General features: G+C 60.4%; 104 protein-coding genes, 1 pseudogene and 1 riboswitch (1 of these 106 cut by a window edge). Of the genes and pseudogenes, 51 read left to right on the top strand and 54 right to left on the bottom strand.

The genetic code is table 11. The features are described from left to right. The 15 genes from QRN20_RS12090 to QRN20_RS12020 form a co-directional block, all read right to left on the bottom strand. Positions 1 to 184, bottom strand: the beginning of a protein-coding gene (locus tag QRN20_RS12090) for a hypothetical protein (RefSeq protein ID WP_058431840.1). It extends 299 nt beyond the left edge of the window; 184 of the gene's 483 nt are visible here — the first part of the coding sequence; it begins with the start codon at positions 182 to 184; its stop codon lies beyond the left edge, outside the window. After that, entirely contained in the window at positions 181 to 915 is a 735-nt protein-coding gene (locus tag QRN20_RS12085) for a class I SAM-dependent methyltransferase (protein WP_096766800.1), read from the bottom strand. Before QRN20_RS12085 ends, QRN20_RS12090 begins: the two co-directional genes overlap by 4 nt. Further along, a complete protein-coding gene (locus tag QRN20_RS12080; protein ID WP_096766799.1) occupies positions 912 to 2,159 on the bottom strand; it encodes an NAD(P)/FAD-dependent oxidoreductase in 1,248 nt (415 codons plus the stop codon). The genes QRN20_RS12085 and QRN20_RS12080 overlap by 4 nt, the downstream gene beginning before the upstream one ends. An 81-nt stretch (positions 2,160 to 2,240) precedes the next feature. Further along, positions 2,241 to 4,583 carry an MMPL family transporter gene (locus QRN20_RS12075; RefSeq protein ID WP_122413411.1) on the bottom strand — a complete coding sequence of 781 codons (2,343 nt, stop codon included), beginning with the start codon at positions 4,581 to 4,583 and terminating at the stop codon, positions 2,241 to 2,243. Beyond that, positions 4,567 to 5,181, bottom strand: a complete 615-nt coding sequence (locus QRN20_RS12070; RefSeq protein ID WP_122413410.1) for an outer membrane lipoprotein carrier protein LolA — start codon at positions 5,179 to 5,181, stop codon at positions 4,567 to 4,569. Before QRN20_RS12070 ends, QRN20_RS12075 begins: the two co-directional genes overlap by 17 nt. Next, entirely contained in the window at positions 5,178 to 5,603 is a 426-nt protein-coding gene (locus tag QRN20_RS12065) for an acyl-CoA thioesterase (protein ID WP_069145248.1), read from the bottom strand. Before QRN20_RS12065 ends, QRN20_RS12070 begins: the two co-directional genes overlap by 4 nt. After that, positions 5,593 to 7,140 (bottom strand): HAL/PAL/TAL family ammonia-lyase, encoded by a 1,548-nt coding sequence (locus tag QRN20_RS12060; protein ID WP_122413409.1) that lies wholly within the window; start codon positions 7,138 to 7,140, stop codon positions 5,593 to 5,595. The genes QRN20_RS12065 and QRN20_RS12060 overlap by 11 nt, the downstream gene beginning before the upstream one ends. Beyond that, the gene (locus QRN20_RS12055) at positions 7,121 to 8,068 is read right to left on the bottom strand and encodes a lysophospholipid acyltransferase family protein (protein ID WP_122413408.1); all 948 of its coding nucleotides are present in this window, start codon (positions 8,066 to 8,068) and stop codon (positions 7,121 to 7,123) included. Before QRN20_RS12055 ends, QRN20_RS12060 begins: the two co-directional genes overlap by 20 nt. Continuing rightward, the gene (locus QRN20_RS12050) at positions 8,065 to 8,799 is read right to left on the bottom strand and encodes a glycosyltransferase family 2 protein (protein ID WP_029244344.1); all 735 of its coding nucleotides are present in this window, start codon (positions 8,797 to 8,799) and stop codon (positions 8,065 to 8,067) included. Before QRN20_RS12050 ends, QRN20_RS12055 begins: the two co-directional genes overlap by 4 nt. Further along, on the bottom strand, positions 8,792 to 10,474 hold the full coding sequence (locus QRN20_RS12045; protein WP_029244345.1) for an acyl-CoA synthetase family protein: 1,683 nt from the start codon (positions 10,472 to 10,474) through the stop codon (positions 8,792 to 8,794). Before QRN20_RS12045 ends, QRN20_RS12050 begins: the two co-directional genes overlap by 8 nt. Before the next feature lie 10 nt (positions 10,475 to 10,484). Beyond that, positions 10,485 to 11,030 (bottom strand): COG4648 family protein, encoded by a 546-nt coding sequence (locus tag QRN20_RS12040; protein WP_029244346.1) that lies wholly within the window; start codon positions 11,028 to 11,030, stop codon positions 10,485 to 10,487. Then, a complete protein-coding gene (locus QRN20_RS12035) occupies positions 11,027 to 11,281 on the bottom strand; it encodes an acyl carrier protein (RefSeq protein WP_025995330.1) in 255 nt (84 codons plus the stop codon). The genes QRN20_RS12040 and QRN20_RS12035 overlap by 4 nt, the downstream gene beginning before the upstream one ends. 9 nt (positions 11,282 to 11,290) lie before the next feature. Beyond that, a complete protein-coding gene (locus QRN20_RS12030) occupies positions 11,291 to 11,551 on the bottom strand; it encodes a phosphopantetheine-binding protein (protein ID WP_004880350.1) in 261 nt (86 codons plus the stop codon). Further along, positions 11,526 to 12,338 (bottom strand): lysophospholipid acyltransferase family protein, encoded by an 813-nt coding sequence (locus QRN20_RS12025; RefSeq protein ID WP_122413407.1) that lies wholly within the window; start codon positions 12,336 to 12,338, stop codon positions 11,526 to 11,528. The genes QRN20_RS12030 and QRN20_RS12025 overlap by 26 nt, the downstream gene beginning before the upstream one ends. Further along, positions 12,314 to 13,033 (bottom strand): beta-ketoacyl synthase chain length factor, encoded by a 720-nt coding sequence (locus QRN20_RS12020; protein WP_029244348.1) that lies wholly within the window; start codon positions 13,031 to 13,033, stop codon positions 12,314 to 12,316. The genes QRN20_RS12025 and QRN20_RS12020 overlap by 25 nt, the downstream gene beginning before the upstream one ends. Before the next feature lie 351 nt (positions 13,034 to 13,384). On the opposite strand from QRN20_RS12020, the gene QRN20_RS12015 reads away from it, so the two are divergent. After that, positions 13,385 to 14,164: a ParA family protein gene (locus QRN20_RS12015; RefSeq protein WP_029244349.1), complete on the top strand. Its 780-nt coding sequence runs from the start codon at positions 13,385 to 13,387 to the stop codon at positions 14,162 to 14,164. Here QRN20_RS12015 and QRN20_RS26675 read toward each other — a convergent pair. Continuing rightward, a pseudogene (locus QRN20_RS26675) lies at positions 14,142 to 14,513 on the bottom strand (PAAR domain-containing protein); the annotation flags it as partial. The gene QRN20_RS12015 and the pseudogene QRN20_RS26675 overlap by 23 nt on opposite strands. A 244-nt stretch (positions 14,514 to 14,757) precedes the next feature. Between QRN20_RS26675 and mdcA the strand changes: the two are divergent. The 9 genes from mdcA (at position 14,758) to madM (ending at position 22,074) form a co-directional block, all read left to right on the top strand. Beyond that, a complete protein-coding gene (mdcA, locus tag QRN20_RS12005) occupies positions 14,758 to 16,434 on the top strand; it encodes a malonate decarboxylase subunit alpha (RefSeq protein WP_096766794.1) in 1,677 nt (558 codons plus the stop codon). Beyond that, positions 16,434 to 17,333: a triphosphoribosyl-dephospho-CoA synthase gene (locus QRN20_RS12000; protein ID WP_122510456.1), complete on the top strand. Its 900-nt coding sequence runs from the start codon at positions 16,434 to 16,436 to the stop codon at positions 17,331 to 17,333. The genes mdcA and QRN20_RS12000 overlap by 1 nt, the downstream gene beginning before the upstream one ends. A 1-nt stretch (position 17,334) precedes the next feature. Then, entirely contained in the window at positions 17,335 to 17,634 is a 300-nt protein-coding gene (locus QRN20_RS11995; protein ID WP_004880339.1) for a malonate decarboxylase subunit delta, read from the top strand. Next, entirely contained in the window at positions 17,627 to 18,478 is an 852-nt protein-coding gene (locus tag QRN20_RS11990; protein WP_285360420.1) for a biotin-independent malonate decarboxylase subunit beta, read from the top strand. The genes QRN20_RS11995 and QRN20_RS11990 overlap by 8 nt, the downstream gene beginning before the upstream one ends. Further along, complete coding sequence (mdcE, locus tag QRN20_RS11985; protein WP_025995324.1) at positions 18,475 to 19,275, top strand: biotin-independent malonate decarboxylase subunit gamma; 801 nt, start codon at positions 18,475 to 18,477, stop codon at positions 19,273 to 19,275. The genes QRN20_RS11990 and mdcE overlap by 4 nt, the downstream gene beginning before the upstream one ends. A 5-nt stretch (positions 19,276 to 19,280) precedes the next feature. Further along, positions 19,281 to 19,907 (top strand): malonate decarboxylase holo-ACP synthase, encoded by a 627-nt coding sequence (locus tag QRN20_RS11980; protein ID WP_122433336.1) that lies wholly within the window; start codon positions 19,281 to 19,283, stop codon positions 19,905 to 19,907. Then, the gene (gene mdcH / locus QRN20_RS11975) at positions 19,904 to 20,836 is read left to right on the top strand and encodes a malonate decarboxylase subunit epsilon (RefSeq protein WP_025995322.1); all 933 of its coding nucleotides are present in this window, start codon (positions 19,904 to 19,906) and stop codon (positions 20,834 to 20,836) included. Before QRN20_RS11980 ends, mdcH begins: the two co-directional genes overlap by 4 nt. 72 nt (positions 20,837 to 20,908) lie before the next feature. Continuing rightward, a complete protein-coding gene (gene madL / locus QRN20_RS11970) occupies positions 20,909 to 21,304 on the top strand; it encodes a malonate transporter subunit MadL (RefSeq protein ID WP_004880328.1) in 396 nt (131 codons plus the stop codon). A 5-nt stretch (positions 21,305 to 21,309) separates the two neighbouring features. Next, positions 21,310 to 22,074, top strand: coding sequence for a malonate transporter subunit MadM (gene madM / locus QRN20_RS11965; RefSeq protein WP_004880326.1), 765 nt, complete (start codon positions 21,310 to 21,312; stop codon positions 22,072 to 22,074). A 46-nt stretch (positions 22,075 to 22,120) separates the two neighbouring features. Here the strand turns inward: madM and QRN20_RS11960 are convergent, their stop codons facing one another. Next, positions 22,121 to 23,050 carry a LysR family transcriptional regulator gene (locus tag QRN20_RS11960; protein WP_025995321.1) on the bottom strand — a complete coding sequence of 310 codons (930 nt, stop codon included), beginning with the start codon at positions 23,048 to 23,050 and terminating at the stop codon, positions 22,121 to 22,123. A gap of 154 nt (positions 23,051 to 23,204) precedes the next feature. On the opposite strand from QRN20_RS11960, the gene trhA reads away from it, so the two are divergent. Beyond that, positions 23,205 to 23,819, top strand: a complete 615-nt coding sequence (gene trhA / locus QRN20_RS11955; protein WP_004880322.1) for a PAQR family membrane homeostasis protein TrhA — start codon at positions 23,205 to 23,207, stop codon at positions 23,817 to 23,819. Positions 23,820 to 24,004: 185 nt separating this feature from the next. Here the strand turns inward: trhA and QRN20_RS11950 are convergent, their stop codons facing one another. Both QRN20_RS11950 and QRN20_RS11945 read right to left on the bottom strand, forming a co-directional pair. Beyond that, positions 24,005 to 24,724 carry a 16S rRNA (uracil(1498)-N(3))-methyltransferase gene (locus QRN20_RS11950; RefSeq protein WP_004880315.1) on the bottom strand — a complete coding sequence of 240 codons (720 nt, stop codon included), beginning with the start codon at positions 24,722 to 24,724 and terminating at the stop codon, positions 24,005 to 24,007. 156 nt (positions 24,725 to 24,880) lie between these two features. After that, positions 24,881 to 26,287: an adenosylmethionine--8-amino-7-oxononanoate transaminase gene (locus tag QRN20_RS11945; protein ID WP_043305568.1), complete on the bottom strand. Its 1,407-nt coding sequence runs from the start codon at positions 26,285 to 26,287 to the stop codon at positions 24,881 to 24,883. 209 nt (positions 26,288 to 26,496) lie between these two features. Between QRN20_RS11945 and QRN20_RS11940 the strand changes: the two genes are divergently transcribed. The 3 genes from QRN20_RS11940 to QRN20_RS11930 all read left to right on the top strand — a co-directional run bounded on the left by QRN20_RS11940 (position 26,497) and on the right by QRN20_RS11930 (position 29,827). Beyond that, complete coding sequence (locus tag QRN20_RS11940) at positions 26,497 to 28,359, top strand: FAD-dependent oxidoreductase (RefSeq protein ID WP_285360416.1); 1,863 nt, start codon at positions 26,497 to 26,499, stop codon at positions 28,357 to 28,359. Between the two features lie 313 nt (positions 28,360 to 28,672). Continuing rightward, positions 28,673 to 29,221 carry a cytochrome b gene (locus QRN20_RS11935; protein ID WP_285360415.1) on the top strand — a complete coding sequence of 183 codons (549 nt, stop codon included), beginning with the start codon at positions 28,673 to 28,675 and terminating at the stop codon, positions 29,219 to 29,221. 27 nt (positions 29,222 to 29,248) lie between these two features. Then, the gene (locus QRN20_RS11930; protein WP_004880308.1) at positions 29,249 to 29,827 is read left to right on the top strand and encodes a YceI family protein; all 579 of its coding nucleotides are present in this window, start codon (positions 29,249 to 29,251) and stop codon (positions 29,825 to 29,827) included. A 504-nt stretch (positions 29,828 to 30,331) separates the two neighbouring features. Here the strand turns inward: QRN20_RS11930 and rhlE2 are convergent. The 3 genes from rhlE2 to ahcY all read right to left on the bottom strand — a co-directional run bounded on the left by rhlE2 (position 30,332) and on the right by ahcY (position 35,000). Further along, positions 30,332 to 32,236 (bottom strand): RNA helicase RhlE2, encoded by a 1,905-nt coding sequence (rhlE2, locus tag QRN20_RS11925; RefSeq protein WP_025995671.1) that lies wholly within the window; start codon positions 32,234 to 32,236, stop codon positions 30,332 to 30,334. Between the two features lie 311 nt (positions 32,237 to 32,547). Then, positions 32,548 to 33,408: a methylenetetrahydrofolate reductase [NAD(P)H] gene (metF, locus tag QRN20_RS11920; protein WP_257013800.1), complete on the bottom strand. Its 861-nt coding sequence runs from the start codon at positions 33,406 to 33,408 to the stop codon at positions 32,548 to 32,550. A gap of 182 nt (positions 33,409 to 33,590) precedes the next feature. Further along, positions 33,591 to 35,000, bottom strand: a complete 1,410-nt coding sequence (ahcY, locus tag QRN20_RS11915) for an adenosylhomocysteinase (RefSeq protein WP_004880290.1) — start codon at positions 34,998 to 35,000, stop codon at positions 33,591 to 33,593. A 23-nt stretch (positions 35,001 to 35,023) separates the two neighbouring features. Continuing rightward, a riboswitch (S-adenosyl-L-homocysteine riboswitch) is annotated at positions 35,024 to 35,134 on the bottom strand. A gap of 277 nt (positions 35,135 to 35,411) precedes the next feature. On the opposite strand from ahcY, the gene QRN20_RS11910 reads away from it, so the two are divergent. After that, positions 35,412 to 35,807, top strand: coding sequence for an acyl-CoA thioesterase (locus QRN20_RS11910; RefSeq protein WP_004880288.1), 396 nt, complete (start codon positions 35,412 to 35,414; stop codon positions 35,805 to 35,807). Positions 35,808 to 35,981: 174 nt separating this feature from the next. On the opposite strand, the gene otnI is transcribed toward QRN20_RS11910, so the two are convergent. The 8 genes from otnI to QRN20_RS11870 form a co-directional block, all read right to left on the bottom strand. Beyond that, complete coding sequence (gene otnI / locus QRN20_RS11905) at positions 35,982 to 36,764, bottom strand: 2-oxo-tetronate isomerase (protein ID WP_029244154.1); 783 nt, start codon at positions 36,762 to 36,764, stop codon at positions 35,982 to 35,984. A 22-nt stretch (positions 36,765 to 36,786) separates the two neighbouring features. Next, positions 36,787 to 38,244, bottom strand: a complete 1,458-nt coding sequence (locus QRN20_RS11900) for a GntT/GntP/DsdX family permease (protein ID WP_025995668.1) — start codon at positions 38,242 to 38,244, stop codon at positions 36,787 to 36,789. Positions 38,245 to 38,406: 162 nt separating this feature from the next. Next, positions 38,407 to 39,045 (bottom strand): 3-oxo-tetronate 4-phosphate decarboxylase, encoded by a 639-nt coding sequence (otnC, locus tag QRN20_RS11895; protein WP_058430660.1) that lies wholly within the window; start codon positions 39,043 to 39,045, stop codon positions 38,407 to 38,409. After that, entirely contained in the window at positions 39,045 to 40,334 is a 1,290-nt protein-coding gene (gene otnK / locus QRN20_RS11890; RefSeq protein ID WP_058430659.1) for a 3-oxo-tetronate kinase, read from the bottom strand. The genes otnC and otnK overlap by 1 nt, the downstream gene beginning before the upstream one ends. Positions 40,335 to 40,344: 10 nt before the next feature. Further along, the gene (ltnD, locus tag QRN20_RS11885; protein ID WP_004880277.1) at positions 40,345 to 41,250 is read right to left on the bottom strand and encodes an L-threonate dehydrogenase; all 906 of its coding nucleotides are present in this window, start codon (positions 41,248 to 41,250) and stop codon (positions 40,345 to 40,347) included. A 308-nt stretch (positions 41,251 to 41,558) separates the two neighbouring features. Next, complete coding sequence (locus QRN20_RS11880) at positions 41,559 to 42,380, bottom strand: DeoR/GlpR family DNA-binding transcription regulator (RefSeq protein ID WP_004880275.1); 822 nt, start codon at positions 42,378 to 42,380, stop codon at positions 41,559 to 41,561. 105 nt (positions 42,381 to 42,485) lie between these two features. After that, a complete protein-coding gene (locus QRN20_RS11875) occupies positions 42,486 to 43,259 on the bottom strand; it encodes an L-iditol 2-dehydrogenase (RefSeq protein WP_058430658.1) in 774 nt (257 codons plus the stop codon). Between the two features lie 33 nt (positions 43,260 to 43,292). Next, a complete protein-coding gene (locus tag QRN20_RS11870; RefSeq protein ID WP_088234399.1) occupies positions 43,293 to 44,600 on the bottom strand; it encodes an ABC transporter substrate-binding protein in 1,308 nt (435 codons plus the stop codon). A 309-nt stretch (positions 44,601 to 44,909) separates the two neighbouring features. Between QRN20_RS11870 and QRN20_RS11865 the strand changes: the two genes are divergently transcribed. Continuing rightward, positions 44,910 to 45,833, top strand: coding sequence for an AraC family transcriptional regulator (locus QRN20_RS11865; protein ID WP_285360405.1), 924 nt, complete (start codon positions 44,910 to 44,912; stop codon positions 45,831 to 45,833). 25 nt (positions 45,834 to 45,858) lie between these two features. On the opposite strand, the gene QRN20_RS11860 is transcribed toward QRN20_RS11865, so the two are convergent. Both QRN20_RS11860 and QRN20_RS11855 read right to left on the bottom strand, forming a co-directional pair. Continuing rightward, entirely contained in the window at positions 45,859 to 47,115 is a 1,257-nt protein-coding gene (locus tag QRN20_RS11860) for a cation:proton antiporter (protein WP_025995662.1), read from the bottom strand. Positions 47,116 to 47,419: 304 nt separating this feature from the next. After that, complete coding sequence (locus QRN20_RS11855) at positions 47,420 to 47,752, bottom strand: DUF2790 domain-containing protein (RefSeq protein WP_004880266.1); 333 nt, start codon at positions 47,750 to 47,752, stop codon at positions 47,420 to 47,422. Positions 47,753 to 47,994: 242 nt separating this feature from the next. Between QRN20_RS11855 and QRN20_RS11850 the strand changes: the two genes are divergently transcribed. Together QRN20_RS11850 and QRN20_RS11845 are read left to right on the top strand one after the other, a co-directional pair. Then, positions 47,995 to 48,219, top strand: coding sequence for a hypothetical protein (locus QRN20_RS11850; RefSeq protein WP_025995661.1), 225 nt, complete (start codon positions 47,995 to 47,997; stop codon positions 48,217 to 48,219). A gap of 331 nt (positions 48,220 to 48,550) precedes the next feature. Beyond that, entirely contained in the window at positions 48,551 to 49,876 is a 1,326-nt protein-coding gene (locus QRN20_RS11845) for an OprD family porin (protein ID WP_058430656.1), read from the top strand. 65 nt (positions 49,877 to 49,941) lie between these two features. Here QRN20_RS11845 and QRN20_RS11840 read toward each other — a convergent pair whose 3' ends face one another. The 3 genes from QRN20_RS11840 to QRN20_RS11830 all read right to left on the bottom strand — a co-directional run bounded on the left by QRN20_RS11840 (position 49,942) and on the right by QRN20_RS11830 (position 55,689). Beyond that, on the bottom strand, positions 49,942 to 53,094 hold the full coding sequence (locus QRN20_RS11840; protein WP_122413399.1) for a CusA/CzcA family heavy metal efflux RND transporter: 3,153 nt from the start codon (positions 53,092 to 53,094) through the stop codon (positions 49,942 to 49,944). Positions 53,095 to 53,118: 24 nt separating this feature from the next. Further along, positions 53,119 to 54,396 carry an efflux RND transporter periplasmic adaptor subunit gene (locus tag QRN20_RS11835; RefSeq protein ID WP_122413398.1) on the bottom strand — a complete coding sequence of 426 codons (1,278 nt, stop codon included), beginning with the start codon at positions 54,394 to 54,396 and terminating at the stop codon, positions 53,119 to 53,121. Positions 54,397 to 54,465: 69 nt separating this feature from the next. Further along, entirely contained in the window at positions 54,466 to 55,689 is a 1,224-nt protein-coding gene (locus QRN20_RS11830) for a TolC family protein (RefSeq protein WP_122413435.1), read from the bottom strand. Positions 55,690 to 55,933: 244 nt separating this feature from the next. Here QRN20_RS11830 and QRN20_RS11825 point away from each other — a divergent pair, with 244 nt between their 5' ends. From QRN20_RS11825 to QRN20_RS11815, 3 genes are all read left to right on the top strand, one after another. After that, positions 55,934 to 56,608, top strand: a complete 675-nt coding sequence (locus tag QRN20_RS11825) for a heavy metal response regulator transcription factor (RefSeq protein WP_004880256.1) — start codon at positions 55,934 to 55,936, stop codon at positions 56,606 to 56,608. Then, entirely contained in the window at positions 56,605 to 57,996 is a 1,392-nt protein-coding gene (locus QRN20_RS11820; protein WP_122413397.1) for a heavy metal sensor histidine kinase, read from the top strand. The genes QRN20_RS11825 and QRN20_RS11820 overlap by 4 nt, the downstream gene beginning before the upstream one ends. 96 nt (positions 57,997 to 58,092) lie before the next feature. Beyond that, on the top strand, positions 58,093 to 58,494 hold the full coding sequence (locus QRN20_RS11815) for an MAPEG family protein (protein ID WP_004880251.1): 402 nt from the start codon (positions 58,093 to 58,095) through the stop codon (positions 58,492 to 58,494). A 376-nt stretch (positions 58,495 to 58,870) separates the two neighbouring features. Here the strand turns inward: QRN20_RS11815 and QRN20_RS11810 are convergent, their stop codons facing one another. Both QRN20_RS11810 and ligB read right to left on the bottom strand, forming a co-directional pair. Then, positions 58,871 to 59,278, bottom strand: coding sequence for a DUF1090 domain-containing protein (locus QRN20_RS11810; protein ID WP_025995654.1), 408 nt, complete (start codon positions 59,276 to 59,278; stop codon positions 58,871 to 58,873). A 54-nt stretch (positions 59,279 to 59,332) separates the two neighbouring features. Next, positions 59,333 to 61,015 (bottom strand): NAD-dependent DNA ligase LigB, encoded by a 1,683-nt coding sequence (gene ligB / locus QRN20_RS11805; protein ID WP_122413396.1) that lies wholly within the window; start codon positions 61,013 to 61,015, stop codon positions 59,333 to 59,335. Positions 61,016 to 61,258: 243 nt separating this feature from the next. Here ligB and QRN20_RS11800 point away from each other — a divergent pair, with 243 nt between their 5' ends. Next, complete coding sequence (locus QRN20_RS11800) at positions 61,259 to 61,513, top strand: AbrB/MazE/SpoVT family DNA-binding domain-containing protein (protein ID WP_004880245.1); 255 nt, start codon at positions 61,259 to 61,261, stop codon at positions 61,511 to 61,513. Further along, positions 61,510 to 61,836, top strand: coding sequence for a type II toxin-antitoxin system PemK/MazF family toxin (locus tag QRN20_RS11795; RefSeq protein WP_096766782.1), 327 nt, complete (start codon positions 61,510 to 61,512; stop codon positions 61,834 to 61,836). Before QRN20_RS11800 ends, QRN20_RS11795 begins: the two co-directional genes overlap by 4 nt. Here QRN20_RS11795 and metK read toward each other — a convergent pair. Next, positions 61,781 to 62,971 (bottom strand): methionine adenosyltransferase, encoded by a 1,191-nt coding sequence (gene metK / locus QRN20_RS11790; RefSeq protein ID WP_004880242.1) that lies wholly within the window; start codon positions 62,969 to 62,971, stop codon positions 61,781 to 61,783. The genes QRN20_RS11795 and metK overlap by 56 nt on opposite strands. 20 nt (positions 62,972 to 62,991) lie before the next feature. Further along, complete coding sequence (locus QRN20_RS11785) at positions 62,992 to 63,987, bottom strand: ArsR/SmtB family transcription factor (RefSeq protein ID WP_122413395.1); 996 nt, start codon at positions 63,985 to 63,987, stop codon at positions 62,992 to 62,994. Positions 63,988 to 64,245: 258 nt separating this feature from the next. Here QRN20_RS11785 and tkt point away from each other — a divergent pair, with 258 nt between their 5' ends. From tkt to fba, 7 genes are all read left to right on the top strand, one after another. Then, the gene (tkt, locus tag QRN20_RS11780; RefSeq protein WP_122413394.1) at positions 64,246 to 66,243 is read left to right on the top strand and encodes a transketolase; all 1,998 of its coding nucleotides are present in this window, start codon (positions 64,246 to 64,248) and stop codon (positions 66,241 to 66,243) included. Positions 66,244 to 66,380: 137 nt separating this feature from the next. Continuing rightward, complete coding sequence (gene epd / locus QRN20_RS11775) at positions 66,381 to 67,430, top strand: erythrose-4-phosphate dehydrogenase (RefSeq protein WP_004880237.1); 1,050 nt, start codon at positions 66,381 to 66,383, stop codon at positions 67,428 to 67,430. Between the two features lie 16 nt (positions 67,431 to 67,446). After that, a complete protein-coding gene (locus tag QRN20_RS11770; protein WP_004880234.1) occupies positions 67,447 to 68,610 on the top strand; it encodes a phosphoglycerate kinase in 1,164 nt (387 codons plus the stop codon). Positions 68,611 to 68,638: 28 nt separating this feature from the next. Further along, positions 68,639 to 68,872: a hypothetical protein gene (locus QRN20_RS11765; RefSeq protein WP_004880233.1), complete on the top strand. Its 234-nt coding sequence runs from the start codon at positions 68,639 to 68,641 to the stop codon at positions 68,870 to 68,872. 86 nt (positions 68,873 to 68,958) lie between these two features. Then, entirely contained in the window at positions 68,959 to 69,150 is a 192-nt protein-coding gene (locus QRN20_RS11760; protein WP_004880231.1) for a hypothetical protein, read from the top strand. 54 nt (positions 69,151 to 69,204) lie between these two features. Further along, positions 69,205 to 69,531 carry an MliC family protein gene (locus tag QRN20_RS11755; RefSeq protein WP_057408838.1) on the top strand — a complete coding sequence of 109 codons (327 nt, stop codon included), beginning with the start codon at positions 69,205 to 69,207 and terminating at the stop codon, positions 69,529 to 69,531. 114 nt (positions 69,532 to 69,645) lie between these two features. Then, positions 69,646 to 70,710: a class II fructose-bisphosphate aldolase gene (fba, locus tag QRN20_RS11750; protein WP_004880227.1), complete on the top strand. Its 1,065-nt coding sequence runs from the start codon at positions 69,646 to 69,648 to the stop codon at positions 70,708 to 70,710. Between the two features lie 413 nt (positions 70,711 to 71,123). Here fba and QRN20_RS11745 read toward each other — a convergent pair whose 3' ends face one another. Together QRN20_RS11745 and QRN20_RS11740 are read right to left on the bottom strand one after the other, a co-directional pair. Then, positions 71,124 to 71,543, bottom strand: a complete 420-nt coding sequence (locus QRN20_RS11745) for a DUF3010 family protein (protein ID WP_004880226.1) — start codon at positions 71,541 to 71,543, stop codon at positions 71,124 to 71,126. A gap of 54 nt (positions 71,544 to 71,597) precedes the next feature. Further along, entirely contained in the window at positions 71,598 to 72,008 is a 411-nt protein-coding gene (locus tag QRN20_RS11740) for a lysozyme inhibitor LprI family protein (protein ID WP_122413392.1), read from the bottom strand. Positions 72,009 to 72,235: 227 nt separating this feature from the next. Between QRN20_RS11740 and QRN20_RS11735 the strand changes: the two genes are divergently transcribed. From QRN20_RS11735 to etfB, 6 genes are all read left to right on the top strand, one after another. After that, positions 72,236 to 73,213, top strand: a complete 978-nt coding sequence (locus QRN20_RS11735; RefSeq protein ID WP_004880223.1) for a dipeptidase — start codon at positions 72,236 to 72,238, stop codon at positions 73,211 to 73,213. Between the two features lie 83 nt (positions 73,214 to 73,296). Next, positions 73,297 to 73,827 (top strand): DUF5943 domain-containing protein, encoded by a 531-nt coding sequence (locus QRN20_RS11730; RefSeq protein WP_004880220.1) that lies wholly within the window; start codon positions 73,297 to 73,299, stop codon positions 73,825 to 73,827. Between the two features lie 15 nt (positions 73,828 to 73,842). Further along, positions 73,843 to 75,903 (top strand): dimethylglycine demethylation protein DgcA, encoded by a 2,061-nt coding sequence (gene dgcA, locus QRN20_RS11725; RefSeq protein WP_122411704.1) that lies wholly within the window; start codon positions 73,843 to 73,845, stop codon positions 75,901 to 75,903. Positions 75,904 to 76,151: 248 nt separating this feature from the next. Then, positions 76,152 to 78,116 (top strand): dimethylglycine demethylation protein DgcB, encoded by a 1,965-nt coding sequence (gene dgcB, locus QRN20_RS11720; RefSeq protein WP_122413391.1) that lies wholly within the window; start codon positions 76,152 to 76,154, stop codon positions 78,114 to 78,116. Beyond that, entirely contained in the window at positions 78,116 to 79,336 is a 1,221-nt protein-coding gene (gene etfA / locus QRN20_RS11715) for an electron transfer flavoprotein subunit alpha (RefSeq protein WP_088234409.1), read from the top strand. The genes dgcB and etfA overlap by 1 nt, the downstream gene beginning before the upstream one ends. Beyond that, positions 79,326 to 80,132 carry an electron transfer flavoprotein subunit beta gene (etfB, locus tag QRN20_RS11710; protein ID WP_058430647.1) on the top strand — a complete coding sequence of 269 codons (807 nt, stop codon included), beginning with the start codon at positions 79,326 to 79,328 and terminating at the stop codon, positions 80,130 to 80,132. Before etfA ends, etfB begins: the two co-directional genes overlap by 11 nt. Before the next feature lie 644 nt (positions 80,133 to 80,776). Here etfB and QRN20_RS11705 read toward each other — a convergent pair. Together QRN20_RS11705 and gbca are read right to left on the bottom strand one after the other, a co-directional pair. Continuing rightward, positions 80,777 to 82,558, bottom strand: coding sequence for a fibronectin type III domain-containing protein (locus tag QRN20_RS11705; RefSeq protein WP_122413390.1), 1,782 nt, complete (start codon positions 82,556 to 82,558; stop codon positions 80,777 to 80,779). Between the two features lie 224 nt (positions 82,559 to 82,782). Then, the gene (gbca, locus tag QRN20_RS11700; RefSeq protein WP_122413389.1) at positions 82,783 to 84,081 is read right to left on the bottom strand and encodes a glycine betaine monooxygenase oxygenase subunit; all 1,299 of its coding nucleotides are present in this window, start codon (positions 84,079 to 84,081) and stop codon (positions 82,783 to 82,785) included. Positions 84,082 to 84,392: 311 nt separating this feature from the next. On the opposite strand from gbca, the gene gbcB reads away from it, so the two are divergent. Then, entirely contained in the window at positions 84,393 to 85,493 is a 1,101-nt protein-coding gene (gene gbcB / locus QRN20_RS11695) for a glycine betaine monooxygenase reductase subunit (RefSeq protein ID WP_096766777.1), read from the top strand. 21 nt (positions 85,494 to 85,514) lie between these two features. Here gbcB and QRN20_RS11690 read toward each other — a convergent pair whose 3' ends face one another. Further along, complete coding sequence (locus tag QRN20_RS11690; protein WP_029244129.1) at positions 85,515 to 86,555, bottom strand: threonine aldolase family protein; 1,041 nt, start codon at positions 86,553 to 86,555, stop codon at positions 85,515 to 85,517. A 96-nt stretch (positions 86,556 to 86,651) separates the two neighbouring features. Between QRN20_RS11690 and QRN20_RS11685 the strand changes: the two genes are divergently transcribed. Further along, positions 86,652 to 87,398 (top strand): TraX family protein, encoded by a 747-nt coding sequence (locus QRN20_RS11685; protein WP_122413388.1) that lies wholly within the window; start codon positions 86,652 to 86,654, stop codon positions 87,396 to 87,398. A gap of 163 nt (positions 87,399 to 87,561) precedes the next feature. Then, entirely contained in the window at positions 87,562 to 88,776 is a 1,215-nt protein-coding gene (alaC, locus tag QRN20_RS11680) for an alanine transaminase (protein WP_029244127.1), read from the top strand. A gap of 51 nt (positions 88,777 to 88,827) precedes the next feature. On the opposite strand, the gene QRN20_RS11675 is transcribed toward alaC, so the two are convergent. Continuing rightward, positions 88,828 to 89,562, bottom strand: coding sequence for a hypothetical protein (locus QRN20_RS11675; RefSeq protein WP_122413387.1), 735 nt, complete (start codon positions 89,560 to 89,562; stop codon positions 88,828 to 88,830). 380 nt (positions 89,563 to 89,942) lie between these two features. Between QRN20_RS11675 and glyA the strand changes: the two genes are divergently transcribed. From glyA to fdhA, 7 genes are all read left to right on the top strand, one after another. Then, entirely contained in the window at positions 89,943 to 91,196 is a 1,254-nt protein-coding gene (gene glyA / locus QRN20_RS11670; protein WP_029244125.1) for a serine hydroxymethyltransferase, read from the top strand. A 17-nt stretch (positions 91,197 to 91,213) separates the two neighbouring features. Beyond that, the gene (locus tag QRN20_RS11665) at positions 91,214 to 92,464 is read left to right on the top strand and encodes a sarcosine oxidase subunit beta family protein (RefSeq protein WP_002555602.1); all 1,251 of its coding nucleotides are present in this window, start codon (positions 91,214 to 91,216) and stop codon (positions 92,462 to 92,464) included. A 14-nt stretch (positions 92,465 to 92,478) separates the two neighbouring features. After that, positions 92,479 to 92,775: a sarcosine oxidase subunit delta gene (locus tag QRN20_RS11660; RefSeq protein ID WP_004880192.1), complete on the top strand. Its 297-nt coding sequence runs from the start codon at positions 92,479 to 92,481 to the stop codon at positions 92,773 to 92,775. Beyond that, positions 92,772 to 95,792 (top strand): sarcosine oxidase subunit alpha, encoded by a 3,021-nt coding sequence (locus QRN20_RS11655; RefSeq protein WP_285360395.1) that lies wholly within the window; start codon positions 92,772 to 92,774, stop codon positions 95,790 to 95,792. The genes QRN20_RS11660 and QRN20_RS11655 overlap by 4 nt, the downstream gene beginning before the upstream one ends. Before the next feature lie 90 nt (positions 95,793 to 95,882). Then, complete coding sequence (locus QRN20_RS11650; protein WP_029244122.1) at positions 95,883 to 96,515, top strand: sarcosine oxidase subunit gamma; 633 nt, start codon at positions 95,883 to 95,885, stop codon at positions 96,513 to 96,515. A 71-nt stretch (positions 96,516 to 96,586) separates the two neighbouring features. Continuing rightward, complete coding sequence (gene purU, locus QRN20_RS11645; RefSeq protein ID WP_029244121.1) at positions 96,587 to 97,444, top strand: formyltetrahydrofolate deformylase; 858 nt, start codon at positions 96,587 to 96,589, stop codon at positions 97,442 to 97,444. Between the two features lie 136 nt (positions 97,445 to 97,580). Then, a complete protein-coding gene (fdhA, locus tag QRN20_RS11640) occupies positions 97,581 to 98,780 on the top strand; it encodes a formaldehyde dehydrogenase, glutathione-independent (RefSeq protein ID WP_004880185.1) in 1,200 nt (399 codons plus the stop codon). Between the two features lie 223 nt (positions 98,781 to 99,003). Here fdhA and QRN20_RS11635 read toward each other — a convergent pair whose 3' ends face one another. Both QRN20_RS11635 and QRN20_RS11630 read right to left on the bottom strand, forming a co-directional pair. Beyond that, positions 99,004 to 100,071, bottom strand: coding sequence for an RHS repeat-associated core domain-containing protein (locus QRN20_RS11635; protein WP_063625664.1), 1,068 nt, complete (start codon positions 100,069 to 100,071; stop codon positions 99,004 to 99,006). A 104-nt stretch (positions 100,072 to 100,175) separates the two neighbouring features. Beyond that, positions 100,176 to 101,243: an RHS repeat-associated core domain-containing protein gene (locus QRN20_RS11630; protein ID WP_058430641.1), complete on the bottom strand. Its 1,068-nt coding sequence runs from the start codon at positions 101,241 to 101,243 to the stop codon at positions 100,176 to 100,178. A 237-nt stretch (positions 101,244 to 101,480) separates the two neighbouring features. Here QRN20_RS11630 and QRN20_RS11625 point away from each other — a divergent pair, with 237 nt between their 5' ends. Further along, a complete protein-coding gene (locus QRN20_RS11625; protein ID WP_058430640.1) occupies positions 101,481 to 102,047 on the top strand; it encodes a DUF2780 domain-containing protein in 567 nt (188 codons plus the stop codon). On the opposite strand, the gene QRN20_RS11620 is transcribed toward QRN20_RS11625, so the two are convergent. Both QRN20_RS11620 and yihG read right to left on the bottom strand, forming a co-directional pair. Then, on the bottom strand, positions 102,041 to 103,108 hold the full coding sequence (locus QRN20_RS11620) for an RHS repeat-associated core domain-containing protein (RefSeq protein ID WP_122413386.1): 1,068 nt from the start codon (positions 103,106 to 103,108) through the stop codon (positions 102,041 to 102,043). The genes QRN20_RS11625 and QRN20_RS11620 overlap by 7 nt on opposite strands. A gap of 73 nt (positions 103,109 to 103,181) precedes the next feature. Next, a complete protein-coding gene (yihG, locus tag QRN20_RS11615) occupies positions 103,182 to 104,075 on the bottom strand; it encodes a 1-acylglycerol-3-phosphate O-acyltransferase, YihG family (protein WP_122413385.1) in 894 nt (297 codons plus the stop codon). Between the two features lie 192 nt (positions 104,076 to 104,267). On the opposite strand from yihG, the gene rloA2 reads away from it, so the two are divergent. From rloA2 to creD, 4 genes are all read left to right on the top strand, one after another. Further along, complete coding sequence (rloA2, locus tag QRN20_RS11610) at positions 104,268 to 104,771, top strand: retropepsin-like aspartic peptidase RloA2 (RefSeq protein ID WP_004880177.1); 504 nt, start codon at positions 104,268 to 104,270, stop codon at positions 104,769 to 104,771. Positions 104,772 to 104,830: 59 nt separating this feature from the next. Beyond that, entirely contained in the window at positions 104,831 to 105,511 is a 681-nt protein-coding gene (creB, locus tag QRN20_RS11605; protein WP_096768535.1) for a two-component system response regulator CreB, read from the top strand. Further along, the gene (gene creC / locus QRN20_RS11600; protein WP_029244117.1) at positions 105,511 to 106,941 is read left to right on the top strand and encodes a two-component system sensor histidine kinase CreC; all 1,431 of its coding nucleotides are present in this window, start codon (positions 105,511 to 105,513) and stop codon (positions 106,939 to 106,941) included. The genes creB and creC overlap by 1 nt, the downstream gene beginning before the upstream one ends. Positions 106,942 to 107,460: 519 nt before the next feature. Continuing rightward, a complete protein-coding gene (gene creD / locus QRN20_RS11595) occupies positions 107,461 to 108,837 on the top strand; it encodes a cell envelope integrity protein CreD (protein WP_122413383.1) in 1,377 nt (458 codons plus the stop codon). Positions 108,838 to 108,953: 116 nt separating this feature from the next. On the opposite strand, the gene QRN20_RS11590 is transcribed toward creD, so the two are convergent. From QRN20_RS11590 to QRN20_RS11570, 5 genes are all read right to left on the bottom strand, one after another. Continuing rightward, the gene (locus QRN20_RS11590) at positions 108,954 to 109,583 is read right to left on the bottom strand and encodes a glutathione S-transferase family protein (protein WP_163000493.1); all 630 of its coding nucleotides are present in this window, start codon (positions 109,581 to 109,583) and stop codon (positions 108,954 to 108,956) included. 113 nt (positions 109,584 to 109,696) lie between these two features. After that, the gene (locus tag QRN20_RS11585) at positions 109,697 to 109,876 is read right to left on the bottom strand and encodes a hypothetical protein (protein ID WP_029244114.1); all 180 of its coding nucleotides are present in this window, start codon (positions 109,874 to 109,876) and stop codon (positions 109,697 to 109,699) included. Beyond that, complete coding sequence (locus tag QRN20_RS11580) at positions 109,873 to 111,006, bottom strand: PepSY-associated TM helix domain-containing protein (protein ID WP_029244113.1); 1,134 nt, start codon at positions 111,004 to 111,006, stop codon at positions 109,873 to 109,875. The genes QRN20_RS11585 and QRN20_RS11580 overlap by 4 nt, the downstream gene beginning before the upstream one ends. A 99-nt stretch (positions 111,007 to 111,105) precedes the next feature. Continuing rightward, positions 111,106 to 112,089, bottom strand: coding sequence for a FecR domain-containing protein (locus QRN20_RS11575; protein ID WP_122413382.1), 984 nt, complete (start codon positions 112,087 to 112,089; stop codon positions 111,106 to 111,108). After that, positions 112,086 to 112,604 carry an RNA polymerase sigma factor gene (locus QRN20_RS11570; protein WP_122413381.1) on the bottom strand — a complete coding sequence of 173 codons (519 nt, stop codon included), beginning with the start codon at positions 112,602 to 112,604 and terminating at the stop codon, positions 112,086 to 112,088. Before QRN20_RS11570 ends, QRN20_RS11575 begins: the two co-directional genes overlap by 4 nt. Between the last annotated feature and the right edge of the window lie 215 nt (positions 112,605 to 112,819).

The following is a 112,819-nucleotide window of genomic DNA, read 5'->3' as shown; positions in this document are numbered from 1 at the left end:
TCGACCAGCGCAGGCCCTTGTTCTCCCGCTGGATGATCAACATCCAGTCCTGACGCTGATCCGCCTGCCTGCGCTCGATGTGCAACTGCATTGGCAACGCCAGCGTGGGTGCGGTGGTCGGCAATGGCGTCTGGCTGGCGCAACCTGCGAGCAGCAACAGCGAAAGAATCAATGCTCGGATCATGTTGCATCACCTCGCAACGGCTTGCGGGCCACCACGTTGACCAGCGTTTCCTCGCGCTGCCCGAAAGGTTTGGGTTTGCGCAGCTTCAAGGCTTCCAGCAGGCCGAAGTCCGTGGCACGGCTCCACCACAGGTAAGGGTAGGAGACATTGCGCGCCTCGAATTCGAAACCCTGCTGGCGGATCATCTTCAGGTACTGCGCGGCGCTTTTCTGAACGTGCATGGGGTGACGGAACAACCAGCGGATCACCCAGGTGTCGATATAGGCCTCGGTGGATTCGGCGAACAGCAGATAGCCGCCCGGTTTGAGGACGCGATAGAACTCGGCCAGCGCCTGTTCCTGCTCGACCAGATGGTGAAAGGTCTGATGGCAGAACAGCAGGTCGACGCTGGCATCGGGCAGTTGCAGCGCGGCGCAGTCGCTGCCGATCAGTTCGACGTCGAGCCCCAGCGCGGCAGCCTCTTCGCGGCTGCGCGTCAGGCTGTCCGGGTCGGCATCGACACCGAGCAGTCTGGCCGGGCTGAAGACTTTGCTCAGGTGCCGGAACGATTTGCCCTGTCCGCAGCCTGCGTCCAGCAACACCGGCGCGGCAGGCAGCGGACCCGTGAACAGACTGCGCAGGTCATCGATGGCGACACGCAGCACCCGGTATTGCCAGATATTGCTGCGCAGAAACCACAGGCCAAAGCGGGTTTCTTCGACGTAGCTGTCGCTCAGGAACGGTCCGTTCATGAATCATCGCTCGTGCAGATTTCCGAGAGCACCCGCAGGCGTCGCTTGGGTTCGCTGACAAACGGGTTGCGCTCGTCCCAGGCGTAACCGGCCAGAATGGAACTGATCATGCGGCGTATGTCAGGCGTTCCGCCCTTGTAGAAAATGACGTTTTGAAAGGTGTCGTCGTACCAGCCTTCGACGTAAGCGCGGAATGTATCGACGCCTTTCTTGAGCGGGACGGCGAACTCGGTTTCCCAGTCCACCGCTTCGCCGCGCAACTGACGATTCAATACGCCTGCCGCCATGCTGGCCGAGCGCATCGCGATGGTCACGCCCGAGGAAAACACCGGGTCGAGGAACTCGGCCGCGTTGCCCAGCAGCGCAAAGCCCTTGCCGTGCAGGGTTTTGACGTTGGCCGAGTAGCCTCCGATGGTGCGTACCGGAGTGTCCCAGACTGCGTTTTTCAGCACGTTGGCCAGCTGCGGGGTCTCCGCGACGAAGGCCCGCAGGCAGGCGTCCAGGTCTTCGGGTTTGCCTTCGAAGCGCTCGGCCGACGCCACTACGCCCAGCGAGCAGCGCCCCTGGCTGAACGGAATGGTCCAGAACCACACGTCGCTGTGCTCGGGGTGAATGCTGACGAGGATTTTCTGGCGGTCGAAAGGCGGGCTCTCGATATGGTCTTCGATGTGCGTGAACACGGCCTTGCGCACCGGAAACCCGGACGGCGCTTCGAGGTCCAGCAAGCGCGGCAGCACGCGGCCGTAGCCGCTGGCGTCGAGCACGAAGTCGGCCTGCACGCTGTATTCGATACCGTCTTCGCGTCTTACGCGCAGGATCGGTTGCGGACCGTCGAAATCGGCGCTGATGATTTCCTGCTCATAGCGGATTTCCACGCCTTGCAACTCGGCCTGATCGGCCAGCAGCTTGTCGAACTCGGCGCGCTGCACCTGAAAGGTGGTCGGCTTGCCGTCGGTGAAGGTGTCACCGAAATCGAAATCGCTGTACTGCTCGCCCCGCGCAAAGGCTGCACCGTTCTTCTTTTGGAACCCGGCGGCCTGCACGGCTTCGAGCATGCCAGCCTCTTCAACGAAATCCAGGCAATGGCAGAGCAGGCTTTCGCCGATGGAGAAGCGCGGGAATACCTGACGCTCGACGATCAGCACATCGTGACCCTGGCGTTTGAGCAGCGCCGCAGCAATCGAACCGGCCGGACCGGCACCGATGACGACGACCTGGCGAATTTCCTTGTCAGTGATGGGCACAGGTATTCCTTTTCGGTGGTTCGATTGAAGGAGTGGCGCGTGAGGGCAGTCGCGCGAGCGTTATCCAGAACGTCAGAACCATCATGGGCGTGGCTCCGGGGATCCAGCAGATTTCTTTTGGCGCGGGCTGGCCCAGGGCGCGAGCATGAAGCTGAAAGCCAGCCCCAGGCTCACTGACAGGCCGAAATTGCTGATCGCCGGGGTGCCTGAAATCGCCAGCAGCCCGAACGACAGCCAGGTGGTGACGGCGGCAAGCAGTGTGCCCAGCAGGCTCACCGCAGCGCCGCCGACCTGTTCGCGCATCAGAATGGCGTAATCGACGCTGATTGCCGTGACCAGCAGCAGGCCGAACAGGCTGAACAGGGTCAACGGCTGGCCGAGCCAGCCCAGGCTGGCGAGGCTGCACAACGCGGCGAGCAGGGGCAGGGCGACGATGCGCAGTGCGCCGTTGAAGCCGAACGGTACGATCAGCAACAGCACGATCAACACGCAGGAGGCCAGTTTCAGTTCGGCGGCGCTGACCTGAGTGCTGGCGAAGACCTGATTGAGTTCGCCCAGCCGGTCCACCAGTTGCACGCCGTCCAGCCCGCCCGCCTGCATGCGCAGCAACGCCGTGCTGTTCAGGCCGCGCAGGCTCACGATGGTCGCCACGCCTTCTTCCTTCGTCCCCAGCCAGAGCGTGCGCCAGGGTTCGGCGAGCGGACCTTGCAGCGCCAGATCGATGTCTTGCGTCGGCAGTGCCAGCAGTTGAGCGAGCTCGGCTTTCAAGGCCGCCTCAGGCACACCGAGTTGCACCAGTGGCTGCCAGTATTGCGGCAATTTCGCCAGGGCGGCGCGGGTTGCCTGTTGTTCGGCAGGCGAGTCCAGCAACTGGTTGATCGCCATGTAGCCTTGCAGCTTGTCCATGTTCACCAGTTGATCGAGACGCTGGGTGAGCGCGGTCTGGCGGTCCAGCAACTCCTGCTGATCCTTGCCGCGCACCAGAAAGAACTGACTGGTGGGCTGATATCCGGTGATGCGTGCGATGGCCTGGGCTTCGTCGGTCAACGACTGCGGTGCCGCGACCCACTGACGGATGTCATTCTTGGTGGTCAGGTGCCACAGGCCGCCGCTGCAGAAAGCCAGCAGCAACACCAGCAGAATCGGTGTGCTGACGCGTTGCAGCAAGGCGGCGCGGCAATCGAGCATCTGTTGCGCCAGCTTGAGTGGCCACTGTGCGGGATGAATCTCGATCCTGCCGAGCAGCGCGGGCAACAGGCATACCGCTGTCAGGTATGCGCCGATGAGACCGGCGGCCGAGAACACGGCAATCTGGGTCAGCGCCGGGAACGGCGTCCAGGCCAGCGCCAGATAACCGATGCAACTGGTGACAAGGCTCAGGCTCAGCCCCGGCAACGTCAGGCGCAAGGCAGGCCAGCTACGCCAGGGCTTGAGGCTCCAGCTTTTGGACAGATAGTGCAGCGGGTAATCGACTGCCACGCCGATCAGGCTCGAGCCCAGCACCAGCGTCATGACGTGCATGCTGCCAAATATCGCTACGCAGGCGACCGCACCAAACAGCATGCCGACGATGACGGGTACAAACGCCAGCAGCACGCTCCACCTTCTGAACGCCAGCAACAGCAGCAACAGGATACCGATGGTTGCGCCGCCGCCGACCCAGGTGATTTCCCGGCTGGCCTGTTTCTGGCCATCCGCTGCGTACAGCAAGCCGCTGGCCGCCAACAGTTGGCCTCCCGCCTGACTCGCCTGCTGGCGGGCAGTGGCGAGCAGGTCCGCGACCTGGCCGGGCAGGTGCATGTCGAAGGCATCGTTGCCGGTACGTGTACGCAGCAATACCCAGCTTTTACCGTCTGCCGAGGCGATCAGTGCGCCGCTGGCCAGATCCGGTTCGACCGATCCCTGGCGGGGCAGGCCGTTCTGGATGCGCCCGGTCAGGCCCAGCCAGTCGTCCTGGCTGGGCACGAGGCTGAAGCCCGCAAAAGGGTCGAACAGGGTTTGCACCCGCTGATCGATAAAGCCCTGCGGGTCGTCGATCAGTTGCGCCCGATCCGCCGCCGGCAGCATCGCGATTCGCCCTTGCAGCAGTTGGCTGCGCAGGGCAGGCAGATCGGCCTGCAGTGTCCACTGTACTTTTTCGAACAGCCCGCTGGCCTGCCATTGCTCGGCCAGTGTGCGGGCGAGGGTGATGGCTTGCTGACGGTCCGCATGACCGACCAGCACCAGCATTTCGCGATTGAGCGGTTCCTGAATGCGCTTCTCGGCCGTGCTGACCAGCGCGTCGTTGTCAGTGCCCGGCACCAGCTCCATGAGGTTGGCCGACAGCGGCGAGTGGTCGCGCCATTGCCAGGCGGCCAGCGCCAGCACGCCCGCCAGAATCATCAGGAACAGGCGTGGCAGCAGGCGCTCAGTTCGCAAAGTCATTGCGCTGCGCGTCGGTCAGCGCGGCGGCTCTGGTGCTGTCGATCATCTTCAGGACCGTGCTGTCGCCCTGGGTTTCCAGCAGTTCGATGCGTTGCACCAGTTCGCCGCCGTTGATATTGATCTGCGTGAACACCTGCTGCAGCAACAGCGAGCGGGGTGTCAGCGTCAGGTGCCAGGCGTTGGCGTCGCCTTGGAGTTGCAGTTCGAAATCCCGTTGCAGGCCGCTGCTGTCACCTTGCAGCACGGCGAGGAACAGACGGTTCTGTTCGGCTCCGGCGTTCTTGTTGGGCACCGGCTTCCAGACGCTGGCGCTGCCTTCGGCTTCACGGCGCGCAATGCCGTTGGCGTTGATGCGGTAATCCTGTTTCAGCGGGGTTTCCAGCAGCCACAGCAGCCCGGCGTCCTTGGCCAGCACGAAACGGCCCTTGCTGATCAGCGGCTGCGGCAGGGCGCGCAGGTGTTTTTCCTGAATGAAACGCCCTTGCACCACGGCAGGCCTGGCCAGTTGATCGCTCAGCTGTTGCAGGTCGAAGGCGTGTGCCAGCGACGACAGGCACAGCAGGCCCAATACGCATAACGCTCGAAGCGGACGGCTCATGGCAAGGCTCTCTCTACGGCATCGATGAAGACCCTGGGCGAGGCCAGTTGCATTTCGTGAGTCTGGCTGTCGACGGCGACCTGAACGGTGCTGGCGCGGGTCAGGCGTTCGCCGGTAACCGCGTCGGTGATCAGGTAGTTGATCTTCAGCCGGTTCTCCCATTCCACCAGATCGGCACGCACGTTCAGCTTCTGGCCGAACACGGCGCTGCGCACGTAACGCAGTTGGACGTCGATCACCGGCCAACCATACCCGGATTCGAGCATCTGCATGTAGTTGTGGCCGATGTGGTCGAGCAGCGCGCAACGCGCCACTTCCAGGTATTTGACGTAATGCCCGTGCCAGACGATGTTCATCATATCGACGTCAAAAAACGGCACGACGATTTCGGTGTCGACCTGCAGAAATCCCTTACTGCGCATGCAGCCTCCAGTGTCGGTTGGCGATGTGTTTCAGGCACAGGCGCAGCTCCGCCTCCAGCGCCCGGTCTTCGATGACGGGGGCGAAGTCCTGACTCAGTTGTTCGTGCATGGCGGCCAGCGCGGGTGGCAGCGGGCGTGCATCGGCGGACTTGCCGCGCAGCCAGACGCCCTGGTTGGCGGCGATCAGCGTGGCGGCGGCGACCTGCTCGGTCAGCTCCAGCACCCGGATCGCGTCGCGGGCGGCGATGGTGCCCATGCTGACCTTGTCCTGATTGTGGCACTCGGTGGAGCGCGAAAACACGCTGGCCGGCATCGTGTTTTTCAATGCTTCTGCGGTCCAGGCGCTGGCGCCGATCTGCACAGCCTTGAACCCGTGGTTGAGCATTGCGCGCTCGGCGCTGGCGCCCGACAGGTTGCTCGGCAGGCCATGGCTGTAGCGCTCGTCTACGAGCAGGGCCAGTTGCCGGTCCAGCAGGTCGGCAACGTTGGCGACCAGCGTTTTCAGGCTGTCCATGGCGAAGGCGATATGGCCGCCGTAGAAGTGCCCGCCGTGCAGCACGCGTTCGGCTTCGGCGTCGATGATCGGGTTGTCGTTGGCGCTGTTGAGTTCGATCTCGATGAACGAACGCAACCAGTTCAGGCTGTCGGCCAGCACGCCCAGCACATGGGGCGCGCAACGCAATGAGTAGCGATCCTGCAGGCGATGCAGCGGCGCGGTCGGTGCATCGATTGCCAGGTCCTGGCGCAGCCATGCGGCGACCTGGGTCTGACCCGGGTGCGGCTTGGCGGCGAACAGGCGCTCGTCGAAGTGCTCCGGGTTGCCTTGCAGGGCCACCACGTTCATTGCCGTGATGCGGGTCGCCAGTTGCAGCAGATAATCGGCCCGCGCAAATGCGAGGCAGGCCAGTCCGGTCATCACCGCCGTACCGTTCATCAAGGCAAGCGCTTCCTTGGGCCGCAGCACCAGCGGCGTCCAGCCCAGTTCGCGGTGCACGTCGCTGGCCGCTCGGCGTTCGCCACGGAACATGACTTCGCGCTCGCCCGAGAGCGTGGCGGCAACATAGGACAACGGCGTCAGATCACCGCTGGCACCGACCGAGCCTTCTTCCGGGATCAGCGGTAACACGTCCTGATCGATGAACGCCTGCAGGCGCTCCAGCAGTTCGACACGCACCCCGGACACGCCCTGACACAGCGACTGCAGCCGCGCCGCGAGCACGGCGCGGGTCGCCTGTGCGTCGAGCAGCTTGCCCAGACCGCAGCCATGAAAGGTGTACAGGTGACGTGGCAGCGCTTCGACGTGTTCCAGCGGCACGGCAACAACGCAAGAATCGCCATAGCCGGTGGTGACGCCGTAGATCACGCCTTCCTTGTCCAGCAGCGAATCCAGAAACCGTGCGCCTTTGGCAATGCGCTCGCGGAACGCTTCATCGCTCTGCAAAACGGTGGGCGCCTGGCGGTTGGCCAGCATCAGCACGTCTTCAATGCGCAGCGCCCGTTCGCCGAAGGTGATGGTGTCAGGAGCGTGGTTCGTCATCGGACTTCCAGAATGGGTAGAAATTGAACCACTGCTGTGGCGCTTCAAGGCAATAGTGGCCGAGGCGTTCGGCATAGCGTGTGGCCCAGTGTTCGATGACCTGCGGGCGGTCGCTGCGGCGCCATTCGATGGTGTCGGCAAAAGGTTCGAGAATCACGCGATAGCCGGTCGGACCCTTGAGGCAGAAGAACAGGTTGACCGGGCATTTGAGCAGCCCGCCCAGCAGCCAAGGGCCTTGCGGGAAGGCGGCGGGCTGGCCGAGAAAATCGACACGCACGTTGCGTCCGCCATGCAACGGCACACGATCACCAGCGATGGCCAGCCATTCACCTTCTTCGATGCGCTGGTTCAGTTGCAGCATGATGGCCGGATCCAGCTCGCTGACCTGGATCAGCCGCAGGTTGGTCGCCCCGGCTTCGCCCAGCAGACGGTTGAAACGTTCGGCGTGCTTGGTGTGCACCAATACGTTCATGGTGACCTTCTCGCCCAGTTCGGCGAGGGCGCGACACACTTCGAGGTTGCCCAGGTGCGCGCCGACCAGTAGTTGGCCACGCGAGCCGCGCAGGTTCTGCCGCAGATGCGCTGGGTCAATGATCTCGATCTGGTCGATGCCGAGCCTGCCGTTCCACACGTCGAGTTTGTCGAGCAGCGCGTCGGCGAAGGCCATGAACTGGCCGAACACCCGGCGTTGCGTCGGGCGCAGTTCGGGCCGGTTGCTCCACTGCGACAGGCGCTCTTGATACTCGTGGATGCTGTGCCGGGCGCGGCGGCCGAACAGGAAGAAATACAACACGATGCCATACAGCACCGGAGTCAGCGGGCGACGCCCGAGCAGTTTGACGCCCCACGCGGTGAGCTTCATCAGCAGAAAACTGCCGCGCTCCTCATGGTTGGCCCAATGCTGCTTCGATGTGGGTTTTACGCTCATGCCCGCCACCGTTGCCAGAGAATGACCGGCAGGCGGACCAGCATGCCGAAGAACAGTTTGGCGTGCATTTTCGAGATCAGCGCATTGTCGTGGAACAGACGGAAGTGCGACAGACCGTCCTGCGGGTAATGAACGCGGGTCGGCAGCCAGCGCATGGGCTGCCTGCGCCATGACAGGCGTACGAGGATTTCCGAATCGAAGTCCATGCGTCTGCCGATCTGTGCGCTGTCGATCAGCTTCAGGACCGGTGCCATCGGGTAGAGCCTGAAGCCGCACATCGAGTCGCGAATCTGCAGCGACAGGGTGTTGATCCAGACCCACACGTGGGTCAGGTAACGCGCATACAGGCGTCCTTTGGGAACACTCTCGTCGTACTGTGGATAACCGCAGATCAGCGCGTCGGGGTGCTCGCGTGACTGCTGCAGAAACAGCGGAATATCCGTCAGGTCATGCTGACCGTCGGCATCGACCTGCAAGGCATGGCTGAAACCCAGCCGTGCGGCTTCACGAAAGCCGGCCATCACGGCGCCGCCCTTGCCCTGATTGATCGGCAGGCGCACCAGATAGACCTGCTCGGCCTGTGCAAGCTGCTGTAACACCGTCGCGCAGGCCGGGCTGCTGGCGTCGTCCACCAGCACGCAGGGCAGCCCGGCTTGACGAACGGCGCTGACCACGTCGGGCACGGCCAGCTCGTGATCGAACACCGGAATGATGGCGCAGGGCTTATGCATGCGCAGCCTCCAGCACGATCCGGCCACTGGAGCAGGGCGCGCCTTCGCTGTTGCGAAAGGCGAAATGCAGTTTCGAGCGCTGCTCATCGAAGCGCAGGTTCAGGGTGAGCCAGTCGCCTGGGCGCACCAGTTGCTGAAACTTCAGCACTTCCAGCCCCGCAAAGCGCGGAGGCAGGTCCAGCAGGCTTTGGCTCAGTTTCATGGCCCATTCCACCTGCACCACGCCTGGCAGGACGGGAGCCTTGGGAAAGTGGCCGCTGAAGTACGCGAGATCGGGAGGAACGACCAGATTCAGTTGCAACTCGTCTTCGACGGTTTTCTGATCCAGCAGCTCCGGAAGTTTCGGGCGCTCGGCCATCAGCATTGCTTCAACGTCGGCCTGCGGCAGTTTGTCCTGAGCGTTGAGCGGCATCTGCCGCACCAGCCGCCAGCGACGAGGCAGCGCCAGGGCTTCGCAATGCGGACGCAGGTGCTGGCGCAGCGCTTCGGTCAGCGCACGACGGCCTTGTGTCCGGAGTGCGAGCAGGCCACTGTCGCTCAGCACGACCAGCGCACCGAGTGAGGCACGGTTCTCCTGAACCACGCCCAGACGCGCCTCGCGGACCCACTCATGGGTGACGAGCGCCTGTTCGATCAGGGGCAGCGAGATACGTTTTTCCTCAAGTTTGACGATGCGGTCCAGCCTGCCCAGCAGTTCGAAACGGCCGTCGGTGTCGATGTGTACAGCGTCGGCCGTGTGTTCGACATGGCCAACAGGCAGGTACGGCGAACGGACGCACAAGGCGCCGTCGTCGTCGCGAGTCAGCTCAACGCCTTCGAAGGGCTGCCAGCGCTGTTCGCCCTGACGCCACGCAATGCCGCCGGTTTCCGAGCTGCCGAAGATTTCCGTCGGCCATTGCCCCAGTCGCTCATGCAGGCTTTGCGCTGCTTCGCCCGGCAGTACACCACCCGAGGAGAACACCCGGCTTACGCCGCTCAGGCGGGGCCAGTCGAGGTTGTCGCCCATGCGCTTGAGCAGGGCCGGGCTGGCGACCCAGGCGAACGGCGCGTTTTCGAGGCTGGCGCGCTGCACGTCTTCGGAGAAGGGCAACTGACGACGCACGAATGAACGCCCCGCGCACAGCGGCCACAACAACCGGAACAGCAGGCCGTAGATGTGCTGGGTCGCCACGCTGCCCACCATGCAGGACTGGCCCAAGTCCGCGCCCCAGAGCTGCTCCAGAGCGGTGACTTCATTGGCCAGTTGGCGCAGACGTTTCTCGATCAGCTTCGGCTCGCCACTGGAGCCTGAGGTGCACAGGCTCAGGCGGCACTGGTCCAGATCAAGCGCTGCGGGTGGCGGAGGTGATCCGAGCAAGTCACTCAGCGCTGTATCGCTTGGCTGGTCGGTGATCCAGAGATCGACCTGACCGGCCCAGCGTTCGCGGGTCTGGCCCTGCAGATCGGCAGGCAGCAGCACGCTCACCCCGGCGCGCCAGGCACCGAACAATGCGATGCCCAGTTCGGCGGCATCTTCAAGGTGCACGGCCACTTGCCGGACGCCACGGGCTTGAAGCCCGCCCGCAACGCTCAATGCCTGCGCGCGCCATTGGGCGAGCGTCAGCGCTGGAGGGGTGGTCAGCAGTCGATCCGTGGCGGTGTCGAGCAGCAGGTTTTCAAGATTCAGCCAGTTCATGCAATCCATTTCATGGGCCGCCCATGACGCGCAGGCGGACGATCAGTTCGCCTGCGAACAGCAGGCCCATCAGTCCATAGGAAACAAGGCCGGTGTAGAGCGTCCACCATGACAGCGGTGCCCACAGCGTCAGCGCCGCCGCAGCAAGGCCGTTGCCCAGAAAGAACACACACCACACCTGAGTGACCCGCCGGGTGTAGCGAATACCGGATTCAGAGAGTTCAGGCCGGTTGATACGCGCCATGCGTTCGACGATTGGCGGGCCGTAGATCAGGCTCGAACCGAACAGGCCCAGCATGAACAGGCTGACCAGCACCGGGTACCAGCGCAGCATCACATGGCTGTCGAGCAGACCGAGCACCACGCAGAACCCCAGCGCCACCAGCGCCATCGCCAGACTGCCCGGCCTGCGCTCACCGGTGACGATGCGCGCCAGCCACAGGCTTCCCAGCAGCAGGGCGAATTGCCAGGGCGCGAAGTGCTCGGTTCCCCAATAGACGGCGAACGGGTACAGCACACCGGCCAGCACCAGGATCAGACCGACCAGCCGTTTCATTCGGCGGTGCTGACCAGTCGGTAGACGGCCTCGACCACATCGTTGACGGTTCTGACGGACTTGAACTCTTCCGCCGCGATTTTTTTGCCGGTCTTGCGCTTGATGTGGTCGATCAGGTCAACAGCGTCGATGCTGTCGATTTCCAGGTCCTGATAGAGGTTCGCCTCGGGGACGACCCTTTCAGGTTCCAGTTCGAACAGTTCGACCATGGCCGTGCGCAGGGTTTGGAAGATGTCTTCACGGGTTTGCATGTTCAATCCTCAGACCGGCTGTCTGGCGCTGACGAACGCCACAAGGCTGTCGACGTTGGCGAAATGGTTGCGGGTGTCCTTGGCGTCGGCATCGATTTTGATGCCATAGCGCTTCTGGATGGCCAGGCCCAGCTCCAGTGCGTCGACCGAATCCAGTCCAAGGCCCTCGCCGAAGAGCGTCTGGTCATTGCCGATGTCTTGCGGGGTGATGTCTTCGAGGCCCAGGGCGTCGATGATCAGCACTTTAATGTCCAGGTGTAGATCGCTCATCTGTGGCGAGTTCCTTGATGAAGTAGTCATGCAGGTAGTCGTTGAGCCTGCGGGACGCCAAAGGCGGCGGGCCCAGTACGCTGAAGGCTGTCGGGTCTATATCGGCGCCCACATGCAGGGTGAAATGCACACGGCGATGCGGAATTCGGTACCAGGGCTCGGCCTTGGTCAGGGTGGTCGGGCTGACCTTGATAGTCACCGGCGTGATCATGCTGGCGCCGCGCAGGGCAATGGCGGCGGCGCCACGGTGAAAGGCTGGCGGCTGGTCGGGCTGTGTGCGCGTGCCTTCGGGAAAGATGATCAGGGTCTGGCCGCCTTGCAGGCGTTCCACAGCGGCATCGAGCATGTCCAGGCTGCCGTCGTTGCTGATGTAGCCCGTGGAGCGCACCGGCCCGCGCGTGAACGGGTTCTCCCACAGGCTGCGCTTGACCACGCAGTTGGCGTCCCGCACCAGCCCGATCAGGAACACCACATCAATCAGCGACGGGTGGTTGGCAATGATCATCTGGCCGGGACGCCCCAGCTTTTCGGTGCCTTTGACCTCATAGGTCAGCACGCCCAGACGCGCCATGATCCTGATGAACCGCCAGAAAAGCCGACTGATGGTCCGGCGGGCACGTCGCTGATGGTCTGCGACGCTCCCCGGAAAGCAACTCAGGACCGGAAACACGAACACGCGCAGACACAGCCCGCTTATCCCGAAGAGGGCAAAGCTGAAACCGGTGGCCAGCAGACGCCAGTAATAGGCGTCCCGGCCTTTCTTCAATGGTTGCGTTGCCACTTCCATAATCGGTTGTTCCACGGATGCAGGCATGAGGACTGGTCGGTGTGCAGGGCTTGCAACAGATTCAGGGCATGGGGCCACTGCGTGCGTTGCGCGCCTTGCGTGTCGATATTCAGGGACAATTGCCACTCGTTACCCGGCGTCAGCAGCAGGCCGACGGCATACGGGAAGGGCACGTCGTCGATCCATCGGGCATAGGCGTGCGGAGGCTGTTCTTCGGTTACCACCAGCAGCACGGCCGGTGCGCCCTCGGCCAGCAGGGCCGCAGCTTCGAATGCCCCGTATTCAAGTCCGTCGCCGGCGGCCGCCAGCGCGGTCATTTCGCTGGTTTCACCGCGCAGGATCGACCACAGACCGATCACGGCGTTATGCACCGACAGGCTGAACTGGGTCGGCGACATGGGCTCGTCAGCGGCCAGATCGCGAAGGATGTCGAACGTGCGGGGCGTTTCGCCGTGACGGGACACGAATACCAGCGGCATGCGCTCGTGGCCGTCGCTGAGTGGCCAGCCGACCGCGAATGCCATGCGCGCCATGCGGCCCAGTCGTCGGCGCTGCATCGCAGGCAGAAAAGACACATCCGGTGCTTCGTTGCTGTCCTGCAACCGTGTAGGGGTGCGGCTCCATTGCTCCCACTCGTCTGCGCTCGCCAGGCCAGGTGCCCAGGCGCGCCATCGTGCAATGTTGAAGGTGATCAAAACTTCTCTTCCCGCCCCTGCGGGCATGTTTCTCGCTACTTCGATACCAGGACGGCATCAGTCTGGGCGGTAAGTTCAATGAATGCGCGCATTATCCTTGTGGGAATCGCGACTAGCAAATTTGTTACAAGTAAAGGGTTTACACAGCATTCATTCTCATTCAGGTAACTCATGCGTACGCATGATTGACGCTCAATCCAGATAGTCATTGAACTGACATAAATGTGTCGTATTTTGCGACAGGGTTGCCGATAAGGTCGCCGTTGTCGTATGCATTGCCTAGACTCGACCACGCGTACAGCCTTTATCGGTCAGTCACGTCGTTTCTTAATCTCTCGAGGAATTCAAAGCATGCGCCGTGTGGTATTCAATCAGAAGGGGGGAGTCGGCAAATCGAGCATTGCCTGCAATCTGGCTGCAGTCAGCGCCAATGAAGGCTATCGGACCCTGTTGATCGACCTCGATGCCCAGGCCAACTCCACCCATTACCTCACCGGCCTCACAGGCCACGATATCCCGATGGGGATTGCCGAGTTCTTCAAGCAGACGCTGTCTTCCGCGCCGTTCGGCAAGAAGAACCATGTCGACATCTACGAGACGCCGTTCGATAACCTGCATGTCGTAACCGCCACGGCAGAACTTGCCGATCTGCAGCCAAAGCTTGAGGCCAAGCACAAGATCAACAAGCTTCGCAAACTGCTGGATGAGTTGGGCGAAGACTACGAACGCATCTACCTGGATACGCCTCCAGCGCTTAATTTCTATGCGGTGTCGGCGTTGATTGCGGCAGATCGCGTCCTCATTCCTTTTGATTGCGACAGTTTTTCCCGACAGGCGCTTTATGGTCTGCTGCGGGAAATCGAGGAATTGAAGGAAGACCACAACGAGAACCTGCAAGTGGAAGGCATCATCGTCAACCAGTTCCAGCCTCGGGCGAGCCTGCCGCAGCAGATGCTCGATGAACTGGTTGCCGAAGGCCTCCCGGTATTGCCGGTCTACCTCAATGCATCAGTGAAGATGCGCGAGTCTCACGAGGCCTGTCTGCCTCTGGTCCATCTCGATCCGCGGCACAAGCTGACAAGGCAGTTCGTCGACCTGCATCACTTGCTGGAAACCAACGCACATCCTTGATTTCCCGTGTCAGGGCGTCGGCGCGCCGGCGCGCTTCGGTGATCATGTCCTCGGGAATGTCGATGGCAGCATCCATGTCGGCCTGGAATGTGTTCTGAGAAGCGATCAGGCGGTTGCTGCCCGGCGGGCAACCGCATCGCACTTCGTGGCCATGCGTGGCAGCCGCCACAAATCCATCGACATAGGTCGGATTGCCCTGGGCGATGTAGCCTGCGCTGCCGCACGCCGGGCACCATACCGGGTCGCCCATGAGTGCCACCCGTTGATCGTCCAGAATCATGCGTGACGAGGTGTTCGACACAAGACCGCCGCTGGTGGTCGTATCACCTTCCCTGACTATGAATGGCATAGAGCTGCTTCCTTTGGAGTGTGGAACGCCGAATGCTAGGCGCAAAACACCTGCCCGGAGGGCTGAATCAGCCGTTAAGGACCGTTCCTACAGGAAAGTCATCCAGGGGTTGGAAAATGTTGCGAAGCGCAGCCTTTGATAGGCAATCGTTACTCCAGGCGTAATGATTGTGTGGTCTGCTTGATTGATGCCTGGACCTTCCCGCTCCTAAGGTGAACCACGACAGCGAAATCGTGGAGCGATCATGACAACAACAACTTCCCCCGACGCGCGTTGGACGCGCCGCCGCACCGAGAAGCAGCGGCGGCTCGAACAGGTGCGGGCCCTGGCCGATGGCGTGGTGCTGCCGACCGACAAGATCGTCGCGGCGCTGGAGGCCCTGCTGGTGTCCGGTGATCGCGTGGTGCTCGAGGGCAATAACCAGAAACAGGCCGACTTTCTGTCCCGCGCACTCGCAAAGGTCGATTCTGCCAAGGTGCACGACCTGCACATGATCATGCCGAGCGTCGGGCGGTCCGAGCATCTGGACCTGTTCGAACAGGGCATTGCCCGCAAGCTGGATTTCTCCTTCGCCGGTACGCAAAGCCTGCGCATCAGCCAGTTGCTTGAAGACGGCCTGCTGGAAATCGGCGCGATTCACACGTATATCGAGCTGTATTCGCGGCTGGTGGTCGACCTGATCCCCAACGTGGTGCTGGCCGCAGGCTTCATGGCCGACAAGGCGGGCAACATTTACACCGGACCGAGTACCGAAGACACCCCCGCGCTTATTGAACCGGCCGCCTTCAGCGACGGCATTGTCATCGTGCAGGTCAATCAACTGGTCGATGATGTGACTGACCTGCCGCGGGTGGACATTCCCGCTTCCTGGGTCGACTTCGTGGTTGTGGCCGACAAGCCTTTCTACATCGAACCGCTGTTCACCCGTGACCCACGCCACATCAAGCCGGTGCATGTGCTGATGGCGATGATGGCCATCCGTGGCATCTACGAGAAGCACAACGTCCAGTCGCTGAACCATGGCATTGGTTTCAATACTGCGGCCATCGAGCTGATCCTGCCGACCTACGGCGAATCGCTGGGGCTGAAAGGCAAGATCTGCCGCAACTGGACGCTCAACCCGCACCCGACCCTGATCCCTGCCATTGAAAGCGGCTGGGTCGAGAGCGTGCACTGCTTCGGCACCGAGCTGGGCATGGAAAACTACATCGCTGCGCGCCCTGACGTGTTTTTTACCGGGCGCGACGGTTCGCTGCGTTCCAATCGGCAGCTGTGTCAGCTGGCAGGCCAGTACGCGGTGGACCTGTTCATCGGCGCGACCCTGCAGGTCGATGGCGACGGGCACTCCTCGACCGTGACCCGAGGCCGTCTGGCAGGTTTCGGCGGTGCGCCGAACATGGGCCACGACCCGCGCGGCCGTCGCCACGCCACTCCGGCCTGGCTGGACATGCGCCAGCAGACCGATGACGGCCCGGCCGCCTATCTGGAACGCGGCAAGAAGCTGGTGGTGCAGATGGTCGAAACCTTTCAGGAAGGCGGCAAACCGACTTTCGTCGAAACCCTCGACGCCGTCGAAGTGGCCCGCAAGAGCGGCATGCCGCTGGCACCGATCATGATTTACGGCGATGACGTGACCCACCTGCTGACTGAAGAGGGCATCGCCTATCTCTACAAGGCGCGCAGTCTGGAAGAGCGTCAGGCGATGATTGCCGCTGTGGCAGGCGTGACGGCCATTGGTCTGCGCCACAACCCGAAAGACACCGCCCGCATGCGCCGGGAAGGGCTGATCGCCCTGCCCGAAGACCTCGGCATCCGCCGCACCGACGCCAGTCGCGAACTGCTGGCCGCGAAAAGCATCGCCGATCTGGTCGAGTGGTCCGGTGGCCTCTATAACCCGCCTGCCAAATTCAGGAGCTGGTGATGAGTGCACTCAAACAGACACCGCAACCCGTATCACTGTCTGAGCATCTGGCTGATCTGGCGGTCGATGCGCTGATGGATGAAGCCAACCTGTCGCCCAAACCTGCCTTGGTGGACCGTCGTGGCAACGGCGCACACACCGATCTGCATCTGGGATTGATGCACGCGTCGGCCCTGTCGCTCTGGCCGACCTTCAAGCTGATGGCCGAGGCCGCTGCGCAGTTCAGGACCGTCGGGCAGCCGTTGCGTGAAGAGCTGGGTCGACTGGGGCGCGAAGGTGAAGCCGCGATGCTGCACACCACGGGCGGCGTGAACACCCATCGCGGCGCGATCTGGGCGTTGGGTCTTCTCGTGACCGCCGCAGCGCTGGACGTCGACGATTGCACATCTGCCGCGATTTGCCAGCGCGCTGCGCGTCTGGCGCTGATCAAGGATCGCCAGGTGGTCGCCAGCAACAGCCACGGCAGCATCGTCGCGCAACGCTATGGCGCAATGGGCGCTCGCGAACAGGCGCAACAGGGTTTTCCCGCCGTGACGAATGTCGCGCTGCCGCAATTACAGCGCAGCCGTGCGGCGGGCAGTGGTGAGCAGAACGCGCGTCTGGATGCGTTGCTGGCAATCATGACCACGTTGGCCGACACCTGCGTGCTGTACCGCGCCGGACCTGAAGGTCTGCAGGCCATGCAACTGGGCGCGCAACGCGTGCTGGACGCGGGCGGCAGCGCCAGTCTGGCCGGGCGTCGTGAACTGCACGAGCTGGACAAGCAATTGCTGGCCCTCAACGCCTCGCCCGGTGGCGCAGCCGACCTGCTGGCGGCCTGCCTGTTTATTGATGGTCTTGAGCCTGCGCTCGGCTATGCATCGCGCCCTGCATCGAGCCCTGCACCGAGGAATGCCTGATATGGAAACCCTGTCTTTTGAATTCCCCGCCGGACAGCCGCCCAAGGGCCGTGCGCTGGTGGGTTGCGTCGGTTCGGGCGATCTGGAAGTGCTGCTGGAACCCGGACAGCCGGGCAAGCTGACGATTGAAGTGGTGACCTCGGTCAACGGCGCCTCGTTGCGCTGGAAACATCTGTTCGAACGCATGTTCGACGGCCAGATGCCGCCTGCGCTGAGCATCGATATTCATGACTTCGGCGCGACGCCGGGCGTGGTGCGACTGCGCATGGAACAAGGTTTCGAGGAGGTCGGCCATGACTGATACCGCACGCTTGCTCAACCAGCACAGCTTCATCGAACTCGGCGCCCGCCAGCGCGCCCGCGCCTTGCTGGATGCGGGCAGTTTCCGCGAATTGATCGACCCGTTCGACCGGGTCATGTCGCCGTGGCTGGCGCGCCAGGGTGTGGTGCCCCAGGCCGACGACGGTGTGGTGGTCGCCAAAGGGACGGTCGACGGTCTGCCGGTGGTGATTGCTGCCATCGAAGGCTCGTTTCAGGGCGGCAGCATGGGCGAAGTGGGCGGCGCGAAAATGGCCGGCGCGCTTGAGCTCGCTGCCGAGGACAACCGCAACGGCATCCCGACCGCCGCCATTGTGCTGCTGGAAACCGGCGGCGTGCGCTTGCAGGAAGCCAATCTGGGCCTGGCCGCGATTGCCGAGATCCATGCCGCGATGGTCGATCTGCGTCAGTACCAGCCGGTGATCGGTGTGGTGGCAGGCAGCGTCGGCTGTTTTGGCGGCATGTCCATTGCGGCCGGGCTGTGCAGCTATCTGCTGGTGACTCAGGAAGCCCGTCTCGGCCTGAACGGTCCGCAGGTGATCGAACAGGAAGCGGGCATCGAAGAGTATGACTCCCGAGACCGGCCCTTCATCTGGAGCCTGACCGGTGGCGAGCAGCGCTTTGCCAGCGACCTGGTGGACGGTTTTGCCGCCGATGACGTGGCAGCGATCAAACAACAGGTCGGCGACTGGCTCAGGCAGGGCGTGCCTGGGCAGCACCGCAGTGGTCAGCACGCAGTGTTTCTGGAGCGTCTGGCGAATCTGGACGCTGCGTCGCAGATCGACCCGCAGACCGTCCGCACTCTCTTTCAAGGAGCCCGATCATGAGTACTCAACAGCGGGGTTTGAACTGGTTCAACGCATTGAGCGCAGGCGCAACGCCGGTCAGCGATTTGCCTGCGTCGCTCAAGGTGGCCGACGGCACACTGGGCGATCAGCCGGTGCGTTTTCTGGCAGTAGTAGCCGATCCGGATAACCGCTTTCCTCGGGCGCGTCAGGGCGAGGTCGGTCTGCTGGAAGGCTGGGGCCTGGCCAAGGCGGTGGACGAGGCAATCGAGCTGGATCGTGAGCGGCCTGACAAGCGTGCGTTGATCGCCATCGTCGATGTGCCAAGTCAGGCCTATGGCCGGCGCGAAGAAGCGCTGGGCATTCATCAGGCGCTGGCGGGTGCTGTGGACAGCTATGCACGGGCCCGGCTGGCCGGGCATCCGGTGATCGGGCTGCTGGTCGGCAAGGCGATGTCGGGTGCGTTTCTGGCTCACGGTTATCAGGCCAATCGACTGATCGCCCTGCGTGATCCGGGCGTCATGGTGCATGCGATGGGCAAGGCGTCGGCGGCTCGCGTCACCCTGCGCAGCGTCGAAGAGCTGGAAAAACTCGCCTCGACCATTCCACCGATGGCGTACGACATCGACAACTACGCCAGCCTGGGTCTGCTGTGGGAAACCCTGTCGGTCAGCCAGATCGAACAGCCGGGCGCGGAGGATCTTGCCCAGGTGCGTAACGTGCTTGGCAGTGCAATCAAGGACGTGAAAGCCAGTGGCACTGATCTGAGCAGTCGCCTGGGCGCGAGCAACCGGGCGGCATCGGCTCATGTGCGCCAACTGCTGCGAGCGCAGTGGTGAGGCATTTGTCATCGGCCGTGCTGCCTCACGACTTGTTGTGGGGCATGCCGCTTTCCGCCTTGCCTGAAGACGCGCCTGAGTGGGCCGTCGAAGCCGTACTGGCCGGTCGGCCGGTGGTGGTGCGCCGTCAGGTCGTGGCGGCGGGGCAGGTTGCGGTGGGGCTGCGTGGTCATGCTCGTGAGCAGCGTTACGCGGCGATCATGGCGAGCGCGGACATTTCCCGTCGGGTCAGCCCGGAGCAACTGGTGGATGTGGTCGACGGTTGCCTGCACGACTGGCCTGCGCTGCGCGCCTTGCGTCTGATCCGTCCGGTCATGGATTCGCTGGAATTGAGTTGGGGTGTCGGCGGCAGTGCCGGGTTCGAACTGGCGAGCGGTTTTTCGGCGCTGCATCAGGGCAGCGATCTGGATCTGATCCTGCGCACGCCGCAGCCTGTGGAGCGCTGCTGGGCGGCCGAACTGGTCGAGGCGCTGGAAACGGCCGTCTGCCGGATCGACGTCCAGTTGCAACTCGAACAGGGTGCCGTGGCGCTGCGCGAGTGGGCGCGGCCGTCGGGTCGAGTGCTGCTCAAGAGTGCCAGCGGTGCCCGGCTGGTTGCCGATCCATGGCAACTGGCCGAGGTGTGTGCATGAGCAGCTTTTGGGTGTTTCCAGGCCAGGGTGCGCAGCAGGCGAACATGCTGCATCAGTTGCCGGACGATCCCGTGGTTCGCGACTGTCTGCAGGGCGCTTCGACCGCGCTGGGTGAAGACGTCATGGCGCTGGACACCTCTCAGGCGCTGCAATCGACCCGGGCCGTTCAGTTATGTCTGCTGATCGCGGGCGTGGCCTGTGCCCGGCTGTTACAGGCCCGGGAATGCACACCTGATTACGTGGCCGGATTGTCCATCGGGGCCTATCCGGCCGCCGTGATTGCCGGTGCGCTGGCGTTCGACGATGCCGTGCGTCTGGTGGCGCTGCGCGGCGAACTGATGCAAAGCGCCTATCCCGAAGGCTACGGCATGACAGCGGTTCTCGGCCTGGATCAGGCGCAGGTCGAGGCGATGATCGCCCAGGTTCATCAGGCCGGGACGCCGGTGTTTCTCGCCAATATCAATGCTGACAATCAGCTCGTCATCGCTGGCAGCGCCGAAGCGATGCGTCAGGTTGGCCAACTCGCCAAGGCTGCAGGTGCGGCCGCCATCAAGCGTCTGGCGGTCAGCGTGCCGTCGCATTGCTCGCTGCTTGAGAAGCCTGCGCAGACGCTGGCCGATGCGTTCGCCAGGGTTGAAATCAGCAAACCGAGCGTGCGCTACCTCAGCGGCAGCACCGCGCGCCCCGTGATGGACGTTGAAAGGCTGCGTGATGATCTGGCCTTCAACATGTGCCGGGTTGTGGATTGGCGCAGCACCGTGGAAACCGCCTACGAGCGGGGCGTGCGCCTGCAGATCGAATTGCCGCCCGGTGCCGTGCTGACCGGACTGGCGCGCCGGGTGTTCGACCAGGGGACGGCGGTGGCCTTTCAGGCCGCACGTCTGGACAGCCTGATCGCGCTATCGCGAGAGGAGGGTGCCCGCACCTGATAGAGACGCCGTGCAGCTGCTACGAAGGACAAAAACAACAACTTCAGCAATGCAAACAGAGGAATAACAACAATGATTATCTACGGTGTGGCGTTTTTGGCGTTTTGTACCTTGGTGGGTATTTTTATCGGTGAAGTGCTCGGCAAATTGATCGGCGTGCCTGCCAATGTCGGCGGTGTCGGTATCGCCATGTTGCTGCTGATCGGGCTCGGCAGTTATCTGAGCAAACGCGGCCTGTTCAAGGGCAAGACCGAACAGGGCGTCGAGTTCTGGAGCGCGATCTACATCCCGATCGTGGTCGCAATGGCTGCGCAGCAGAATGTCTATGGCGCGCTCAAGGGCGGCCCAATGGCGATCCTCGCGGGTACGCTGGCCGTGGTGGTGGCCTTCGCGATGGTTCCGGTGCTGACACGCATGGGCAAAGGCCAGACTGAAGTGCCTGCCGCTCCCACCAAGACGGCGGGGTAAGGGCCATGTACGAGTCCATGATTAAAGTCATCACCAGTTACGGGCTGATCAGCGGCTTTGCGGTGATCGGCATCACGATGTGGTTCTCCTATTGGCTTTCCGACACCTTCACCAAAGGTCGCCTGCACGGTTCGGCCATCGCCATCCTGCTGGGGCTGGTGCTGTCGTACATCGGCGGCGCAATGACCGGCGGGCAGAAGGGCGTCGTCGATCTACCGCTGCTCTCTGGCATCGGTTTGCTGGGCGGCGCGATGCTGCGGGATTTTGCGATTGTCGCCACGGCATTCGGCGTCAACGTCAATGAGCTCAAGCGTGCGGGGTACGTGGGCGTGCTTTCGCTGTTTGTCGGCATCGGCACGTCGTTCATCGCCGGTGTCGCGGTTGCCACTGCGTTCGGTTACACCGATGCGGTCAGCCTGACGACCATTGGCGCAGGGGCCGTGACCTATATCGTCGGTCCTGTTACCGGCGCGGCGATTGGAGCCAGCTCCGAAGTCATGGCGCTGTCCATTGCAGCGGGATTGATCAAGGCGATTCTGGTGATGATCGCGACGCCCTTCGTGGCACCGTTCATTGGCTTGAACAACCCGCGCAGCGCAGTCATCTTCGGCGGGTTGATGGGCACGTCGAGCGGTGTGGCGGGCGGGCTTGCGGCCACCGATCCGAAGCTGGTGCCTTATGGCTGTCTGACTGCGGCGTTCTACACCGCGCTGGGTTGCCTGCTGGGGCCGTCGCTGCTGTTCGTGATCATGCGCGGGCTGTTGGGATAGTCGGGGCACACCTCAGGCGCCGCTGTGCGCTTGAGGTGCGTTGCGTTCAGGTCGAATGCGGTTCCAGCAGCCGGTTCGCATACATCCTGCACTCCGCCACCAATGCGAGCAGGTTGGGATCACGCTCCTTGGATTTGAGAAAGACCATGCCGATGTGCTGCTGCATGCGATAGCGCTGTTGCAGCGGGATCAGCCGCACGCGGTTCTCGTACACCGCCGCAATTCGCCCAGGCAGCAGCGCATAACCCACGCCTGAACTGACCATGCTCAACAGCGTGAAGATGTCGTTGACCTGCATCGCCACCTTGGGCTCGAAGCCAGCCTGCTGGAATACCCGGATGCCATCGCGGTGTGTGGCGAAGCCCTGGGTCAGGGTGATGAACGTCGCTTCACGCAGGTCGCTCAGGTCCACTTCGCTGTGTTCGGCGAACGGCGAGTCGGTCGGCACCGCCAGAAAGATATCGTCCGAGAACAGTGCCAGATGCTCGCAATCCGGGTCGTTGGTGCTTTCATCCAGCGACACCAGCATTGCGTCCACTTCCATGTTCTTGAGCTTGTAGAGCAGGTCGATGTTGGAACCCAGAATCAGGTCGATATTCAGCTCGCTGCGACGGATCTTCAGGCCCATGATCAGCTGCGGCACGGTCTTGACCGTCAGCGAATACAAGGCCCCAAGCCGAAAGCGCGCCGCCGAGAACCCTGCAGCCTGACGAGTCATTTCCACCGTAGTGATGACGTCGTGCACCAGTTTCTGCGCGCGTTCTTCCAGCACATAGGCACTTTCCAGCGGCGTCAGGTTGCGGCCCTCGTGCTTGAACAGCGGGCAGCGCAGAGCGCTTTCCAGCGAGTGAATGGCGCGATGCACGCTGACGTTGCTGGTCTGCAATTCCGCCGCCGCGCGGGCCAGGTTTCCGGTGCGCATGAAAGCCAGGAAAATCTCCAGCTTCTTCAGGGTGAGTTCGTCATCAATCTGCATGGCGGGGCGCTTAGTGTTGGGGTGGGTGGATTGTGCACAACTCACTCAAGGTTCGCTGCCTGAAATCTGTGCGGCAGACAGGCATGTTGCACTTTGTTTCAATAAACGGGAGCCTCTGCAATCAGTGTCTTCGGTAAAACAGGGTATTACGCGGATGTATTACGGAGAAAAATTCAACGCCTGGTCTCATCTCGTCGGCGCAGTGCTGGCAGCCGTCGGAGCCATCTGGCTGCTGGTGATGGCCAGTCTGCATGGCGATGTCTGGAGAGTGGTCAGCGTGGCGATCTATGGCGTGTGCCTGGTCACGCTGTACAGCGTTTCGACCGTTTACCACAGTGTGAAAGGGCGCTCGAAGTCCATCATGCAGAAGGTCGATCACTTTTCGATCTACCTGATGATCGCGGGCAGCTACACGCCGTTCTGCCTCGTGACCCTGCGTGGCGCGTGGGGCTGGACCCTGTTCGGGATTGTCTGGGGGCTGGCGCTGATCGGCATCCTGCAGGAAATCAAACCGCGCTCGGAAGCGCGCATCCTTTCCATCGTCATCTATGCCGTGATGGGCTGGATCGTACTGGTCGCCATCAAACCCCTGCTGGCCTCGCTCGGCGTGGCCGGGTTCATCTGGCTGGCGGGCGGCGGCGTGCTGTACACCGTCGGCATCCTGTTCTTCGCCTACGACCACATCCGCCACTGGCACGGCATCTGGCACCTGTTCGTGATCGGCGGCAGCCTGATGCACTTTGTGGCGATCTGTTTTTATGTGCTTTGAGGGTCCTGCATCGTGACCCCAGAGCGGACGCGGAGCGTCCTGAGAGGCGTTCCCACGCGGAGCATCTGATCGTGCCCACGCTCTGCGTGGGCATGCCTCCCGTGACGCTCCGCGTCACAAATGGCACAGATTGCGGACTCAGTAAGTCGAGCGCATCGGGACGATCAGTGGGCTGGATGTAATACCTAAAAATCACCCCACAGCTGCTGCGCCACGCTGAGCGCGACGACGGGGGCGGTTTCGGTGCGCAGCACGCGTGGGCCGAGGCGGGCGGCGTGGAAGCCGGCGGTCTGGGCCTGATCGACTTCGGCGTCGTTCAATCCGCCTTCCGGGCCGATCAGGAAGGCCAGGCTGGCCGGTTTTTCATGGCTGGTCAGTGGCTCGGCAACCGGGTGCAGGACCAGTTTCAGGTCTGCTTCGGTCTGTTTCAGCCACTCGGCCAGCGGCATCGGTGGATGAATCACAGGCACCACCGAGCGGCCGCATTGTTCGCAGGCGCTGACCGCAATCTGTTGCCAATGCATCTGGCGCTTTTCAGCGCGCTCGTCCTTTAAGCGTACTTCGCAGCGCTCACTGACGATCGGAGTGATTTCGCTGACGCCCAGCTCGGTCGCCTTCTGAATCGCCCAGTCCATTCGCTCGCCACGCGACAGACCCTGACCCAGATGGATACGCAGACCGGATTCGACCTGCCCGGCAAAGCATTCATCCAGTTGCACGCGCACGCGCTTCTTGCCGACTTCCAGCAAGGTGCCGCGAAACTCGCTGCCGGAGCCATCGAACAACTGCAGCGCATCGCCCTCGGTCATGCGCAGCACGCGACTGATGTAGTGCGCCTGGGCTTCCGGCAATTCGTGTTCGCCAAGACTCAGGGGCGTGTCGGTGAAAAAACGGGACAGTCTCATGGTGTTTCTCTGTAGGCGTACTGATGTGTATGTCTTGGGAAAAAGCTTTCGCGGACAAGTCCGCTCCTACGAAGTATGCATTCCAAAAGGAGATATGCGTTACACGTGGGAGCGGACCGGGCGGCGTTCCGCTTTTCCGCGAAGGCGCTGGCCGGATCAGCCCGGATCCCTGAAGTCCGGGTGGAAGTTTTCGCGCACAGCCACGTTGATGCTGCTGCGCGTGGCGATGTCGATGCCTTCGCTGGCAACCTCGGCCAGAAAGTCGATCTGCTCCGGGGTGATCACGTAAGGCGGCAGGAAATACACCACGCTGCCCAGCGGCCTCAACAGCGCGCCGCGCTCCAAAGCATGCTGAAACACCTTCATGCCACGGCGTTCCTGCCATGGATAGGCAGTCTTGGTGGCCTTGTCCTGAACCATCTCAATGGCAATCGCCATGCCGGTCTGGCGCACTTCGGCCACATGGGGATGATCCACAAGATGCGCCGTGGCGGTCGCCATGCGTTGCGCCAGGGCCTTGTTGTTCTCGATGACGTTGTCCTGCTCGAAGATATCCAGCGTCGCCAGCGCCGCAGCACAGGCCAGCGGGTTGCCGGTGTAACTGTGTGAATGCAGGAAGGCGCGCAGGGTCGGGTAGTCGTCATAGAACGCATCGTAGACATCATCGGTCGTCAGGCAGGCCGCCAGCGGCAGATAGCCTCCGGTGAGCGCCTTGGACAGACAGAGGAAGTCCGGGCGAATGCCCGCCTGTTCACAGGCGAACATCGTGCCGGTGCGGCCGAACCCGACAGCGATTTCATCGTGGATCAGGTGCACGCCGTAGCGGTCACAGGCTTCGCGCAACAGCTTCAGATAGACCGGGTGATACATGCGCATGCCGCCCGCGCCCTGAATCAGCGGCTCGACGATCACAGCAGCGACGCTGGCATGGTTTTGCGCCAGGGTCTGTTCCATGGCCGCGAACATGTTGCGCGAGTGCTCTTCCCAGCTCATGCCTTCGGGGCGGTGGTAGCAGTCGGGGCTCGGCACCTTGATGGTGTCCAGCAGCAACGCCTTGTAGGTTTCGGTGAACAGCGGCACGTCGCCGACCGACATCGCGGCCATGGTTTCGCCGTGGTAGCTGTTGGTCAGGGTCACGAAGCGCTTTTTATCGGGCTGACCGCGATTGAGCCAATAGTGAAAGCTCATTTTCAGCGCGACTTCGATGCAGGACGAACCGTTATCGGCGTAGAAACAGCGTGTGAGGCCCTCGGGCGTCATCTTGACCAGGCGCTCAGACAGCTCGATCACTGGCTGGTGGCTGAAACCCGCGAGGATTACATGCTCCAACTGATCGACCTGATCCTTGATGCGTTGATTGATGCGCGGGTTGGCGTGCCCGAACACGTTGACCCACCAAGAGCTGACGGCGTCCAGGTAACGCTTGCCTTCGAAGTCTTCAAGCCACACGCCTTCGCCCCGCTTGATGGGGATCAACGGCAGGTTCTCGTGGTCTTTCATCTGGGTGCAGGGGTGCCACAGGACCTTGAGGTCACGCTGCATCCACTGGTCATTCAGGCCCATTTGCAATCTCCGGGTAGCGACTCGCCCGAGGCGAGGACGAACAATCGCGCAAGCCTATGCAATGCCTGGCTGTGTCACAACCTTTGATGCAGTTTTAAGGGGCGACGGACATTGCTGGCGGCTATCTGATGGCTCGCGTATCCTGCCTCGCTATTCGATGTTCCGGGCTGACTTGCCCAACCTTCCCTTGTTTTTTCGGAGTTCACGGAATGCTTTCTGGGTGGCTGCGCGCGTGTGCGCTGATAGTGACAGGGCTGGTCAGCGTTTCGACGCTCGCCGACGACAAACAACGAACCGCGATTGTTGTCGGCGGCGGCATGGCAGGCCTGACGGCTGCGTACGAACTGCAGGCCAAGGGCTGGCAGGTCACGCTGCTGGAAGCCAAGCCGAGTCTGGGCGGACGTTCGGGTCTGGCCACCAGCGAGTGGATCGGCAACACCAAGGCCCAGCCGGTGCTGAACCGCTATCTGGACACCTTCAAGCTGGCCACCGTGCCTGCTCCCGAGTTCGTGCGCACGCCCAGCTACCTGATCGACGGCGTGTACTTCACCCAGGCGGATCTGGCGGTCAAGCAGCCGGCTACCGCTGAAGCCATCAAGCGCTACAACGACACGCTGGATAATCTGGCGCGCTCCATTACTGATCCGGAAAACCCGGCGTCCAACAGCACCCTGTTCGCGCTGGACCAGATCAACGTCGCCAACTGGCTGGATCGCCTGAGCCTGCCTGCGACGGCGCGTCAGTTGATCAATCAGCAGATTCGTACCCGTTATGACGAGCCTTCGCGCCTGTCGTTGCTGTATTTCGCTCAGCAGTCCAGCGTCTATCGTTCGGTGGATGAGCGCGACCTGCGCGCCTCGCGCCTGCCGGGTGGCAGTACAGTGCTGGCTCAGGCGTTCGTCAAACAACTGAAAACCATCAAGACCAACTCGCCTGTCTCGTCCGTTGTTCAGGACAAGGACCACGTCACCGTCAAGGCCGGTGCGACAAGCTACACCGCCGACTACCTCGTGATGGCCGTGCCATTGCGTTCGCTGGGCAAGATCCAGATGACGCCGTCGCTGGATGCTCAGCACATGGGCGCGATCAAGAGCACCAACTACGGCTGGCGCGACCAGATCATGCTCAAGTTCAAGACCCCGGTCTGGGACAGCAAGGCGCGCATGTCGGGTGAAGTGTTCAGTAACACTGGCCTTGGCATGCTGTGGATCGAGCCTGCGCTCAAGGGCGGCGCCAACGTGGTGATCAACCTGTCCGGCGACAACGCCCGCATCATGCAGGCCTTTGGCGATAAGCAGCTGGTCGATCAGGTGCTGATCCGCCTGCACGCGTTCTACCCTGAGGCCCGTGGTGCTTACACCGGCTACGAAATCCGTCGTTACAGCGTCGACCCATCGACGGGCGGTTCTTACCTGGCGTTCGGCCCCGGCCAGATCAGCAAATACTGGCGCCTGTGGGAGCGCCCGATCCAGCGTGTAGCGTTTGCTGGCGAGCACACCGATACCCTTTATCCGGGCACGCTGGAAGGCGCGCTGCGCAGCGGTCAGCGTGCGGCCAGTCAGGTTCAGGATCTGGCGGCAGGCAAGTCGTTCGAGCCGGTCAAGGTCGCTCCGCCGAAGGCGCCAGCACCTGCTGCGCAGAAGTCGGACTGTAATTTCTTCACCAGCCTGTTTGGTTGCACCTCCGATAAGCCGGTCGAGCCTGCCAAGCCACAGGCTGAAAAGCCTGGCTTCTTCTCGCGCCTGTTCGGTGGTTCGGACACGCCGGTAGCCGCGCCTGCGCCTGTCGAGAAAGCGCCAGAGCCCGCGCCTGCACCTGCGCCGGTTCCTGTCGCGCCGGTTGTTGCGCCTGTCGTGACGCCGCCCGCCAAGACTGAGCCGGTCAAGAAGCCTGCTGCCAAGGCGGAGCCTGCGAAGAAGACGCAGCACAAGGAGCCTGCGAAAAAAGAACCGGCCAAGAAAGAGCCCGTGAAAAAAGAGCCGGTGAAAAAGGCTCCGGCCAAGACCGATGACGCCAAGAAGCCTGCAGCCAAGGCAGCAACCGATACAGCGCCTGCCGACGTCAAGAACTGACGGCAATCGCTGAACAGAAGGGGCGCGGTGCAAACCGAGCCCCTTTTTTTATGCCCGGCGAATTCGTTTTATCTTCGGGGCAGACGGTGGGGCCGGTTCGCGTGGGCAATCATGCCGTTCATCGGCATCGAACGGCCGACGGTCCCTGCAAAGTGTTACAGCGCTGAAATTATCGGGATGCTGTGGGCGGTTTAAGACAGAAAAACTTCTGCAAACGATCGATCATATTCTTCGATGCATCAAAGCGAAATTTTGCGCTTTCATTCGATAGATAAAAAGCTAGTCTGGTAACACTTCTGACAAGGTATAGGCAATGCAGCTACGTAACTCATCCTCTCGCTACGGTCTGGTCAGCATGGCGCTGCACTGGGGTGTAGCGGCTGTAGTGGTTGGTTTGTTCGCGTTGGGGCTCTGGATGGTCGGGCTGGATTACTACGATACGTGGCGCAAGGCCGGGCCTGATCTGCACAAGAGCATTGGCATCACGCTGTTTGCAGTCATGCTGGTTCGCGTGGTCTGGCGTTTGCTCAGCCCGCCGCCTCCGCCGCTGTCCAGTTACAGCCGCATGACGCGCATCGGTGCCACGTTCGGGCATCTGTTTCTGTATATCGCACTGTTTGCCCTGATGTTCGCCGGTTACCTGATCTCGACCGCTGATGGCGTAGGGATTCCGGTATTCGGTCTGTTCGAAATACCTGCTCTGGTTTCGGGTCTCCCGGAACAGGCAGAAACCGCTGGCTGGATTCACCTGTATCTGGCCTGGACCGTCGTTATTTTCGCGGGGCTCCATGGCTTGGCTGCACTGAAACACCACTTCATCGATCGCGATGTGACCCTCAAACGTATGTTGGGTCGTCATTGATTGTTCAACCAAAACGGGAATAAAAGCATGTTGAAGAAGTCTCTCGCCGCTCTGGCTCTGGGTACCGCACTGTTGTCCGCTGGCCAGGCAATGGCTGCCGACTATGTTATCGACAAGGAAGGTCAGCACGCTTTCGTTGACTTCAAGATCAGCCACCTGGGTTACAGCTTCATTCACGGTACGTTCAAGGACTGGGACGGCACGTTCAGCTTTGACGCTGCCAAGCCTGAAGCGAGCAAGATCGCGGTCGAACTGAAGACCGCCAGCCTGTTCACCAACCACGCTGAACGTGACAAGCACATCCTGAGCAAGGACTTCCTGGACGCTGGTAAATTCCCTGAAGCCAAGTTCGTGTCCACCAGCGTCAAGTCCACCGGCGAGAAGACTGCCGACGTGACCGGCGACCTGACCCTGCACGGCGTGACCAAGCCAATCGTGATCAAGGCCACCTTCAACGGCGAAGGCAAGGATCCGTGGGGCGGCTACCGTGCCGGCTTCAACGGTACTTCGACGCTGAACCTGAACGACTTCGGCATCAAAGGCCCAGGCCCGACGTCGCAGACGCTGGATCTGGACATCACCTTCGAAGGCGTACAGAAGAAGTAAGTGTCCGCCTGAAGCAAAAAAACGCCGACCCTTGGGTCGGCGTTTTTGTGTGTGGCGTTTGTGCAGTCGGAGGAAGTGACGCGGAGCGTCACGGGTTGCATGCACACGCGAAGCACTCATCGCTATACACAAGTCCGCAAGACGCGCAAAACGGGGGGTAAAACGAAAGTGACTGACCATACCCCGTGGGAGGCGGCTTGCCGGCGATGGCGTCGGTTCAGTCACTGATAGGTCGCTTCAGAAAAAGCATCGCCGGCAAGCCGCCTCCCACAGTCCGTGGTCGCAGCAAGACTCGGGTATAACGCTGGGCACAAGCATGGGCATGATCGGCGCTCTTGAGATCACGCTGATCGTTCCTACGCTCCGCGTGGGAATGCCGCTCAGGACGCTCCGCGTCCGCTTCGGATGTGATGCGCAGCGATGGGTACGATCACAGCGAGCAAACAGTCCGCACAAACAAAAACGCCCCGAGCGAGTCGGGGCGTTTTGTTTGTTGCTCGGCTGTCAGCTGTCGCGGTTGCGGGTCAGCAGGGCCGGTTTTTCACCGCGTGGGCGGGCTGGCAACTGATCCAGTTGCTCGGCCGACGGGAAGCGGTCGATCTTGGACTCTTTGTGCACGATCTTCGGCTGTGGCTGACCATCGCGCTGGCTGCGAACTGCAGGTTCCTGCGGCTCACGAGGTGCGCGGTCTTCACGAGGCGCTGACGGACGACGGTTGCGTGGAGCCTGACCATCACGCGAGCGGGGTGCAGAGCCGGTGCCTGCACCTGCGCCGTTACGCTTCGGTGCGCCAGTGCCGGAACCTGTACGTGCGCCGCCACCGGTACGACCCGGGTTGGCAGGACGCGCTGCGCCACCGGCTGCCGGTGCTGCTGCGCCAGGCGCTGCCGCCGGACGACGACCACGATTCTGGCCTTTGCCCTGATACGGGCTGACGTAATCAGCGCGGTTGCCGAAGTTATCCACTTCGTCATCCAGGAACTCGTCAGGCGCACGGTCCGACTGCGGGCGGGGTGCAGCGGCCTGCGAGGCGCGCTGTTCGCCGCGAGGCGTCCCTTCACGAGGTTTTTTTTCGCGCGGTTGACGGGCAGGGCGTTCGCCACTGGCTGCAGCGGCAGCCGGCTTTTCCTTGCCCTTATCCTTTCCCTTGTCGCGGCGACCGCCGTTGTTCTTGTCGCCATCACCACGGGCCGGACGTGCGCCACGCGGATTGCGAACATCGGGACGCTCACGCACTTCAGGCTTTTCAGCCTCGACTGCAGTGATGTCGAAACCCATCAGATCGCCGTCCGGGATCTTCTGCTTGGTCATGCGCTCGATGCTTTTGAGCAGCTTCTCTTCGTCCGGAGCAACCAGCGAGATCGCCTCGCCCGAACGACCGGCACGGCCGGTACGACCGATGCGGTGAACATAGTCTTCATCGACGTTCGGCAGCTCGAAGTTGACCACGTGCGGCAACTGATCGATATCCAGACCGCGAGCGGCGATATCGGTGGCGACCATGATACGGACATCGCCCGCCTTGAAATCGGCCAGCGCCTTGGTGCGTGCGTTCTGGCTCTTGTTGCCGTGGATAGCGACGGCAGCGAGGCCATGCTTGTCCAGGTACTCGGCCAGACGGTTCGCGCCGTGCTTGGTGCGGGTGAACACCAGCACCTGTTCCCAGGCGCCGACGGTGATCAGGTGCGCCAGCAGCGAGCGCTTGTGGTTGGCCGCCAGACGGAAAACACGTTGCTCGATACGCTCGACCGTGGTGTTCGGCGGCGTGACTTCGATGCGCTCGGGGTTGTGCAGCAGCTTGCCGGCCAACGCCGTGATGTCGCTGGAAAACGTGGCCGAGAACAGCAGGTTCTGACGCTTGGCAGGCAAGCGGGCCAGGACCTTTTTCACGTCGTGGACGAAGCCCATGTCGAGCATCCGATCCGCTTCATCGAGCACCAGGATTTCAACGTGGGACAGGTCGACACTGCCTTGGCCAGCCAGATCGAGCAGGCGACCAGGGCAGGCCACCAGTACGTCCACACCGCGGGACATGGCCTGAACCTGTGGGTTCATGCCGACGCCACCGAAGATGCAGGCGCTGACGAATTTCAGGTCGCGGGCATAGATCTTGAAGCTCTCATGCACCTGTGCAGCCAGTTCGCGAGTCGGGGTCAGGACCAGAACGCGTGGTTGACGCGGGCCATGACGCTGGGATTTGTCCGGAACACCATTGGGAAACAGCCGCTCCAGAATAGGGAGGGCGAAACCGCCGGTTTTACCAGTACCTGTCTGTGCCGCAACCATCAGGTCGCGACCTTGCAACACGGCGGGAATGGCCCGCTGTTGCACCGGAGTAGGCTGGGTGTAGCCCGCTGCCTCGATGGCGCGGACTAAAGCCTCGGAGAGACCGAGGGAAGCAAAGGACATGAGTAATCCTGTTCTGTTGGAGCTTAAGCTCAAGGGATGTCTTGCCTGGCGTGAATGGCGTGTAAAGACAACGCGATCCCGTCCGGTCCTGCGGGGTCTTCAGCCTTCTCCTGACGCCTGCACGGGATGAAAAGTGTGCTGTTGGCGTGAGCGAGGTAGCGTTTGCAAGACCGAGCGTCCGGGCGTAAGCCTGGCGGGAAGGCTGGAGTATAACAGAGCGAACGCAATACGCCGCTTTCCTGCTGCCCAACGGTGTATTGCGCCGCGATCTCCCGGAAATTGTCAGGGAAATCGCGGTATTGCAGCGGCTGTCAGCGTGGCAGTTTGAGGTTGTTCCAGACTGCCAGGCTCGGATCCGCCTGATTCAGGGTGTAAAAGTGCAGGCCAGGGGCGCCGCCTTGCAGCAGTCGCTCGCACATTTCGGTGATGACTTCTTCACCGAACGACTGAATGCTTTGTACGTCATCGCCGTACGCTTCCAGCTGCTTGCGGATCCAGCGCGGGATCTCCGCACCGCAGGCGTCGGAGAAGCGTGCCAGCTTGCTGTAGTTGGTGATCGGCATGATGCCCGGCACGATAGGGATGTTCACGCCCATCTTCTGCACACGCTCGACGAAGTAGAAATAGCTGTCGGCGTTGAAGAAATACTGGGTGATCGCACTGTCGGCACCGGCGTTGGCCTTGTTGACGAAGTGCTTGAGGTCGTCTTCGAAGTTGCGGGCCTGCGGGTGCATTTCCGGGTAGGCGGCGACTTCGATGTGGAAGTGGCTGCCGGTCTCTTCACGAATGAAGCTGACCAGATCATTGGCGTGGCGCAGCTCACCGCTGGCCATGCCCATGCCGGAAGGCAGGTCGCCGCGCAGCGCAACGATGCGCTTGATACCGGCTTCCTGATACTGGCTCAGCAGACCGCGCAGGTCAGCCTTGCTGTCACCCACGCATGACAGGTGCGGGGCGGCCGGTACTTTGACTTCGTTTTCCAGCTGCAGCACGGTGTTGAGCGTGCGGTCGCGGGTCGAACCACCGGCACCGTAAGTGCAGGAGAAAAAATCCGGGTTGTAGCTTGCCAGCTGACGGGCAACGTTCAGCAGCTTTTCATGTCCAGCGTCGGTCTTGGTGGGGAAGAACTCGAAGCTGTAGCGACGTTCTTGGCTCATGGAGGCCGATCTCATCTTGAAGCGAACGGGGAGGTCGCAGAGTGGGAGCGGACTTGTCCGCGAAGAAATCTGCTTATCAACGAAAGACGGGTGATAGATCAGATGCCTTCGCGGACAAGTCCGCTCCCACAGGTCTCATCTGCCTGCCAACGGAGCGTGCGGTGTCGAGACACCGAACGTTCCAGGCAGGCGATGAATCAGTAGCGGTAAGCGTGTGGCTTGAACGGACCTTCGACGGTCACGCCGATGTAGTCGGCCTGGGTCTTGGTCAGTTTGGTCACGACGCCGCCGAAACCGCGGACCATTTCCAGGGCCACTTCTTCGTCGAGTTTCTTCGGCAGTACTTCAACGGTCAGGCGCTCGGCTTTCTGGGCTGGCGACAGGTTGGCGTACTTCTGTTCGAACAGGAAGATCTGAGCCAGAACCTGGTTGGCGAACGAGCCATCCATGATGCGGCTCGGGTGGCCAGTGGCGTTGCCCAGGTTCACCAGACGGCCTTCGGCCAGCAGGATCAGGTAGTCATCGTTCTGTGCGTCGAACGCGCCAGGGCCTGTGCGGTGGATCTTGTGAACCTGTGGCTTCACTTCTTCCCATGCCCAGTTCTTGCGCATGAAAGCGGTGTCGATTTCGTTGTCGAAGTGACCGATGTTGCAGACCACGGCACGCTTCTTCAATGCCTTGAGCATGTTGGCATCGCAGACGTTGACGTTACCGGTGGTGGTGACGATCAGGTCGATCTTGCCCAGCAGCGCCTTGTCGATGCTCGCTTCGGTGCCGTCGTTCTCGCCGTCGATGAACGGGGAGACCAGTTCGAAACCGTCCATGCACGCTTGCATCGCGCAGATCGGGTCGACTTCGGTCACTTTGACGATCATGCCTTCCTGACGCAGGGACTGGGCCGAGCCCTTGCCCACGTCACCGTAGCCGATCACCAGCGCCTGCTTGCCGGACAGCAAGTGGTCGGTGCCGCGCTTGATGGCGTCGTTCAGGCTGTGACGGCAGCCGTATTTGTTGTCGTTCTTGCTCTTGGTTACCGAGTCATTGACGTTGATGGCCGGGATCTTCAGTTCGCCCTTGGCCAGCATGTCCAGCAGACGGTGAACGCCGGTGGTGGTTTCTTCGGTGACGCCGTGGATCTTGTCCAGCATCGCCGGGTATTTCTTGTGGATGATCTCGGTCAGGTCGCCGCCGTCGTCGAGGATCATGTTGGCGTCCCAAGGCTGACCGTCCTTCAGGATGGTCTGCTCGATGCACCACTCGTACTCTTCTTCGGTCTCGCCTTTCCAGGCGAACACAGGGATACCGGCAGCAGCGATGGCAGCAGCGGCCTGATCCTGAGTAGAGAAAATGTTGCAAGACGACCAGCGTACTTCGGCACCCAGGGCAACCAGGGTTTCGATCAGCACGGCAGTCTGAATGGTCATGTGGATGCAGCCGAGGATTTTCGCGCCTTTCAAAGGCTGCTCACCGGCGTACTTGCGGCGCAGGCCCATCAGGGCTGGCATTTCGGATTCGGCGATGATGGTTTCGCGACGGCCCCAGGCAGCCAGGGAAATGTCGGCAACCTTGAAATCGTTGAATTCTGCGGGCGTGATTACAGCACTCATTGAGAGTCTCCATTCCATAAAAATGCGAATGGGCGCCGTTGTGCGTTTAAGGCTTGCCGACTGAGCATCAGTCGGTCAAACAACGCCCCATCCGAGCCTGACAGGGAGAACCTGCTGCAGCGCCCCTCGGACAGGTGGCGGGAACGGCATCAGCGTGGATGGCCGCTTGAAACGGAGGGCAGTATAGCTGCGCTGGCGATTCTTCCCAAGGTTTTCTGTCGGCTGGCGGGCGTCTGGATCGGCATTTGCCGGAATGTTCTTTGCGCTCAGCGGCTTAGTTGTTCTATTTATTCAAGAAGATCGCGGGGCGTCAATTGCCCCTATACACAGTCACAATGGGGCAAGGCATGGGCGCGAGCGGCTGGCTCTGCCATCATGCGGTTCTCTTATCGAAGACGCTCAGGAGTGAACATGAATTTCCATACCCGCAAATGGGTCAAGCCTGAAGACCTGAATCCCAACGGCACCCTGTTCGGCGGCAGCCTGTTGCGCTGGATCGATGAAGAAGCGGCCATCTACGCCATTGTTCAACTGGGCAACCAGCGTGTGGTGACCAAGTACATTTCCGAGATCAATTTTGTCAGTGCGTCGCGTCAGGGCGACATCATCGAACTGGGCATCACCGCCACCGAGTTTGGTCGCACCTCGATCACGCTGATGTGTCAGGTCCGCAACAAGATCACCCGCAAGAGCATCCTGACGGTCGAGAAGATGGTGTTCGTCAATCTGGGTGAAGACGGACAGCCCGCGCCGCATGGCCGGACCGAGATTCGCTACATCAAGGATCAGTTTGACGCGCCTGAGTAAGCGGTATTGATCGCTCCTCCGCGTCCACTCTGGAATGTGACGCAGAGCGTCATGGGCTGCATGCCCACGCGGAGCATGGGTATGGTCGGCGTGCCCGAGATCACGCTGATCGTTCCTACGCTCCGCGTGGGAATGCCGCTCAGAACGCTCCGCGTCCGCTGTCGATCAGTGTGATTACTTCCCCTGCAACTGCCGCAACCACGCCAGCCCTTCGCTGGTGTCGCCTTTCGGGCGGTATTCGCAGCCGATCCAGCCTTTATAGCCCAACTCGTCGATGACGTTGAACAGGTGCTCGTAGTTCAGTTCGCCCAGGTCCGGCTCGTTGCGATCCGGCACACCTGCGATCTGAATGTGACCGATACCGGCAAAGTCGCGACGCAGTTTGCTGGTCAGGTCGCCTTCGACGATCTGGCAGTGGTAGCAGTCAAATTGCACCTTGAGGTTATCCGCACCCACCAGCTTGCAGATGTCCTGCGCCTGATCCTGACGATTGAGGAAAAAGCCCGGCATGTCGCGGGTGTTGATCGGCTCGATCAGGATCGTCACCCCGGCGCCCTTGGCCTGTTCGGCCGCAAACGCGAGGTTCTCCAGATACACGGCCTGATGACGTTCGCGCAGGTTTTCACTGGGCAGCAGGCCGGCCATGACGTGAATCCGGTCATTGCCCAATACCTGCGCGTACTCCAGCGCACGTTCGATGCCGCTGCGAAATTCCGCTTCACGACCGGGCAGTGTGGCGATGCCTCGTTCGCACGCGTCCCAGTCGCCCGGCGGTGCATTGAACAGCGCCTGCACCAGGCCGTTGTCGCTCAAGCGCTGCTTGAGCTCCTGCGGTGTCCAGGCGTAGGGAAACAGGTACTCGACCGCGCCGAAACCGTCGGCGGCCGCTGCGGCAAAGCGCTCAAGAAAATCATGCTGCGGGTACAGCATGCTGAGGTTGGCGGCAAAACGAGGCATGTTAACTCCAGTCTTCAAAGGGTCAGACGAATGGCCAAAGCAGCAGGGTAATCACGAAGCCCAGTGTGCCCAGCAGCGTGACCAGTACGGTCCAGGTGCGCAAGCCGTCGGCGACGTTCAGGCCGGCCAGTTTGGTGAACATCCAGTAACCGGCGTCGTTGATGTGCGACATCGCCAGACCGCCACCGCCCATGGCCAGACACAGCAGGGCCAGATGGTTGGCGCTCAGGTCCAGGGTCGCGATCAGCGGGCTGAGAATGCCGGCGGTGGTGACCAACGCAACCGTGGTCGAACCTTGCACAGCGCGCAGCAGCAGGGTCAGCAGGAAGCCCAGCGCCAGCACCGGCAGACCGGTATTGCGCAGCGCTTCGGAGACGACCGCACCGATACCGGTATCGACCAGCACCTTGCCGAACACACCACCGGCACCGGCAATCAGGATCACCATCGCCACACCCGGCAACGCCGAACCGATCACGTCGGAGACTTGCGTGCGGCTCCAGCCACGGCGCGAACCCAGCAGCCAGGCGCACAGCAGTGTGTCAATCAACAGCGCCACGAGTGGCGCGCCGAGCACAGTCAGGATGGCGCGCACTGTTGAATCGGCAGGCAACATGGTGGTTGCCAGCGTACCCATGAGGATCAGCACGATTGGCAGCAGAATCAGCGCGATGATCAGACCGAAGCCCGGTGCAGGCGCAGGCGGCAGTTTGCTCGCCAGACTGCTGGCGCTTTCCTCGGCACCCATCGAGCGGGTTTCGGTGGCTTCACGCACGTTCGAATAGTCGTTGCGCGCCCAGGCTTCCAGGTCTTCGTTGGTGACGTGCGGGCCGTAGACTTCGGCGCGGATGTCGTCGGTCATCGGGTAGGTCTTGCGGGTCATGCGACCGGCCACGAAGTAACCGATCACACACAGCACGGCGACAATCGGAATACCCAGCATCAGCACGCGACCCAGGTCGGCGCCCAACTGGCTGGCTGCGGCAACAGCGCCCGGATGCGGCGGCAGAAAGGCGTGGACCGCCAGCAACGCGGCGCACATCGGCAGGGCGAAGATCATCAGCGGCTTGCGAGCGGCACGGGCCACGCCATAAGCCAATGGCATGAGGATGATCACGCCGACTTCGAAGAACACCGGAATGCCGACCATGAAACCCGCCACCGTCAGCGCCAGCGGCGTGCGCTTGTTGCCGAAACGGTTGATCAGGGTTCTGGCCAGCGCCTCTGCGCCACCGGAGAGTTCGATGATGCGCCCGATCATCGCGCCCAGGGCGATGATGATCGCGATGTGACCCAGGGTCTTGCCCATGCCGCCTTCAATCGTGGCGACCAGATCGGCAGGCTTAACGCCCGCGACCAGCGCCACGATGATGCTGACCAGCATCAGGGCGACAAAGGGTTGGAATTTGTACTTGAGGACCAGAAACAACAGCAGTGCGATGCCCGCACCGGCCACGACCATCAACATGATTGGCGTCATGCCTGCGCGCTCCCTTCAGGAGTGACAAGGGGTGACAGTGAGCAAATCCGAACAAAAGCGGGATGTAGGTAAGTCATGCTCTCGATTCCTGTTGTTATTGTTTTCCGGCCATGCCGGGGTTGGCCAAGAGGCGCGACGCGCCTCCGGATCAATGGGTATCGGCTACCACTTTGCGCCGAACACTTGCCGCAGTTCTTCCAGAGCCTCAGGCTCCAGCGGGGCAGGTTTGGGATTGCTCATCAGCCACAGACGGGCCGTTTCTTCGAGTTCTTCCAGGGCGTAGCAGGCCTTGGCCACCGAGCTTTCCCAGACCACCGGGCCGAGGCGTTCGAGCATCACGCCACGCACGCTGTTGGCCAGTTGCGCGACCTGTTCGGCGACCTTCGGCGAGCCCGGACGCTCGTAGGGGATCAGCGGAATGTGCCCGACTTTCATGACCTGATAAGGCGTCAGCGGCGGCAGAATGTCGTCTTCACGCCACACGCCAGCCAGCGTCAGCGCCACCAGATGTGTGGAGTGGGTGTGCACCACGCCGCCGACTTCAGGGTTGCGGTCGTAGACTTCCCGGTGCAGCGCCAGGGTCTTGGACGGCTTGCTGCCGGAGACCCATTCGCCGGCCAGATTGACCTTGGCGATGTCGGCCGGGTCCATGCGACCCAGGCAGGCATCGGTCGGTGTGATCAGCCAGCCATCGTCGAGACGCGCGCTGATGTTGCCTGCACTGCCGACGGTGTAGCCACGGCCGTAGAGCAGTCTGCCGACATCACAGATTTCCTGACGCAGAGCATTTTCGTCGATCATCAGGCTTCCCCCGCCAGTTGCTTGAGGGCCTTGGCGAAGAAGTCGCGTGCGCCGAAGTTGCCGGACTTGAGGGCCAGCGCCAGCGGTTGGGCGCCAGTGCTGAAGGTGGCCGGGACGCCTGGATCGATCTGCGCGCCGATCTGCAGCAATTGCACGCCGAGCGCCTGTACCACCGCGCCGGAGGTTTCACCGCCTGCGACCACGAAGCGTCGCACGCCCGCGTCCAGCAGACCTTTGGCGATCTGACCCAACGCGTCCTCGACCATCGCGCCGGAGCGCTCTACGCCCAGCTCTTTCTGCACGGCTTTGACTTCATCCGGCGTGCTGGTGGCATAGATCAGTACGGTTTGCCCGGCATCTTTGGCGAAGGTTAGCGCCTGCTCGACCACGGGTTTGCCCGCGGCGAGGTCCAGCGGGTTGATGCGCAGGGCAGGGCGATTGCCTTCCAGCCAGGCCGCAACCTGACCGTTGGTGGCAACCGATGCGCTGCCTGCCAGCACTACTTCGCTGCCGCCCACGTTGATGTGTTTGGCCGCGTCGAGATCACGCAGCTTGCCCGCCTTGCGAAAGTTGCCCGGCAAGCCCAGCGCCAGGCCCGAGCCGCCGGTCAGCAACGGCAGGTCGGCGCAGGCTTCGCCCAACGTGTACAGGTCGGCGTCGGACAGCGCATCGGCAATCGCCATGCTCACCCCTTCGGCACGCAGCTCGGCAATTTTGCTGCGCACGCTGTCCACGCCTTTGGCGACGCTGTCGTAACGCAGCAGGCCGACCTTGTGAGTGGTTTGAGCTTGCAGCACGCGCACCAGATTGGCATCGGTCATCGGCGTCAGCGGGTGATTCTGCATGCCCGATTCGCTGAGCAACTGGTCCTGCACGAACAGGTGACCACGGAAGATCGTACGGCCGTTTTCCGGGAATGCCGGGCACGCCAGGGTGAAGTCGCTGCCCAGTTGTTCCAGCAGCGCTTCGCTGACCTGGCCGATGTTGCCAGCGGCGGTCGAGTCGAAGGTCGAGCAGTATTTGAAGAAGATCTGTTCACAACCGCGCTCACGCAGCCATTCCAGCGCGGCCAGCGATTCGGCGACCGCGTCGGCCGAAGGCGTGGTGCGGGATTTCAAGGCGATGACGATGGCGTCGGCGTCCAGACCGGCCGCCATTTCGGCGCTCGGAATGCCGATGCTCTGCACGGTGCGCATGCCGCCGCGTACCAGCATGTTGGCCAGGTCGGTCGCGCCGGTGAAGTCATCGGCAATGCAGCCCAGCAACGGGCGAGAGTGAGTCAGGCTCATCGAAGGCTCCTCAGGCTTTATCGGTCTTGGCTTTCGGCAGTTCGATGCCCGGGAAAATCTTGATCACGGCCGAGTCATCCTCGCGACCGAAACCGGCGCTGGAGGCCTGCATGAACATCTGGTGTGCGGTGGCCGAAAGCGGCAGCGGGAATTTGCTGCTGCGGGCGGTATCCAGTACCAGGCCCAGGTCCTTGACGAAGATGTCGACGGCAGACAGCGGCGTGTAATCGGCATTGAGAATGTGCGGCACGCGGTTTTCGAACATCCACGAGTTGCCTGCGCTGTTGGTGATCACTTCGTACAGCGCGTCGGCATCGACACCTTCACGCAGACCCAGCGCCATGGCTTCGGCGCTCGCGGCGATGTGCACGCCGGCCAGCAACTGATTAATGATTTTGACTTTCGAGCCCAGGCCGTGGACGTCGCCCAGGCGATAGACCTTGCCTGCCATGCCGTTGAGGATGGCTTCAGCCTTGGCGTACGACTCGGCAGGGCCGGAGGTCATCATGGTCATCTGGCCGGAAGCGGCCTTGGCTGCGCCGCCGGAGATCGGGGCGTCGAGGTAAAGCAGATGCTGTGCAGCCAGACGCTCACCCAGCTCGACCGCGAAGGTCGGCGCAACGGTGGCGCAGCCGATCACCAGACTGCCGGGACGCAGCGCGGCGATGGCACCGTTCTCGCCGAACAGCACGGTTTCAGTCTGCTCGGCATTGACCACGACCGTGACGATCACATCACAGGCAGCGGCCATGGCCGCCGGGGACTCACAGGCAACACCACCTTCCTGAGCGAACGCCTCGGTCACGCTGGTGCGCACATCGCAGGCATGCACATTGAAGCCGCTGCGCAGCAACGAACGGGCAATGCCCAGACCCATCGCACCCAGGCCGATGACGCCAACATTCTTAGTGTTCATGCAGTAATCCTCAAAGTCAGTGTCCGCGCCTGTGAGACCGGCATGTGGACGTTATTGTTCTGATCTGTGAATTGGATAGTGGATCAATGAGTAAATAATGTGAAGTATTTTTATTTTTCACATAAGTTAACATCGATAGGGTTTTTCCATCGGGCAGGCTGGGGCGGTGACGCAGAGCGTCACAGGCACGATTATTCATACGACTTCAGCCCTCACGCCGATCGTTCCTACGCTCCAGCGTGGGAATGCATCTTGGGACGCTCCGCGTCCGCTTCCACAGGCGACGCGCAGGTGAGGGCGGGACGAACCTAGCGCTTGCCGCCGACCGGGGCGAGGAGCAGTTCGATGCGTTGTTTGCGGATGCCGTCGGCGGCAGCCTCGGCCAGGGCGGCGTCGGTGATGATGGTGTCGAACTGGTCCAGCGCGGCGACCTTGTACATGCCAAAGGTGCCGTATTTGGAGCTGGTCGCGACCAGCACGGTTTGCGAAGCAGATTGCATGGCAGCCTGCTTGACCTCGACTTTCAGTGCCGAGGGCGTCGTGGTCCCGCGCTGCAGATCCCACGAACTGGTGGACATGAACGCCACGTCCGTCGCCAGTTGCCGCAAGGTCGCAGCCGCCAGCCCGCCGACGCTTGAGCGGTTCGGATGATCGAGCAGGCCGCCGGTGTGAATCACATCCACGTGCCCGGCATCGGCCAGTGCGTTCACCACGCCAAAGTCATTGGTGACCACCGTCATACCCGACAGCGCAACAATGTGCGGCACGATTTCCAGCGTACTGGTGCCTGCGTCCAGATAGATCGTCATGTCCGGATGCAGCAGACCGGCCGCCAGTCGCGCCATGCCCTGCTTGTGCGGCAGCTCGACCACGGCCTTGGATTGATGGCTGGGCTCGCTGTGCACCTGACTGGCGATGCGCACCCCGCCTGTGACCGAATAGGCACGCCCTTCCTGCTCCAGCAACGCGATGTCGCGGCGGATGGTCATGTGCGAGCAATCGAACATCTCCATCAACTGATGCACGCTGAGCACCTGATGCTTGCGCAACTGACGCAGCATCAGCTCTCGACGCTGATCGGGAATCATCGGTGTGCCGCCGGAAATGGCGAGCTCCTCTTCGGTGGACATTGCAGCTCCTGTGCCTCGGTGATGCCGCGGATCACGACGTGCGGTCCGGGCATCTTAGCCAATCGCCCCGTCAATGGAAGTGGCGACCGGCTTTTGTTCACAGGATCAGCTCATCCAGTTGCCGCCATCCACGTTATACGTCTGCGCCACCACGTACTCGCTGTCCGCCGAGGCGAGGAAAATCGCCATGCCGGTCAGGTCGTCCGCCGTACCCATGCGTCCGAAGGGCACCTGTTCGCCGACCAGCTTTTTCTTTTCACCGAGCGGGCGGTTTTCGTAACGGGCGAACAACGCATCGACGCCGTCCCAGTGCTCGCCGTCCACCACGCCGGGCGCGATGGCGTTGACGTTGATGCGGTGTTTGATCAGGTCCAGCCCGGCCGACTGGGTCAGGCTGATGACGGCAGCCTTGGTCGCGCAATACACACCGACCAGTGCTTCACCTCGACGTCCCGCCTGGCTGGCCATGTTGATGATCTTGCCGCCATGTCCCTGGGCGATCATCTGCCGGGCAGCCGCCTGCAGCGTGAACAGCGCACCGCCGACGTTGATCGAGAACAGCCGCTCGAAGCTCTCGCGAGTAATGTCGACAATCGGCGCCAGATCGAACAGCGCAGCGTTGTTGATCAGGATGTCCAGCTTGCCGGTCTGCGCCACCACGGCAGCGATTGCCTGATCGATGGACGCCTGATCGGTCACGTCCATGCTGACCGCATAGGCGTTCGGCCCGAGTTCGTCTGCTGTGGCTTGTGCACGTTGCAGATTGATGTCGGCGATGGCGACCGTTGCACCTTCGCGGATATAGGCCTGCGCAAAGGTGCGGCCGATGCCACGGGCAGAACCGGTGATGAGCGCGCTTTTACCTTCCAGTCTTTTCATGATTCGTTATCCGTCTTTCAAAAGTGTGTCGGATTACTTGGGGTACCCGGCGCGTTTCATCTCGCGTTCAGTCACCATCTGGGCCGCGGCAAGGGTCTGCTCGACCGTGGTCTGCCCGGTCAACGCTGCGGTGAACAGCTTGCCGACCGAGGTGCCGATGGCCTGGAATTCCGGGATGGTCACGTACTGAATGCCGACGTAAGGCACCGGTTTGGCAGACGGATGCGCAGGATCGGCGTGCTGCATCATCTGCAAGGTCACCTTGGCGAACGGCGCGGCCTTTAGATAAGCCTCGTTATAGGTCGAAGTACGAGTGCCTGGCGGTACGTTGCTGATGCCGTCTTTCTCGGTCACCAACTGGATGTATTCCTTGGACGTCGCCCAGGTAATGAACGCCTTGGCGGCCTCTTTATGTTTGGAGGTGACGGGAATTGCCAGCGACCACGCGTAGAGCCACGACGAGCCCTTATCGGTGACTTCGGTAGGTGCAGGCGCAAAGCCAACGCTGTCGACGACCCGGCTCTGTTCCTTGTCGGTGGTGAACGAGCCCGCGACGCTGGCGTCCACCCACAGCGCACACTTGCCGCTGTTGAACAGGGCCAGCGTTTCGTTGAAGCCGTTGCTGGTCACGCCGGGCGGGCCGTACTTCTTGAGGGTGTCGACGTAGAAGTTTGCCGCTCTGGTCCATTCCGGGCTGGTCAGTTCAGGCTTCCATTGTTCGTCGAACCAGCGCGCGCCGAAGGCATTCGCCATGGTGCTCAGCAGTGCGATGTTCTCGCCCCAGCCCGCCTTGCCGCGCAGGCACATGCCGTACAGGCCTTTGTCGGGCTGATGCAGTTTGGCGGCAAACTCGCCCAGCTGCGTCCAGGTCGGGTGCTCCGGCATGGTCAGTCCGGCCTGCTTGAACAGGTCGGTGCGGTAATAGGTGATGGTGCTTTCGCCGTAGAACGGCAGGGCGTATAGCGTGTCTTTCACGGACAGGCCCTGACGCACGGCCGGAAAAATGTCCTGCAGGTCGTATTCAGGCGGCAAACCGGTAATCGGCTCAAGCCATTGCTTGGCGCCCCACAACGGGGTTTCGTAAGTGCCGATGGTCAGCACATCGAACTGGCCGCCCTGGGTCGCAATGTCGGTGGTCAGTCGCTGGCGCAGTACGTTCTCTTCCAGCACCACCCAGTTAAGCTTCACGTCAGGATGCTGCTGCTCGAAGATTTTCGACAGGCGCTGCATGCGGATCATGTCGCCGTTGTTAACGGTAGCGATGGTGATGGTCTCAGCCGCGTGGCTGACGAGGGCGAAGGACAGACCGGCAGACAGGAAAAGCGCTTTGTGCATCTTCATCGTCGTGCTCTCCACTCCGCGCCGCTGATGGCGGGAGTCATTGTTTTTGTTGTTGGCCGTGGTGTTTGTGAAACGAGGCTGCTTTACGGGAGGCAACTGCCACGGCGGAGACCCGATTACAGCAGCCAAACCGAACCCGGACAAACGCACTGCGGATGCCATTCCGATACTTTTTTAACCGAATGTCCTCCGGTCGTCCGAAATCAAAAAAGTATCAGTGCCGGTCGGTATCACCGCTAGCGAGAGTGGATCAGGCAGGCGTATGTTGATGCCTGCACGAAGCACCCATAACGATAAAAGGCGCCTGCAATGCCTGACAGCCGAGCCGCTCTTTTCGAGCAGCGTCCCGCCGAACTTGAAGTCATTCTTCCCGAGCCGGACCAGTGTTTTCGCTGGTACGAGCACGACTATCCCTACGCCCTGGCGCGCTGGAATCATCATCCCGAATTCGAGATTCACTTGATCCGCCGTGGCAGCGGCAAGCTGGTGGCGGGCGATTACATCGGCGGGTTCGACGCAGGCCATGTCGCGCTGATCGGCCCCGACCTGCCCCATGACTGGATAGGTGATCTGGCGCCGGGCGAGCATCTGCCGGGGCGCGACGTGGTCTTGCAGTTCGACGGTGCTGCGCTGCTGGCGTTGCGCAAGACGCTGCCGGAACTGGGCGAGTTGCAGCGTCTGTTCGAGCAGGCACGCCGTGGTATCGAATTCACGGGTGCAACGGCGGTGCGGGCAACGCGGCTCATGGAAGACATCGGCACGGCGCAAGGGCTGGAGCGGCTGATACTTTTTCTGCAGTTGATCAATACGCTGGTCAAGGCTCCGTCTCAGGAAGCTCATCTGCTGGCCAGCAGTTGCTACGCACCGACGCTGGACGCGCGCAGCGCCGAGCGGATCAACAAGGCGTTCGACTATCTGTTGAGCGAGTTGACCAATGACATTCGTCTGTCGGTGATCGCTCAGCGCCTGGAGATGACCGATCCCGGATTTTCACGTTTCTTCAAACGCAACACCGGTCACGGCTTCATCGACCTGATGCGAAAACTGAGAATTCAGCGCGCCTGCCGATTGCTGTTGCAGTCCGACATGTCGGTGTCGGACATCTGCTTCGAGGTCGGCTATGCCAACCTCTCCAACTTCAACCGGCACTTTCGCGTCGAGACAGGCCAGACGCCCAGCGATTACCGACGCGCCATGGCGATGACCCTGTTCAATACGGCGCGCAGCGCCTGAGGCTCCGCAACCGATTGCGACTCACTCAGTGCGCCGAGTCCTTCACCTGCGGCTCCCGCGTGACGGCCTTGACCAGTTTGCCGATGGTCAGGCCCTGCAACAGGATCGACAGCAGCACCACGATGTAGGTAATGCTCAGCAGCAGGTCGCGCTCCGGCCCGGTCGGCAGGGCCAGTGCCAGCGCAACGGAAACACCGCCACGCAAACCGCCCCAGGTCAGAATACGTATGGTGCCCTGCGGCACAGAGCGCCAGCGACGCAGCAGCAGAATCGCCGGTGCCACGGTGACAAACCTCGACAGCAGAATCGCCACGGCCAGCAGGCTTGCGGCAGTCAGGTGCTGCCACGAAAACGGCAGCAGCAACAGCTCCATGCCGATCAGCGCGAACAGCATGGCGTTGAGCATGTCATCCAGCAATTCCCAGAAACCGTCCATGTAACGGCGGGTCATGTCGTTCATCGCCAGATTGCGTCCCAGGTTGCCGATGATCAGTCCAGCCACGACCATCGCGATAGGGCCGGAAACGTGCAGCTCCGACGCCATCGCCGATCCACCGATGACCAATGCCAGGGTCAGCATGACCTCGATCTGATACTGCTCGATGCTCTTGATCATCAGGTACACGGCATAGCCGATCAGGCCGCCGAACAGCACGCCGCCCACGGCTTCGTGCACAAACAGCATGGCCGTTTCACCGACGGTCGGGGTTTCACCCAGTTGCGCGATGCCCAGCAACACCGTGAACACCACAACCGCCGTGCCGTCGTTGAACAGACTCTCGCCGACAATGGTGGTTTTCAGCGGCTTCGAGGCATTGGCGGTCCGCAACACGCCCAGTACCGCGATGGGGTCGGTCGGCGAAATCAGTGCGCCGAACAACAGGCAGTAGAGCGGGCTGACGTGCCAACCGAACAGGGCAAAGATCCAGTACGCCAGTGCGCCGATCACGGTGGTTGCGATCAACACGCCGAACGTCGCCAATAGCCCGATAGGCCAGCGGTAGCTGCGCAGGTCCGCCAGGTTGACGTGCAGGGCGCCGGCGAACAGCAGGAAGGACAGCATCCAGTTCATCAGCAGATCACCGAAGTCGATCTGGCCGATCAGTTCCTGAACGCGATTTTCCAGGCCCGGAAAGCCCATCAGGCTCAAGCCCTGCAGGATCAGCGAAAACATCAGCGCAGTGACCATCACGCCGATGGTAGGCGGCAGACCGATAAAGCGGAAGTTCACATAGGTCAGCAGCGAAGTGAGGCAGATAAAGGCAGCAACAAGTTCAAGCATCCGTCATTCCAGAGTCTGTGTATCCAGTTTCAATTGCGGCGTGGCAGAGCTACACCCAGGCAGAGTGTGATGGACCGGGCAGCGGTTCAGGCACATTGCCACAAACACAATTGGGGTTTGCGTTGACCACGCAACGACCTACATGTTGCAAAAAAACGCGGCAATCAGACGGGGTGACAGCAGGAGACGGAGCCCTGCGCAGGGGAAACAGACGCAAAAAAATCAGCCCGGACTGGGGTCCGGGCTGAGGGTGGGTGGAGCGTTGGGTTCAATGTAGCGGGGTGGCCTCCTGGCATGTCTGGAATCATTGGCTGTTACGGCAGCCGCTGAGAACCTGGTACTGAACGGTGTTCAGATCGCCTTTGGAATCCTGGTAAGTCATCAGTTTCGGCATCACGCTGCAGGTCTTGACGTCCGGCGACTTGCGGATGACTTTCGCGACATCCAGGTGCATCCCGTAATGGTATTCCTTGATTTCCGGCATCGGCTTGTTAGCGCGGGTTGCATATTTTTGCACGGCGGCCTGGTGATCCTTGATCAGGGTTTCTGCCTTGACTTCGTCTGAGGTGTAAGCAAAAGCGCTCAGAGGGGAAAGAATCGCCAGGGCCAGCAGCAGGGATTTAGCAGTAGTACGCATGTTCGTGTTCTCCGTTGTTTGAAAGTGAGCTCAATGTAACGGTCGGGGGTTAACGCGAACGTTACTGAATAATTACGTTTTTGTAAGTTTGGAGATTACCCGGTTTTTCAATGATTTTTCGTTCATGACAAATTTGTAATTTTCCGCTCACCTTCTTGTTAGTTAGTGGCGCGTAAGCTTGGCTCATTCCTGCAAAGCGCCCAGCGCAACGCAGGGTCCAGACATTAACGAGAGAAGAGGAAATGAAGATGAAACTGATTAAATCGATGATCTTTGCAGTCGCCGCCTTGTCCTTTACAAGCGCCTTTGCCGACGACGGCAACGAATTCGCAAGCACCGCTGCAGACAAGATGCGCATGGCCCAGGAGCAGCGTTTCCAGGAGCGTCAGGCCGCCAAGCAAGGTGAGCAGTACGTCAACTCGGATGAGAAATCCAAGTCTGACAAGTCCGACAAGACTGAAGGCTAACGCGTTTGGTTTGCAATGAGCAGCACCCTTGTTCGCCTTTGGCAGCTTTCCGGCTCCTTTGGTTGAGGCGAATGTTTAAGCGTCCTTCGGGGCGCTTTTTTTTGCTTTTTTAAAAAGCACAATATGCCAGTTGGCATATTGTATTAGTTTCGTATTTCTGAAGTGTTATTCTGATTTTAGTGCAAGTAGCGTTTCTTTCGGATTTGTAATCTTCTCGTCATCTTCGTGTTATCTCCGCCTCTTCAAGATTGTGCCTCACTGGCAGCCGTCTATTTATAACAACATGCCAGGTCGACACGTTTACCCGATCTGCCAAATGAACGGAGCGCACATGACTCAACGTAAAAGACTTTCCCTCGCCTTGTGTTCGACCCTCGCCGGGATGACACCCTTTGCCGCCTTCGCAGAAGAGCAGAAAGAAGGGTTTGTCGAAGGCAGCACGCTCAATATTCTCAACCGAAATTTCTACATGAACCGTGACCACCGCAATGGCGAGTCGAGCCCGACGGGCAGCGGCTACTCCGAAGGCTGGGCGCACGGCATCATGGGGCGGTTCGAATCGGGCTTCACCCAGGGCACCATCGGCGTCGGCCTCGATGCGTTCGCCATGGTCGGCATTAAGCTGGACACGGGCGACGGGCGAAACGGCCTGCAGACGCCGTTCTCGGTGATGCCTGTCGATTCGGATGGCAACGCCCGCGACGAATACACCAAAGTCGGCGGCGCACTGAAAGCCAGAGCTTTTGACACTGTGGTTCATGTCGGCGATGTGTTTCCAGTGACGCCAGTGGTTGCCTACGGTGATGCGCGTCTGCTGCCGGAAAGCTTTCGCGGCGTGACTGCCAGTAACACCAGCATCAAAGGCCTGACTGTGCAGGGTGGTCGCCTCAACGGGATGAGCCAGCCTGCATCCAGTGACATGAAAGAAGGCTTTTCCACGTTTTACGCCGGGCCGGTCGACTCGCCCTGGCTCGCGTACTTTGGCGGCGACTATGAAGCCACCGACAGACTGAACCTTTCGCTGTACACCAGCCGGTTGAAGGATGCCTGGGATCAGAAATACGGCTCGGCCTCCTACGTGCTGCCGATCACCAGCGACCTGTCCATGACCAGCAGCCTGAACTATTACAACGCGACCGACGAAGGCAAGCGCCTGCTCGGCGAGTTCGACAACGACATCTGGAGTGCCAGTGTCGGCCTGAAATACGGCGCGCACAGCCTGGCGGTGTCCCATCAACGCAACCAGGGCGACGACGACTTCGATTACCTGAGACTGTCCGACTCGATCTTTCTGGCCAACTCCATCCAGTACAGCGACTTCAACTCACCGAAGGAACGCTCGTGGATGGTCACTTACAACCTGGACATGACCACCTACGGCGTGCCGGGCCTGACGTTCATGACCCGTTACGGCAAAGGCACCGATGCCGATTACTCCAACGCCAACAGCACCTACATGCGCCGCGACGCGCAGGGCAACCCGCTGACCGACCAGAAACGCTGGGAGCGCAACATCGAAGCCAAATACATCGTGCAGACCGGCACCATGAAAGACCTTTCAGTCCGCGTGCGTCAGGCCACAACCCGAGCGACCGCGTTCGAGTCGGATCTGGATGAAGTGCGGGTGATTGTGGAATACCCGCTGAGTGTTCTCTGATTACTCGTCGACCAAAAAAACGCCCCGAGGGGCGTTTTTTTTGGTCTACGTCATGGCTCAGCCAGTCACTTGTCTTCCACCTCTTCCTCCTCCCGCCGATGCGCCCACTGATACAACGCTGGCAACACCAACAAGGTCAGTGCCGTGGACGAGAGAATCCCGCCGATCACCACAGTCGCCAGAGGCCTTTGCACTTCTGCACCGGTGCCTGTTGCCAGCGCCATCGGGATGAAGCCCAGCGATGCGACCAGCGCGGTCATCAGTACCGGGCGCAGGCGGGTGAGGGCGCCTTCGGTGATGGCGTCGTGCAGGGAGCGGCCTTCTTCGCGCAGGTTGCGGATGAACGAGATCATCACCAGTCCGTTGAGTACCGCCACACCTGACAGGGCGATGAACCCCACGCCTGCGGAGATCGACAGCGGTATGTCGCGCAGCCACAGCGCCATGACGCCGCCGGTCAGGGCGAACGGGATGCCGGTGAAGACCAGCAGGCCGTCCTTGAGGTTGTTGAACATCAGGAACAGCAGCGCGAGCACCAGTAACAGCGCAACGGGGACCACGATCTGCAGGCGTTTGGCGGCCGACTGCAACTGTTCGAACTGACCGCCCCAGTTGGTCCAGTAGCCCGTCGGAATCTGCACGCTGCTGTCGATGGTCTGGCCCGCGTCCTCGACGAATGAGCCCAGGTCACGGCCACGCACGTTGGCGCTGACGATCACCAGTCGCTTGCCGTTCTCGCGGCTGATCTGGTTCGGCCCCAGCACCAGATCGAGGCTGGCGACCTGCGACAGCGAGATGAAGCTGATCTGCTGGTTAATGCTGCCTGCGCTGGCCGGCACCGGAATCAGCAGGCTGGACAGTCCGGCCACGTCGGTGCGCAGCTGTTCGGACAGGCGCACCACCATGTCGAAGCGGCGATCACCCTCATAGAGTGTGCCGGCCTGCCGTCCGCCCAGCGCGGTGGCGATGGCGTCCTGCACATCGGCAACGTTGAGGCCGTAGCGCGCCGCCTTGTCGCGGTCGATATTGATGGTCAGCACCGGCAGGCCAGTGGTCTGCTCGACCTTCACTTCGGACGCGCCTGGCACCTTTTGCATGGCCGCGGCGATTTTGGCGGCAGTCTGGTTGAGCACGGTCATGTCGTCGCCGAACACTTTGACCGCCACATCGCTGCGCACGCCCGACACCAGTTCGTTGAAGCGCAACTGGATCGGCTGGGACAACTCGTAATTGCTGCCCGGCACGCTGGCAGCGGCCTTTTGCAACTCGGCGATCAGGGTTTCCCGCGACTTGTCAGGGTCCGGCCATTCGCTTTGCGGCTTGAGCATCACGTAGCTGTCGGAGATGTTCGGCGGCATGGGGTCGGCGGCAATTTCTGCCGTGCCGGTGCGCGCGAACATGCGCTCCACTTCCGGCATCTTTTCGATCACGGCCTTTTCGAGGCGCTGCTGCATGTCCACCGATTGCGTCAGGCTGGTGCCAGGCACGCGCAGGGCCTGCAGTGCGAAGTCGCCTTCGCTCAGGCTCGGGATGAACTCACTGCCCATGCGGCTGGCAGTAAAACCGGACAACACCATCACCACGAACGCCAGGGTGAAGGCAATCCAGCGATGCCCCAGCACCCAGCCGAGCACCGGCGCATAGCGCTGGCGAGCGGTGCGCATCACGAAGCCTTCTTCCTCCTTGACCTTGCCGGTCACGAACATGGCGATGGCCGCAGGCACGAAGGTGACCGACAGGATCATGGCACCCAGCAGGGCGATCACCACGGTAAACGCCATCGGATGGAACATTTTGCCTTCGACGCCGGTAAGGGCAAAGATCGGCAGGTACACGACCATGATGATCAACTGGCCGAAGATCAGCGGGCGTCGAGCCTCTTTAGCCGCAGCGAAGACTTCATGGAAGCGTTCGGCGCGGGTCAGCATGCGGCCGTGTTTCTGCTGCGCATGGGCAAGCCTGCGAATCGAGTTCTCGACGATCACTACCGCGCCATCGACGATGATGCCGAAGTCCAGCGCGCCGAGGCTCATGAGGTTGGCGCTGACCTTGTTGGCAAACATGCCGGTGAAGGTGAACAGCATCGCCAGCGGGATGACCATCGCCGTGATCAACGCAGCACGGATATTGCCCAGAAACAGAAACAGGATCGCGATGACCAGAATCGCGCCTTCGACGAGGTTTTTCTTCACCGTCGCAATGGCTTTTTCGACCAGATTGGTGCGGTCGTAAACAGTAACCGCTTCGATGCCTTCGGGCAGTGTGCGATTGATGTCGGCCAGTTTGGCGGCCACGGCCTGGGAAACCGTGCGGCTGTTTTCGCCAATCAGCATGAACACAGTGCCGAGGACTACCTCGCGACCGTTTTCAGTGGCCGCGCCGGAGCGCATTTCCTTGCCGATGCCGACTTCAGCCACGCTGCTCACCCGAATCGGCGTGCCCTGAACGTTGGCGATGACGATGTTGGCAATGTCATCGATGTTTTCGAGCTGGCCCGGTGCGCGGATCAGCAGTTGTTCGCCGCCTCGTTCAATGTAGCCCGCGCCGACGTTGGCGTTGTTGCGCTCCAGCGCTGCAACCAGATCATTCAGGGTCAGCTTGTAGGCGGCGAGTTTCTTGGGGTCGGGCGCGATTTCATACTGTTTGGCGAAGCCGCCGATGGTGTTGATTTCAGCCACACCGGGCACGTTGCGCAACTGCGGCTTGATGATCCAGTCCTGAATCACCCGCAGGTCGGTCGGCGTGTACGGCGTGCCGTCCTCCTTGCGTGCGCCTTCTCGGGCTTCGACGGTCCACAGGAAAATCTCGCCCAGTCCGGTGGAGACCGGCCCCATCATGGTTTCGACGCCTTCGGGCAACTGGTCCTTGGCAATCTGCAGCCGTTCGTTCACCTGTTGGCGGGCGAAGAACAGGTCGGTGCCGTCCTCGAAAATCACCGTGACCTGTGACAGACCCGAGCGCGACAGCGAGCGTGTCTGTTGCAGACCGGGCAGGCCGGCCATGTTGGTTTCGATGGCGAAGGTGATGCGTTGCTCGGTCTCCAGCGGCGAAAAACCGGGCGCCGAGGTGTTGATCTGCACCTGTACGTTGGTGATGTCGGGTACGGCATCGATGGGTAGTTTCTGGTAACTGGCGATGCCCAGCCCTGCCATCAGCAGGACCGCGAGCATCACCACGATGCGCTGTTCAATCGCGAATTTGATCAACCGTTCAAACATGAGGGAATACTCGTACGACGCAGGTCAATGGGCGTGCTCGGCGGAGCCTTTGCCCAGCTCCGACTTGAGAATGAAGCTGCCGGCGGCGGCCACTTGGGTGCCTGCGGCCAGGCCTTTAACGATTTCCACGTAGCCGCCATCGCTGCGGCCGAGCGTGACGGGCGTCAACTGAAAGCCCTCGTCGTTGCGCACGAACACCGAAGGCTTGTCTTCGACGGTCTGAATCGCCGACTCCGGCAGACTGACCGCGACCTGGCTCTGTTCTGCCGCCACATCGACCGAAACGAACAGCCCCGGTCGCCAGGCGCCGTTGGGGTTGGCGAGGGTGACGCGAACGGTGGCCGCGCGGGTCTGCTCACCCAGCAGGCTGCCGACATAACCGATACGGCCCTCGACGCGAGCGTTCAGGTCGGGTGCGCTGACCGAGACCGGGCGACCGACGATGACTTTGTCCAGGTCCTTGGGTGCGACGCCGAAGGTGGCCCAGACGCGGGACAGATCAGACAGCGTGAAGGCGTTGCTCGCGTCGCTCACCACTTCGCCGATGGCCAGGTGTTTCTCCACGACCATCGCGTCGAAAGGGGCAATCAGCTCATAGCGGTTGCCTGCGGTGGGGCTGACGCTGGCGCCGATGGCGCTGAGCTTCTGCCGGGCGTTGGACAGGCTGATGTCCGCTTCCTGAAACGCCTGACGCGCCTGCTGGTAATCCTGTTCGGCCGAAATCCGGTCTTCCCAGAGTTTCTTCTCGCGTTGCAGGGTCAGCCGCGCCAGTTCCTGGCGCCGCTGCGCCGCGTTCAACTCGCTGCGTTGATCGGAGATCTGCTGACTGGCGATGACGGCCAGCACCTGACCTTTTTTGACGCTCTGGCCCAGCTCGACCTTGACCGATTCGACGACGCCGCCGACGCGAGGCACTACGTGGGCGGTGCGGTCTTCATCAAAGCGGATTTCGCCGGGGAAGGTGACTGACGTGCTCATTGGTCGGGGCTCGGCGGCGACCAGTTCAATGCCGGCGGCCTTGATCTGTTCGGCGCTGAGCTCAAGGTGGCCTTCTTCTTCCTCGTGAGCGGGCTCCGCTTTGGCGGCGCCGTGCTGTTCTGGCTCGCTGCCATGGCTGTCCTCGCCATGTTCCTCGTCCGCGTGGGCTTCTTCGCCTGCGTGGGCGTCCGCCGATTCGTTGGCGTGCGTGTCCGGTTCAGCCTGGGCGCTGAAAGGCAGCAGGCCAGGCTTCAGGGTCAGGCTGCCCAGGCCAATGATGACCACCACCGCCAGGGCGATGCCAATGCTTCGTTTGTTGTCCATGGATGCTCCCGGCAATCATGTAGGTGCTGCGCACGCTGCGGTGCGCTCGATAGGTGCGCAAAAAAGAAGTCAGGGTTTGAGGCTGAACCGGTCGAGGTCGCCATAGATGCGTTCGACGCTGACGCTGGCGTCGGTGGCCGTTGCCAGCGATTCCAGGTACTGGCTGCGGGCGGAAATCAGGGTGCGCTGGGCATCCAGCACTTCGAGGAAACCGAACTTGCCCATCTCGAAGCCACGCGTTGCCGTATCGACCGCGCGCTGCGCTGCAGGCAGGATGACCCGGTTGAACGACTCCACTTCGCGCGAGGCGGTGGCCCATTGATCAAGCGCCGACTGGATCTGGGTGCGCAGTTTCAGCTCCACGGCATTGCGCAGGTCGCGTGCCTGATCCGAGCGTCTGGCAGCAGAAAGGACGTTGCCCTGATTGCGATCGAACAAGGGAATCGGCATCGACAGACCGACCACGTTGATGCGCTCGCGATCTTCACGGCTGTACTGGCTGCCGACACTGACGGTCAGGTCCGGAACCCGCTTGGCCCGTTCCGAACCGAGCGCGGCTTCACGCTGGTCGATCTGGGCCTGGGCGAGGCGCAATTCGGCCGTTTCGTTGAGTGCGGTCAGTAGTCTGGCTGAAGGCGGCACCTTGCCGGGTGAGAGATCGGTGTAGTCCAGTCGGTCGAACGAGGCGGTCGGGGAGCCTGTCGCTCTAGCCAGCTCGCGGTAGCTGTTGATTTTCAGGGTCTCGGCGCGCCGTACCAGCAGGTCGGTTTCGGCCAGTTGCACCTGAGCCCGTGTCGCCTCGACCGGTGAGGTCTTGCCCGCCTGCACACGGCCTTCGGCCACTTGCAGGCCACGCTCGGCCAGTGAGCGGGATTGCCGCGCCAGATCCAGACCGGCCTGCGCACGGGCGGCGGCGTAGAACGCCTGAACCACCTCGGCACGCAACTCGTTGCCGCGCCGCTCAAGCTCGATCCGGGCGGCGTCCTGGCCACGGCTGGCGGCCTCGATTCGCGCCCCGCGCTTGCCACCCAGTTCCAGCGCCTGGCTGAGCATCACGGTGGTGGTTCGGGTCTCGCTGCGTGTGTCCTCCGCCTCCCAGGACGCTACCGGGTTGGGCATCAACCCTGCCTGCTGGCGTTCACCTTCAGCCACCCCTATTTCCCAGCGGGCGGCCGCAAGGTCAGGGTTCTCGGCAAACGCCGCTTCGATGGCCTGTGGCAGGCTCAACCCCTGAGCGATCGCCACCGGAGTCATCAATGGAAACAACAGCACGCACAGCGCACCCGTTCTGATGTGCGTCCACCCGGACGCCAGCCTAAACCCGAGCACGATCGTGGCTCTCCAGTTGCATACAACACCCCCGTCAGTGGAAAGAACAACCGCGCCAAAAGGGCTGTTGAACCTGAATGGGGAGGACTTTATGTAACCGGAGGTATCAGAGGGATTGCTGCAAAATTACAATTCCGTTATGTGCTGTGGAGGCTGGCTGTTTGCCCGTACACTGCGGATCAACCGACATCAGACAGGACATATAGCCATGCGAATCCTTGTAGTAGAGGACGAGCCGAAAACTGCCGAATACATGCATCAGGGTCTGACCGAAAGTGGCTATGTTGTCGATATCGCCGCCACCGGACTCGACGGGCTTTATCTCGCGCAGCATCAGGCTTATGACATCGTCATTCTGGATGTAAACCTGCCTGAAATGGATGGCTGGGAGGTCCTGGCCCGGCTCAGGAAAACCGTCAATACCCGGATCATGATGGTCACTGCGAGGGGGCGTCTGGAAGAGAAGGTCAAGGGCCTCGAAATGGGCGCCGACGACTATCTGGTCAAGCCGTTCGAGTTTCCCGAATTGCTGGCCAGAGTCCGCACCCTGATGCGTCGCTGCGAACAGCCCAGTACGCCGCAGGTCCTGCAGGTCGGAGATCTGGAGCTGGATCAGGGCCGTCACCGGGCCTTTCGTGGCAAACAGCGTATCGACCTGACCACCAAGGAATTCGCCTTGCTGCATCTGCTGATGCGCCACACCGGAGAGGTCATGTCGCGCACCCAGATCATTTCGCTGGTCTGGGACATGAACTTCGATTGCGACACCAACGTGGTCGAGGTTTCGATCCGTCGCCTGCGGGCCAAGATCGACGACCCGTTCGAAACCAAGCTGATCCACACCTTGCGTGGTGTGGGCTATGTGCTGGAAGTACGCGAATGAAACCCACGCGCCTCTCGACGCGGCTGGGCCTGACGGTCACCGCATTGAGTGCGTTTCTGGTGGTGATCATGGAGCTGTTCGCCTACGCGGCCATTTCCCATCAACTCGACCTGCGTGCAGAAGACAGCCTGAGGGAGAAATTCACCCAGATCGAGCATGGGCTCAGCGAAGGCTTTCTGTCGGTTGGAGACATCGTCCAGTATCCGCATACGCTGCGCGATCAGATTGTCGGTCATGACAGCTTTGCCCTGAGCATCTTCGACTCGAGCATGCCGCGCCAGCCACTGATGAATATCGGCAATGAAGAAGGCCGCAATTTGCCGCCGCCCGCAGCCGGTGGGCAGGATCAGGGCTTTCACGCGCTGGAGGCCAGCGAAGGTCACAAGCTGCTGGTGGGCTACAAGAACATTCGTCTCAAGACGGATGAAAACATTCTGGTCATGCTGACGCTGGACCGCAAAAACGACACCTCACTGCTGCATGCCTACATGATGTCCACCTTCATGATCCTGCCGGTGATTCTGTTACTGGTCGGGCTGGGTGCCTGGTGGGTTGTGCGCCGCGGTCTCAAGCCGCTGGGGGCGTTCAGGAAAGTGACCGCGCTGATTTCGGCCCGCGACCTGTCGCACCGCATGAAAGTGACCGGTTTGCCGGACGAACTGCGCGATCTGGCTCACGCCGTGAACTTCATGCTGCACCGGCTGGACGGCGACGTTCAGCAACTGTCGCAGTTCTCGGACGATCTGGCGCACGAGATGCGTTCACCCATGAACAACCTGATGGGCAAGGCGCAGGTGACGTTGTCGCGGCCCCGTCCGCCGGAAGAGTACAGACAGGCGCTCGAGTCCTGTACCGAAGAGCTGGAGCGCATGTCGCGCATGATCGCCCAGATGCTGTTTCTCGCCAGCGTCAGCCAGCCCTCGGCGCCGCTGGCGCTGGAGCCCATCGATCTGCGCGAGGAATCGGAAAAAGTGGCCGAACTGTTTTCGGCATCGGCTGAAGACCGTGACATCACCTTGCAGATCGAAGGCAACGGTAAGGCCATGGGCGACCGGCTGATGATTCAGCGGGCGATCTCCAACCTGCTATCCAATGCGATTCGTCATGGGGCGAGTGGCACCGCCATCACGATAAGGATCGTCACACACGTCGAAGACATTACGCTGGCGGTGCGCAATGCCGGGGAAGGCATTGATGCCGAGCACCTGCCACGCCTGTTCGACCGGTTTTACCGGGTTCACGTCAGTCGCGCCCGACAGCAGGGCGGTACAGGCCTGGGGCTGGCCATCGTCCGGTCGATCATGAGCCTGCATGAAGGCCAGGTGAAAGCCGAGAGCGAGCCTGGGCGGTTCACCACGTTCAGCCTGATTTTTCCTAAACTGGTGTAAGCCGGAAGAACCTTTGGGCCGCGTCCGGCTCTGAGCTTTAAGGCTGTTCGTGCCTGGCATGCTTCTAGATGAAGCCGACATAATAAGGATGGATGTATGACAGTAGCTTTCTGGTGTGTGCTGGTAGCGATCCTTTTGCCGATCGCCTGCGCAGGCATCGCCAAGGTCGGCAGCGGCAAATTCAAGCCCGGCAACAATCATGACCCTCGCGCTTTTCTCGACAAGCTGGAAGGATTTCCGAAGCGCGCACATGCCGCGCAACTGAACAGCTATGAAGTGACCCCTGCGTTCGCAGCGGCGGTGATCATTGCGCATGTCGCGGGCAACGCGCAGTTGGTCACCATCGACGTGCTTGCGGTGCTGTTCATCACCAGCCGCCTGCTCTACATCATCTTTTATCTGGCCGATCTGGCAGCGATGCGCTCCATCATCTGGCTGGTCGGGATGGGCCTGATCGTTGCCCTGTTCGGCGTATCGGCATTCCCTGCTGCGGCGTGATCGGCTGTGGCAGTCGCTTAAAACTGTGGGAAGCGCCATCACGTCTTTGACGTAGCACTATCGCGCAGCAAACATTTGACCGTGGGAGGCCCCACCACGTCTTCGACGTAGCGCTGTCGCGCAGCAAACTCAGTGGGAGCGGACTTGTCCGCGAAAAGGCCAGTACATCCGACGAATATTCATCGCCTGAAATACAGTATTCGCGGACAAGTCCGCTCCTACAAAAAATCGCGTTTCTTCAGTAAGTTACAGGTTGTTTGATAAGAGGCGGCTTGCCGGCGATGCAGTCGACGCGGTTTGCCAGGAAACCGCGTCATCGTTCATCGCCGGCAAGCCTCAGTGGATTACGCGTGGGTAAGCAGTTGCCAACGGCCGCTCATTCGTCCGGCTGTACTTTCTCAAGCTCTGCCTGCGCATCCTGCAATTCCTTGCGCGACTCGGCGAGCTTGTCCTTGCGCTTGTTGATCTTCTCCGGATCGCCCTTTTCCATCGCCTTGGTCAGGTCGGACTGGCGACGGCTGACTTCACGTTTGGCGTCCAGGACCTTTTGTTCGCGCTGTTTGACTTGCGACGCCTCGGTGCAGTTTGCATTGACCTCGGCGAGTGCTGTTTCCAGACCTGCCTGTTGAGCCTTGTTGCCTTCGCTCTTGGCTTCCTGAATCTTGCTGCTGATTTCCTGACTCTTGAGCAGGCACTCGGAAGGCGGTGCCTGTTCAGCGGCGAACAGAGGTGCAGCCAGTAACGTGCAGCTGGTGAAAAGAACCAGTGTTGATAAAAACTTCATATGAACTCCTTTTGAAAGCAACAACGCCCGGGCATAAAAAGTGAAACCCGGACTCTAGAAACCTGAAATACCTGAAACACGCAATTGCTGGCTCAATGCCTGTACTTGCGGATCGTTGAAGAATGCAACGAGCTTTGCCGCCCGTCCCGGACCGACGCCCGGTTCTGCCTGCCATTGTTCAGTACTGCGTGAGGCCAGCTGATCCCAATCGGCATCCAGTCGAGCGCTTCCTGCGGGCGGCATACCGATAGCCTTGAGCCATGTCTGGAACGGCTTTTGGCGGGCGGTTTGCAGGCTGGCGAACAGTTTAGCGCTGCTGCGCTCGGCAAGACCGGGAATGTTAACAAGCTCAGCCTGATCGAGTGTCATCCAATCGACCAGGCCGTTGATTTTCCCGCTTTCGATGAGCCTGTCCCAAGTGCCCGGCCCCACGCCACTCAAGGCCAGCCCCTTCTTGCCGCTGAGCCAAGTCAGCCGCGCCCGAAACTGGCTTTCGCAGCCCGACGTCGGTTGCCAGCAACTGAGTTCATGAAAGTCACTGGCCTGCGGAACATTCACCTCTGCCCGCTCGACACTGCGCGTAATCACACCGTCGAGCCGTGGAATGGTCAGCCCGGCCAGACTGATCGCCACCTGATCGCCGGGGCGGATATCCAGCGTCTGCCAGCGTTGCAGCGAGCCTGTACTGATTCGACTGACGGTCCGGTCGTCCAGACGTATCGGTGTCAGCTCAAGGATCGGGGTGATCCTGCCGCTGCGACCAATCGTGAAGCTGACCTTGCGCACCTCGGCCAGCGCTTGCGCATAAGGGTGCTTCCAGGCGGCGATCCAGTAAGGCGCTTTCGCTTGCCAGCGCTCGGAGGAAGGGCGTTCGCCCTGACGCATGATCACGCCGTCCGTGGCGAACGGCATCGGCGTCCGATACCAATGCTCGCGCCACTGCGCGGCCTGCGCATAACTCTCCAGCGCAAGCGTGTAGCGGGTGCTGTCGGCAAAACCCATGGCGTTCAAGCCTGCCAGACGCTCGCTCATGGTGGCCGGGCCATCAGGCCAGTCCCAGACGAACAGCCCGATGGTTTCTGCCTGCGCGAGGCTCAACGTTTTGCGTGCCAGCAGTCCGGCCACCTTGCTGCGTGCATTCACGCTGCCTGCCGACGCTTGCACATGTTCGGACAGCCGTTTGTACAACTCGCCTTGCAGCACAACGTCATCCGGCCACGGCAATTGCTGAGGAATGGCCTTGATCAACTGCGCCTGAGCCGTCCAATCCTGGCCATTGACCCCGTCGCCACGACTGATGGCCTTCGCCAGGCTGCCCCTGGAATAGACCAGCGTAACGGCCACGCCATCGACCTTGGGTTGAATCCACAGACCGGTCCGGCCCTTGAGCCAGGCCTTGACCGCCTTGTCGTCGGCCAGCTTGTTCACGCCCGTGTGTGCAATGGGATGCACCACCGAGCCGCCTGCGGTCTTCAGTGGATTTTCGTCCGACGCCGGAACGGCAAAACACGTACGCCATGTCTTCAGCTTCTGCCGCGACTGATCGTAAAGCTCGTCGGGAATTCGCGAGACGCCCAGACGGTGGTAACTGTCGTCCCATTCGGCGATCTGTTGTTGAAGTGAGAGGATCTCGGTTTGTGCCTGGGGCGCAGTCCAGTTCGGACACTGGCTGGCAGTCGTGAAGGGGGAAAGGGCGATCAGAAGGGCGCAGCCCATCAGGCGGGTAACAGACAGCATCGAAGCATCCTTGCTTGGGATTGGCTGGAGAAGGCTAGCTGTCGTCTGGATATGAGGCTTGTCGGCATGGTTACCGGGTTTTTCGACCCTGGCGCACTGAAGGTGATGGCATTCGTATCCAGCCGATAACTTCGCTCGCTGTTACAAAAGCGTCGATGATGACCGGCGGGTTTGGTGTAAATAACTGTTTGCGTAAGGGGGGTGACGCTTCTGCAATGTATCTACTATTTGGCGGGGTGTTGTATGGAAGTCAAAATTCAGCAGTGGGGCAATAGCGCAGCAATCAGATTGCCAGCCAATGTGCTCAAGCAGATGAGCCTGGTCATCGGTGATGTGCTGGTGCTGGATGTTTCCAGCGAAGTGATGACGCTCAAGCCTGCCAAGGCCAGACTGCATTACCAATTGGCCGACCTTATGGCCCAATGTGATTTGAATGCGTCCGAGCCAGAGGAGTTGGCTGGTTGGAACGCCATGCAACCCATAGGGCGTGAAGCGTGAAGCAGCACGGATTCAATCGCGCAGATATCGTCCGCATCAGCCTCAATCCAACCGCTGGCCGAGAACAGCAGCGCGATTTTCGTCCCGCGTTGGTGCTGACACCAGCAGCGTATAACGTCACCGGCCTTGCGATCGTTGCGCCTATCATACAGGGCGGTGATTTTGCGCGTTATTCGGGGTTCGCTGTTCCTTTGGGTGGGGCGGGAGTCCCAAACAAAAGCCCCCGGAGACTCACGTCGCCGGGGGCTTTTGATGACCGCAGGAGAATTACAGACCGGCAGCGGCGCGCAGGGCGTCGGCGCGGTCGGTTTTTTCCCAGGTGAAGGCGGTGAAGGTGTCATCGCCAACGGTCATTTCGACCGGGGTACGACCGAAGTGGCCGTAGGCCGCAGTGGCCTTGTACATCGGGTGCAGCAGATCCAGCATGGTGGTGATCGCGTAAGGACGCAGGTCGAAGTGCTCGCGAACCAGGCTGATGATCTTGTCGTCGGACAGCTTGCCGGTGCCGAAGGTGTTCAGCGAGATCGAAGTCGGTTGTGCAACGCCGATGGCGTAGGACACCTGAATCTCGCAACGCTCGGCGAGGCCCGCAGCGACGATGTTCTTGGCCACGTAACGGCCGGCGTAGGCAGCCGAACGGTCAACCTTCGATGGATCCTTGCCGGAGAACGCGCCGCCGCCGTGACGGGCCATGCCGCCGTAGGTGTCGACGATGATCTTGCGGCCGGTCAGGCCACAGTCGCCCACCGGGCCACCGATGATGAAATTGCCGGTCGGGTTGATGTGGAACTGAGTGTCCTTGTGCAGCAGGTGCGCAGGGATGACGTGCTTGACGATCAGCTCCATCACGCCTTCGCGCAGGTCTTTGTAGGAAACGTCCGGGTTGTGCTGGGTCGACAGAACGATAGCGTCGACGCCCACGACCTTGCCGTTTTCGTAGCGGCAGGTGACCTGGGATTTCGCATCCGGGCGCAGCCACGGCAGCAGGCCGGACTTGCGGGCCTGAGCCTGACGCTCGACCAGTTGGTGCGAGAAGGTGATCGGAGCAGGCATCAGTACGTCGGTTTCGTTGCTGGCGTAACCGAACATCAGGCCCTGGTCGCCAGCGCCCTGATCTTCAGGCTTGCTGCGGTCAACGCCCTGGGCGATGTCCACCGACTGCTTGCCGATGATGTTCATCACGCCGCAGGTCGCGCCGTCGAAGCCGACGTCGGAGCTGTTGTAGCCGATGTCGAGGATGACGTTACGCACGATGTCTTCCAGATCGACCCAGGCCGAAGTCGACACTTCGCCAGCGATGATCGCCACACCGGTCTTGACCAGTGTTTCGCAAGCCACACGGGCGTATTTGTCTTCAGCGATGATGGCGTCCAGAACCGCGTCGGAAATCTGGTCGGCGATCTTGTCCGGATGCCCTTCGGACACGGACTCGGAGGTGAAAAGTGAGTATTCGCTCATCTCTACGGGTTTCCTTCATTTTACCGATGGTGAGTGTCGCCAGCCGGTCGCTGAAAATGGCGAACCTGGATCTGGAAACCATTACGTAAGCCTACATAGAGGCTTTCCCCGGGAACTAGCCCCGCAGCGATGGCCCAACGGGCCAGGTCTTCCTGCTCGAAACCTAACCAGAGATCGCCACAGGCCTCCCTGGCCCAGCTCTGGTCATGACTACACAATTCTGTTACCAGCAAGCTACCGCCGGGTTGTACGCATTCGGCCAGTTGCGCCAGCGCTTCGGCCGGTGCGGCGAAATGATGGAGCACCATATTCAGTACGACGCAGTCGGCGCGTACTTTACTGTCTGTCAGTGCATCGGCCAGCTTCAGCTCGACATTAAACAGCGCCTTGCGCTGACACAGGTCGCGGGCCAGTTCCAGCATTGCCGGGCTGTTGTCCATCGCGATCACGTGCCTGAAACGTCTTGCCAGCTCCGGGAGAAAGCCGCCGTCGCCGGGGCCTACTTCCAGTGCCGTTGCCTCGCTGCCGAAGCTGAGTTTGTCGAGCAGCGTCAGCAGGCTTTCACTGTACTGGGCAAGGCCTGCGATCAGGTCCTGCTGGGCGCGAAACTTTTCCGCGGTCCGGGCAAAGAAGTCCTGACTGGCGAGCGCCCGCTGCCGATGCACCAGACCAATACGCCCTTGAACCTCATCCGGCAATGCCAGTGTGTCCACTTCATCGAGCAGGGCGGCGTGCAATCTGCCGCCGGGCAAGTGGGTGTGGGGCAGGGCGCGGCGGTAAAAAATCGCATTGCCCTCACGCCGGGTCGCCACCAGGTCAGCCTGCGCCAACACCTTCAAGTGGTGACTCATGCCCGACTGACCTATAGCGAAAATCTGCGCCAGTTCCAGCACGCCAAACGAGTCGTTGGTCAGCGCACGCAGAACGTTCAGTCGCAACGGATCGCCGCCGGCCTTGCACAATGCAGAGAGGTCGTCGCATGCATCATGGCGGATTGCAGGCACACGCAGGTTCATAGGGTCCGCAGTCTAGTGATCGATTCATGAGCTCGCAAGGCCAATATCAAAAAGTTTTGATATTGCTTGATGGGTGGCGCCTGTCGATCCTGCTGAACTTGTCGCAAGCTGTCGTTATCCAGTAGTAACAGGCTAATTAATGTCCACAACACAGGAAAAAAGCCTAAGGTCCACTATCTGTGATTGCCCCCGGCCGGTCCCTGAGGGAAAATGGCCGCCTTTTTCAGATCCCAATCCTTTACTGTCAGGAGATCAGCGATGCCAAGCCGTCGTGAGCGTGCCAACGCTATTCGTGCCCTCAGCATGGATGCCGTGCAAAAAGCCAACAGCGGCCATCCGGGTGCCCCCATGGGCATGGCGGATATCGCCGAGGTTCTTTGGCGCGATTATCTGAAGCACAACCCGGCCAACCCTGCGTTCGCTGACCGTGACCGTTTCATCATGTCCAACGGTCACGGCTCGATGCTGGTCTATTCGTTGCTGCACCTGACCGGTTATGACCTGTCCATCGACGACCTGAAGAATTTCCGCCAGTTGCACAGCCGCACGCCGGGTCACCCCGAGTACGGTTACACACCGGGCGTTGAAACCACCACCGGACCGCTGGGTCAGGGCTTTGCCAACGCGGTCGGTTTCGCCGCTGCCGAGAAAACACTGGCGGCGCAGTTCAACCGTCCGGGCCATTCCATCGTCGATCACCACACCTACGTGTTCATGGGTGACGGCTGCATGATGGAAGGCATCTCTCACGAAGTCGCCTCGCTGGCCGGCACGCTGCAACTGGGCAAGCTGATCGCTTTCTACGACGACAACGGTATCTCCATCGACGGCGAAGTCGAAGGCTGGTTCACCGACGACACCCCGAAGCGTTTCGAGTCGTACGGCTGGCAGGTCATCCGCAATGTCGACGGCCATGACGCCGACGAGATCAAGACCGCCATCGACACCGCTCGCAAGAGCGATCAGCCGACCCTGATCTGCTGCAAGACCACCATTGGTTTCGGTTCGCCGAACAAGCAGGGCAAGGAAGAGTCCCACGGTGCTCCGCTGGGCGCTGATGAAATCGCCCTGACCCGTGCTGCTCTGAAGTGGAACTACGGTCCTTTCGAAATCCCGGCTGACATCTATGCCGAGTGGAACGCGAAGGAAAAAGGCCTGGCTGCCGAAGCCGAGTGGGATCAGCGTTTCGCGGCCTACTCCGCTGCTCATCCTGAACTGGCCAACGATTTCATCCGTCGCATGAGCGGCGAGCTGCCAGCCGACTTCGCCGAGAAATCGGCAGCCTACGTGGCTGAAGTCAACGCCAAGGGCGAAACCATCGCCAGCCGTAAAGCCAGCCAGAACGCCCTGAGCGCACTGGGCCCGTTGCTGCCTGAGATCCTCGGCGGTTCGGCTGACCTGGCCGGTTCCAACCTGACCATCTGGAAAGGCTGCAAGAGCATCACCGGCGAAGACCCTAACGGCAACTACCTGCACTACGGTGTACGTGAGTTCGGCATGGGCGCGATGATGAACGGCATCGCTCTGCACGGCGGTTTCGTGCCGTACGGCGCAACCTTCCTGATCTTCATGGAATACGCCCGTAACGCAGTGCGCATGGCTTCGCTGATGAAGAAGCGCGTGATCTACGTATTCACCCACGACTCCATCGGTCTGGGCGAAGACGGCCCGACTCACCAGCCGATCGAACAATTGACCAGCCTGCGCACCACGCCGAACCTGGACACCTGGCGTCCAGCCGATGCGGTGGAATCCGCCGTGGCTTGGAAATACGCCATCGAGCGTAACGACGGTCCTTCGGCGTTGATCTTCTCGCGTCAGAACCTGCCTCACCAAGCGCGTGACGAAGCCCAGTTGACTAACATCGCTCGCGGTGGCTACGTGCTGCGCGACTGCGTCGGCGAGCCTGAGCTGATCCTGATCGCCACTGGCTCGGAAATCGGTCTGGCCGTTCAGGCTTACGACAAACTGATCGAGCAGGGCCGCAAGGTTCGTGTGGTGTCCATGCCATGCACCAGCGTGTTCGAAGCTCAGGATGCGATGTACAAGCAGGACGTTCTGCCCCTGCAGGTCAGCGCGCGCATCGCCATCGAAGCGGCGCATGCCGACTACTGGTACAAGTACGTCGGTCTGGAAGGCCGCGTGATCGGTATGACCACCTTCGGCGAGTCGGCGCCTGCGCCTGCGCTGTTCGAAGAGTTTGGCTTCACGCTGGAAAACGTCCTGAGCACTGCGGAAGAGCTGCTCGAAGGCTAAGCACGACGCGTCCCCCTCGCAGGGACGCGTTTGTTTGCCCGCAAACGGATTGCCCGGACAGTCTTCCCTGTTGTCCGGGCAGCCGCGGCTTAAGCAAGCGCGCCCCTTCGGGGTCAGCTTAAATCCATGAGAACCCCATGCCCCAGCCCCGCCCTTATAAAGTTGCTCTGAACGGCTACGGCCGCATTGGTCGTTGCGTCGTGCGTGCGCTGTGTGAGCGAGGGACGAAAGCCGGGTTCGAAGTGGTTGCAATAAACGATCTGGCCGACATGGCTAGTCTCGAATACCTGACGCGCTTCGATTCCACCCACGGCCGGTTTCCCGGTCAGGTCCGGGTCGAAGGGCAATACCTGCACATCAACGATCACAGGATCAAGGTGCTGCGCAGTTCGACGCCAGAAGAGATTGACTGGGCTTCGCTGGACGTCGATCTGGTGCTCGAATGCTCCGGTGTCTACAACACCCGTGAAGACGGCCAGCGTTTTCTGGACGCTGGCGCGCCACGCGTGCTGTTCTCGCAGCCGATGGCCAGCGAGGCCGATGTCGATGCCACGGTGGTGTTCGGCATCAACCAGCAGAAGCTGACCGGCCATGAACTGTTGGTGTCGGCGGCGTCCTGCACCACCAACTGCAGCGTGCCTCTTCTTCGCCTGCTGGATCAGGCTGTCGGGCTTGAGTACGTCACCATCACCACGATCCACTCGGCCATGAACGACCAGCCGGTGATCGACGCCTACCACCACGAAGATCTGCGCCGCACGCGCTCGGCGTTTCAGTCGATCATCCCGGTCTCCACAGGCCTTGCCCGCGGAATCGAAAGGCTGCTTCCGGAACTTGCCGGCCGAATTCAGGCCAAAGCTGTTCGCGTACCGACCGTCAATGTGTCCTGTCTGGACATCACGTTGCAGACGGCTCGTGACACCGACGCACAGGACATCAACCGAATCCTGCGCGAGGCCGCTACCAGCGGCCCGTTGAAGGGTTTGCTGGCCTACACTGAGTTGCCGCACGCCAGCTGCGATTTCAATCATGATCCGCATTCGGCGATTGTCGATGCGAGTCAGACCCGCGTTTCCGGACCCAGGCTGGTGAATCTGCTGGCGTGGTTCGATAACGAGTGGGGCTTTGCCAATCGAATGCTCGACGTTGCAGAGCACTTTCTGCGCGTCGCTGACCAACAACAGTAAAAAACAGGAACGCCTCATGACCGTGTTGAAGATGACCGACCTCGATCTGCAAGGTAAACGTGTACTGATTCGTGAAGACCTCAACGTCCCTGTGAAGGACGGCGTCGTCAGCAGCGATGCACGTATCCTTGCTTCGCTGCCGACCATCAAGCTGGCGCTGGAAAAGGGGGCGGCCGTGATGGTCTGCTCGCACCTGGGCCGTCCGACAGAAGGCGAGTTCTCTGCCGAGAACAGCCTCAAGCCGGTTGCCGACTACCTGAGCAAGGCACTGGGCCGCGACGTTCCGCTGGTTGCCGATTACCTGGACGGCGTTGACGTCAAGCCAGGCGACATCGTGCTGTTCGAGAACGTGCGCTTCAACAAGGGCGAGAAGAAGAACGCCGATGAGCTGGCGCAGAAGTACGCCGCGCTGTGCGACGTGTTCGTGATGGACGCCTTCGGTACCGCACACCGCGCTGAAGGCTCGACCCATGGCGTGGCCAAGTTCGCCAAGGTCGCTGCGGCAGGTCCGCTGCTGGCTGCCGAGCTGGATGCATTGGGCAAGGCGCTCGGTGCTCCGGCCCAGCCGATGGCGGCCATTGTCGCCGGTTCCAAGGTCTCCACCAAGCTGGACGTGCTTAACAGCCTGAGCGCTATCTGCAACCAGCTGATCGTCGGCGGCGGCATTGCCAACACCTTCCTGGCAGCAGCCGGTCACAAGGTCGGTAAGTCCCTCTACGAGCCGGACCTGCTGGACACCGCACGCGAAATCGCCGCCAAGGTCAGCGTTCCATTGCCGACCGACGTTGTGGTCGCCAAGGAATTCGCCGAAAGCGCTACCGCTACCGTCAAGCTGATTGCCGATGTGGCCGATGACGACATGATTCTGGACATCGGCCCGCAGACTGCTGCGCACTTCGCCGACTTGTTGAAATCTTCGAAGACTATTCTGTGGAACGGTCCGGTCGGTGTGTTTGAATTCGATCAGTTCGGCGAGGGCACCAAAACGCTGGCCAAGGCGATTGCCGAAAGCTCTGCGTTCTCCATCGCGGGCGGCGGCGACACATTGGCAGCCATCGACAAGTACGGTGTAGCCGAACAGATTTCCTATATTTCCACAGGCGGCGGCGCGTTCCTCGAGTTCGTGGAAGGCAAGGTTCTGCCCGCGGTTGAAGTGCTTGAACAACGCGCCAAGGCCTGAATCCAGGCATTTGGACAAGGAGTCGTACATGGTCAGGGCGTTACCGTGGTTCCTCATCGCAGGGTTGCTGGGCGGTTGTGCAGGCAAGCCTGAAGCCGAAGAGGCCGAGAGCGCTTCCCGGACCGATGTGCTGCATTTGAGTTGTTATCAGGCGGGCTGGCAGGCCGAGACAGTGCCGGTGATCTACAAGCGCGGCGGCCAGGAGGTATGGGATCGTTATGAATTCATGCCCAAGGCAACAGGGTTGCCAGGCTGTCCGTAAGCCGGGTTGAGGCTTTTGCGGCAACCACGGCAAGCTTCAGCGGTCATTAGTGGGTGGACATCTTTTTATGAAGAAGGAGTTTTGCCATGAAGATCGCTGCCCTGGCACTTGTGAGTTGCGTGGTACTGGCCGGTTGTGCCGGTTCAGGTTCTCATGCCTGCAAAGTATTCAGCCCGGCCTCGGTGGATGTGCCGACAACCGAGAACAGTCAGCGGGTCGAGGCGCGCGCCACGGGTGAACCGGCCGATGACGGTAAACAGGAACAGAACTGCCCCTGATACAACGAAGCCGCAGGCACACGCCGGGTTTCGCAGGGCAGGCCAGGAGAAGTCATGAAAGGCTTGATTGCCCTCGGAACATTGGCGGTGCTGGGCGGTTGCTCGATGATGAGCAAGCCCCAACAGAATGACCCGTGGATTCACTGGGTCTGCGATAGCGGTGCCGAGATTCATTGGCGCTATATCGATTCAGCTAAAAAAGAAGTGGATGCGCGCCTGAATCAGAGCGATCAGGTTTTCAGGCTAAAGGCTGAACCCGGTGCTTCCAGCGGCACGCTTTACAGTAATAATGTGCTGGCGTTCGACAACAAGGGCAGCGAAGGCCTTGTGTATTGGGACGCCACCAATGATTTGATCGGTCGCGGCTGCAAAGCCAGATAAGTCGTAGCCGATGCACCATTCGCAGGGCTTGCGGCCCGTGCGTATAACTTGAATAGCAGCCGCCACTACGGCAGGCTTGCACGATTAACGACCCTACCGGGAGAGACACAGACAATGGCACTTATCAGCATGCGCCAGATGTTGGACCACGCAGCCGAGTTCGGCTACGGCGTTCCAGCTTTCAACGTAAACAACCTGGAACAAATGCGCGCCATTATGGAAGCGGCCGACAAGACCGACTCCCCGGTGATCGTTCAGGCTTCGGCCGGTGCCCGCAAATACGCCGGTGCCCCGTTCCTGCGTCACCTGATCCTCGCGGCAATCGAAGAGTTCCCGCACATCCCGGTGGTCATGCACCAGGACCACGGCACCAGCCCTGACATCTGCCAGCGCTCGATCCAGCTGGGCTTCAGCTCGGTGATGATGGACGGCTCGCTAAAGGAAGACGGCAAGTCCCCAGCCGATTACGAATACAACGTTGACGTGACCCGTCGCGTGGTGGCCTTCGCTCACGCCTGTGGCGTGTCCGTGGAAGGCGAGCTGGGCGTTCTGGGCTCGCTGGAAACCGGTATGGCCGGTGAAGAAGACGGCGTCGGCGCTGAAGGTATTCTGGATCACAGTCAGATGCTGACTGACCCGGAAGAAGCTGCTGACTTCGTAAAGAAAACTCAGGTCGATGCCCTGGCCATCGCCATCGGCACCAGCCATGGCGCTTACAAGTTCACCAAGCCGCCTACCGGCGACATTCTGGCGATCGAGCGCATCAAAGAGATCCACAAGCGCATTCCGAACACTCATCTGGTGATGCACGGTTCTTCGTCCGTTCCTCAGGAATGGCTGAAGATCATCAACGAATACGGCGGCGACATCAAAGAGACGTACGGTGTGCCGGTCGAAGAAATCGTTGAAGGCATCAAGCACGGCGTGCGCAAGGTCAACATCGACACCGACCTGCGTCTGGCGTCTACCGGTGCCATCCGCGAGTTCATGGCCAAGAACCGCAGCGAGTTCGACCCACGCAAGTACCTGGCCAAGACCGTTGTCGCCATGCGTGACGTCTGCATCGCCCGCTACGAAGCCTTCGGCACCGCTGGCAACGCCTCGAAGATCAAACCGATCTCGCTGGACGCCATGTTCGAACGCTACGCCCGTGGCGAACTGGATGCCAAGATCAACTGAGTTGATCAAGCATTGAAAAAACCCGCAGCGATGCGGGTTTTTTTGTGCCTGTCCGAAATCTGCTGCGCCGCGTCACACGGCCGGACGCGGAGCGTCCTGGGCGGCATTCCCACGCAGAGCGTAGGAACGATCAGCGTGATCTCAGGCACACCCATCATGCTCATGCTTGCGCTCAGCGTTATACCCAAGTCTTGCTGCAACCACGGACTGTGGGAGGCGGCTTGCCGGCGATGCTTTTTCTGAAGCGACCCATCAGTGACTGAACTGACGCCATCGCCGGCAAGCCGCCTCCCACGGGTACGTACTCAGTCAGACACTTTTGTTTTGGCCCCGTTTGAGCGTCTTCCAGACTTGTGTATAACGCTGAGCGGGGAGCATGGGCACGATCAGTGTGCGTGAGATCCACGGGTTGCCTAAGCCGACTTCATCAACCCCGCGCACGCTGTCTTGTAAGCCTCGTGCTGATACTTGTTCAGCGTATCGGGCAGGGCGAAGGCGTGTTTCTTGTTCTGGGCGTTGATGGTTTGCGGGGAAACGAGCGTCACGTCGCAGTCGGCCAGCAACTGGAATACCGTCTCGATCTTGAACGTGGTCGGTCCGCCGGCGAATTCGCCTTTCTTGCTGCGCTTCTTGATCGCGACATGGCTGATGCCATTCTCGCGCACGAAGCTGGCGATCTGAGTGGCGAAGGCTTTGACGTTGGCAGACTCGTCGTCATCTTCCAGCGCAATCTTTTTGGTCGCCAGTGGCAGGTGTGCGATGCCGCCTTGCTGACGCGTGGCCAGAGCAAAGATGGCTTCACTGCCTTTGATTTCTACACCGCAAATAATCATGAGAAAACCTGATGAAGTGATTCATAAAAGAAACAGGTTATCTCATCGCTGGCGTTATTCCTGTGCAATCGACTCCAGATACTCCGACCGCTCGTCACTCATGCGAGCCACGCAGTCGTTCTCGCTGATGGTGAAGGCCTTGCTGCCTGCAGCAGACGGAAACACTTCGACAGCGCAATCGGCATCGCGCAGCTTTTCCCAGGCGGACTGAGCTGTCTTGAGCTTGCTGGTGAAGTCGTTGAATTGCGTCTTGTTGGCGACGAACTGCGACTGGACCCGCTGGAGCAGGTTCTGGAAGTTTTCCTTGAGCAGTTCTTCAGCCGTATGGCGGCTGTAAGCCGAGCATTCCAGGGTCTGATTATCGCTGTCCACGCCATCGCACGGCGTGCTGTCCGGATTCTGAGCAGCGTGTGCGGCTGTCACGGCCGTAGCCATCAAGGCCAGGGTCAGGAAAATCGTTCTCATTGAGTCGCTCCGATCCATTGATGTAACGAATTCTGTCCTAACCGCGTGACAATGAACAGGTTTACGACAGGGTGTGACGAAGTGCTGTCACCCTTTGTCGTTTCTTGACGCTTTCGGCAAGCCCCTTGTCGTTTTTGCACCCGGCTCGGCCAACCCTCCGGCATATGCTGATCCCATTAGCGCCGACAGCCGATTCGGTGCGCAAGAACCTGAATGGGGACAGCCTGATGAGCCCAGCCGAACTGCACGCCGACAGCATCGTTATTGACGGGCTGATCATCGCCAAGTGGAACCGTGAACTGTTTGAAGACATGCGCAAGGGCGGCCTGACCATGGCCAACTGCACCGTGTCGGTATGGGAAGGCTTTCAGGCCACCATCAACAGTATTTGCACCAGCCAGAAACTGATGCGCGAAAACAGCGACCTGGTGATGCCGGTCCACACCACCGCCGACATCCGCAAGGCCAAGGAACTGGGCAAGACCGGCATCCTCTTCGGCTTCCAGAACGCCCATGCCTATGAAGACCAGATCGGCTACGTCGAGATCTTCAAGAAGCTCGGCGTCGGCATCGTGCAGATGTGCTACAACACCCAGAATCTGGTCGGCACCGGCTGCTACGAGCGTGATGGCGGGCTGTCGGGCTTCGGCCGCGAGATCGTCGCCGAGATGAACCGTGTCGGCGTGATGTGCGACCTGTCCCACGTCGGCTCCAAGACCTCCGAAGAAGTCATTCTCGAATCGAAAAAACCTGTCTGCTACTCCCACTGCCTGCCGTCCGGCCTTAAGGAACACCCGCGCAACAAGTCCGACGCCGAACTGAAGTTCATTGCCGACCATGGCGGCTTCGTGGGCGTGACCATGTTCGCGCCGTTTCTGGCCAAAGGCATCGAGTCGACCATCGACGACTACGCTGAAGCCATCGAGTACGTGATGAACATCGTCGGCGAAGACGCCATCGGCATCGGCACCGATTTCACCCAGGGTCACGGCCAGGACTTCTTCGAGTACCTGACCCACGACAAGGGCTACGCCCGCCGCCTGACCAACTTCGGCAAGATCATCAACCCGCTGGGCATCCGTACCGTGGGCGAGTTTCCCAACCTGACCGAAACCCTGCTCAAGCGCGGCCATCCAGAGCGCGTGGTGCGCAAGATCATGGGCGAGAACTGGGTCAACGTTCTGGCCGACGTCTGGGGCGAATAAGCCGCCTGTTACACCTGAACCTATACACGCCCACGGCCCTGGTTGCGGTGGGTGTAACCCGAATCATCTGGAGTTTGTTCCCCATGGCCAAAATCGCCCCGCAACTGCCCATCGAAGTCGACAGCGAAACCGGTGTCTGGACCTCCGATGCACTGCCGATGCTCTACGTGCCTCGCCACTTTTTCGTCAACAACCACATGGGCATCGAGGAAGTGCTGGGCGCCGATGCCTACGCCGAAATTCTCTACAAGGCAGGCTACAAATCCGCCTGGCACTGGTGTGAGAAAGAAGCCGAATGCCACGGCATCGAGGGCGTCGCCGTGTTCGAACATTACATGAAGCGCCTGTCGCAGCGCGGTTGGGGCCTGTTCAAGATTCAGGACATCGACCTCGAAAAGGGCACGGCCAGCGTCAAGCTCGAACACTCCTGCTTCGTGTACGTCTACGGCAAGGTCGGTCGCAAGGTCGACTACATGTTCACCGGCTGGTTCGCAGGTGCCATGGATCAGATTCTGGCCGCCAGCGGCAGCTCGATCCGTACAGTGGCCGAGCAGGTCTACGGTGGTTCGGAAGAAGGTCATGACGACGGACTCTTTGTCGTCAAGCCGCTGTAAATCGAGGATCGCGTTATGGCTTTCGAAGCGATGTTCCAGCCGATCCAGATCGGCAAGCTCACCATCCGCAACCGCGTGCTCAGCACGGCGCATGCCGAGGTCTATGCCACCGATGGCGGCATGACCACCGACCGTTACGTGAAGTATTACGAAGAGAAAGCCAAGGGCGGTATCGGTCTGGCCATCTGCGGCGGTTCGTCGAGTGTTGCGATCGACAGCCCGCAGAGCTGGTGGAAATCGGTCAACCTGGCCACTGACCGGATCATTCCACACTTCCAGAATCTGGCCGACGCCATGCACAAGCACGGCGCCAAGATCATGATCCAGATTACCCACATGGGACGCCGCTCTCGCTGGGATGGCGATCACTGGCCGACCCTGCTCTCGCCGTCGGGCATCCGCGAGCCGGTGCACCGCGCCACCTGCAAGACCATCGAGCCCGAGGAAATCTGGCGCGTGATCGGTAACTACGCCAGCGCCGCAGCCCGTGCCAAGGCCGGTGGCCTGGACGGCGTGGAGCTGTCGGCTGTGCACCAGCACATGATCGATCAGTTCTGGAGTCCGCGCGTGAACAAGCGTACGGACGAGTGGGGCGGCAGCTTCGAAAACCGCATGCGCTTCGGTCTGGAAGTGATCAAGGCGGTGCGCAAGGAAGTCGGTCCCGACTTCTGCGTGGGCCTGCGCATCTGCGGCGACGAGTTTCACCCTGATGGCCTGAGCCATGAGGACATGAAACAGATCGCCAAGTACTACGACGACACCGGCATGATCGATTTCATCGGTGTGGTGGGCTCGGGTTGTGACACCCACAACACCCTGGCCAACGTGATCCCCAACATGAGTTATCCACCGGAGCCGTTTCTGCACCTGGCGGCCGGTATCAAGGAAGTGGTCAAGGCGCCTGTACTGCATGCGCAGAACATCAAGGACCCGAACCAGGCCACGCGCATTCTGGAAGGCGGCTATGTCGACATGGTCGGCATGACCCGGGCGCACATTGCCGATCCGCACCTGATCGCCAAGATCAAGATGGGCCAGATCGACCAGATCAAACAGTGCGTTGGCGCCAACTACTGCATCGACCGCCAGTATCAGGGGCTGGATGTGCTGTGTATCCAGAACGCAGCCACGTCGCGTGAATACATGGGCGTGCCGCACATCATCGAAAAATCCACCGGGCCGAAACGCAAGGTGGTGATCGTCGGTGCCGGGCCTGCCGGAATGGAAGCGGCGCGGGTGTCTGCCGAACGTGGACACGACGTGACGCTGTTCGAGAAAAAGGAATTCATTGGCGGACAGATCACCACGGCGTCGAAGGCGCCGCAGCGTGACCAGATTGCCGGTATCACCCGCTGGTTCCAGCTGGAACTGGCGCGTCTGAAAGTCGATCTGCGTCTGGGCACTGCCGCCGATGCAGCCACCATCCTCGACCTGCGTCCCGACATCGTGGTGCTGGCGGTGGGCGGTCATCCGTTTCTGGAGCAGAACGAGCACTGGGGCGCGGCCGAAGGGTTGGTGGTCAGCAGTTGGGACGTGCTGGACGGCAAGGTTGCGCCGGGCAAGAACGTGCTGGTCTACGACACCATCTGCGAATTCACCGGCATGTCCGTGGCCGACTTTCTGGCCGACAAGGGCTGTCAGGTCGAGATCGTCACCGACGACATCAAACCGGGCGTAGCGATTGGCGGTACGTCGTTCCCGACCTACTACCGCAGCATGTATCCCAAGGAAGTGATCATGACCGGCGACATGATGCTGGAAAAGGTCTACCGCGAGGGGGAGAAGCTGGTCGCTGTGCTGGAGAACGAATACACCGGGGCCAAGGAAGAACGGGTGGTCGATCAGGTGGTGGTGGAGAACGGCGTGCGTCCGGACGAGGCGATTTACTACGCGCTCAAGGAAGGGTCGCGCAACAAGGGCCAGATCGATATCGATGCCTTGTTTGCCATTCAGCCGCAGCCTTCGCTGAGTGAGCCGGGCGACGGTTACCTGCTGTTCCGGATCGGCGACTGCGTGGCACAGCGCAACACCCACGCAGCGATCTACGACGGCTTGCGCCTGTGCAAGGATTTCTGAAGGTCTTTTTTGAGGTACCACGGTCTTGTGGGAGTTATCGCTATGTCCATGACACAGCGCTGTCGTGCAGCAGACACAAGACTGTGGGAGGCGGCTTGCCGACGATGCAGTCGACACGGTGCATCAGGAGTACCTCGTAGTCGTTCATCGCGGGCAAGCCCCCTCCCACAAGGAATAGCGTTCGCTCTGTCCTTTGCGACAGTCAGACGATTTGGCCTGCAAGACCGCCTGATTTTTGGGAGCTTCAGATGCTAGACACCCTTCTTCCCATCCTGCTGTTCACCGCGCTGGCCCTTGCGGCGCTCGGTGCATTGCGGCGGGTCAAAATGTGGCGCAACGGCCGGGCCGCGAAGGTCGACTGGCTGGGCGGTCTGCTGGCCATGCCCAGGCGCTACATGGTCGATCTGCACCACGTGGTCGCCCGCGACAAATACATTGCCAATACCCACGTCGCCACGGCGGGCGGTGCTGTCGCGTCGATTATCCTGGCGATTCTGGTGCACGGTTTCGGCTTGCATAACCGCCTGCTCGGCTACGCGTTACTGCTGATGACTGCCGTGATGTTTGTCGGCGCCATCTTCGTTTACCGCCGACGCCTGAATCCGCCCGCGCGTCTGTCCAAAGGTCCGTGGATGCGTCTGCCAAAAAGTCTCATGGCGTTTGCCGCGAGCTTTTTCATCGTCACGCTGCCGGTGGCCGGCATTCTTCCCGAGCATTTCGGCGGCTGGGTGCTGGTCGCGATTCTGGGACTGGGCGTGCTGTGGGGCGTGAGCGAACTGTTCTTCGGCATGACCTGGGGCGGCCCGATGAAACACGCTTTCGCCGGTGCGCTGCACCTGGCCTGGCACCGCCGCGCCGAGCGCTTCGGCGGCGGTCGTTCCACGGGGCTCAAACCTCTGGACCTGAATGACCCGACCGCGCCACTCGGTGTGGAAAAACCCGAGGATTTTACCTGGAACCAGCTGCTGGGCTTCGACGCCTGCGTGCAGTGTGGCAAATGCGAAGCCGCTTGCCCGGCATTTGCCGCAGGCCAGCCGCTGAACCCAAAGAAATTGATTCAAGACATGGTCGTGGGTCTGGCGGGCGGCACCGATGCACATTTTGCAGGCCGTCCGTATCCGTCGCTCGATGGTAAAGGCAGGCCGATTGGCGAGCACGGCGGACATCCGCATCAGCCCATCGTCAACGGTCTGGTGGATGCCGAGACACTCTGGTCGTGCACCACCTGCCGCGCCTGCGTCGAGGAGTGCCCGATGATGATCGAGCACGTCGATGCCATCGTCGACATGCGTCGTCACCTGACTTTGGAAAAAGGCGCGACGCCGAACAAGGGCGCCGAAGTGCTGGAGAACCTGATCGCCACCGACAACCCGGGCGGTTTCGCACCGGGCGGTCGCATGAACTGGGCGGCGGATCTGAACCTGAATCTGCTCAGCGAGAAGAAGACCGTGGACGTCCTGTTCTGGGTAGGCGATGGCGCGTTCGACATGCGCAACCAGCGTACTTTGCGAGCCTTCGTCAAAGTCCTGAAAGCAGCCAGAGTCGACTTCGCCGTGCTGGGGCTGGAAGAGCGCGACAGCGGCGATGTGGCGCGTCGTCTGGGCGATGAGGCCACCTTCCAGATGCTTGCCCGACGCAACATTCAGACGCTGGCCAGGTATAGCTTCAAGCGCATCGTGACTTGCGACCCGCACAGCTTTCACGTGCTCAAAAACGAATACGGTGCGTTTGGCGGCGACTATCAGGTACAGCATCACAGCACGTATATGGCCGAGCTGATTCAGAGCGGATCCGTAAGATTGGGGCAGCACAAAGGCACCAGCGTGACGTATCACGATCCCTGTTATCTGGGCCGCTACAACAGCGAATACGAAGCGCCCCGCGACGTGCTGCGTGCGCTGGGTATCGAGATCAGGGAAATGCAGCGTTCCGGCTTCCGCTCACGTTGTTGCGGAGGCGGTGGCGGTGCGCCGATCACCGACATTCCTGGCAGGCAGCGTATCCCGGATATGCGCATGGACGACATTCGGGAGACAGGCGCCGAACTGGTGGCGGTCGGTTGTCCACAATGTACCGCGATGCTCGAAGGCGTGGTCGAGCCTCGACCGTTGATCAAGGACATCGCCGAACTGGTGGCCGATGCGCTGCTGGAAGACGACGTTATCCCCAGCAAGCCTGTTCCGGCAAAACGTGAACCTGCGGAGGTGCACTGATGAGCGACATTATCCGCCGCGACCCCCGCGCCGAGTGGATCGCCCGTAACCGGCTGCATCCGCTGCACGCGGCGATGCAACCTGCACAAACCAGCTGGATGGGGCCCAACGGCCTGATGCGCAAGACTGTGCATGGGCTGGGCTTCATCGGCCCAAACGGTATCAAGCGGATCGACCGCAGCGGTGCGCAGCAGGGTGGTGCAGTCAAGCGCTCGGCCGCCACTGAAGTGCAGCTGCCGTTGCATCAGGTTGTTGATCCGGCGTTCTACATTTGCGTGGTTCCCGACATGGTCGGTGGCCGCCTGAGCAGCCATGACCGCGACCTGCTGGGTCTGGCCCATCAGTTGGCGGGCACGGACGGTGCTGTACTGGCCGTGGTGTTCGGCGAGCACAAGGAAACCTCATTCGAGGCAGCGGGCGTGGACCGCCTGCTGGTTATGGATGGCACACAATTCAGCGGTTATTCACCTGAGCAGCGCGTGCAGGGGCTGCGTGCTGTGGATAACCAGTTCAACCCTCGCCACTGGTTGCTGCCCGACAGCCGCACCGGTGGTGGCGAGCTCGGACGACGGTTTGCAGCCAGTATCGGCGAGCGCCCGGCGACACGCGTCTGGCAGGTCAAGGATGAGCTGTGCATTGGCAGGGCCGGGGCCGGGCGTGAAGACCTGATTCGGCCTGTCGTAAGGCTGATTCTGGCGGCGGCCGAATGTGCAGAACCCGTAAGCGAAACCCGCCATGAGGCATCACCCGTAGAGTTATCCACAACGGTGGCCCGCAGCTTGTCCCGTATCGAGGACTTGGGGGCGGTGACAGTCGATCCTGCAGTTATCCCCATGGCGGAGGCCGAATTCATTCTGTCCGGCGGTAATGGGGTGAAAGACTGGGCCTTGTTCCACCGCACTGCGATGGCCCTGGGCGCTACCGAAGGTGCTTCACGTGTGGCTGTAGACGATGGATTCATGGGTCGCGAGCGGCAGGTCGGCGCCAGCGGCACCTGGGTCACGGCGCGTGTCTACGTGGCAGTGGGAATCTCGGGGGCCATCCAGCATTTGCAGGGTATCGGTGCTTGCGACAAGGTCGTTGCCATCAACCTTGATGCAGGCTGCGACATGGTCAAGCGGGCCGATCTTTCAGTGATTGGCGAAAGCGCCGCCATTCTCGACGCGCTGATCGCTGCAGTCGAAGCTTGGCGCAACGGGGAGAAACGAGATGCGGCCTGATCAAAACAACGTGGCAGTGGATAAGTCAGGCGTGCAGATCATCAGTCTGGTGTCCATCGGCGCTCACCCGACTTCAGGCCGTGCGCGCCGCGCTGAGCAGGACGCACGAGCCGTCGAGTTGGGGATGCAGCTGGCTGGGGATAACTTGCACGTGCTCCACGCGGGCGATGCACAGGAGCCCGCCTTGCGTGCTTATCTGGGCATGGGGCTGAGCGAGCTGCATGTGCTGGAGCAGCCGCAAGGCGCCGATGCACTGGGTGTACTGACGGATTACATTCGCGACTCTTCAGCGCAGTTAGTGTTGACCGGCAGTCAGGCAGAAACCGGCGAAGGCTCAGGTATGTTGCCGTTCCTGCTGGCTGAAAAACTGGGCTGGCCGCTGGTGACCGGCCTTGCCGAGGTCGAGTCGCTGGATAACGGCACTGCGCTGTTGCTGCAGGCGCTGCCTCGTGGCCAGCGTCGTCGTCTCAAGGTGCGCCTCCCGTTCCTCGCCACTGTGGATAACGCCGCGCCAAAACCGCGTCAAAGCGCTTACGGCCCTGCGCAACGCGGTGTTCTCGGTGTGGAAGACGTCGAAGTGGTCAACGACGAGTTACTCATAGGTCAGCCGCTGCAACCCGCCAAACCACGTCCCAAACGCCTGAAAGTTATCAAGGCCAAAAGCGGCGCTGATCGCATGAAGGCCGCAACTGCCAAGGCCAGCGGTGGCGGTGGGCAGGTGTTGAAAGGCTTGAGTGCTGAAGAAGGTGCGGCCGCTATTCTTAAACTGTTGGTTGAGGAAGGCGTGGTGCGCTGAGCAATACGCCAACTTACACACAATCCCTGTGTGTTCGTCTGTGGATAACGTGTTCGCGCCTTGCTGAACCCCTTGTAGACTGTGGCTTACATGGGGGTGATCAAATATTGATCAGGTTAAGTCGCGGTTTTTAAAGACTTTTCCATGTGGATAAATAAGTCGACGCTGCGCGCCTGATCCGATAATTGCCCACAATCTCTGTTGGCGTCTCTGTGGACAAGTTGTTCGTGATCCGCTGTAAGCCCCGTTCTACGTGGCTTTCGCGTTATCGTTCAAAAAATAGCCAATCGGTCTGTGCAGGTATCAAAACTGCATTTCATAGCGCAGACATCGCACATTTTTCAGTTTTCCACAGCACGCATCGATAAAAGACCGAGTTGTACCCAAAGTCTGTTGGCTTTTCTGTGGATAACGTGTTTGCGGTCTGTCCTGGCCCAATGAATTCAAGGCTTTAAGGGTTGTGGTTAAAAAATATACAGTGGCTTGGTAATCTGACGGTCATGCATAACTTGCGTTTTTTCGGAAAGGTTTTGCCCTTCGAGAAACGACCTGCTCCATGTTTCATCTACAGCGCTGTGGATAAGTCGTCTCTCTTTTAGTGCGTGCCTGAGAATCCGTTGCCTGCCTGATTTTCAGGGTTGCTGTCAGTTGGACTTGCGACGATAAGCCCTGAGCGCATAAGGCAACCACAAGGTATGCGCTTGGCCCGGATTCCAATCTTCAATCGAAACATGAGACTGGATACAGATGTACTTCAGTTCCTTATACGTCACCTTATCCTCTATGTCGTAGAAATGATCTTTCACCCATTCAGCAATCTCATCACCGCCATCGTCGGCTCTGGTTTTGGGCTTCACCATGTTGCTGGGTTGGGAAAACAGGTTGTCCACCGCTCGTGCAAAGACGACATATTGATATTGGGTATCCGGTTTCAGCCCGGTATCAGTGAAGCGGGTGGTGGGCGATTTGATCGAGGCAATCTGCTCGTCACCTCGAATCAGTGCGTATTCCATCAAAGGGCTCGAGCCGGGAGACGACGCGTTCCACATCAGCGAGATACTGGTCGACGTTATTTCTGTGGTGTGCAGATCGGTCGGAGCGGTGGGCCGCTCGCCTCCACCCTCTGCCTTGGTACTGACACTGATGACGGCGGATTTATCCGAGGTGACATTGTCCGTGTCAGTCGCTGTGATCTGGTAATCGTAGGCTTTGCCCGGTTCAAGACCTGTGTCTGTGAACGGAGGATGTGTCGTTTCAGGCAGATGAACACCATCACGATAAACGTCATATCGCAGGACCGGCCTGTTCCATACCACAAGATCCCAGTTCAGCGTGATGGAGCTGATGGTTTGTGCCGTCGACCTGAAATGGGTGGGTGCTGGTGGTTTGTCCGGTCCTGGTTGTTCACCTTCAGTCAGATATTTATAACGCTCATGAAACTCCCAATCGTAAGGCTTGCCGTCTTTGTCGACGCCAGCATCCCAGTTGATCGACCAGGTCATCAGGCCGCGAATCGGATTGCCGTTGCTTTCCAGTTCCGCCAGTGCATCTTTTACATCCTCAGGGTCAATCACGTAGCCGGTGGCTGCGCCGTCATTATTGCTTGGCAAGCCAATGGCGAGACGGTCGGCAGGAATGGATGAAAACCCCCGTGTACCGTTAATCAGGCTATCGGTCAGGTAATAAAGAAATTCCTGCTTCTGTTCATCGTTGTTTTGTGTGATCCACGCATTCAGTTCGTCGACCCATATGCCATCACCGCCCTGGTTGTAATATTGCGGTGCAATGAAGTCATAGTAGTCTTCAAGGGCTGAGATATAGGCAAGGTAAGGCCCGGAATCCCTCAGGTAAGGAAACTCTGGCGCCATGCTGATAATGAAATGCTTGCCTTCGGTTTTGTAATGCTCGCGCACCAGTTTCAGTGCGGCAGGTAATACAGTGGCGTTATCGGCAAAGGTGATTGCGGTCTGTTCAAGATCGATGTCCAGGCCGTCAAAGCCATAGACCTCGACCAGTCGGCAGATTTCAGCAGCCAGCGCTGCCTCCTGACCTGCGTGCAATTCAATGTGGGCATCCGCGCCACCCAGAGAGATCAGCACCGCTCTGCCTTGTGCATTCAGCGTGGCGACCTCGGCGCGAAACGCTGCATCGGTCCCTTTGTAAGGCTTGAAGGTCGGGATGCCGTTGCCCTTCATGAAGGCCACCGCCACCACGTTGTAGGCTTCTGGAATCTCGCTCAGCGACATTTCCTTGAACATGCCCTGCCGGTAACCCTGACCCGGTTCAGGTCCCCAGTTATGCCAGAAACCCATGAGGATATTTTTTTTCGAAATATCCGGCATGATGGAGGCAGCATCTTCTCTGCGTTTTTTAAAGCGTGAGAGATAGCGTTTTATGTATTTTTTGAATAAGTAGCGAGTGAACATATTTTTTCTCCGTGCACTAAATAACGTACGCGTGATGTGCGCTGTACGTTTCCATTCCGTTGGAACGTCAACCAAGTTTAGTCGGAGAAAAAGCTGTTTAGCGGCGGGTCATGAAACAGAGAGGGGCTTTTGATCGATTCGAGACCAGTGGTCAATGTTTTATCGTTGCAATCGTCACGAAGTTCAAGAGGAATCTGAACTTCGTGTCTATAAACTTTCCGAGCTTATTCGTGATTGACCGCCACGCCTTTCAAATAAGGCGCAGGCTCGGCGCCAAGATTCTCCAGCATGCGCGAGCTGTACCAGTCGACGAAGTTGACCACGCCGAACTCGTAGGTTTTCGAATAAGGACCTGGCTGATAGGCCGTCGAGTTGATACCGCGCTGGTTTTCTTCGGCCAGACGACGGTCCTGGTCGTTGGTGGCGTCCCACACCTGACGCATGCGTTCCACGTCGTAATCCACGCCTTCGACAGCGTCCTTGTGGACGATCCACTTGGTGGTGACCATGGTTTCCTGTGCGCTGATCGGCCACACGGTGAACACGATGATGTGATCGCCCATGCAGTGGTTCCAGGAGTGCGGCAAATGCAGGATGCGCATCGAGCCCAGATCCGGGTTCTGGATGCGGCCCATCAGTTTCCTGCAGCCAACCTTGCCGTCCATGGTCATCGACACGGTGCCCTTGAGCAGTGGCATACGCACGATGCGGTTACGCAAGCCGAAGCTGGCGTGGGCGTAAGGGATTTTTTCGGCATCCCAGGCAGCGGCGGAGGCAGCTACATGGTCCTTGAAGGCCTGGTCGGCACGCGGGTCGGTCACGTCGTCCCATTCCAGCAGGGTCTTGAGCAATTCCGGGTGCGAGGCGTTGCAGTGGTAGCACTCGCGGTTGTTTTCGAGCACCAGCTTCCAGTTGGCCTTCTCCATCAAGGTGGTCTGCACCGCCACCTTGGTGTTCTCCATGTCGTAGGGTTCCATGTAGTGACGCAGGGTCGACAGGAACTCGTCGATGGCCGGCGGGTTTTCCGCCAGGCTGATGAAAATATAACCTCCAGCGGTCTTCACGTTCACCGGCTTCAGGCCGAACTGCGTCATGTCGAAGTCGGCACCCATTTCGCTGCCAGCGTACAGCAGGCGGCCATCCAGTTCGTATGTCCACTGGTGGTAATGACAGACCAGCTTGGCGACCTTGCCTTTCTCGGCGGTGCACAGACGCGAACCCCGGTGACGGCAGACGTTATGGAACGCGTTGACCGCTCCATCCGGGCCGCGCACGACCAGAATCGGATTCTTGCCGATCTGCAGCGTCAGGTAGTTGCCCTTGGCCGGGATTTCACAGGTCATCCCCGCAATCAGCCATTCCTTCTGGAAAATCTCCTGCATATCGATTTCAAACAGCCGTTCATCACTGTAGAACGGCTGCGGCAACGAATACGTGCGTTCACGATTCTGCAGCATCTCGGCAGTGGCCTTGCGTGCAGGTTCCAGCAGGTCGCCCAGGCTCAGGGTTGCGGTGACGTCCATCGTTAAAATCCCTCATGACCGCGTCTGAAGGCGGCCTGCGAATGTGGCTGATACGGTTGTTGTAGCGCTGCACGCAGGGCGACGGATCAGTCGTCCTTGCTTGATTGCCCTTGGTGGCGAGTGTGGAGGCGGGCGTTCGACGAACCTTATCCATGCGCGACATGGCCGAATCCGTTCCCGACGCGAAACACCTTGTCTTTGGGGGCTGGTCGCCGTAAGTACGTGAATGTCGTTGATGGATAAGTGACAGCGCCTTCTGTTAAGCAGAATCCGCACCATAAGAGGCCGACAGTCGGCCGTGGAGATCCTGTATGTCCCAAAGTTTCCTCAGCCCGGTCACGACCCAGACATGGGCCAACGGGCGCCACCTGGTACGTGTCGTCAAAGTCATCCAGGAAACCTGGGATGTACGCACGTTCTGCTTCATGGCCGACCAGCCGATTCTGTTCTTTTTCAAGCCCGGGCAGTTCGTGACCCTGGAGCTGGAAATCGACGGCATGCCGATCATGCGCTCCTACACCATCTCCAGTTCGCCGTCGGTGCCCTACAGCTTCTCGATCACCGTCAAGCGCGTGCCGGGCGGCAAGGTTTCCAACTACCTGCACGACACGTTGCACGAGGGCCAGGAGCTGGCCGTGCACGGGCCTGTCGGTCTGTTCAACGCCATCGACTTTCCCAATCCGAAGATTCTGTACCTCAGCGGCGGCGTCGGCATCACGCCGGTGATGTCCATGGCGCGCTGGTTCTACGACACCAACGCCAATGTCGACATGGTGTTCGTGCACAGCGCCCGTTCGCCCAAGGACATCATCTATCACCGCGAGCTGGAGCACATGGCGTCGCGGATCGACAACTTCAGCCTGCACCTGGTCTGTGAAAAACACGGACTCGGCGAGCCATGGGCCGGCTATCGCGGTTACCTGAACCAGAAAATGCTCGAGCTGATGGCCCCGGACTTCATGGACCGCGAGGTGTTCTGCTGCGGGCCCACGCCCTACATGTCAGCGGTCAAGCGTCTGTTGCAGGAAAACGGCTTCAACATGGCGCAATACCATGAGGAATCCTTTGGTGCTACGCCGCCGGAAGCCCGTGCCGATGCCGTCGAGCAGGCGGAAATCGCTGCTGATGCGCCGGACGTCGATATTGCCGATCTGCATCAGGTCGAGTTCACCGACACTGGCAAGAGCATCCGGGTGGGGCCGGGTGAAACCGTCCACGCCGCCGCCGCCAAGCTGGGTCTTATGATCCCCAAAGCCTGTGGCATGGGGATCTGCGGGACCTGCAAGGTGATGAAAATCAGCGGCGAAGTGGAGATGGAGCACAACGGCGGCATCACCGACGAGGATGTTGCAGAAGGCTACATCCTCTCTTGCTGCAGCGTGCCGAAAGGGGACGTGCAAATCGAGTATTGAGGTCTGCGGCGGGTGTGCAGGTCAGCCCTGCATCACCAGCCGGATGTCGGCGGCCAGTTCACGGACGCGCTCTTCCTCGGTGTCCCACGAGCACATGAAGCGTGCGCCGCCGTTGCCGATGAAGGTGTAGAAGCGCCAGCCTCTGGCCGTCAGTGCTGCGATGGCCGCTTCGGACAGTTGCAGGAACACGCCGTTGGCCTCTACCGGGAACATCAGCTCCACGCCGGGAATATCCTTGACCAGATCCGCCAGCAGCTGTGCGCAGCGGTTGGCGTGGCGGGCGTGTTTGAGCCACGCGTCGTTTTCCAGCAAGCCGACCCACGGCGCTGACAGAAAGCGCATCTTCGACGCCAGTTGCCCGGCCTGCTTGCAGCGGTAATCGAAATCTTCGGCCAGGTCATGGTTGAAGAACAGAATCGCCTCGCCCACCGCCATGCCGTTTTTGGTGCCGCCGAAACACAGCACGTCAACGCCCGACTTCCAGGTCAGTTCAGCTGGCGAGCAGTCCAGAAAGGCGCAGGCGTTGGAGAAGCGCGCGCCGTCCATATGCAAATGCAGACCCAGTTCCTTGCAGGTCGCGCTGATGGCCTTGAGTTCTTCGGGTTGATAGACGCCGCCGACTTCAGTGGCCTGAGTGAGGGTCACCACCCGAGGTTTGGGGTAGTGAATGTCCTGACGCTTGAGCGCCACTTCACGGATCGATTCAGGGGTCAGCTTGCCGCCAGCGCTGCGGGCGGTCAGCAGCTTGGAGCCGTTGGAGAAGAATTCCGGCGCGCCGCATTCATCGGTTTCGACGTGAGCCGTTTCCGAGCAGATGACACTGTGGTAACTCTGGCACAACGATGACAGTGCCAGCGAGTTGGCGGCTGTTCCGTTGAACGCGAAAAACACTTCGCAGTCGGTTTCGAACAGACGGCGGAAATCATCCGACGCCCGCGCAGTCCATTGATCGTCACCGTAGGCTCGTTGATGACCCTTGTTCGCCTGTTCCATCGCTGCCCAGGCTTCGGGGCAGATACCGGAATAGTTGTCACTGGCGAACTGTTGGCTTTGGTCTGTCATGGCCGATTCCTTATGGGCTTATCCTGCGCACTGTATCGAAAAACCAGTGTCGCGGTCATGCATTGCCTGCTCGACTCTTTATCTGTCAGGAGTGATATGGATCTTTCCAACCCGCCTTTTCTGCCGGGACGCAACAAGGCGCTGGACCTGCTCAAGTGGCTGGCGATGCTGAGCATGGTGCTCGACCATTTGCGCTACGTGGGCTGGTCGATCAACGAGCTGTACGTGCCGGGGCGTTTTGCCTTTCCGTTTTTCTGTCTGGCCATTGCCGTCAATCTTTCACGACGCAGCGCAGCGGTGATTGCGCCGCGTGTGCAATGGCGATATCTGATGTGGTTGCTGGCCTTCGCCGCGCTGTCGGAGATTCCCTATCGGCTGTTCATGGCTGATGCCACGGTGCTTAACGTCATGCCGACCCTGCTGCTAGGTCTGCTGATTGCGCAGGGCTGGCAGCGGCAGACTCCCGTGACGCGGGTGATGGCGCTTGTGGCGTTGCTGTTGGGGGTGATGTTTCAGAAATACCTGATGTTCGGAATGGCTGGCGTGTTGTTGCCGTTGGTGTTTGTTCTGGTGCTGAACAGATCGCTTGGATATGCGGTTTTTCCGGCGGTGTTCTGCGTGGCTGGCAATGCCTGGCCCGAGATGTTTGCCGGTGCGGCGTGGGGTGATCCGATTTCCGTTGGGTCGCTGCTTGCCTGTCTGCTCGCCCCGGTGCTGGGCCTGGCTTTGCTAAGGGCAAAGCCGCGATTCAGGGTCATGCCGATGCGACGCTGGGCGTATGCGATCTACCCGCTGCATTTTCTGGCGTTGCTGGGGTTGCGTGAGGTGTTGCGGGTGGTCTGAGCCTGCATGCTGATCCGAACCTGGGTGCAGGAATACGACGATGATCGTTCCCACTCATCGCTATAGACAAAACGCCAGCACTGCATTTATCTTCCGCAGCAGGCCGCCTCATGTGGCCAACGTCGCTCGGACGGTTCCGGGCGCTTACGTCTGCGAGATTCTCATGGCTGACCAAGGTTCGCCGCGCCGCTTTGCGCGCATCGATCGACTCCCCCCTTACGTGTTCAACATCACCGCCGAGCTGAAGATGGCTGCCCGTCGTCGTGGTGAGGACATTATCGACCTGAGCATGGGCAACCCCGACGGGGCTACGCCGCCGCACATCGTCGAAAAACTGGTCACTGTCGCCCAACGTGAAGACACTCACGGCTACTCGACTTCGCGTGGCATTCCGCGTCTGCGTCGGGCGATTTCCAACTGGTACAAGAAGCGCTATGAGGTCGACATCGATCCCGAGAGCGAAGCCATTGTCACCATCGGCTCCAAAGAGGGCCTGGCGCACCTGATGCTCGCCACGCTCGATCAGGGCGACACCGTGCTGGTGCCCAACCCGAGCTACCCGATCCACATCTACGGTGCGGTGATTGCCGGTGCTCAGGTGCGTTCGGTGCCGTTGGTGCCGGGTGTGGATTTCTTCGCCGAGCTGGAGAAGGCCATTCGTGGCTCGATTCCCAAGCCGAAGATGATGATTCTTGGCTTTCCGTCCAATCCCACCGCTCAATGCGTAGAGCTGGACTTCTTCGAGCGCGTCGTGGCATTGGCCAAACAGTATGACGTGCTGGTGGTTCATGACCTGGCCTACGCCGACATCGTCTATGACGGCTGGAAAGCGCCTTCGATCATGCAGGTTCCCGGTGCCAAGGACATTGCGGTGGAGTTCTTCACCCTGTCCAAGAGCTACAACATGGCGGGTTGGCGGATCGGTTTCATGGTCGGCAATCCCGAACTGGTTAACGCCCTGGCGCGGATCAAGAGCTACCACGACTACGGCACCTTCACGCCGCTGCAGGTTGCAGCCATCGCGGCACTGGAAGGCGATCAGCAATGCGTGCTCGACATCGCCGAACAGTATCGCCAGCGTCGCAATGTACTGGTCAAAGGCCTGCATGAACTGGGCTGGATGGTCGAGAACCCCAAAGCGTCGATGTACGTGTGGGCGAAGATTCCCGAAGCTTACGCGCACCTGGGTTCGCTGGAGTTTGCCAAGAAGCTGCTGCTCGAAGCCAAGGTGTGTGTGTCGCCCGGCGTCGGGTTTGGTGAGTACGGCGACGATCATGTGCGCTTCGCGCTGATCGAGAACCAGGACCGCATTCGTCAGGCCGTACGGGGCATTCGCGGCATGTTCCGGGCGGATGCGTTGGTTGCGCCAAAAAGCTGATGTCATGGTCGCCAGGGTCGTGACGACACCCTGGCGATTGACTGAGTGATGTCAGTATGAACGGGTCTGAGTGGGGGCCGGTCCGTCTGGCAAAGGGATGTACTTGATGATCGGTGTGAATGGAGGTTCAGGCGCAGTGGTGACGCCGTATACGACGGCGAGACGGCCAGAACCGCTCTCCACGTAATAGTCACCCGGTATTGCACATCGAGCCGCTTGCGCCTCCGTTATGGTTGTCGAGTAGCTTCGTCCTTCAACGGTACGGATGTTCACCGAGGCCTGATGTTCCTCTGAGATCCTGATGGTCCTGTCCATCACGATGTCCTGTTCGGACTGACTCACATGAAAAGTCGAGCCTTTGGGAAGATAAAGAGGCAGGTCCGATTCGATTGCGTCCGGTGCAATGGGGGAGGGTATTTCCCAAAGATAGATATCGGACGTCACCGCCTCTTCTGAATAAGAAACAACTTTGAAGATGACGGAGTTGAAGGCATCGTTCTGGTGAATGATGTCCTGCGTGGTTGCGTAAAGTCTGGCGTCGATTATTGGCGCCGTTGTGGTAAGCGTTGTCTCCATCCCCTCGATGTAGACCGTTATCAGCGCTTCGAGAGTGGGCAGTTCCTGAATGGTCCTCAGCTTGACCTGGCCTAACAGTTGCGAATCATGAAGCACGCCCTGGGAAAGAAAGAGCAGCGGCTCGGGGCTTGGCGCCTGACTGATTTTAGGTGCCGTCAGAGTCCTCCACAGCGCGGGCGTCAAGAGATAAGTTCTCGCCGTAGTACCCATGATTATCTCCTTCCTGGAGTGGCTGATATCTCATCCATTAAATAGAAAGTGATCTGGCCGTGTCGTTACAGGCCTCATTGTTGTGGTGCCATTGGCCTCTTTGCATGGCCAGATTAGGTGCCTGTGTCTGACCCCGTCTACTGTCAGAACTGGCAGGTTCTCTACCCTGCTCGCGCCCGCAGTCCGAAATTGTGCTCGCTCCAGAACGTGGAGGATAAGGAACGACCGGTGGAGCCTATTTGAGTAATGTCGTAAACGCACCTTTGTGTGGCGTCCGTAGGCATCTGGTCGCTTGGCGTCGGCCATACCATCGCTGGCAAGGGGCAATCCACACGCCCTACCGATAAGACAGGCGCCGCGCCGCCGCTGGGAGAACCGCGATGTTCAGCAAGCAAGACCAGATCCAGGGTTATGACGACGCACTGTTGGCGGCGATGAATGCCGAGGAGCAGCGTCAGGAAGACCATATCGAGCTGATCGCCTCGGAGAACTACACCAGCAAGCGCGTGATGCAGGCCCAGGGCAGCGGCCTGACCAACAAGTACGCTGAAGGTTATCCCGGCAAGCGCTACTACGGCGGTTGCGAGCACGTCGACAAGGTCGAGCAACTGGCCATCGAGCGTGCCAAACAGCTGTTCGGTGCCGGTTACGCCAACGTCCAGCCGCACTCCGGCAGTCAGGCCAACGCCGCTGTCTATCTGGCGTTACTGCAGGCGGGCGACACCGTGCTGGGCATGAGCCTGGCCCATGGTGGTCACCTGACCCACGGTGCCAAAGTCAGCTTTTCCGGCAAGCTGTACAACGCCGTGCAGTACGGCATCGACACCAACACCGGCCTGATCGACTACGACGAAGTCGAGCGTATCGCGCTGGAAAGCAAACCGAAGATGATCATTGCCGGTTTCTCGGCCTACTCCAAGACGCTGGATTTCCCGCGTTTCCGTGAAATCGCCGACAAGGTCGGCGCCTACCTGTTCGTTGACATGGCCCACGTTGCCGGTCTGGTTGCCGCAGGTCTGTACCCGAACCCGCTGCCGTATGCCGACGTGGTCACCACCACGACCCACAAGACCCTGCGCGGTCCGCGGGGCGGGCTGATTCTGGCCAGGGCCAACGAAGAGCTGGAAAAGAAATTCAACTCCGCCGTGTTCCCCGGTGGTCAGGGCGGCCCGCTGATGCACGTCATCGCCGCCAAGGCCGTGTGCTTCAAGGAAGCCATGGAGCCAGGTTTCAAGGCCTATCAACAGCAAGTGATCGACAACGCCCAGGCCATGGCACAGGTGTTCATCGATCGCGGCTTCGATGTCGTTTCCGGCGGCACCGATAACCACCTGTTTCTGGTCAGTCTGATCCGTCAGGGCCTGACCGGTAAGGACGCCGACGCCGCGCTGGGTCGTGCGCACATCACCGTCAACAAGAACTCGGTACCGAACGATCCGCAGTCGCCGTTCGTGACGTCTGGCCTGCGCATCGGCACACCGGCTGTCACCACGCGCGGTTTCAAGGTCACTCAGTGCATCGAATTGGCAGGCTGGATCTGCGACATCCTCGACAATCTCGGCGATGCCGATGTCGAGGCCAATGTGGCAGGTCAGGTCGCCGCACTGTGTGCCGATTTTCCGGTTTATCGCTGAGTCAGGAGTAGCCCTACATGCAGCATTACTCAGGCTTCGGCCTTCTCAAGCACTCCCTCAGCCACCACGAGAACTGGCAGCGCATGTGGCGCACGCCAACCCCTAAAAAAGTCTACGACGTGGTCATCGTCGGTGGCGGCGGGCATGGTCTGGCAACGGCCTACTATCTGGCCAAAGAGCACGGCATCACCAATGTGGCCGTGGTCGAAAAGGGCTGGCTGGGCGGTGGTAACACGGCTCGCAACACCACCATCGTGCGCTCCAACTACCTGTGGGACGAATCGGCTCACCTGTATGAACACGCGATGAAACTGTGGGAAGGCCTGTCGCAGGATCTGAACTACAACGTCATGTTCTCCCAGCGTGGCGTCTATAACCTGTGCCACACCCTGCAGGACATGCGTGATTCCGAGCGTCGTGTCAGCGCCAACCGTCTGAATGGCGTGGACGGTGAACTGCTCAACGGTAAACAGGTTGCCGAAGAAATCCCGTACCTGGACTGTTCGAAAAACACCCGCTATCCGATCATTGGCGCAACCGTTCAGCGTCGGGGTGGCGTGGCCCGTCACGATGCCGTGGCCTGGGGCTTTGCCCGTGCAGCCGATGCGTTGGGCGTCGACCTGATCCAGCAGACCGAAGTGATCGGTTTCCGCAAGGAAAACGGTGTGTGCATCGGCGTTGAAACCAACAAGGGTTTCATCGGTGCCAAGCGCGTCGGCGTCGTGACTGCAGGCAACTCTGGTCATATGGCCAAACTGGCAGGCTTCCGTCTGCCGATCGAATCCCACCCGCTGCAAGCGCTGGTGTCCGAGCCGATCAAACCCATCATCGACAGCGTGATCATGTCCAACGCCGTGCACGGCTACATCAGCCAGTCCGACAAGGGTGATCTGGTGATCGGTGCCGGTATCGACAGCTGGGTCGGCTACGGCCAGCGCGGCTCGTACCCGGTGATCGAACACACCATCCAGGCCATCGTCGAGATGTTCCCGGTATTGTCCCGTGTGCGCATGAACCGTCAGTGGGGCGGCATCGTCGACACCACGCCGGACGCCTGCCCGATCATCTCCAAGACGCCGGTCCCGAACATGTTCTTCAACTGCGGTTGGGGCACGGGCGGCTTCAAGGCCACGCCCGGCTCGGGCAACGTGTTTGCCGCAAGCCTGGCCAAAGGCGAAATGCATCCGCTGGCCAAGCCTTTTTCCATCGACCGGTTCCATAACGGTGCCTTGATCGACGAACACGGCGCAGCCGCGGTCGCCCACTAACAGGAGAAACACTCATGCTGCATATCTTCTGTCCTCACTGTGGCGAACTGCGCTCCGAAGAGGAATTCCACGCATCGGGCCAGGCGCACATTCCGCGTCCGCTCGATCCGGGCGCCTGCACCGACGAGCAGTGGGGCGATTACATGTTCTTTCGCGATAACCCGCGAGGCCTGCACCACGAGCTGTGGATTCACGCTGCCGGTTGCCGCCAGTACTTCAACGCCACGCGCAACACCGTGACCTACGAAATTCTCGAAACCTATCCGATTGGCGCCAGGCCGCAGTTCACGGACAAGGGAGACAAGGTATGAGCCAGAGCAATCGACTGCCCAACGGCGGCCGTATCAACCGTAGCAAGGTGCTGAATTTCACCTTCAACGGTCAGACCTACCAAGGCTTTGAAGGCGACTCCCTGGCGTCGGCACTGCTGGCAAACGGCGTTGATATCATCGGCCGAAGCTTCAAGTATTCGCGTCCACGCGGCATCTTCGCAGCGGGTTCCGAAGAACCGAACGCCGTGTTGCAGATCGGCGCGACCGAAGCCACGCAGATCCCCAACGTGCGTGCTACGCAGCAAGCCCTGTATTCGGGCTTGGTCGCGACCAGCACCAACGGCTGGCCGAGCGTGAACAACGATGTGATGGGCATTCTCGGCAAGGTCGGCGGCAAGCTGATGCCGCCGGGCTTCTATTACAAGACGTTCATGTACCCGCAGTCCTTCTGGATGACGTACGAAAAGTACATCCGCAAGGCGGCAGGTCTGGGGCGCTCGCCGACCGAGAACGATCCGGACAGCTACGATGCGATGAACCAGCACTGCGACGTGCTGATTGTCGGCGCAGGCCCTGCAGGTCTGGCGGCGGCACTGGCAGCGGCGCGCAGCGGTGCCCGCGTGATTCTGGCCGATGAGCAGGAAGAGTTTGGCGGCAGCCTGCTCGACAGCCGCGAAAGCCTGGATGGCAAGCCGGCCATTGAATGGGTGGCCACTGTCATTGCCGAGCTGAAAAGCCTGCGCAACGTGACCCTGCTGCCTCGTGCCACGGTCAACGGCTATCACGATCACAACTTCCTGACCATTCATGAGCGCCTGACCGATCACCTCGGCGACCGTGCGCCCATCGGCATGGTGCGTCAGCGCATGCACCGTGTGCGCGCCAAACGTGTGGTGCTGGCGACCGGTACTCACGAGCGTCCATTGGTCTACGGCAACAACGATGTGCCAGGCAACATGCTGGCCGGCGCCGTTTCCACCTACGTTCGCCGTTACGGCGTGGCGCCGGGCAAGAAGCTCGTACTGTCCACCAACAACGATCATGCCTATCGCGTTGCACTGGACTGGCTCGACGCCAGCCTGCCAGTCGTCGCGATTGCCGATGCGCGTCACAATCCGCGCGGTCCGCTGGTGGAAGAGGCACGTGCCAAAGGCATCCGCATCCTGACCGGCAGCGCCGTGATCGAAGCCCGTGGCACCAAGCGCGTGACGGCTGCACGTGTCGCCGCCATCGACATCAAATCACACAGCGTGACCAGCCCCGGCGAATGGCTGGAATGCGATCTGGTCGCCAGCTCCGGTGGTTACAGCCCGATCGTTCACTTGGCATCACACCTGGGCGGCAAGCCGGTCTGGCGTGAAGATATTCTTGGTTTCGTACCGGGCGAGGCACCGCAGAAGCGTGTCTGCGTAGGTGGCGTAAAAGGGGTTTACAGCCTGGCGGACAGCCTGGCCGACGGTTTCGAAGGGGGGGTACGCGCAGCCAGCGAAGCCGGTTTCAAGCTGGTCGAAGGCGTCATGCCCAAGGCCCTCAGCCGTGCAGAAGAGCCGACCCTTGCGCTGTTTCAGGTGCCACACGAAAAGGGCACTGCCCGTGCGCCGAAGCAATTCGTCGACCTGCAGAACGACGTCACCGCTGCGGCCATCGAACTGGCGACCCGTGAGGGCTTCGAGTCGGTCGAGCACGTCAAGCGTTACACCGCACTGGGCTTCGGCACCGATCAGGGCAAGCTCGGCAACGTGAACGGTCTGGCCATTGCGGCGCGCTCGCTGAACGTGTCGATCCCGGAAATGGGCACCACCATGTTCCGCCCCAACTACACGCCGGTGACCTTCGGCGCGATTGCCGGTCGGCATTGCGGCCACGTTTTCGAGCCGGTGCGTTTCACAGCGTTGCATGCGTGGCATGTGCGCAACGGTGCCGAATTCGAAGACGTCGGTCAGTGGAAACGTCCGTGGTACTTCCCGAAAAACGGTGAAGACATGCACGCTGCGGTCGCCCGCGAGTGCAAGGCCGTGCGCGCCAGCGTGGGTCTGCTGGACGCCTCGACACTGGGCAAGATCGACATTCAGGGGCCCGATGCCCGTGAGTTCCTGAACCGCATCTACACCAACGCCTGGACCAAACTGGACGTGGGCAAGGCGCGCTACGGCCTGATGTGCAAGGAAGACGGCATGGTCTTCGATGACGGCGTAACGGCCTGCATCGCCGACAACCACTTCCTGATGACCACCACCACCGGCGGCGCTGCACGCGTTCTGCAATGGCTGGAAATCTATCAACAGACCGAATGGCCGGACCTGAAGGTGTACTTCACCTCCGTGACCGACCACTGGGCTACCCTGACGCTGTCCGGCCCCAACAGCCGCAAGCTGCTCAGCGAAGTCACCGACATCGATCTGGGCCGCGAAGCCTTCCCGTTCATGACCTGGAAAGAAGGTCTGGTCGCAGGTGTTCCGGCTCGGGTGTTCCGTATTTCCTTCACCGGCGAGCTGTCCTACGAGGTCAACGTTCAGGCCGACTACGCGATGGGCGTGCTGGAGAAGATCATCGAGGCGGGCAAGCAGTACAACCTGACGCCTTACGGCACCGAGACCATGCACGTGCTGCGGGCCGAGAAGGGCTTCATCATTGTCGGCCAGGACACGGACGGCTCGATGACCCCGGATGACCTGAACATGGGCTGGTGTGTCGGGCGTACCAAACCGTTTTCGTGGATGGGCTGGCGCGGCATGAACCGCGAAGATTGCGTGCGTGAGCAGCGCAAGCAACTGGTCGGCCTCAAGCCGGTCGACCCGAATCAATGGCTGCCGGAAGGTGCGCAACTGGTGTTCGACACAAAGCAAGCGATTCCGATGAGCATGGTCGGTCACGTGACCTCCAGCTATGCGCACAACTCGCTGGGTTATTCGTTTGCAATGGGCGTGGTCAAGGGCGGTCTGAGCCGCATGGGCGAGCGGGTGTTCGCACCGTTGGCCGATGGCAGCGTGATCGAGGCCGAGATCGTTTCGTCGGTGTTCTTCGATCCGAAGGGCGAGCAGCAGAACGTGGAGTAAACGCGTGACCTGATCGTTCCCACGCCGAGCGTGGGAACGATCGGTGAGCTAACCGCGTTTCGGTACAACAGAATTCAGAGCAGGTGATCCATGACCACAGTCAATGTTTACCCACAACGCCCGACCTCCGACGTGAAGGCCGAGTCGCCGCTGTTTCATGCCAGCCTGGAAACACTTGTCGGCAAGGGCCGCGCCAGTCCAGGCGTGTTCCTGCGCGAGAAGAAGCTGCTGGGCCACCTGACCCTGCGGGGTGATGCCCACGATCCAGCGTTTGCCGCTGGCGTACACAAGGCGCTCGGCATGGAATTGCCCGCCGCACTGATGCTGGTCACCAGCGGTGAACGCTCGTTGCAGTGGATGGGCCCGGACGAGTGGCTGCTGATCGTGCCGAGCGGCGAAGAACTCGCTGCGGAGCAACAACTGCGCGAAGCATTGGCGGGCTTGCACATCGCAATCGTCAACGTCAGCGGCGGCCAGTCGATTCTTGAACTGACCGGCCCCAAGGTTCTTCAGGTCCTGATGAAATCCACCAGCTACGACGTTCACCCCGACAACTTTCCAGTGGGCAAGGCCGTCGGGACGGTGTTTGCCAAGTCGCAACTGGTGATCCGTCGTACAGGTGAAGACACCTGGGAGCTGCTGATCCGCCGCAGCTTTGCCGATTACTGGTGGCTGTGGCTGCAGGATGCGTCAGCCGAGTATGGTTTGAGTATTCAGGCTTGAAGTGAGTGGTGTCTGATGCAGCGTCTTCGCGAAGACCTGACAGGCGATAAGGATTCAGGAGTATTCGCTTAATGAGTCGTGCCCCCGATACATGGATTTTGACTGCCGACTGCCCCAGCGTCCTGGGTACGGTCGATGCCGTAACCCGCTTTCTGTTCGAGCAGGGTTGCTACGTGACCGAGCACCATTCGTTCGATGATCGCCTGTCGGGACGCTTTTTCATTCGTGTCGAATTTCGCCAGCCCGAGGGTTTCGACGAAGAAGGTTTTCGCGCAGGCCTGGCCGAGCGGGGCAGCGCATTTGGCATGATCTTCGAGCTGACCGCGCCCAACTATCGACCCAAGGTCGTGATCATGGTCTCCAAGGCCGATCACTGCCTGAATGATTTGCTCTACCGCCAGCGCATCAATCAGTTGTCCATGGACGTGGTCGCGGTGGTGTCCAATCACCCCGATCTTGAGCCTTTGGCAGCGTGGCACGGTATTGCGTACTACCATTTCCCCCTCGACCCCAACGACAAGCCTGCACAGGAGGCCAAGGTCTGGAAGGTCATTGAAGAGTCCGGTGCCGAACTGGTGATCCTTGCCCGCTACATGCAAGTGCTGTCACCGGACCTGTGTCGCAAGCTCGATGGCAAGGCGATCAATATTCACCACTCGCTGCTGCCCGGTTTCAAAGGCGCCAAGCCGTACCATCAGGCCTACAACAAGGGCGTGAAACTGGTGGGTGCAACGGCGCATTACATCAACAACGACCTGGACGAAGGCCCCATCATCGCGCAGGGCGTGGAAGTGGTCGATCACAGTCACTATCCCGAAGACCTGATTGCCAAGGGCCGGGACATCGAAGGGCTGACACTGGCTCGCGCGGTGGGGTATCACATTGAACGGCGAGTGTTTCTGAACGCCAACAGAACGGTGGTTTTGTAGGGCTTCACAACACAATCACCTTCATGGTTTCTCGGCAGTACGACACAAGCAACCCAGAGCAATCGGTGCGTTGCCGCAACACCCAATCAAAGCAGCGCATTTCTCCGCTACAACACAATAAAAGCGAGGTGAAAGCATGTCTGGTAATCGCGGTGTAGTGTATCTCGGCGCTGGCAAGGTCGAAGTGCAAAGCATTCCTTTCCCCAAAATGGAAGACCCACGCGGCAAGCGCATCGAACACGGTGTGATTCTGCGCGTGGTGTCCACCAACATCTGCGGCTCGGACCAACACATGGTTCGTGGCCGTACCACTGCCCAGACCGGGCTGGTCCTCGGTCACGAAATCACTGGTGAAGTGCTCGAAGCCGGTCGTGATGTGGAACACCTGAAAGTCGGCGATCTGGTGTCCGTGCCGTTCAACGTGGCGTGCGGCCGCTGCCGTAGCTGCAAGGAGCAGCACACAGGTGTCTGCCTGACCGTAAACCCCGCCCGCGCTGGCGGTGCCTACGGTTATGTCGACATGGGCGACTGGGTCGGCGGTCAGGCGGAATACGTACTGGTGCCTTACGCTGACTTCAACCTGCTCAAACTGCCGGATCGCGATGCTGCGATGGAAAAGATCCGCGACCTGACTTGCCTCTCCGACATTCTGCCCACCGGCTACCATGGCGCAGTAACTGCAGGCGTCGGCCCCGGCAGTACTGTGTACGTAGCGGGTGCCGGGCCGGTCGGTCTGGCAGCGGCTGCTTCAGCGCGTCTGCTGGGCGCTGCGGTGGTGATCGTCGGCGACGTCAACCCGACCCGTCTGGTTCACGCCAAGGCTCAGGGCTTCGAAATCGCCGACCTGTCCCAGGACACGCCGCTGCACGAACAGATCGCCGCGCTGCTGGGTGAGCCTGAAGTGGATTGCGCCATCGATGCCGTGGGCTTCGAAGCGCGTGGCCACGGCCATGCCGGTGCGCAGTCCGAAGCACCGGCCACCGTGCTCAACTCGCTGATGGGCGTGGTGCGCGTTGCAGGCAAGATCGGTATTCCAGGTCTGTACGTCACAGAAGATCCAGGCGCCGTGGACGCGGCCGCGAAAATGGGCAGCCTGAGCATCCGCTTCGGCCTGGGCTGGGCCAAATCCCACAGCTTCCACACGGGCCAGACGCCTGTCATGAAGTACAACCGTCAACTCATGCAAGCCATCATGTGGGACCGCATCAAGATCGCTGACGTGGTGGGCGTCGAAGTCATCAGTCTCGATGACGCGCCGCGTGGCTATGGCGAGTTCGATGCGGGTGTGCCGAAGAAGTTTGTGATCGATCCGCATAAGTTGTTCAGTGCGGCGTGATCGTGACGGGTGGGCGGCTGATGCCGCCCACCTCAGAGGGTGCACTTCGAGTTATCGCGTATGGGTTTTGCGCACGCGCCCATGTAACAAAAAAACCGATGAATGTTGTCAGGGCTGCTCAACGTCTTGCCTTTTTTACTAATCTATCGGCAAGGCCTTGTGGATAGACAACACCTTTTCCTTGCGCAGTAATAATGGCCCATTCAGCGCTGTGAAGGTTTCCTTACAGGTAGGAATGCCAGACGGGTTCATAGGCGAAATCTCTATAAAGGCCACTCCCTTGGCGGAAGGTGTTTCTTTTAACGATGTCTCTGAGTGTATTGCCGTCAGAGAGTGCGTTGTCAATATCATAGACACTGTCGTAGATGACTTTCCCTTTGTAGCCTTTCACCGGCAGTCTGGTGAGTTCGGATAGTTGTGCCGCAAATGAATTTGCACCGCCGTTGGCAGAGTGACAGACGACAAGGTGAATGGTCTCATACCCATCCAGACTTCTTTTGTTTTCCTTGATTTTATGATTAAGAAGATCTGGGGAAACTTTTCCTTTACCCATGCTCAATTGTGGATGTCCTTCTGATTCCAGCGGAATGCCGTGGGCGTGAACCAACAGTTCCCGCTGTCCTTTTTTCGTCACGTTATCGTAGACATTGAGGCTTTTTCCCAGATTGACGTGATTACTCAGTTTCAAACCCTTCATTGTTGATGGGAATTCCTGAAGCTGAGGACGTTTATATCTGAGCCCCATTCGTCGCAGGAGTCTAAAAAATAAGGACCCATGGCCGCTGGGATCGACCCGGTTGATCGGATCTCCAACGCAGTATGCATACGCATTCAGACCACCCTCACCAAACGGACTCAAACTGTCCGGGCTGTTGAACCTCATCAACACTGGATTGAACGCACGGTAGCCGTTGCCCAGCACGTAGTGCCCGGTAATGGAATCTGCCTGCTGGCCCGTAAAGCCCGGAAGCGTCAGAGGGTTGGCTTGTGGATGTCGATGACCGTACGGTGTAAAGGCAAACCCTGCGCGGGGTGTTTCAATGACCGAGTCCTGCCGGTCGGTTGCCAGCAAGATGCGCTCCGAACTCTGAGCCCCTATGTGCTGAAATGCCAATAAATGCTCGTCAGCGTGCAGCAGCGTATACCGGACCTGATCCTGTATCTGGGTGGTCAGACGGTTCTTCTGATAGAAATGCTGCAGTGTGGTTTGGTTTGCAGGTTCGCTGCTGGCAAGGCGATCCAGGGCGTCATATTGATAACGGCAAAGCAGGGTATGGGCGAGGGTGGTCATTGGGTTTACCTTTCTTGGCGCAAGTCATTCAGGATCAAGGTGGGATTGGAATGTGCCCTGCTCATCTCGCTTTCAGGACAGTCAGGTTGACTCTGCATTCCGAGCTAACGCCTAGGGGAGAATTCAATAATTTCACTCGCGTTTTGAGGTCTTAAAATCATATGTTTTCGATGTGAATAATACTGGCTTATCTTTTTTTCGAAGGTGTTTGGATACCGTTTTCTGATCTCTTCGACTACCATGCCGACCCGCTTAAAACTTCGATTGTCGGCGACGTCGGCGGTGAAACCTGTTACAGATCTGCCCGTAATCTGTGCAAGATCATCGGCAAACGACGTCTTTCCACTTGCGGAATAACAGGAAATCAATCGAATACGGTCATAGGAAGGAAGGTCATATCCTTTTTTAGTAAGTGCGTCGTTAACTTGTTGTGCGGACCATTTTTTTTGGTTGACGACCAGCTTGGAGGGTGCGTCAGCTGACGCTCGGTGTCCGTGAGCAGATATATTCAATCGTGACTGTCCGTGAACGCTGTCTTCGAATGTATAAGCCTCTTCTCCCAGTATCTTGAAGTTCTTCATCTTCGAGCTTGTTGTGAACGAAGACCCTTTGAAAGGTCTTGGAATGCGTAGCAACCACCTGAGAAAAGCAGGCGCATGCCCTTCGATGTCTATCCAATTAACGGGATCTCCCACGCAATATGCATAGGCATTCAAACCGCCATCACCAAATGGACTCAAGTTGTCCGGGCTGTTGAGCCGCATCAAGCTCGGGTTGAACGCTCTGTAGCCGTTGCCCAGCAGATAGTGCCCGGTAATGGGATCTACCTGCTGACCTGTGAAGCCCGGCAGATTCAAGGGGGCGGCCAACGGGCGGCGATGACCATATGGCGTATACGAAATAACGGACTGGGGCGTTGCAATGACTGAGCTCTGCTGGTCCGTCGCGAGCAATTCGCAATCCGACCCCTCATCATGCTTTCGTTGAAACGCCAGCAAATGCTCATCGGCGTGCAGCAGGCTGTGTCGGGTTGGCCCCTGTATCTGCGTTGACAGGCGATCTCTCTGATAAAAACGCCACAGGGTGGCTTGGCCCCCGGGTTCGCTGCTGACCATGCGATCCAGAGCGTCGTAGCGATAACTGCAGCGTGTCTCCCCTGCAATGTGAGCCATTGCATTCACCTTCTCAGCGTAAGCCATTCATGGTTGAGTCTGTGTCCGGTTGAGTGAGCTGCCTAGCTATCAGAACTGCCAGGCGGAGCATCGGGCGCCTCTGCTGCTCCGACGTCAGGGTAGGAAATAACACTTATCCTCTGCACCCCACCGGGAACAAGCTACCGCTCCTCCAGTCAAATCGTCTGTTTTACCGCCCACTATCGGGCGGTTCAGGTTTTTGATGAGGTTGACCGAATGAAAACTGCGCGCGTGATGGCACTGGCAACATTGATGGGCCTGGCAGCAAGCCCGGTGTTTGCCTTCAACCTGAATGACGCAGCGAATGCGGTTTCCAATGCAACAGGCGGTAATCAGAAAGCGACCGCTGCGCCCGAAGCCGCTGGCCTGCTCAACGCGCTGGGTTCTCAGCTCAACGTGACCCCGGAACAAGCGGTAGGAGGGACAGGCGCATTGCTGGGGTTGGCCAAAAACAAACTGGCCGGCAATGATTATTCGCAACTGGCTAAATCGGTCCCCGGTCTGGAGCAGTTGTCCGGTACTTCGGCGCTCGACAGCCTGGGCGGCGCAAACGGCCTTGGCAAGCTGCTGGGCGGAAGCAAGGCAGGCGACAATTCGATGCTCAACAATGCCTTGGGCAACGTGCAAAGCATGGGCGACGTGAACAACGCGTTCAAGGCGCTGGGCATGGACAGCAGCATGGTCAGCCAGTTTGTCCCGGTGATTTTGCAGTACCTGGGTCAACAAGGTGCGGGCGGTTCTGCGTTGCAGAGTCTGAGTGGCGTATGGGGCGCGGGTCACTGATGGGCACTATCAACTTGTCTTACTGACTGATTCTTCTGACTCAACAACGCCTCGCCGGTTATGTACGGCTTCTTATCTGCGGTGCCAGAGGTCAATGCTCCAAGCAGGTTGAATGCCAGGCCGATCAAAGGCGTTGTGCTTCCCCCTCGTGCGCGTACCATGCTGGCCCATTTCAAGGCCGCTTCGACGTGTGCGGCCGTATTGCTCAACTGGCCTGCATGCACCTGTACGGCCAGGTCCGCGTAATATTTTGCATGGGGCAAGCTGAGGTCGGTGTCGCCGTGACTGGCTAAGTTAAGATTGACTGAGGCAAGTTTCTGGACGAAAGGCGCCTCCTTGTCTAAGTTTTTGAGCCTGTTGTGGAGGTACTTTCTGGTTTCAGGCATTGGCTCTGGCGAGGTTGTATTCCGGCTCAGGGCTCTGGCTACGGTTCGAGCGAAGCCCTCCTCGGCGATCATGCTGGGTCTTCTTGCTCGGGGACTGATGACCGTTTTCAGTCGCACAGTGGCCATGCCTGTCATGCCCGGTATCGAATAGTGCCCCGTTGGGTCTGTGTAGTTGACGGGGTCGCCCTTGCAGTAGGCATAGGCGCTGAGACCGCCATCACCGAAAGGGCTTAGGGTATCGGGGCTGTTGAAGCGCATCAGTATCGGATTGAAGGCACGTGCACCATTACCCAGTTGATAATGACCTGTGATCGGGTCGGGTGCCTGGCCTGTGTAACCCGGCAGGTAAGGCGGGTTCTTTGGTGTAGAGGTTCCGTAGGGAGAATAGGCGAAGGCCTCGCGCTGCCGAAGGCTGACACTGTGAAGCACCGAGTTCGACTGATCCGTGCCCAGCAGATGAACGCGATGCTCGTGCATATCCTTCTCTGACGCGGCCAGCAGTCGATGTTCGGACCGGAGGAAGGTAAGTCCCACCAGGCCCCTCAGCTCGCTGACCAGAACGTCATCCTGATAAAACTGCCTGACGCTCTCCTGATCAACGGGCATGCAAGCAGCAAGGCGATCCGTTGCGTCATAGGCGTAAAGGCCTGACGCCGTGGTGCGAGTCGGCAGCATGAGAAAATCCTTTTTCCATGTTGACTCAGCTTCGTTCAGCCGCGGCGAGCCGTCTACCTGTCGAAACTGCCAGTCAGTGCTGTGCGGCCTCCAGCCTCAACGCCGCAATCCGTGCATCCTTCTCGATCCACAATTGGTTGACCCAGCCCTGGATTTTCTCGCGAAACACAGGATCGTTCTCGTAGTCGCCCTGCCACAGCGCGGGGTCCATGGGGCGCGTTCTGATGTCCACGATCACTTTCGGCACGCGCCCACAAAGCATGTCCCAGAAGCCTGGAATGCCGGAGCCGGGATACACGACCGTCACGTCCAGAATCGCATCCAGTTGTTCACCCATCGCTGCCAGCACGAACGCGACGCCACCGGCCTTCGGCTTGAGCAGGCTGGTGTAGGGCGAGGTCTGTGTCGCATGCTTGGCAGGGGTGAAACGTGTGCCCTCCAGATAATTGACGATGGTCACGGGCTGGCGCTTGAACAGTTCACAGGCCTCCTTGGTGATTTCCAGGTCCTTGCCCTTGAGTTCGGGGTTCTTTGCCAGAAACGCCTTGGTGTAGCGCTTCATGAACGGGTAATCCAGCCCCCACCAGGCCAGACCCAGCAACGGCACCCAGATCAGTTCCTTTTTCAGGAAAAACTTGAAGAACGGCGTACGCCGGTTGAGTGCCTGAATCAACGCAGGGATATCGACCCAGGACTGATGGTTGCTGATCACCAGATACGAGGTGTCAGCGCGCAGGCCTTCGTCGCCACGGATATCCCACTGTGTCGGGACGCACGCTGCGAAGATGAGTTTGTCGATCTCGGCCCAGGTTTCGGCAATCCACATGACCGCATGCGAGCAGCGGTCACGCATTCGGCCTTTGAACAGCAGCTTGAGCAGAGCAAAAACCAGTAATGGACCAATCAATACGAGTGTGTTGATCAGCAGGAGCGTGGCGACTAAACAGCCGGTAAGCACACGGCGCATAAGAGACTCTTGGGCGTTCTGGGGCGCCAATGATAAAGATCATCGCGTTTCCCGCCAATTACACAGGTACTTACAAATGTTTCATGTGCGGGGGATTATGCTCACAAAACCCCGAGCTGCCGAACCAACGGCGGGTTCGCTGTCTAAAACCGGGCGCCAATCAGGCGTTGTCCATTGAGAGGAATCCTGAACGTGAAACCGATTCTGGCGCTGTTGTCCCTGCTCGCTCTGCCTGTCATGGCAGCCGAACCGACGCTGTATGGTCGTTACGAGAACATCAAGGTGGTGGATGTCGGCCAGACCTTCAAGGCCAAGATGGACACCGGTGCGCTGACCGCTTCGCTGTCGGCCAGGGACATTGAGCTGTTCAAGCGCGATGGCGATGACTGGGTTCGTTTCCGTCTGGCCACCAAGGACGCCGACAGCAAGGTTTACGAGCACAAGGTTTCGCGGATCAGCAAGATCAAGGGCCGCTCCGAAGGCGATGACGAAGACGATGAAGTGATCGATCCGACCAAGCGTCCGGTCGTGGATATGGAACTGTGCCTGGGCAACAAGAAGCGTACCGTCGAGGTCAATCTGGTGGATCGCAGTCACTTCAACTATCCACTGCTGATCGGTGCCAAGGCGCTTCGCGAGTTTGACGCAGCCGTCAATCCGGCACGCCGTTATACCGCTGACAAACCCGATTGCTGATTGACGCAGAGGGCTGAAATCGCGCAACGTTTCGCCCTCTCTCCCAGCGCTCGGATGCCATGCCTCACATACTGATTGTCGAAGACGAAGCCGCGATTGCCGATACGCTGGTCTATGCGCTGCAAAGCGAGGGTTTCACTACGTCATGGCTCAGCCTGGGGCAGGATGCCGTCAACCATCAGCGCGCATCGCCTGCCGACCTGATCATTCTGGACATCGGCCTGCCGGACATCACTGGTTTCGAGACGTGCAAGCAACTGCGGCGCTTCAGCGAAGTGCCTGTGATGTTCCTGAGTGCGCGTGATGGCGAAATCGACCGGGTTGTGGGGCTCGAGATCGGGGCTGATGACTACGTTGTCAAACCGTTCAGCCCGCGAGAAGTGGCGGCGCGAGTCCGGGCGATTCTCAAGCGTATGCAGCCGCGTACTGCACCTGTCTCGGAAAATCAGCCATTCACGGTCGATCTTGAGCGTTTCCAGATCAGCTACCGTGCCCAATCCTTGAGCCTGACCCGTCACGAATTCCGGCTGCTGCAATGCCTGCTGGCTCAGCCCGAGCGGGTCTTCAGCCGCGAGCAGTTGCTCGATGCGATGGGCGTGGCGGCAGATGCCGGTTATGAGCGCAGCATCGACAGCCATATCAAGAGCGTGCGTGCCAAGCTGCGTGTCGTGGCGGCCGATGCCGAGCCGATCCAGACCCATCGTGGGCTGGGTTACAGTTTCAGTCCAGGCCACAGCTGATGCCGTTGAGCATCCGGATCTTTCTGGTCTATGCGGTGTTCATCGCGTTGACGGGTTACTTCGTGCTCAGCACGGTGATGAAGGAAGTGCGCCCCGGCGTGCGTCAGTCCACCGAAGAAACCCTGGTCGACACGGCGAATCTGCTGGCCGAAATTCTTCATGACAATGTAAGGGACGGCACCCTTGATCAAAGCCGCCTGCCGGACGCGCTACAGGCTTACGGTCTGAGACAGCCCGGCGCGACCATCTGGGGCTTGCCCAAGAATCAGGTCAACAACCGTATCTACGTGACCGACGCCAACGGTATCGTCCTGCTTGATTCCAGCGGGCAGGCGGTGGGTCAGGACTATTCACGCTGGAACGACGTCTACCTGACCCTGCGCGGCGAGTACGGCGCGCGTTCGACCCGCAGCGACCTTGACGATCCGAATTCGTCGGTCATGCACGTCGGTGCGCCGATTCGTGACAACGGCAGGATCATTGGCGTGGTCACCGTCGCCAAGCCCAACAGCTCGTTGCAACCCTATGTCGACCGTGCCGAGCGCCGATTGCTCTGGTATGGCGGTGGCCTGATGGTATTGGGCCTGTTGCTGGGCGGGTTGTTCTCGTGGTGGCTGGGTTCGGCCTTGCGACGTCTGACCGGCTACGCCCAGGCGGTCAGCGAAGGACGCCGCGCCGAACTGCCGCATTATCGAGGTGGCGAGCTTGAGCAACTGTCTGCGGCGGTCGAGCACATGCGCACGCAGCTGGAAGGTAAAGCCTATGTCGAACGCTACGTGCATACGCTGACCCACGAACTGAAAAGCCCGCTGGCAGCGATTCGCGGCGCTGCCGAGCTGTTGCAGGATGAGATGCCCCACGAACAGCGACAGCGTTTCGTCAGCAATATCGAGGGCGAAAGTGCGCGATTGCAGCAGCTTATCGAGCGTCTGCTCAACCTGGCGATGGTCGAGCAACGCCAGGGCCTGGAAGAACGGGTTCCCGTTGCGCTGGCGGAGCTGATCGATGAACTGTTGGCTGCCAGAAGTACCCGCGTCGAGCGGCAGGCATTACGCATCGACATCCATATTGATCCCGGTCTGCAACTGCTGGGCGAACGCTTTCTGCTGAGTCAGGCGCTGGCGAACCTGATCGATAACGCGCTGGACTTCACTCCCGTCGATGGCAGGCTTAGTCTGATGGCCAAGCCTGAGGGTGAGCGGATCCGCTTCACGCTCTACAACGACGCCGCCCCGATTCCCGACTACGCCTTGCCACGCCTGAGTGAGCGCTTCTACTCCCTGCCGCGCCCGGACAGCGGCCGAAAAAGCACCGGGCTCGGCCTGAATTTCGTGGAAGAAGTGGTGCAGTTGCATGCAGGGGAAATGCACATCGGGAATGTCGAGGGCGGGGTCGAGGTGAGGTTGTTGCTGCCGTGTGGCATCCAGTAAAACCCTCTAATAACCTGCGCCTCTTATCAAACACTCTGTAATTTATTGAAATGCACGTAAGTCTGCTTCTGCCCGGAGGGCGTGGGAACTCTCGGAGGTTACGACGGCAGCGATGGGCTGCGCAGCGGCCCCAGGTTGTATCTGACACACCGCGTGTGTCAGTGCTGCTGCCGGTTCCGGGCAGATCGCCGGCAAGCCGCCTCTTATCAAAAAACCTGTAACCCACTGAAGGAACTCGATTTTGTGGGAGCGGACTTGTCCGCGAATACTGTATTTCAGGCGATGAATATTCGTCGGATGTACTGGCCTTTTCGCGGACAAGTCCGCTCCCACTGAGTTTGCTGCGCGACAGCGCGACAGCGCTACGTCGAAGACGTGGTGGGGCCTCCCACAGTCCGGTGTTTGCTGCGAGACCAGCTCAGACAGGTTGAAGCGTCACCACACAATCTCCACACAACGCCCATCCTGCCTCCACATGCCCATTCCAGACTCTCTCCATCGAAAAACAGGGAGAGCCCCATGAACCGAAATCTGGCTGTAAAACTGGGCACCATCGCGTTTCTGATCATTCTGCTGCTGATTCCATTGTTGATGATCGGCAGCCTGATCACGGATCGGCAGTTGCAGCGCGATGGGGTGCTGGACGATATCGCGCGCAGCTCAAGCTTCAGTCAGCGCCTGACCGGCCCGCTGCTGGTCGTGCCGTATCGCAAGAACATCCGTCTCTGGAAGACCAACGCGCAAACCGAAGAGCGTTACCTTGAAACCGCTTCCCAGCGCGGCTACCTGTACTTTCTGCCGGAGCGTTTCGAGCTGGATGGCAAGGTGCAGACCGAACTGCGTTCGCGAGGTATCTACGAGGCGCGTCTTTATCATGCCGATAACCACATCAGCGGCCAGTTCGTATTGCCCGAGCAGTTAGGCGTGACAGATGACTTTACCGACTACACCTTCGAGAAGCCTTACCTGGCGCTGGGCATCAGCGATATTCGGGGTATCGAAAGCTCGCCGAAACTGCAGATGAACGGGCAGACGCTGGACCTGCTGCCGGGATCGCGGGTCGAGTGGCTGGGCGAAGGGGTGAGCGCCAACCTGCCGATGCTGGACGGTCGCGAGCAGGTCACGCTGGATTTCGCATTCGATCTGCGCCTGCAGGGCACCGGTCAGTTCGAGGTCGCGCCGGTGGGCAAGTCCAGTCGCGTGCAGCTGAATGCGGACTGGCCGCACCCGAGTTTCATCGGCAATTACCTGCCGACCCAGCGCGAGATCACCGATAAGGGGTTCAGTGCCGCATGGCAGGCCTCGTTCTTTTCCACCAATCTGGAAGACGCACTCAGCCGCTGCCTGACCGCGCAGACCTGCGAGGACTTCAAGAGCCGAAGTTTCGGTGTAAGTTTTGTCGATCCGGTGGATCAGTACCTCAAGAGCGATCGGGCGATCAAATACGCGCTGCTGTTCATCGCACTGACGTTTGCCGGATTCTTTCTGTTCGAAGTGCTGAAAAGCATGGCCGTACACCCGGTTCAATACGCACTGGTGGGCGCGGCGCTGGCGTTGTTCTACCTGATGCTGCTGTCGCTGTCCGAGCATCTGGGTTTTGCCATGGCCTACGTGCTGTCGGCGAGCGCCTGTGTGTGTCTGATCGGTTTCTATGTCAGTCACGTGCTACGCAGCGTGCTTCACGGGGCGGGTTTTGCAGCGGGTCTGAGCGCGTTGTATGGGTTGCTGTACGGACTGCTGAGTGCCGAGGACTACGCGTTGCTGATGGGCGCCTTGCTGCTGTTCGGCCTGTTGAGTGTGTTCATGGTGCTGACCCGCAAGCTGGACTGGTATGGCATTGCGATCAGTCGTCCGAGCCAGCCGCTCGATGCGGCTCTGGAGCCCCGTCATGAGTAAGTGGCTCGGTTTGCGCGAGGATCAGGCCAGGGCGCGCTGTCTGATCTGCATGATCATCGGTCAGTTACCGGAGCCGCCACGATCCCGTGCATGCCCCGGCAATCGATCACGCAGCCTCAGACCGGTGGCTGAGTCGCCAGCATCGAAGGTCGCTGGCTGACTTCCAGGTACCAGTTGGCCAGACGAGGATAGGCACCGCGCCAGCGCAGGTCAGGCTGGCGGAAGTCCAGATACCCCAGAGCGGCCGCGACGCTGATGGACGCCACATCGAATGACGAGCTGAGTTCAGTGATGGCGTCCTGCTCAAGATAGGTGAGCGTGCGTTCGATCTTCGCCTGCTGATTCTCCAGCCACAGATCCCAGTGCTTCTCGGCAGGGCGCAGGGCGGTTTCATAGCGGATCAGGACGGCGGCATCGAGTATGGCATCGGCCAGCGAGGCGATGGTCAGTCGTCTCCAGCGTGCCGAGCCGTCGCGCGGGATCAGCGGATTGCCGACATGTTGATGGTCCAGATAGTCAAGGATGACCCGGCTGTCGTGGATCACATTGCCGTCGGCCAGGCGCAGCGCCGGAAGCTTGCCGGCCGGGTTGTCGCCGTTGAGCTCGTCAGACGGATTGACGGGTGTCAGCACCGTGGGATGCAAGTGCACGCGGTCAACCTGACCGGTTTCATGAAGCATCACCACCACCTTGCGGGCGAAGGGAGAGGCCGCGTTGAAATACAACGTCATCTGGGGGGCAGACATGGGTGTTCCTCGACTGAGACAGGTCCCTAGACTAGTCAGCGAGTGGTGGGACTGCAATCGGGTTGAGTGGATTGGCGTTGAGCAAGCTTGATTTCAAGTCCGCATCCGCTCTCTCAGTGTCGCACCAGCAATCCTCGGATACTCAACCCCGCAGCTATCCCCATGCCTGCCCACGCCAGCGTGTCCCACCAGCCATCGCCCAGCAGCGCCGCAAACAGACCTGCGCCTGTCAGCATTGCGATCCATGCGGGTTTGGCGAAGGTTTTCCAGAACCGGGACGGCTTGCCACTCATTGCGTCACCTGCGCCTGGGTCGCGCTCACTGTTCGGGCGGCGCGGCGTCTGACCCACCACAGGTAAACGCCGCTGCCGAGCACAATGATGGTCAGCACATCCAGTGCCGCCCAAAGAATCTTCATCGGCATGCCGCCGTAGTCACCGAAGTGCAGCGGTTGCGACATGCCCAGTGCGTCCATATACCACGGCCGTTCGACCACGGCGGTGACTTGCAGGGTCTGGGCATCGATCAATACCGGCGTCGCCAGGTGCGCGGTCAGGTGTGTGTTGCCCTTGAGAAAGACCGCGTAGTGATGCTCGCTGGAGAAGCGCGTGCCGGGGAAGGCGATGAAGTCGGCCTGCATGCCGGGCGCGGCGGATTCGGCGATTTCCAGCAGGCGTGTGGCCGGGGCGCGTTGCGTCAGCGGTGGTGCGTCGCGATAGGGCGCGATCATGGTTGCCAGCGCGTCATTGCGCCACGAAGCAATCAACAGGTCGGCACAGGCACTGATCACGCCCGTGACGCCCACCACCAGCGCCCATGTGAGGGTCACGACGCCGATCAGGTTATGCAGGTCGAGCCAGCGGGTCCGGGTGGACTTGCTCGCCCGGACCGTGCCGAACTCCAGCTTGCGCATGAACGGTGAATACAGGACCGTCCCGGACACAATCGCCACCACGAACAGCAATCCCATGAAGGCCAGCAGCAGCTTGCCCGGCAGTTCGGCGTACATGTCCACGTGCAGGCGCAGCATGACCATCATGAAGCCGCCGTTGGCCGACGGCATTTCCAACGCTTCGCCAGTACGGGCATCCAGCGCGAAGGTGTGGGACGAGTTGGGCTCGGTTCCGGCCGTTGCCGCCGTGATGGCCATCACGCCATTGGGGTCTTCGTCATCCCAGCCGAAATACTGCATCACCTCACCGGGACGATGCGCTTCAGCAGCCTTCGCCAGCTGCTCCAGATTCAAGTGAGGCGTGTCCGCAGGCATCTCCCTGTACTGCGGCGCATCGCCCAGCAAGTGATCGATCTCGTGGTGAAAGATCAGCGGCAGACCGGTAATGGCCAGCATCAACAGGAACAGTGTGCAGATCAGGCTGCTCCAGGTATGGACGACAGACCAGCGACGCACGGTTTGGCTTTTCATGGGGTATCCACAGGCGAAAGGGCAGGGCTCGTTAAGGCTGAGCCGCATGAAACCTGAAAAGTGTCAGCACAGAGCAAGGTCGAGGCCCGCCGCTGTGTTTCAGAGTTTTGCCGCAGCGGTGTCATTCCTTGGCAGGACCGTGACCCACCAGGGCGTATGTTCTTCGATCCGAACCGGCAACGCAGGCAGCAACGCCTTGAGCGCCAGGTCGGTATCGGTCAGCGGAAAACTTCCGGTGATGCGCAGGTCGGCCACCTGCGGGTCGACGCCCAGATGCCCGGCTCGATAACGACCCAACTCCGCCAGCATGTCCTGCAGGCGAGCGTTGTCCACCACCAGCATGCCGCGGGTCCACGCGTCCGCCCCCATTGGCAGGGCCAGCAGCGGACCCAGGCCGTCACGGGTCAAGCGGATCTGCTGGCCTTCACGCAGGATCTGCTCCTGAGGAAGATCACGCGCGTTGGCGGCGACCGCCGATTGCAGCACGCTGAGCAGCGTGCCGTCGGCGTCGCGCCTGACCAGAAAACGCGTGCCGAGCGCGCGCATATTGCCGTCCGGTGTTTCCACGATGAAGGGCCGGGGATCGTCATGATCGCCGGTCTGCACCAGTATCTCGCCGTCCTGCAGGATCACTCGACGCTGATTCGCATCGAAGCGCACATCAATTGCGCTGTGGGTGTTGAGGCGAATGACGGTGTTGTCGGCCAGACGCACATCGCGCTGTTCGCCGGTCGCGGTGCGCTGATCGGCGAGCCAGTAGTCGAGCGCGAGGTAACGGTCAGCGGTGAACAGCGCCAGACCGCAGGCCAGAAACACCCCCGCCAGACCGCCACCGAGCTTGCGCAGACTGCGCCGCAGGGTGCCGGGCGATTGTTGCAAGGCCTTGCGCGCCGGACCTGATGGCACGGTAAAACGCTGGTTGAGCATGCCCAGCTGGCTCCAGGCACGGGCGTGTTCTTCATCGGCCGCCAGCCAGCGGGCGAACTCGGCCCGCTCGGCATCGTTGCCGCTGGTCGAATCCAGATTCAGTTGCCACTCGATGGCTGCATCCAGCACGCGCGCCGATACCGGACTGGCGTTCATGTCGGCGTGCCATACAGCGCTGCATAGCACTGACGTATGGCCTGGGCCAGATACTGCCTGACCCGCGACACCGAGACGCCCAGCCTTTCGGCAATTTCGCCATGACTCATGCCGTCCAGACGGCTATACAAAAAGGCCGCACGCGCCTTGCTCGACAAGGTGGCCAGCAGGCGATCGATCGTTTTCAGGTCTTCCAGAATCAGCAATTGCTCTTCGGGAGAGGGTTGTTCGGCTTCCGGGACTTGCATCAGTTCACACAGATACGCCTGTTCCAGCGCGGCACGGCGGAAATGATCGAACATCAGGCCCTTCGCAACCGTCGCCAGAAACGCTCGCGGCTCTCTGGGTGCCTCCAGTTCATCACGCCCCAGCAAGCGTACGAAGGTGTCCTGGCTCAGATCCTGCGCTCGCTGCGGGCAGGCAATGTTGCGCCGAAGCCAGCCCAGCAGCCAGCTGCGGTGATCGCGATACAACGCTCCAACGATCTCGCTATGAGGGCTTGGGACTGACGACACGAACGGCCTCGATGAGAAGAATCTAACTAAAGAGAATCATTCGCGATTGTGACAGGGCGCGTAGGTAGTGGCAATTGGCGTCTGTCGGCTGAGGGGAGACATTCGGCTGCCTGAGCGTTTCTACGCTCCAGCGCTCATCGTCATACACAAATCGGCCTCGACACTGATCGTGCCCATCGCTCCGCGTGGGCATGCATCCCGTGACGCTCCGCGTC

The sequence above is a fragment of the Pseudomonas sp. fls2-241-TYG-175 genome, from assembly GCF_030209155.1.
In the GTDB taxonomy this organism is placed as follows: Bacteria; Pseudomonadota; Gammaproteobacteria; order Pseudomonadales; family Pseudomonadaceae; genus Aquipseudomonas; species Aquipseudomonas viridiflava.
The sequence above is the reverse complement of the archived record's forward strand: the minus strand, read 5'-3'. Positions and strand labels throughout refer to the sequence as shown.

Excerpts from the sequence above, each read along its gene's own strand:
- otnC (WP_058430660.1), bottom strand. The coding sequence starts at position 39,045 with ATGATCGACGAAAATGCTCTGCGTCAGGAAATCTGTGATGTCGGCAGA.
- QRN20_RS11765 (WP_004880233.1), top strand. The coding sequence starts at position 68,639 with ATGGTCAGGGCGTTACCGTGGTTCCTCATCGCAGGGTTGCTGGGCGGT.
- QRN20_RS11875 (WP_058430658.1), bottom strand. The coding sequence starts at position 43,259 with ATGAAAAGACTGGAAGGTAAAAGCGCGCTCATCACCGGTTCTGCCCGT.
- QRN20_RS11960 (WP_025995321.1), bottom strand. The coding sequence starts at position 23,050 with ATGCAGATTGATGACGAACTCACCCTGAAGAAGCTGGAGATTTTCCTG.
- ligB (WP_122413396.1), bottom strand. The coding sequence starts at position 61,015 with ATGCTGTCTGTTACCCGCCTGATGGGCTGCGCCCTTCTGATCGCCCTT.
- QRN20_RS11850 (WP_025995661.1), top strand. The coding sequence starts at position 47,995 with ATGAAGATGAAACTGATTAAATCGATGATCTTTGCAGTCGCCGCCTTG.
- QRN20_RS11845 (WP_058430656.1), top strand. The coding sequence starts at position 48,551 with ATGACTCAACGTAAAAGACTTTCCCTCGCCTTGTGTTCGACCCTCGCC.
- rhlE2 (WP_025995671.1), bottom strand. The coding sequence starts at position 32,236 with ATGTCCTTTGCTTCCCTCGGTCTCTCCGAGGCTTTAGTCCGCGCCATC.
- QRN20_RS11580 (WP_029244113.1), bottom strand. The coding sequence starts at position 111,006 with ATGAAAAGCCAAACCGTGCGTCGCTGGTCTGTCGTCCATACCTGGAGC.
- mdcH (WP_025995322.1), top strand. The coding sequence starts at position 19,904 with ATGAGCAGCTTTTGGGTGTTTCCAGGCCAGGGTGCGCAGCAGGCGAAC.
- QRN20_RS11825 (WP_004880256.1), top strand. The coding sequence starts at position 55,934 with ATGCGAATCCTTGTAGTAGAGGACGAGCCGAAAACTGCCGAATACATG.
- QRN20_RS11950 (WP_004880315.1), bottom strand. The coding sequence starts at position 24,724 with ATGAGACTGTCCCGTTTTTTCACCGACACGCCCCTGAGTCTTGGCGAA.
- QRN20_RS11840 (WP_122413399.1), bottom strand. The coding sequence starts at position 53,094 with ATGTTTGAACGGTTGATCAAATTCGCGATTGAACAGCGCATCGTGGTG.
- fdhA (WP_004880185.1), top strand. The coding sequence starts at position 97,581 with ATGTCTGGTAATCGCGGTGTAGTGTATCTCGGCGCTGGCAAGGTCGAA.
- otnK (WP_058430659.1), bottom strand. The coding sequence starts at position 40,334 with ATGAGCCTGACTCACTCTCGCCCGTTGCTGGGCTGCATTGCCGATGAC.
- madL (WP_004880328.1), top strand. The coding sequence starts at position 20,909 with ATGATTATCTACGGTGTGGCGTTTTTGGCGTTTTGTACCTTGGTGGGT.
- QRN20_RS12055 (WP_122413408.1), bottom strand. The coding sequence starts at position 8,068 with ATGAGCGTAAAACCCACATCGAAGCAGCATTGGGCCAACCATGAGGAG.
- QRN20_RS11630 (WP_058430641.1), bottom strand. The coding sequence starts at position 101,243 with ATGGCTCACATTGCAGGGGAGACACGCTGCAGTTATCGCTACGACGCT.
- QRN20_RS11650 (WP_029244122.1), top strand. The coding sequence starts at position 95,883 with ATGACCACAGTCAATGTTTACCCACAACGCCCGACCTCCGACGTGAAG.
- gbcB (WP_096766777.1), top strand. The coding sequence starts at position 84,393 with ATGTCCCAAAGTTTCCTCAGCCCGGTCACGACCCAGACATGGGCCAAC.
- QRN20_RS11755 (WP_057408838.1), top strand. The coding sequence starts at position 69,205 with ATGAAAGGCTTGATTGCCCTCGGAACATTGGCGGTGCTGGGCGGTTGC.
- QRN20_RS11945 (WP_043305568.1), bottom strand. The coding sequence starts at position 26,287 with ATGGGCCTGAATGACCAGTGGATGCAGCGTGACCTCAAGGTCCTGTGG.
- etfA (WP_088234409.1), top strand. The coding sequence starts at position 78,116 with ATGAGCGACATTATCCGCCGCGACCCCCGCGCCGAGTGGATCGCCCGT.
- dgcB (WP_122413391.1), top strand. The coding sequence starts at position 76,152 with ATGCTAGACACCCTTCTTCCCATCCTGCTGTTCACCGCGCTGGCCCTT.
- QRN20_RS11930 (WP_004880308.1), top strand. The coding sequence starts at position 29,249 with ATGTTGAAGAAGTCTCTCGCCGCTCTGGCTCTGGGTACCGCACTGTTG.
- dgcA (WP_122411704.1), top strand. The coding sequence starts at position 73,843 with ATGGCTTTCGAAGCGATGTTCCAGCCGATCCAGATCGGCAAGCTCACC.
- gbca (WP_122413389.1), bottom strand. The coding sequence starts at position 84,081 with ATGGACGTCACCGCAACCCTGAGCCTGGGCGACCTGCTGGAACCTGCA.
- QRN20_RS12000 (WP_122510456.1), top strand. The coding sequence starts at position 16,434 with ATGAGTGCACTCAAACAGACACCGCAACCCGTATCACTGTCTGAGCAT.
- creC (WP_029244117.1), top strand. The coding sequence starts at position 105,511 with ATGCCGTTGAGCATCCGGATCTTTCTGGTCTATGCGGTGTTCATCGCG.
- mdcE (WP_025995324.1), top strand. The coding sequence starts at position 18,475 with ATGAGTACTCAACAGCGGGGTTTGAACTGGTTCAACGCATTGAGCGCA.
- ltnD (WP_004880277.1), bottom strand. The coding sequence starts at position 41,250 with ATGAACACTAAGAATGTTGGCGTCATCGGCCTGGGTGCGATGGGTCTG.
- QRN20_RS11870 (WP_088234399.1), bottom strand. The coding sequence starts at position 44,600 with ATGAAGATGCACAAAGCGCTTTTCCTGTCTGCCGGTCTGTCCTTCGCC.
- QRN20_RS12085 (WP_096766800.1), bottom strand. The coding sequence starts at position 915 with ATGAACGGACCGTTCCTGAGCGACAGCTACGTCGAAGAAACCCGCTTT.
- QRN20_RS11900 (WP_025995668.1), bottom strand. The coding sequence starts at position 38,244 with ATGACGCCAATCATGTTGATGGTCGTGGCCGGTGCGGGCATCGCACTG.
- QRN20_RS11575 (WP_122413382.1), bottom strand. The coding sequence starts at position 112,089 with ATGAACGCCAGTCCGGTATCGGCGCGCGTGCTGGATGCAGCCATCGAG.
- QRN20_RS11815 (WP_004880251.1), top strand. The coding sequence starts at position 58,093 with ATGACAGTAGCTTTCTGGTGTGTGCTGGTAGCGATCCTTTTGCCGATC.
- QRN20_RS11935 (WP_285360415.1), top strand. The coding sequence starts at position 28,673 with ATGCAGCTACGTAACTCATCCTCTCGCTACGGTCTGGTCAGCATGGCG.
- QRN20_RS11990 (WP_285360420.1), top strand. The coding sequence starts at position 17,627 with ATGACTGATACCGCACGCTTGCTCAACCAGCACAGCTTCATCGAACTC.
- QRN20_RS12070 (WP_122413410.1), bottom strand. The coding sequence starts at position 5,181 with ATGAGCCGTCCGCTTCGAGCGTTATGCGTATTGGGCCTGCTGTGCCTG.
- yihG (WP_122413385.1), bottom strand. The coding sequence starts at position 104,075 with ATGCGCCGTGTGCTTACCGGCTGTTTAGTCGCCACGCTCCTGCTGATC.
- QRN20_RS12040 (WP_029244346.1), bottom strand. The coding sequence starts at position 11,030 with ATGAAACGGCTGGTCGGTCTGATCCTGGTGCTGGCCGGTGTGCTGTAC.
- QRN20_RS12060 (WP_122413409.1), bottom strand. The coding sequence starts at position 7,140 with ATGACGAACCACGCTCCTGACACCATCACCTTCGGCGAACGGGCGCTG.
- metK (WP_004880242.1), bottom strand. The coding sequence starts at position 62,971 with ATGAGCGAATACTCACTTTTCACCTCCGAGTCCGTGTCCGAAGGGCAT.
- QRN20_RS11940 (WP_285360416.1), top strand. The coding sequence starts at position 26,497 with ATGCTTTCTGGGTGGCTGCGCGCGTGTGCGCTGATAGTGACAGGGCTG.
- QRN20_RS11760 (WP_004880231.1), top strand. The coding sequence starts at position 68,959 with ATGAAGATCGCTGCCCTGGCACTTGTGAGTTGCGTGGTACTGGCCGGT.
- QRN20_RS11585 (WP_029244114.1), bottom strand. The coding sequence starts at position 109,876 with ATGAGTGGCAAGCCGTCCCGGTTCTGGAAAACCTTCGCCAAACCCGCA.
- QRN20_RS11910 (WP_004880288.1), top strand. The coding sequence starts at position 35,412 with ATGAATTTCCATACCCGCAAATGGGTCAAGCCTGAAGACCTGAATCCC.
- QRN20_RS11865 (WP_285360405.1), top strand. The coding sequence starts at position 44,910 with ATGCCTGACAGCCGAGCCGCTCTTTTCGAGCAGCGTCCCGCCGAACTT.
- QRN20_RS12065 (WP_069145248.1), bottom strand. The coding sequence starts at position 5,603 with ATGCGCAGTAAGGGATTTCTGCAGGTCGACACCGAAATCGTCGTGCCG.
- QRN20_RS12035 (WP_025995330.1), bottom strand. The coding sequence starts at position 11,281 with ATGCAAACCCGTGAAGACATCTTCCAAACCCTGCGCACGGCCATGGTC.
- trhA (WP_004880322.1), top strand. The coding sequence starts at position 23,205 with ATGTATTACGGAGAAAAATTCAACGCCTGGTCTCATCTCGTCGGCGCA.
- QRN20_RS11855 (WP_004880266.1), bottom strand. The coding sequence starts at position 47,752 with ATGCGTACTACTGCTAAATCCCTGCTGCTGGCCCTGGCGATTCTTTCC.
- QRN20_RS11620 (WP_122413386.1), bottom strand. The coding sequence starts at position 103,108 with ATGCTGCCGACTCGCACCACGGCGTCAGGCCTTTACGCCTATGACGCA.
- QRN20_RS12050 (WP_029244344.1), bottom strand. The coding sequence starts at position 8,799 with ATGCATAAGCCCTGCGCCATCATTCCGGTGTTCGATCACGAGCTGGCC.
- QRN20_RS11820 (WP_122413397.1), top strand. The coding sequence starts at position 56,605 with ATGAAACCCACGCGCCTCTCGACGCGGCTGGGCCTGACGGTCACCGCA.
- ahcY (WP_004880290.1), bottom strand. The coding sequence starts at position 35,000 with ATGAGTGCTGTAATCACGCCCGCAGAATTCAACGATTTCAAGGTTGCC.
- QRN20_RS11785 (WP_122413395.1), bottom strand. The coding sequence starts at position 63,987 with ATGAACCTGCGTGTGCCTGCAATCCGCCATGATGCATGCGACGACCTC.
- otnI (WP_029244154.1), bottom strand. The coding sequence starts at position 36,764 with ATGCCTCGTTTTGCCGCCAACCTCAGCATGCTGTACCCGCAGCATGAT.
- QRN20_RS11635 (WP_063625664.1), bottom strand. The coding sequence starts at position 100,071 with ATGACCACCCTCGCCCATACCCTGCTTTGCCGTTATCAATATGACGCC.
- QRN20_RS11730 (WP_004880220.1), top strand. The coding sequence starts at position 73,297 with ATGGCCAAAATCGCCCCGCAACTGCCCATCGAAGTCGACAGCGAAACC.
- QRN20_RS11675 (WP_122413387.1), bottom strand. The coding sequence starts at position 89,562 with ATGGGTACTACGGCGAGAACTTATCTCTTGACGCCCGCGCTGTGGAGG.
- fba (WP_004880227.1), top strand. The coding sequence starts at position 69,646 with ATGGCACTTATCAGCATGCGCCAGATGTTGGACCACGCAGCCGAGTTC.
- QRN20_RS11810 (WP_025995654.1), bottom strand. The coding sequence starts at position 59,278 with ATGAAGTTTTTATCAACACTGGTTCTTTTCACCAGCTGCACGTTACTG.
- QRN20_RS11800 (WP_004880245.1), top strand. The coding sequence starts at position 61,259 with ATGGAAGTCAAAATTCAGCAGTGGGGCAATAGCGCAGCAATCAGATTG.
- etfB (WP_058430647.1), top strand. The coding sequence starts at position 79,326 with ATGCGGCCTGATCAAAACAACGTGGCAGTGGATAAGTCAGGCGTGCAG.
- QRN20_RS11745 (WP_004880226.1), bottom strand. The coding sequence starts at position 71,543 with ATGATTATTTGCGGTGTAGAAATCAAAGGCAGTGAAGCCATCTTTGCT.
- QRN20_RS11735 (WP_004880223.1), top strand. The coding sequence starts at position 72,236 with ATGAGCCCAGCCGAACTGCACGCCGACAGCATCGTTATTGACGGGCTG.
- QRN20_RS11665 (WP_002555602.1), top strand. The coding sequence starts at position 91,214 with ATGCAGCATTACTCAGGCTTCGGCCTTCTCAAGCACTCCCTCAGCCAC.
- QRN20_RS11685 (WP_122413388.1), top strand. The coding sequence starts at position 86,652 with ATGGATCTTTCCAACCCGCCTTTTCTGCCGGGACGCAACAAGGCGCTG.
- QRN20_RS12045 (WP_029244345.1), bottom strand. The coding sequence starts at position 10,474 with ATGAACTGGCTGAATCTTGAAAACCTGCTGCTCGACACCGCCACGGAT.
- QRN20_RS12075 (WP_122413411.1), bottom strand. The coding sequence starts at position 4,583 with ATGACTTTGCGAACTGAGCGCCTGCTGCCACGCCTGTTCCTGATGATT.
- QRN20_RS12030 (WP_004880350.1), bottom strand. The coding sequence starts at position 11,551 with ATGAGCGATCTACACCTGGACATTAAAGTGCTGATCATCGACGCCCTG.
- creD (WP_122413383.1), top strand. The coding sequence starts at position 107,461 with ATGAACCGAAATCTGGCTGTAAAACTGGGCACCATCGCGTTTCTGATC.
- QRN20_RS11660 (WP_004880192.1), top strand. The coding sequence starts at position 92,479 with ATGCTGCATATCTTCTGTCCTCACTGTGGCGAACTGCGCTCCGAAGAG.
- purU (WP_029244121.1), top strand. The coding sequence starts at position 96,587 with ATGAGTCGTGCCCCCGATACATGGATTTTGACTGCCGACTGCCCCAGC.
- QRN20_RS11655 (WP_285360395.1), top strand. The coding sequence starts at position 92,772 with ATGAGCCAGAGCAATCGACTGCCCAACGGCGGCCGTATCAACCGTAGC.
- QRN20_RS11690 (WP_029244129.1), bottom strand. The coding sequence starts at position 86,555 with ATGACAGACCAAAGCCAACAGTTCGCCAGTGACAACTATTCCGGTATC.
- QRN20_RS11705 (WP_122413390.1), bottom strand. The coding sequence starts at position 82,558 with ATGTTCACTCGCTACTTATTCAAAAAATACATAAAACGCTATCTCTCA.
- QRN20_RS11995 (WP_004880339.1), top strand. The coding sequence starts at position 17,335 with ATGGAAACCCTGTCTTTTGAATTCCCCGCCGGACAGCCGCCCAAGGGC.
- creB (WP_096768535.1), top strand. The coding sequence starts at position 104,831 with ATGCCTCACATACTGATTGTCGAAGACGAAGCCGCGATTGCCGATACG.
- glyA (WP_029244125.1), top strand. The coding sequence starts at position 89,943 with ATGTTCAGCAAGCAAGACCAGATCCAGGGTTATGACGACGCACTGTTG.
- QRN20_RS11835 (WP_122413398.1), bottom strand. The coding sequence starts at position 54,396 with ATGGACAACAAACGAAGCATTGGCATCGCCCTGGCGGTGGTGGTCATC.
- metF (WP_257013800.1), bottom strand. The coding sequence starts at position 33,408 with ATGAGATCGGCCTCCATGAGCCAAGAACGTCGCTACAGCTTCGAGTTC.
- QRN20_RS11880 (WP_004880275.1), bottom strand. The coding sequence starts at position 42,380 with ATGTCCACCGAAGAGGAGCTCGCCATTTCCGGCGGCACACCGATGATT.
- madM (WP_004880326.1), top strand. The coding sequence starts at position 21,310 with ATGTACGAGTCCATGATTAAAGTCATCACCAGTTACGGGCTGATCAGC.
- QRN20_RS11860 (WP_025995662.1), bottom strand. The coding sequence starts at position 47,115 with ATGCTTGAACTTGTTGCTGCCTTTATCTGCCTCACTTCGCTGCTGACC.
- QRN20_RS12025 (WP_122413407.1), bottom strand. The coding sequence starts at position 12,338 with ATGGAAGTGGCAACGCAACCATTGAAGAAAGGCCGGGACGCCTATTAC.
- alaC (WP_029244127.1), top strand. The coding sequence starts at position 87,562 with ATGGCTGACCAAGGTTCGCCGCGCCGCTTTGCGCGCATCGATCGACTC.
- QRN20_RS11770 (WP_004880234.1), top strand. The coding sequence starts at position 67,447 with ATGACCGTGTTGAAGATGACCGACCTCGATCTGCAAGGTAAACGTGTA.
- QRN20_RS12015 (WP_029244349.1), top strand. The coding sequence starts at position 13,385 with ATGCGCCGTGTGGTATTCAATCAGAAGGGGGGAGTCGGCAAATCGAGC.
- epd (WP_004880237.1), top strand. The coding sequence starts at position 66,381 with ATGCCCCAGCCCCGCCCTTATAAAGTTGCTCTGAACGGCTACGGCCGC.
- QRN20_RS11625 (WP_058430640.1), top strand. The coding sequence starts at position 101,481 with ATGAAAACTGCGCGCGTGATGGCACTGGCAACATTGATGGGCCTGGCA.
- tkt (WP_122413394.1), top strand. The coding sequence starts at position 64,246 with ATGCCAAGCCGTCGTGAGCGTGCCAACGCTATTCGTGCCCTCAGCATG.
- mdcA (WP_096766794.1), top strand. The coding sequence starts at position 14,758 with ATGACAACAACAACTTCCCCCGACGCGCGTTGGACGCGCCGCCGCACC.
- QRN20_RS11740 (WP_122413392.1), bottom strand. The coding sequence starts at position 72,008 with ATGAGAACGATTTTCCTGACCCTGGCCTTGATGGCTACGGCCGTGACA.
- QRN20_RS11590 (WP_163000493.1), bottom strand. The coding sequence starts at position 109,583 with ATGTCTGCCCCCCAGATGACGTTGTATTTCAACGCGGCCTCTCCCTTC.